113 protein-coding genes (1 of these 113 running past the window's edge) are annotated in these 112,010 nt (G+C 68.5%); 61 read left to right on the top strand and 52 right to left on the bottom strand.

Going from position 1 to position 112,010, the window contains the following annotated elements; all coding sequences use genetic code 11:
• Positions 1-268, bottom strand: the start of a protein-coding gene (locus AB0E69_RS38920; protein ID WP_360158665.1) for a hypothetical protein. 302 nt of this gene lie to the left of the window's left edge; only the first 268 of its 570 coding nucleotides appear in the window; the start codon lies at positions 266-268; its stop codon lies off the left edge, out of view.
• A 114-nt stretch (positions 269-382) separates the two neighbouring features.
• Here AB0E69_RS38920 and AB0E69_RS38915 point away from each other — a divergent pair, with 114 nt between their 5' ends.
• On the top strand, positions 383-2,962 hold the full coding sequence (locus AB0E69_RS38915) for a DUF3376 domain-containing protein (protein ID WP_360158662.1): 2,580 nt from the start codon (positions 383-385) through the stop codon (positions 2,960-2,962).
• Here the strand turns inward: AB0E69_RS38915 and AB0E69_RS38910 are convergent.
• The 4 genes from AB0E69_RS38910 to AB0E69_RS38895 form a co-directional block, all read right to left on the bottom strand.
• Positions 2,937-3,761 carry a DUF3097 domain-containing protein gene (locus tag AB0E69_RS38910; protein WP_360158659.1) on the bottom strand — a complete coding sequence of 275 codons (825 nt, stop codon included), beginning with the start codon at positions 3,759-3,761 and terminating at the stop codon, positions 2,937-2,939. The genes AB0E69_RS38915 and AB0E69_RS38910 overlap by 26 nt on opposite strands.
• A gap of 9 nt (positions 3,762-3,770) precedes the next feature.
• Complete coding sequence (locus AB0E69_RS38905) at positions 3,771-5,306, bottom strand: NCS1 family nucleobase:cation symporter-1 (protein WP_360158656.1); 1,536 nt, start codon at positions 5,304-5,306, stop codon at positions 3,771-3,773.
• A 107-nt stretch (positions 5,307-5,413) separates the two neighbouring features.
• Entirely contained in the window at positions 5,414-6,184 is a 771-nt protein-coding gene (locus AB0E69_RS38900) for an MBL fold metallo-hydrolase (protein ID WP_360158653.1), read from the bottom strand.
• Between the two features lie 22 nt (positions 6,185-6,206).
• Positions 6,207-6,569, bottom strand: a complete 363-nt coding sequence (locus tag AB0E69_RS38895) for an EF-Tu/IF-2/RF-3 family GTPase (RefSeq protein ID WP_360158650.1) — start codon at positions 6,567-6,569, stop codon at positions 6,207-6,209.
• A 110-nt stretch (positions 6,570-6,679) separates the two neighbouring features.
• Between AB0E69_RS38895 and AB0E69_RS38890 the strand changes: the two genes are divergently transcribed.
• Genes AB0E69_RS38890 through AB0E69_RS38870 form a run of 5 tightly spaced genes read left to right on the top strand, consistent with a single transcriptional unit; the run spans position 6,680 to position 11,402 of the window.
• Positions 6,680-7,330, top strand: a complete 651-nt coding sequence (locus tag AB0E69_RS38890) for a ThuA domain-containing protein (protein ID WP_360158647.1) — start codon at positions 6,680-6,682, stop codon at positions 7,328-7,330.
• A complete protein-coding gene (locus AB0E69_RS38885) occupies positions 7,327-8,427 on the top strand; it encodes a Gfo/Idh/MocA family oxidoreductase (protein WP_360158644.1) in 1,101 nt (366 codons plus the stop codon). Before AB0E69_RS38890 ends, AB0E69_RS38885 begins: the two co-directional genes overlap by 4 nt.
• A gap of 49 nt (positions 8,428-8,476) precedes the next feature.
• Positions 8,477-9,499, top strand: a complete 1,023-nt coding sequence (gene hrcA, locus AB0E69_RS38880) for a heat-inducible transcriptional repressor HrcA (RefSeq protein WP_360158641.1) — start codon at positions 8,477-8,479, stop codon at positions 9,497-9,499.
• A gap of 40 nt (positions 9,500-9,539) precedes the next feature.
• Positions 9,540-10,685, top strand: coding sequence for a molecular chaperone DnaJ (gene dnaJ, locus AB0E69_RS38875; RefSeq protein WP_360158638.1), 1,146 nt, complete (start codon positions 9,540-9,542; stop codon positions 10,683-10,685).
• Positions 10,686-11,402 carry a 16S rRNA (uracil(1498)-N(3))-methyltransferase gene (locus AB0E69_RS38870; RefSeq protein ID WP_360158635.1) on the top strand — a complete coding sequence of 239 codons (717 nt, stop codon included), beginning with the start codon at positions 10,686-10,688 and terminating at the stop codon, positions 11,400-11,402.
• Here AB0E69_RS38870 and AB0E69_RS38865 read toward each other — a convergent pair.
• The gene (locus AB0E69_RS38865) at positions 11,399-11,884 is read right to left on the bottom strand and encodes a nuclear transport factor 2 family protein (protein ID WP_360158632.1); all 486 of its coding nucleotides are present in this window, start codon (positions 11,882-11,884) and stop codon (positions 11,399-11,401) included. The genes AB0E69_RS38870 and AB0E69_RS38865 overlap by 4 nt on opposite strands.
• Positions 11,885-11,951: 67 nt before the next feature.
• Between AB0E69_RS38865 and AB0E69_RS38860 the strand changes: the two genes are divergently transcribed.
• The 5 genes from AB0E69_RS38860 (at position 11,952) to AB0E69_RS38840 (ending at position 15,127) form a co-directional block, all read left to right on the top strand.
• The gene (locus AB0E69_RS38860) at positions 11,952-12,275 is read left to right on the top strand and encodes a helix-turn-helix domain-containing protein (protein ID WP_360158629.1); all 324 of its coding nucleotides are present in this window, start codon (positions 11,952-11,954) and stop codon (positions 12,273-12,275) included.
• A gap of 99 nt (positions 12,276-12,374) precedes the next feature.
• On the top strand, positions 12,375-12,779 hold the full coding sequence (locus tag AB0E69_RS38855; RefSeq protein WP_360158626.1) for a hypothetical protein: 405 nt from the start codon (positions 12,375-12,377) through the stop codon (positions 12,777-12,779).
• On the top strand, positions 12,776-12,976 hold the full coding sequence (locus tag AB0E69_RS38850) for a hypothetical protein (RefSeq protein ID WP_360158623.1): 201 nt from the start codon (positions 12,776-12,778) through the stop codon (positions 12,974-12,976). Before AB0E69_RS38855 ends, AB0E69_RS38850 begins: the two co-directional genes overlap by 4 nt.
• A 22-nt stretch (positions 12,977-12,998) precedes the next feature.
• Positions 12,999-13,685 carry a response regulator transcription factor gene (locus AB0E69_RS38845; RefSeq protein ID WP_360158620.1) on the top strand — a complete coding sequence of 229 codons (687 nt, stop codon included), beginning with the start codon at positions 12,999-13,001 and terminating at the stop codon, positions 13,683-13,685.
• Entirely contained in the window at positions 13,682-15,127 is a 1,446-nt protein-coding gene (locus AB0E69_RS38840) for a HAMP domain-containing sensor histidine kinase (protein WP_360158617.1), read from the top strand. The genes AB0E69_RS38845 and AB0E69_RS38840 overlap by 4 nt, the downstream gene beginning before the upstream one ends.
• Here AB0E69_RS38840 and AB0E69_RS38835 read toward each other — a convergent pair.
• Together AB0E69_RS38835 and AB0E69_RS38830 are read right to left on the bottom strand one after the other, a co-directional pair.
• Entirely contained in the window at positions 15,071-16,216 is a 1,146-nt protein-coding gene (locus AB0E69_RS38835) for a Gmad2 immunoglobulin-like domain-containing protein (protein WP_360158614.1), read from the bottom strand. The two genes, AB0E69_RS38840 and AB0E69_RS38835, sit on opposite strands and share 57 nt — an antisense overlap.
• Positions 16,213-16,722: a SigE family RNA polymerase sigma factor gene (locus AB0E69_RS38830; RefSeq protein ID WP_360158611.1), complete on the bottom strand. Its 510-nt coding sequence runs from the start codon at positions 16,720-16,722 to the stop codon at positions 16,213-16,215. Before AB0E69_RS38830 ends, AB0E69_RS38835 begins: the two co-directional genes overlap by 4 nt.
• Positions 16,723-17,020: 298 nt before the next feature.
• Between AB0E69_RS38830 and AB0E69_RS38825 the strand changes: the two genes are divergently transcribed.
• The 7 genes from AB0E69_RS38825 (at position 17,021) to AB0E69_RS38795 (ending at position 22,794) form a co-directional block, all read left to right on the top strand.
• Positions 17,021-17,935, top strand: a complete 915-nt coding sequence (locus tag AB0E69_RS38825) for a PhoH family protein (protein ID WP_360159054.1) — start codon at positions 17,021-17,023, stop codon at positions 17,933-17,935.
• Between the two features lie 9 nt (positions 17,936-17,944).
• Positions 17,945-18,424: an rRNA maturation RNase YbeY gene (gene ybeY / locus AB0E69_RS38820; protein ID WP_360158608.1), complete on the top strand. Its 480-nt coding sequence runs from the start codon at positions 17,945-17,947 to the stop codon at positions 18,422-18,424.
• Between the two features lie 18 nt (positions 18,425-18,442).
• Positions 18,443-19,747, top strand: a complete 1,305-nt coding sequence (locus AB0E69_RS38815) for a hemolysin family protein (RefSeq protein WP_360158605.1) — start codon at positions 18,443-18,445, stop codon at positions 19,745-19,747.
• 34 nt (positions 19,748-19,781) lie between these two features.
• Positions 19,782-20,117: a cytidine deaminase gene (locus tag AB0E69_RS38810; RefSeq protein ID WP_360158602.1), complete on the top strand. Its 336-nt coding sequence runs from the start codon at positions 19,782-19,784 to the stop codon at positions 20,115-20,117.
• Positions 20,101-21,030: a GTPase Era gene (gene era / locus AB0E69_RS38805; RefSeq protein ID WP_360158599.1), complete on the top strand. Its 930-nt coding sequence runs from the start codon at positions 20,101-20,103 to the stop codon at positions 21,028-21,030. The genes AB0E69_RS38810 and era overlap by 17 nt, the downstream gene beginning before the upstream one ends.
• A gap of 28 nt (positions 21,031-21,058) precedes the next feature.
• Complete coding sequence (locus AB0E69_RS38800) at positions 21,059-21,727, top strand: GNAT family N-acetyltransferase (protein WP_360158596.1); 669 nt, start codon at positions 21,059-21,061, stop codon at positions 21,725-21,727.
• Positions 21,728-21,846: 119 nt separating this feature from the next.
• Positions 21,847-22,794: a hypothetical protein gene (locus AB0E69_RS38795; RefSeq protein WP_360158593.1), complete on the top strand. Its 948-nt coding sequence runs from the start codon at positions 21,847-21,849 to the stop codon at positions 22,792-22,794.
• Between the two features lie 76 nt (positions 22,795-22,870).
• On the opposite strand, the gene AB0E69_RS38790 is transcribed toward AB0E69_RS38795, so the two are convergent.
• Positions 22,871-23,860 (bottom strand): GNAT family N-acetyltransferase, encoded by a 990-nt coding sequence (locus tag AB0E69_RS38790; protein ID WP_360158590.1) that lies wholly within the window; start codon positions 23,858-23,860, stop codon positions 22,871-22,873.
• A 41-nt stretch (positions 23,861-23,901) separates the two neighbouring features.
• On the bottom strand, positions 23,902-24,834 hold the full coding sequence (locus AB0E69_RS38785) for an SDR family NAD(P)-dependent oxidoreductase (RefSeq protein WP_360158587.1): 933 nt from the start codon (positions 24,832-24,834) through the stop codon (positions 23,902-23,904).
• A gap of 35 nt (positions 24,835-24,869) precedes the next feature.
• On the opposite strand from AB0E69_RS38785, the gene AB0E69_RS38780 reads away from it, so the two are divergent.
• Positions 24,870-25,868, top strand: a complete 999-nt coding sequence (locus tag AB0E69_RS38780; protein WP_360158584.1) for an AraC family transcriptional regulator — start codon at positions 24,870-24,872, stop codon at positions 25,866-25,868.
• Here the strand turns inward: AB0E69_RS38780 and AB0E69_RS38775 are convergent.
• The 3 genes from AB0E69_RS38775 to AB0E69_RS38765 are packed head-to-tail and all read right to left on the bottom strand — an operon-like array spanning position 25,855 to position 27,702.
• A complete protein-coding gene (locus AB0E69_RS38775; RefSeq protein ID WP_360158581.1) occupies positions 25,855-26,274 on the bottom strand; it encodes a PPOX class F420-dependent oxidoreductase in 420 nt (139 codons plus the stop codon). The genes AB0E69_RS38780 and AB0E69_RS38775 overlap by 14 nt on opposite strands.
• On the bottom strand, positions 26,271-26,858 hold the full coding sequence (locus AB0E69_RS38770) for an alpha/beta hydrolase (protein ID WP_360159051.1): 588 nt from the start codon (positions 26,856-26,858) through the stop codon (positions 26,271-26,273). Before AB0E69_RS38770 ends, AB0E69_RS38775 begins: the two co-directional genes overlap by 4 nt.
• Positions 26,764-27,702 carry an EamA family transporter gene (locus AB0E69_RS38765; protein ID WP_360159066.1) on the bottom strand — a complete coding sequence of 313 codons (939 nt, stop codon included), beginning with the start codon at positions 27,700-27,702 and terminating at the stop codon, positions 26,764-26,766. Before AB0E69_RS38765 ends, AB0E69_RS38770 begins: the two co-directional genes overlap by 95 nt.
• A 289-nt stretch (positions 27,703-27,991) precedes the next feature.
• Here AB0E69_RS38765 and leuA point away from each other — a divergent pair, with 289 nt between their 5' ends.
• The 8 genes from leuA (at position 27,992) to AB0E69_RS38725 (ending at position 37,687) form a co-directional block, all read left to right on the top strand.
• Complete coding sequence (gene leuA / locus AB0E69_RS38760) at positions 27,992-29,665, top strand: 2-isopropylmalate synthase (RefSeq protein WP_360159048.1); 1,674 nt, start codon at positions 27,992-27,994, stop codon at positions 29,663-29,665.
• A 283-nt stretch (positions 29,666-29,948) separates the two neighbouring features.
• Positions 29,949-31,046, top strand: coding sequence for an ABC transporter permease (locus tag AB0E69_RS38755; protein ID WP_360158578.1), 1,098 nt, complete (start codon positions 29,949-29,951; stop codon positions 31,044-31,046).
• A gap of 4 nt (positions 31,047-31,050) precedes the next feature.
• Positions 31,051-31,947 (top strand): ABC transporter permease, encoded by an 897-nt coding sequence (locus AB0E69_RS38750; protein ID WP_360158575.1) that lies wholly within the window; start codon positions 31,051-31,053, stop codon positions 31,945-31,947.
• Between the two features lie 6 nt (positions 31,948-31,953).
• Complete coding sequence (locus AB0E69_RS38745; RefSeq protein WP_360158572.1) at positions 31,954-33,015, top strand: ABC transporter ATP-binding protein; 1,062 nt, start codon at positions 31,954-31,956, stop codon at positions 33,013-33,015.
• Positions 33,012-34,067, top strand: a complete 1,056-nt coding sequence (locus AB0E69_RS38740) for an ABC transporter ATP-binding protein (RefSeq protein ID WP_360158569.1) — start codon at positions 33,012-33,014, stop codon at positions 34,065-34,067. The genes AB0E69_RS38745 and AB0E69_RS38740 overlap by 4 nt, the downstream gene beginning before the upstream one ends.
• Positions 34,064-34,267 (top strand): hypothetical protein, encoded by a 204-nt coding sequence (locus tag AB0E69_RS38735; RefSeq protein ID WP_360158566.1) that lies wholly within the window; start codon positions 34,064-34,066, stop codon positions 34,265-34,267. Before AB0E69_RS38740 ends, AB0E69_RS38735 begins: the two co-directional genes overlap by 4 nt.
• A gap of 58 nt (positions 34,268-34,325) precedes the next feature.
• Positions 34,326-36,188 (top strand): ABC transporter substrate-binding protein, encoded by a 1,863-nt coding sequence (locus AB0E69_RS38730; protein ID WP_360158563.1) that lies wholly within the window; start codon positions 34,326-34,328, stop codon positions 36,186-36,188.
• 41 nt (positions 36,189-36,229) lie between these two features.
• On the top strand, positions 36,230-37,687 hold the full coding sequence (locus AB0E69_RS38725; protein ID WP_360158560.1) for a bifunctional GNAT family N-acetyltransferase/NUDIX hydrolase: 1,458 nt from the start codon (positions 36,230-36,232) through the stop codon (positions 37,685-37,687).
• Between the two features lie 3 nt (positions 37,688-37,690).
• Here the strand turns inward: AB0E69_RS38725 and AB0E69_RS38720 are convergent, their stop codons facing one another.
• Genes AB0E69_RS38720 through AB0E69_RS38710 form a run of 3 tightly spaced genes read right to left on the bottom strand, consistent with a single transcriptional unit; the run spans position 37,691 to position 42,272 of the window.
• A complete protein-coding gene (locus AB0E69_RS38720; RefSeq protein ID WP_360158557.1) occupies positions 37,691-38,338 on the bottom strand; it encodes an ATP-binding cassette domain-containing protein in 648 nt (215 codons plus the stop codon).
• Complete coding sequence (locus AB0E69_RS38715; protein WP_360158554.1) at positions 38,335-39,171, bottom strand: ATP-binding cassette domain-containing protein; 837 nt, start codon at positions 39,169-39,171, stop codon at positions 38,335-38,337. Before AB0E69_RS38715 ends, AB0E69_RS38720 begins: the two co-directional genes overlap by 4 nt.
• A complete protein-coding gene (locus AB0E69_RS38710) occupies positions 39,168-42,272 on the bottom strand; it encodes an FtsX-like permease family protein (protein WP_360158551.1) in 3,105 nt (1,034 codons plus the stop codon). Before AB0E69_RS38710 ends, AB0E69_RS38715 begins: the two co-directional genes overlap by 4 nt.
• Before the next feature lie 214 nt (positions 42,273-42,486).
• On the opposite strand from AB0E69_RS38710, the gene AB0E69_RS38705 reads away from it, so the two are divergent.
• The 3 genes from AB0E69_RS38705 to recO are packed head-to-tail and all read left to right on the top strand — an operon-like array spanning position 42,487 to position 45,059.
• A complete protein-coding gene (locus tag AB0E69_RS38705; protein WP_360158548.1) occupies positions 42,487-43,479 on the top strand; it encodes an aldo/keto reductase in 993 nt (330 codons plus the stop codon).
• A complete protein-coding gene (locus AB0E69_RS38700; RefSeq protein ID WP_360158545.1) occupies positions 43,476-44,303 on the top strand; it encodes an SDR family oxidoreductase in 828 nt (275 codons plus the stop codon). Before AB0E69_RS38705 ends, AB0E69_RS38700 begins: the two co-directional genes overlap by 4 nt.
• Positions 44,304-44,315: 12 nt before the next feature.
• Positions 44,316-45,059, top strand: coding sequence for a DNA repair protein RecO (gene recO / locus AB0E69_RS38695; protein WP_360158542.1), 744 nt, complete (start codon positions 44,316-44,318; stop codon positions 45,057-45,059).
• Here recO and AB0E69_RS38690 read toward each other — a convergent pair.
• The 4 genes from AB0E69_RS38690 to AB0E69_RS38675 are packed head-to-tail and all read right to left on the bottom strand — an operon-like array spanning position 44,992 to position 47,568.
• Positions 44,992-45,708: a hypothetical protein gene (locus tag AB0E69_RS38690; protein ID WP_360158539.1), complete on the bottom strand. Its 717-nt coding sequence runs from the start codon at positions 45,706-45,708 to the stop codon at positions 44,992-44,994. The genes recO and AB0E69_RS38690 overlap by 68 nt on opposite strands.
• Positions 45,705-46,187 (bottom strand): hypothetical protein, encoded by a 483-nt coding sequence (locus AB0E69_RS38685; RefSeq protein ID WP_360158536.1) that lies wholly within the window; start codon positions 46,185-46,187, stop codon positions 45,705-45,707. The genes AB0E69_RS38690 and AB0E69_RS38685 overlap by 4 nt, the downstream gene beginning before the upstream one ends.
• Positions 46,184-47,149 carry a hypothetical protein gene (locus tag AB0E69_RS38680; RefSeq protein WP_360158533.1) on the bottom strand — a complete coding sequence of 322 codons (966 nt, stop codon included), beginning with the start codon at positions 47,147-47,149 and terminating at the stop codon, positions 46,184-46,186. The genes AB0E69_RS38685 and AB0E69_RS38680 overlap by 4 nt, the downstream gene beginning before the upstream one ends.
• Before the next feature lie 14 nt (positions 47,150-47,163).
• Entirely contained in the window at positions 47,164-47,568 is a 405-nt protein-coding gene (locus tag AB0E69_RS38675) for a hypothetical protein (protein WP_360158530.1), read from the bottom strand.
• 311 nt (positions 47,569-47,879) lie between these two features.
• On the opposite strand from AB0E69_RS38675, the gene AB0E69_RS38670 reads away from it, so the two are divergent.
• Positions 47,880-48,746 (top strand): isoprenyl transferase, encoded by an 867-nt coding sequence (locus tag AB0E69_RS38670; RefSeq protein ID WP_360158527.1) that lies wholly within the window; start codon positions 47,880-47,882, stop codon positions 48,744-48,746.
• 35 nt (positions 48,747-48,781) lie between these two features.
• Complete coding sequence (locus AB0E69_RS38665) at positions 48,782-49,729, top strand: hypothetical protein (RefSeq protein ID WP_360158524.1); 948 nt, start codon at positions 48,782-48,784, stop codon at positions 49,727-49,729.
• On the opposite strand, the gene AB0E69_RS38660 is transcribed toward AB0E69_RS38665, so the two are convergent.
• From AB0E69_RS38660 to AB0E69_RS38645, 4 genes are read right to left on the bottom strand one after another with little or no spacing between them, the layout of a single operon-like run.
• Positions 49,726-50,373 (bottom strand): response regulator transcription factor, encoded by a 648-nt coding sequence (locus tag AB0E69_RS38660; protein ID WP_360158521.1) that lies wholly within the window; start codon positions 50,371-50,373, stop codon positions 49,726-49,728. The two genes, AB0E69_RS38665 and AB0E69_RS38660, sit on opposite strands and share 4 nt — an antisense overlap.
• On the bottom strand, positions 50,370-51,698 hold the full coding sequence (locus AB0E69_RS38655; protein WP_360158518.1) for a sensor histidine kinase: 1,329 nt from the start codon (positions 51,696-51,698) through the stop codon (positions 50,370-50,372). The genes AB0E69_RS38660 and AB0E69_RS38655 overlap by 4 nt, the downstream gene beginning before the upstream one ends.
• Positions 51,698-52,513, bottom strand: a complete 816-nt coding sequence (locus AB0E69_RS38650; protein WP_360158515.1) for an ABC transporter permease — start codon at positions 52,511-52,513, stop codon at positions 51,698-51,700. The genes AB0E69_RS38655 and AB0E69_RS38650 overlap by 1 nt, the downstream gene beginning before the upstream one ends.
• Positions 52,510-53,388: an ABC transporter ATP-binding protein gene (locus AB0E69_RS38645; RefSeq protein ID WP_360158512.1), complete on the bottom strand. Its 879-nt coding sequence runs from the start codon at positions 53,386-53,388 to the stop codon at positions 52,510-52,512. Before AB0E69_RS38645 ends, AB0E69_RS38650 begins: the two co-directional genes overlap by 4 nt.
• A gap of 156 nt (positions 53,389-53,544) precedes the next feature.
• On the opposite strand from AB0E69_RS38645, the gene AB0E69_RS38640 reads away from it, so the two are divergent.
• The gene (locus tag AB0E69_RS38640; protein ID WP_360158509.1) at positions 53,545-54,639 is read left to right on the top strand and encodes an S-(hydroxymethyl)mycothiol dehydrogenase; all 1,095 of its coding nucleotides are present in this window, start codon (positions 53,545-53,547) and stop codon (positions 54,637-54,639) included.
• Position 54,640: 1 nt separating this feature from the next.
• On the opposite strand, the gene AB0E69_RS38635 is transcribed toward AB0E69_RS38640, so the two are convergent.
• A complete protein-coding gene (locus tag AB0E69_RS38635; RefSeq protein ID WP_360158506.1) occupies positions 54,641-56,035 on the bottom strand; it encodes an MFS transporter in 1,395 nt (464 codons plus the stop codon).
• 137 nt (positions 56,036-56,172) lie between these two features.
• Between AB0E69_RS38635 and AB0E69_RS38630 the strand changes: the two genes are divergently transcribed.
• Positions 56,173-57,120, top strand: a complete 948-nt coding sequence (locus AB0E69_RS38630) for a sigma-70 family RNA polymerase sigma factor (protein WP_360158503.1) — start codon at positions 56,173-56,175, stop codon at positions 57,118-57,120.
• On the opposite strand, the gene AB0E69_RS38625 is transcribed toward AB0E69_RS38630, so the two are convergent.
• The 6 genes from AB0E69_RS38625 to AB0E69_RS38600 form a co-directional block, all read right to left on the bottom strand.
• Positions 57,106-57,591: a GNAT family N-acetyltransferase gene (locus tag AB0E69_RS38625; protein WP_360158500.1), complete on the bottom strand. Its 486-nt coding sequence runs from the start codon at positions 57,589-57,591 to the stop codon at positions 57,106-57,108. The genes AB0E69_RS38630 and AB0E69_RS38625 overlap by 15 nt on opposite strands.
• Positions 57,592-57,700: 109 nt before the next feature.
• Positions 57,701-58,177 (bottom strand): MerR family transcriptional regulator, encoded by a 477-nt coding sequence (locus tag AB0E69_RS38620; RefSeq protein WP_360158497.1) that lies wholly within the window; start codon positions 58,175-58,177, stop codon positions 57,701-57,703.
• 68 nt (positions 58,178-58,245) lie between these two features.
• Positions 58,246-58,653, bottom strand: coding sequence for a Fur family transcriptional regulator (locus AB0E69_RS38615; RefSeq protein ID WP_360158494.1), 408 nt, complete (start codon positions 58,651-58,653; stop codon positions 58,246-58,248).
• Positions 58,654-58,692: 39 nt separating this feature from the next.
• Positions 58,693-59,697, bottom strand: a complete 1,005-nt coding sequence (locus AB0E69_RS38610) for a metal ABC transporter permease (RefSeq protein ID WP_360158491.1) — start codon at positions 59,695-59,697, stop codon at positions 58,693-58,695.
• Entirely contained in the window at positions 59,694-60,443 is a 750-nt protein-coding gene (locus tag AB0E69_RS38605) for a metal ABC transporter ATP-binding protein (RefSeq protein WP_360158488.1), read from the bottom strand. The genes AB0E69_RS38610 and AB0E69_RS38605 overlap by 4 nt, the downstream gene beginning before the upstream one ends.
• Complete coding sequence (locus tag AB0E69_RS38600) at positions 60,440-61,384, bottom strand: metal ABC transporter substrate-binding protein (RefSeq protein ID WP_360158485.1); 945 nt, start codon at positions 61,382-61,384, stop codon at positions 60,440-60,442. Before AB0E69_RS38600 ends, AB0E69_RS38605 begins: the two co-directional genes overlap by 4 nt.
• A gap of 52 nt (positions 61,385-61,436) precedes the next feature.
• On the opposite strand from AB0E69_RS38600, the gene AB0E69_RS38595 reads away from it, so the two are divergent.
• Complete coding sequence (locus AB0E69_RS38595; RefSeq protein ID WP_360158482.1) at positions 61,437-62,732, top strand: YibE/F family protein; 1,296 nt, start codon at positions 61,437-61,439, stop codon at positions 62,730-62,732.
• Positions 62,733-62,834: 102 nt separating this feature from the next.
• Positions 62,835-63,986 carry a metabolite traffic protein EboE gene (gene eboE / locus AB0E69_RS38590; RefSeq protein ID WP_360158479.1) on the top strand — a complete coding sequence of 384 codons (1,152 nt, stop codon included), beginning with the start codon at positions 62,835-62,837 and terminating at the stop codon, positions 63,984-63,986.
• Here eboE and AB0E69_RS38585 read toward each other — a convergent pair.
• Positions 63,963-65,186: an FAD-dependent monooxygenase gene (locus AB0E69_RS38585; RefSeq protein ID WP_360158476.1), complete on the bottom strand. Its 1,224-nt coding sequence runs from the start codon at positions 65,184-65,186 to the stop codon at positions 63,963-63,965. The two genes, eboE and AB0E69_RS38585, sit on opposite strands and share 24 nt — an antisense overlap.
• Before the next feature lie 99 nt (positions 65,187-65,285).
• Here AB0E69_RS38585 and AB0E69_RS38580 point away from each other — a divergent pair, with 99 nt between their 5' ends.
• Positions 65,286-65,828, top strand: a complete 543-nt coding sequence (locus tag AB0E69_RS38580; RefSeq protein WP_360158473.1) for a helix-turn-helix domain-containing protein — start codon at positions 65,286-65,288, stop codon at positions 65,826-65,828.
• Here AB0E69_RS38580 and AB0E69_RS38575 read toward each other — a convergent pair whose 3' ends face one another.
• On the bottom strand, positions 65,829-66,137 hold the full coding sequence (locus tag AB0E69_RS38575; protein WP_360158470.1) for a DUF6703 family protein: 309 nt from the start codon (positions 66,135-66,137) through the stop codon (positions 65,829-65,831). It lies immediately after the preceding gene.
• Positions 66,138-66,170: 33 nt separating this feature from the next.
• Between AB0E69_RS38575 and AB0E69_RS38570 the strand changes: the two genes are divergently transcribed.
• The 4 genes from AB0E69_RS38570 (at position 66,171) to dusB (ending at position 69,721) form a co-directional block, all read left to right on the top strand.
• Positions 66,171-66,452, top strand: a complete 282-nt coding sequence (locus AB0E69_RS38570; protein ID WP_360158467.1) for an antibiotic biosynthesis monooxygenase family protein — start codon at positions 66,171-66,173, stop codon at positions 66,450-66,452.
• Between the two features lie 82 nt (positions 66,453-66,534).
• The gene (locus tag AB0E69_RS38565) at positions 66,535-67,920 is read left to right on the top strand and encodes a glycine--tRNA ligase (protein WP_360158464.1); all 1,386 of its coding nucleotides are present in this window, start codon (positions 66,535-66,537) and stop codon (positions 67,918-67,920) included.
• 2 nt (positions 67,921-67,922) lie between these two features.
• Entirely contained in the window at positions 67,923-68,600 is a 678-nt protein-coding gene (locus AB0E69_RS38560) for a hypothetical protein (RefSeq protein WP_360158461.1), read from the top strand.
• Entirely contained in the window at positions 68,600-69,721 is a 1,122-nt protein-coding gene (dusB, locus tag AB0E69_RS38555; RefSeq protein WP_360158458.1) for a tRNA dihydrouridine synthase DusB, read from the top strand. Before AB0E69_RS38560 ends, dusB begins: the two co-directional genes overlap by 1 nt.
• Before the next feature lie 129 nt (positions 69,722-69,850).
• Here dusB and AB0E69_RS38550 read toward each other — a convergent pair whose 3' ends face one another.
• Genes AB0E69_RS38550 through AB0E69_RS38540 form a run of 3 tightly spaced genes read right to left on the bottom strand, consistent with a single transcriptional unit; the run spans position 69,851 to position 71,639 of the window.
• Positions 69,851-70,342 carry an ATP-binding protein gene (locus AB0E69_RS38550; RefSeq protein ID WP_360158455.1) on the bottom strand — a complete coding sequence of 164 codons (492 nt, stop codon included), beginning with the start codon at positions 70,340-70,342 and terminating at the stop codon, positions 69,851-69,853.
• A gap of 10 nt (positions 70,343-70,352) precedes the next feature.
• Positions 70,353-70,733, bottom strand: coding sequence for a PPOX class F420-dependent oxidoreductase (locus AB0E69_RS38545; RefSeq protein ID WP_360158452.1), 381 nt, complete (start codon positions 70,731-70,733; stop codon positions 70,353-70,355).
• A gap of 12 nt (positions 70,734-70,745) precedes the next feature.
• Positions 70,746-71,639, bottom strand: coding sequence for an NAD(P)-dependent oxidoreductase (locus tag AB0E69_RS38540; protein WP_360158449.1), 894 nt, complete (start codon positions 71,637-71,639; stop codon positions 70,746-70,748).
• Positions 71,640-71,812: 173 nt separating this feature from the next.
• Here AB0E69_RS38540 and AB0E69_RS38535 point away from each other — a divergent pair, with 173 nt between their 5' ends.
• From AB0E69_RS38535 to ligD, 3 genes are read left to right on the top strand one after another with little or no spacing between them, the layout of a single operon-like run.
• Positions 71,813-72,265: a hypothetical protein gene (locus AB0E69_RS38535; protein ID WP_360158446.1), complete on the top strand. Its 453-nt coding sequence runs from the start codon at positions 71,813-71,815 to the stop codon at positions 72,263-72,265.
• Positions 72,262-73,341 (top strand): hypothetical protein, encoded by a 1,080-nt coding sequence (locus AB0E69_RS38530; protein WP_360158443.1) that lies wholly within the window; start codon positions 72,262-72,264, stop codon positions 73,339-73,341. The genes AB0E69_RS38535 and AB0E69_RS38530 overlap by 4 nt, the downstream gene beginning before the upstream one ends.
• The gene (ligD, locus tag AB0E69_RS38525; RefSeq protein WP_360158440.1) at positions 73,322-74,299 is read left to right on the top strand and encodes a non-homologous end-joining DNA ligase; all 978 of its coding nucleotides are present in this window, start codon (positions 73,322-73,324) and stop codon (positions 74,297-74,299) included. The genes AB0E69_RS38530 and ligD overlap by 20 nt, the downstream gene beginning before the upstream one ends.
• Positions 74,300-74,337: 38 nt before the next feature.
• On the opposite strand, the gene AB0E69_RS38520 is transcribed toward ligD, so the two are convergent.
• The 6 genes from AB0E69_RS38520 to AB0E69_RS38495 are packed head-to-tail and all read right to left on the bottom strand — an operon-like array spanning position 74,338 to position 79,621.
• Positions 74,338-76,929, bottom strand: a complete 2,592-nt coding sequence (locus tag AB0E69_RS38520) for a hypothetical protein (protein WP_360158437.1) — start codon at positions 76,927-76,929, stop codon at positions 74,338-74,340.
• A complete protein-coding gene (locus tag AB0E69_RS38515) occupies positions 76,878-77,801 on the bottom strand; it encodes a hypothetical protein (protein ID WP_360158434.1) in 924 nt (307 codons plus the stop codon). The genes AB0E69_RS38520 and AB0E69_RS38515 overlap by 52 nt, the downstream gene beginning before the upstream one ends.
• Before the next feature lie 36 nt (positions 77,802-77,837).
• Positions 77,838-78,338, bottom strand: a complete 501-nt coding sequence (gene mug / locus AB0E69_RS38510) for a G/U mismatch-specific DNA glycosylase (protein WP_360158431.1) — start codon at positions 78,336-78,338, stop codon at positions 77,838-77,840.
• Positions 78,339-78,348: 10 nt separating this feature from the next.
• On the bottom strand, positions 78,349-79,029 hold the full coding sequence (locus tag AB0E69_RS38505; RefSeq protein ID WP_360158428.1) for a hypothetical protein: 681 nt from the start codon (positions 79,027-79,029) through the stop codon (positions 78,349-78,351).
• Positions 79,029-79,301: a hypothetical protein gene (locus tag AB0E69_RS38500; protein WP_360158425.1), complete on the bottom strand. Its 273-nt coding sequence runs from the start codon at positions 79,299-79,301 to the stop codon at positions 79,029-79,031. Before AB0E69_RS38500 ends, AB0E69_RS38505 begins: the two co-directional genes overlap by 1 nt.
• On the bottom strand, positions 79,301-79,621 hold the full coding sequence (locus AB0E69_RS38495; protein WP_360158422.1) for a hypothetical protein: 321 nt from the start codon (positions 79,619-79,621) through the stop codon (positions 79,301-79,303). Before AB0E69_RS38495 ends, AB0E69_RS38500 begins: the two co-directional genes overlap by 1 nt.
• An 89-nt stretch (positions 79,622-79,710) precedes the next feature.
• Here AB0E69_RS38495 and AB0E69_RS38490 point away from each other — a divergent pair, with 89 nt between their 5' ends.
• From AB0E69_RS38490 to AB0E69_RS38455, 8 genes are all read left to right on the top strand, one after another.
• Entirely contained in the window at positions 79,711-80,238 is a 528-nt protein-coding gene (locus AB0E69_RS38490; RefSeq protein ID WP_360158419.1) for a hypothetical protein, read from the top strand.
• A 10-nt stretch (positions 80,239-80,248) separates the two neighbouring features.
• Positions 80,249-81,385, top strand: a complete 1,137-nt coding sequence (locus AB0E69_RS38485; RefSeq protein WP_360158416.1) for a serine/threonine protein kinase — start codon at positions 80,249-80,251, stop codon at positions 81,383-81,385.
• A 55-nt stretch (positions 81,386-81,440) separates the two neighbouring features.
• Positions 81,441-82,148: a Clp protease N-terminal domain-containing protein gene (locus AB0E69_RS38480; protein WP_360158413.1), complete on the top strand. Its 708-nt coding sequence runs from the start codon at positions 81,441-81,443 to the stop codon at positions 82,146-82,148.
• A gap of 9 nt (positions 82,149-82,157) precedes the next feature.
• Positions 82,158-83,435 carry a serine hydrolase domain-containing protein gene (locus AB0E69_RS38475; protein ID WP_360158410.1) on the top strand — a complete coding sequence of 426 codons (1,278 nt, stop codon included), beginning with the start codon at positions 82,158-82,160 and terminating at the stop codon, positions 83,433-83,435.
• Positions 83,436-83,480: 45 nt separating this feature from the next.
• Positions 83,481-84,878 (top strand): ATP-binding protein, encoded by a 1,398-nt coding sequence (locus tag AB0E69_RS38470; RefSeq protein ID WP_360158407.1) that lies wholly within the window; start codon positions 83,481-83,483, stop codon positions 84,876-84,878.
• A gap of 121 nt (positions 84,879-84,999) precedes the next feature.
• The gene (locus AB0E69_RS38465) at positions 85,000-86,958 is read left to right on the top strand and encodes a VWA domain-containing protein (RefSeq protein ID WP_360158404.1); all 1,959 of its coding nucleotides are present in this window, start codon (positions 85,000-85,002) and stop codon (positions 86,956-86,958) included.
• A 382-nt stretch (positions 86,959-87,340) separates the two neighbouring features.
• Positions 87,341-90,016: a pyruvate, phosphate dikinase gene (gene ppdK / locus AB0E69_RS38460; RefSeq protein ID WP_360159045.1), complete on the top strand. Its 2,676-nt coding sequence runs from the start codon at positions 87,341-87,343 to the stop codon at positions 90,014-90,016.
• Positions 90,017-90,311: 295 nt separating this feature from the next.
• Positions 90,312-90,590, top strand: coding sequence for a muconolactone Delta-isomerase family protein (locus tag AB0E69_RS38455; RefSeq protein ID WP_360158401.1), 279 nt, complete (start codon positions 90,312-90,314; stop codon positions 90,588-90,590).
• 33 nt (positions 90,591-90,623) lie between these two features.
• Here AB0E69_RS38455 and AB0E69_RS38450 read toward each other — a convergent pair whose 3' ends face one another.
• Positions 90,624-91,847, bottom strand: coding sequence for a hypothetical protein (locus AB0E69_RS38450; protein WP_360158398.1), 1,224 nt, complete (start codon positions 91,845-91,847; stop codon positions 90,624-90,626).
• Between the two features lie 170 nt (positions 91,848-92,017).
• Between AB0E69_RS38450 and AB0E69_RS38445 the strand changes: the two genes are divergently transcribed.
• Positions 92,018-93,544, top strand: coding sequence for a UDP-N-acetylglucosamine 1-carboxyvinyltransferase (locus AB0E69_RS38445; RefSeq protein ID WP_360158395.1), 1,527 nt, complete (start codon positions 92,018-92,020; stop codon positions 93,542-93,544).
• On the opposite strand, the gene AB0E69_RS38440 is transcribed toward AB0E69_RS38445, so the two are convergent.
• The gene (locus AB0E69_RS38440; protein ID WP_360158392.1) at positions 93,509-94,375 is read right to left on the bottom strand and encodes an alpha/beta hydrolase; all 867 of its coding nucleotides are present in this window, start codon (positions 94,373-94,375) and stop codon (positions 93,509-93,511) included. The genes AB0E69_RS38445 and AB0E69_RS38440 overlap by 36 nt on opposite strands.
• Before the next feature lie 84 nt (positions 94,376-94,459).
• Here AB0E69_RS38440 and AB0E69_RS38435 point away from each other — a divergent pair, with 84 nt between their 5' ends.
• Positions 94,460-95,086, top strand: coding sequence for a TetR/AcrR family transcriptional regulator (locus tag AB0E69_RS38435; RefSeq protein ID WP_360158389.1), 627 nt, complete (start codon positions 94,460-94,462; stop codon positions 95,084-95,086).
• Here AB0E69_RS38435 and AB0E69_RS38430 read toward each other — a convergent pair.
• Positions 95,026-96,279, bottom strand: a complete 1,254-nt coding sequence (locus tag AB0E69_RS38430) for an MFS transporter (protein WP_360158386.1) — start codon at positions 96,277-96,279, stop codon at positions 95,026-95,028. The genes AB0E69_RS38435 and AB0E69_RS38430 overlap by 61 nt on opposite strands.
• Positions 96,276-96,998: a helix-turn-helix domain-containing protein gene (locus AB0E69_RS38425; protein WP_360158383.1), complete on the bottom strand. Its 723-nt coding sequence runs from the start codon at positions 96,996-96,998 to the stop codon at positions 96,276-96,278. The genes AB0E69_RS38430 and AB0E69_RS38425 overlap by 4 nt, the downstream gene beginning before the upstream one ends.
• Positions 96,999-97,071: 73 nt before the next feature.
• On the opposite strand from AB0E69_RS38425, the gene AB0E69_RS38420 reads away from it, so the two are divergent.
• From AB0E69_RS38420 to AB0E69_RS38410, 3 genes are read left to right on the top strand one after another with little or no spacing between them, the layout of a single operon-like run.
• The gene (locus tag AB0E69_RS38420; protein ID WP_360158380.1) at positions 97,072-97,668 is read left to right on the top strand and encodes a dihydrofolate reductase family protein; all 597 of its coding nucleotides are present in this window, start codon (positions 97,072-97,074) and stop codon (positions 97,666-97,668) included.
• A 42-nt stretch (positions 97,669-97,710) separates the two neighbouring features.
• Positions 97,711-98,940 carry a deoxyguanosinetriphosphate triphosphohydrolase gene (locus AB0E69_RS38415; RefSeq protein WP_360158377.1) on the top strand — a complete coding sequence of 410 codons (1,230 nt, stop codon included), beginning with the start codon at positions 97,711-97,713 and terminating at the stop codon, positions 98,938-98,940.
• A gap of 51 nt (positions 98,941-98,991) precedes the next feature.
• Positions 98,992-100,233, top strand: a complete 1,242-nt coding sequence (locus AB0E69_RS38410; protein ID WP_360158374.1) for an FAD-dependent oxidoreductase — start codon at positions 98,992-98,994, stop codon at positions 100,231-100,233.
• A 12-nt stretch (positions 100,234-100,245) separates the two neighbouring features.
• Here AB0E69_RS38410 and AB0E69_RS38405 read toward each other — a convergent pair whose 3' ends face one another.
• Positions 100,246-101,091, bottom strand: coding sequence for a biopolymer transporter Tol (locus tag AB0E69_RS38405; protein WP_360158371.1), 846 nt, complete (start codon positions 101,089-101,091; stop codon positions 100,246-100,248).
• A gap of 9 nt (positions 101,092-101,100) precedes the next feature.
• Positions 101,101-102,738 (bottom strand): glycoside hydrolase family 99-like domain-containing protein, encoded by a 1,638-nt coding sequence (locus tag AB0E69_RS38400; RefSeq protein ID WP_360158368.1) that lies wholly within the window; start codon positions 102,736-102,738, stop codon positions 101,101-101,103.
• 64 nt (positions 102,739-102,802) lie between these two features.
• Here AB0E69_RS38400 and dnaG point away from each other — a divergent pair, with 64 nt between their 5' ends.
• On the top strand, positions 102,803-104,719 hold the full coding sequence (gene dnaG, locus AB0E69_RS38395) for a DNA primase (RefSeq protein WP_360158365.1): 1,917 nt from the start codon (positions 102,803-102,805) through the stop codon (positions 104,717-104,719).
• Here the strand turns inward: dnaG and AB0E69_RS38390 are convergent.
• Positions 104,716-105,333: a TetR family transcriptional regulator gene (locus tag AB0E69_RS38390; protein ID WP_360158362.1), complete on the bottom strand. Its 618-nt coding sequence runs from the start codon at positions 105,331-105,333 to the stop codon at positions 104,716-104,718. The genes dnaG and AB0E69_RS38390 overlap by 4 nt on opposite strands.
• Before the next feature lie 91 nt (positions 105,334-105,424).
• On the opposite strand from AB0E69_RS38390, the gene AB0E69_RS38385 reads away from it, so the two are divergent.
• Entirely contained in the window at positions 105,425-106,558 is a 1,134-nt protein-coding gene (locus AB0E69_RS38385) for an FAD-dependent monooxygenase (RefSeq protein WP_360158359.1), read from the top strand.
• Here AB0E69_RS38385 and AB0E69_RS38380 read toward each other — a convergent pair.
• Together AB0E69_RS38380 and AB0E69_RS38375 are read right to left on the bottom strand one after the other, a co-directional pair.
• Positions 106,539-107,516: a phosphotransferase gene (locus tag AB0E69_RS38380; protein WP_360158356.1), complete on the bottom strand. Its 978-nt coding sequence runs from the start codon at positions 107,514-107,516 to the stop codon at positions 106,539-106,541. The genes AB0E69_RS38385 and AB0E69_RS38380 overlap by 20 nt on opposite strands.
• 37 nt (positions 107,517-107,553) lie before the next feature.
• On the bottom strand, positions 107,554-108,282 hold the full coding sequence (locus AB0E69_RS38375) for a carboxymuconolactone decarboxylase family protein (protein ID WP_360158353.1): 729 nt from the start codon (positions 108,280-108,282) through the stop codon (positions 107,554-107,556).
• 95 nt (positions 108,283-108,377) lie between these two features.
• Here AB0E69_RS38375 and AB0E69_RS38370 point away from each other — a divergent pair, with 95 nt between their 5' ends.
• A complete protein-coding gene (locus AB0E69_RS38370) occupies positions 108,378-108,998 on the top strand; it encodes a TetR/AcrR family transcriptional regulator (RefSeq protein WP_360158350.1) in 621 nt (206 codons plus the stop codon).
• A 57-nt stretch (positions 108,999-109,055) separates the two neighbouring features.
• Here AB0E69_RS38370 and AB0E69_RS38365 read toward each other — a convergent pair whose 3' ends face one another.
• Entirely contained in the window at positions 109,056-109,649 is a 594-nt protein-coding gene (locus AB0E69_RS38365; protein WP_360158347.1) for a hypothetical protein, read from the bottom strand.
• 658 nt (positions 109,650-110,307) lie between these two features.
• Between AB0E69_RS38365 and AB0E69_RS38360 the strand changes: the two genes are divergently transcribed.
• Positions 110,308-111,606, top strand: coding sequence for a pentapeptide repeat-containing protein (locus AB0E69_RS38360; protein WP_360158344.1), 1,299 nt, complete (start codon positions 110,308-110,310; stop codon positions 111,604-111,606).
• Positions 111,607-112,010: the final 404 nt, after the last annotated feature.

Here is a 112,010-nt window from a genome sequence, read left to right as displayed (position 1 = left end):
CTCCACCCAGCCAGCTGATCGGGTTGCACCGCTGGCCGTCGTCCGGGACACCACCGACCGGGAGCGAGACGATGTCGATCGACGGCTTGGTCTGCTGCGACTGCGTCGACTCGGGATCGGTCGGTTCCGGCGCCGGCTCGCTCGTGCCGGTGGTGTCGGTGGACGTGACGGTGACGTCCGGCGGCGACGTACCTCCGTCACCCGACGTGTCCGAGCACCCCGCCGCCAGCAGGGCAATTACCGAAACCGTGACCGGCCACACGCGCATGACCACCACCCCCACTGATCAGAATGACCCTGCGTGCAGACAACGACAACCTTTTGTTCACTCTCCGCTGCGACAAAGGTCGTTCCGTGATATCTCTGGTCGAAAGGGGGGCGGATGGCAACTGATCATGAGGTTCGGATCGCGCTGGTTCTGAACGGCGGCGTCAGCTTGGCGGTCTGGATGGGTGGGGTCACCCACGAGCTGGACCTCATCCGGCGGGCCTCCGGTTCGTCCGCGGCGCCGGGCTCCCAGCCGTACGACGAGATTCTTGCGGACCGGTGGCGGGAACTGTGCCACCGGGGCGAGGAGCGGCGGCGCGTGGTCGTCGACGTGATTGCGGGGACGAGCGCCGGCGGGCTCAACGGGTCGTTGCTCGCGACAGCGATCGCGAACGGCTCGACCCTCGACCCGGACGGCAGCAGCGGGCCCTGGCTGCGGCAGAAGTGGATCGGGCTCGGGTCGCTCGACGTCGGCAAGCTCGTCCCGGCCGCCACCGTGAAGTCGACGTCGGTGCTCGACGGCAACTACTTCCTCCGCCAGCTCGAGGAGCTCCTCAAGGACGTCGCCGAGGCGGGTGAGAGCAAGGCCGAGGAGCCGGTGACGCTGTTCGTGACGGCGTCCGGGCTCGGCCTGCAGCAGTTCCAAGCGAAGGACGCCGCCGGGCAGGCCTTCGTCGTGCCCGACCACCGCTACCTGTACGGCTTCACCAGCGAGCACGCGGCGCTGTACGACGGCCCGCAGCGGAAGTTCTCCTTCGAGGACAACAACGGGCTGAAGGACACCGAGCTGCTGGCCCGGGCGGCCCGCGCGTCCGCGTCGTTCCCGATCGCCTTCGGGCCGGTGCTGGAGACGCCCGAGCTCGCCGCGAGCCCGCCACGGATGCAGCCCCCGCGCAAGGACGGCTCCTGGCTGGTCGACGGCGGCGTGCTCGACAACGCACCGTTCGGCCCGGTCCTCGACGTGGTCGCCCGTCGGCCGGTGACCGGCAAGGCCACTCGCTACGTGCTGTACGTCGTACCGTCGGCCGGCATCGGCAAGGCGGCGACCGCGTTGAACGACGCGCAGGAGCCGAGCTGGCGGGTGCCCGCGCTGTCGGCGGTGCAGTTCCCGCGCGAGGTCGACTTCCGGTCCGACGTCGAGCAGCTGGAGCGGTTGCTGCTCGAGGCGGATGCGTCCTGGTCGGACTCCCAGCGGCTCTTCGATCGTTGCCTGACGCAACCAGATGAGCGAGCCCGGCTGAAGGCGGCGGCCGCCGCGCTGCAACCGGCGTACTCGCGGGGTCGCGCCGCCGGGGGAGTCTGGGAAGCGGTGACGATCGCCGACCACGACCAGTCGACCGTGCTGGACGCCGCGACCGCGCTGTCGGAGGCCGAAATCGACGAGGTGCTCGCCACCGACCACCCCTGGGTGCCGAACCCCGACGGCTCGACCGCGGTATTCCGCGACGACGCCGAGGGCAACCCGAGCTGGCTGTGGGGGACCGGCGCGGCCGAGCGCGTCGTACGGCTCGTTCTCCGTTCGCTGCGCACGCGGATCCGGGAGGCGACGACCGATCGGGCGAAGCTGGAGAAGCAGCTCACCGCGGCCAGCGACTGCCTGCTCAAGGTCCAAGCGGTGCGCGACGCGCTGAACGACGTACTGAAGGCCGCCGGTCTCGACCTGCGACCGGCCGGCGGCGCGGAGGCCGTCGCGATCGCGTTGAACGACATCTTCGAGCAGTTGCAGATCCAGCGCGCGCTCGGCGACGTGTTCACCGACCTGATCGCGGTCATCGGCTCGGAGCTCGTCGACATCGCGCTCGAGGTCGAGGTGGTCTCCCGGTGTACGTCGGCCCGGACGCCGGAGCAGCGCAGCGCGCCGTTCCAGTTCCTCCGGCTCGGCCCGGACATCCCGATGACGCTGCTCGACGAGCTGCCCGAAGGCTCGATCGCCAACCAGCTCGGGGACCGGATCCTGTACGGCAGCCAGGTCGGGCACTTCGGCGCCTTCGGTGCCGCCGACTGGCGGCGCTGGGACTGGCTGATGGGCCGGCTGCACTGTGTCGCGCACCTCGGCGCGATGCTCGGCGCGGACGCGGACTGGATCCGCGAGACCCAGCGCCAGGTGCTGCAGGCCGAGGACTGGAAGATCGGCGCGGTCGCCGAGCGGATCAAGCGACTCGCGAACGACTTCCCGGCGAACCCGGGCATCGGCGCGCTGGTGACGATGCGGAACGAGCTGAACGAGTCGCCGGAGGGCCGGGCGATCACCAAGGGCCTGGCCGACCGGATGGTCGCGGTCTCCGGCGGGGTCGGGCCGCAGATCGGCAACTGGGTCAAGGCGACCGTGGGCCGCAAGGACCAGCCGGGCTCGTGGCTGCTCCGGACCGGGCGCTGGTACACCGAACCGAGCCGGCAGACCTTGTGGGAGCGGATGGTCGTCGGCGCCAAGCTGAGCCCCGCGCACAAGCCGCTGATCTTCGAGCCGTGGTTGCCGGTGGCAACGGCTGCGCTCGGCGTGGTCCTGGTGGTCGTCGCCGGCGTGGTCGGCGTCGGTGCGATCCGGGTGATCGCCGCCTTCCTCGCCGGTGCGGTGCTTGCGGTCTCCGCGGCGCTCGGCGTGGTCACGTGGTACGTCCGGCGGTCCCGGCGCCGGATCCAGGCCTGGCTGAAGCAGCGGCTGCCGGAGATCAGTCCAGCGTCACGAAATCGATGAGTTCCTCGACCCGGCCGAGCAGCGCCGGGTCGAGGTCCGCGAAGCTGTTCACCTTGGACAGGATGTGCTTCCAGGCCGCGGCCACGTCGGCCTGGTCGGTGGCCGGCCAGCCGAACGCCTGCAGCACGCCCTTCTTCCAGTCCTGCCCGTGCGGGATCTTCGGCCACGCCTTGATGCCGACCGACGACGGCTTGACCGCTTCCCAGATGTCGATGAACGGGTGCCCGACCACGAGCACGTACCGGTTGCTCACCTGCGCGGCGATCTTCGACTCCTTCGAGCCGTCCACCAAGTGGTCGACGAGTACGCCGAGCCGCCGGCCGGGACCGGGCTGGAACCGGTTGACGATCTCGACCAGGTCATCGACGCCTTCGAGGTACTCGACCACGACGCCCTCGATCCGCAGGTCGTCACCCCACACCCGCTCGACCAGCTCGGCGTCGTGCCGGCCCTCGACATAGATCCGGCTGGCCCGGGCGACCTTGGCGCGGACGTTGTCGACGGCCACCGAGCCGGACGCGGTCCGAGTCTTCTTCGCCGGACCGGCCTTCTTCGGTGGCTTCAGGCTGACCGGTTTGCCGTCGATCCAGAAGCCCGGCCCGAGCGGGTAGGTACGGATCCTGCCGTGCCGGTCCTCGAGGTCGACCACACCGTGCTCCCAGCGGACGACGGCGCCGACGAACCCGGAGCTGGGCTCCTCGACGACCATCCCCTTCTCGAGCTCGACCTCGACGGTCCGCCCGTTCTTGGGCCTGCGCCAGTCGCCGGCGAGGACATCATTCCCATACCTGTCAGCCACCCGCTCACTCTAATAACTGGGAGCGGCGTGCGACGCGGTCGACTGGCGGCTCGGCGCGGTCAGCGTCAGAACGTAGTACGCCACGAAGCCCGCGACCAGGCCGACCGCCCACGAGTAGTCGTAGAGCGGCTTGAGGAACGGGATCAGGCCGTCCCGCGGGAACGGTCCGGCGCCCGGGTTCGAGTACGCGCCGCCGACGGCGAGGACCGAGCCGATCAGGGTCGCGACGACCGCGCGCCAGTTCCAGCCGGCGGCGTACCAGTAGCGGCCGTTCGGCTGGTAGAGGTCGGCGAGGAAGAGGTTGGTGCGGTCGATCAGCCAGTATCCCGCGATCAGCACGCCGGCCACCGAGGCGAGCAGGCCGCCGTAGAAGGACAGCCAGACGAAGATGTAGATCGACGGGTCCGAGATCAGCCGCCAGGGCTGGATCACGATGCCGATCACACCGGTGACCAGACCGGCGGTGCGGAAGTTCAGCCAGCGCGGCAGCGCGTTCGCGAAGTCGTACGACGGACTCACCACGTTGGCCGCGACGTTGCAGGACATCGTCGCCAGGATCGCCATGATCAGGCCGATCGTCACGATCACCGGGTTCTCGAACCGGCGGGTCAGCTCGACCGGGTCCCAGATCGCCGAGCCGTAGAGCAGCACGGTGCCCGAGGTGGTGATGATCGAGACCAGCGCGATGAACGACATCGTCGTCGGCAGGCCGATGATCTGCCCCCAGACCTGCTCCCGCTGGCCCTTCCCGAACCGGGTGAAGTCCGGCATGTTCAGCGACAGCGTCGCCCAGAACGCGATCATGCCCATCAGCGACGGCGGGAAGATCTTCCAGAAGTCGCTGCCCCAGCCGAGCTTCGACGGCTGGTCCAGGATCGGGCCGAGGCCGCCGGCCTTGACCAGGACCGCGATCATCAGCGCCAGGAACGCGATCGTGACCAGCGGCGCGGCCCAGTTCTCGAACCGGCGCAGCGCCTCGATCCCGCGCAGGATCAGCGCCATCTGGACCACCCAGAAGAACCCGAAGCTCAGCCACATCGTCCACGGGTGACCGCCGAGCGCCGACGCGTTCGTCCAGCCCTTGCCGAACAGCTCACCGACGATCACGTAGATCGCCTGGCCGCCGATCCAGGTCTGGATCCCGAACCAGCCGCAGGCGATGAATGCCCGCAGCAACGCCGGCAGGTTGGCGCCGCGGACGCCGTAGAACGCCCGCGCGAACACCGGGAACGGGATGCCGTACTTCGTGCCGGCGTGGCTGTTCAGCAGCAGCGGCACGAGGACGATCAGGTTCCCGAGCGTGATGGTAAGGAAGGCCTGCAGCCAGTTCATGCCCAGCGCGACCAGACCGGACGCGAGCAGGTAGCTGGGGATGTTGTGCGCCATCCCCATCCACAGCGCGGTGTAGTTGTAGGTCGTCCAGGTGCGGTCCTTCAGCCTGGTCGGCGCCAGCTCCGCGTTCCCGTACCGGCTGTTGGCGACGGCCGCCTGATCAGCCAGCTCGACCCGTCCGTCTGGGTGAACGGTTTGTTCGGTCGTGGTCATCGCACACCACCCCATCCGGTTGTCGGCCTCGCAACAAAGTGCGGCACGACGTGACGTGATGTCAACGGACAACTACGACTTCGGCAACCCTCGTGCGTTTTCAGGCATCAGCCGGGGCCGAGCAGGGGAAGCGTCGGTTTCCGCGGCGCGCCGAGCGCCTGGTAGCCGCGTTTGATCGCGTCCTGCAGCTTGTCGACCGGCCACGGCCAGTCCTCGGTGTGCGCGAGGGCGTCCTCGAGCGAGGTGCCGGCGTGGTGCAGCGTCGAGATCGTGTTCGCCACGTCGCCCAGCTCGCCGGCCTGCTCGCGGGCGAAGTCGGCGTCGACCACGGCACCGTGGCCGGGCACGAGCTTCGCCGTACCGGACATCATGCCGATCGCCTGGTTGAGCGTGTCCGGCCACTCGAGCGGGAACGAGTCCTCGCCGTACGACGGCGGTGCCGTCTCCTCGATCAGGTCGCCGAGGAAGAACACGTCGACATCGGGTACGACGACGATCGCGTCGCCGGACGTGTGGCCGTTGCCGACGTACAGCAGCTCGACCCGGCGGTCGCCGAGGTCGATCACCTTCGCGACCGAGAACGTCGTACCGGCCAGGTTCTCCTCGGCGGCCGCGTTCTCGTGCAGGTAGACGGTGGCGTCGGTGAAGACGCTGTTGCCGACCACGTGGTCGAAGTGGGCGTGCGTGTTGACCACCCAGTTGACGGGCTTGTCCGTCAGCTCGCGGACGTGCTCGCGGAGCTCCTCGGCCTGCTCCGTGGTGGCTCGGGTGTCGATGAGCAGCGCGCCGTCCGCGCCGACGACGAGGCCGATGTTGAGGTCCCACTCGTCGTACCGGCGGACCCAGGTGCGGTCGCCGAGCTCGGCCCATGCGCTCATGCGGTCGAGGTTACTTGCTGAACTACTTGCTGATGACGTCGCCCTTGAGCACCTGGTCCCGGGAGACGCCGCGGAGCAGCAGACCGACGTTGTCGCCGGCCTTGGCGGTCTTCACGACCTTGCGGAACATCTCCACCCCGGTCACATCGACCTGCAGCAGCGGCTGCCCGGCGCGACTGATCAGCACCTGCTCGCCGACCGTCACGGCGCCGGACAGCACCCGGCCGGTGACGACCGTGCCGCGGCCCGTGATCGAGAACACATCCTCGACCGTCAGCCCGAACGACCCCACCGCCAACGTGTCCTGCGGCCGCAGCGTGTCGTGTGGGCGGAGGTCGGAGGCCTGGGGGGTCACAGCCGCGCGCTTCCAGAACTTCCAGCTCATCCCTCGACACTACGACCAGACCTGCCGTAATGGTTGGCAACCGATCTCCGCGGCGCTTAAGGTCGCAACAGTTCCGATGTTCGTTCCGAAACTTTCGAAGGGTGGTCTGTGTGACGACACGACGTGCTTTGGTGGTCCGGGGCGGCTGGGAAGGGCACGTGCCGGTCGAGGCGACCGAGCTGTTCATCCCGTTCCTCGAGCAGAACGGCTTCGAGGTGACGGTCTCGGAGAGCACCGAGAGCTACCTCGACCTGGACGGCACCGACCTGGTGCTGCAGTGCGTCACGATGAGCGAGATCGAGGACGCGCACGTGAAGGGCCTGGACGCGGCGATCCGGCGCGGTACCGGATTCGCCGGCTGGCACGGCGGCATCGTCGACTCGTTCCGGAAGAGCGCCGACTACAACTTCATCACCGGCGGGCAGTTCATCTCGCACCCGCACGGCTACACCGACTACCACGTCGACGTCCTGCCTGAGCAAGCCGAGCACCCGATCGTCGCGGGCATCACCGGCTTCGACGTGCACACCGAGCAGTACTACGTGCACTACGACCCGACGAACACCGTGCTGGCCACGACCACCTTCCAGTCGCACCCGGACTTCCCGTGGATCGAGGGCACCGTGATGCCGGCCGTCTGGACCCGCACCTGGGGTGAGGGGCGTGTCTTCGTCTGCACGGTCGGCCACAAGCTGGACGACCTGCAGAACCCCGACGTACGCACGATCGTAGAGCGGGGGCTGCTGTGGGCGAGCAAGTGAGCAGCACGACCAGGGTCGGCATCGTCGGCACCGGTGTCATCTCCGGCACCTACCTGGACCACCTGGCCAAGCTCCCTGGCGTCGACGTGGTCGCCGTAGCCGACCTGGACGTCAGCCGGGCCCAGGCGGTCGCGGACCAGAACCCCGGCATCCGTGCACTCTCTCCGGACGAGCTGTACGCCGCTGACGACGTCGACCTCGTCGTCAACCTCACCATCCCCGCGGCCCACGCCGCTGTGCACCAGGCCGCGATGGCGGCCGGCAAGCACGTGTACGGCGAGAAGCCGCTGGCCATGGACCGCGCCGAGGCGGAGCCGCTGCTCAAGTACGCCGCCGCGAACAACCTGCGGATCGGCTGTGCACCGGACACTGTCCTCGGTACCGGCACGCAGACGGCTCGTGCAGCGATCGACCGCGGTGACATCGGCACGCCGCACGCCGCGACCGCGTTCATGGTGACGCCCGGTCACGAGCTGTGGCACCCGGCGCCCGAGTTCTACTACCAGCCCGGTGGCGGGCCGGTCCTCGACATGGGCCCGTACTACGTGACCAGCCTGGTCACGTTGCTCGGACCGGTCGTCCGGGTCACCGCCCGCGCCGGCCGCGCGAAGCAGCAGCGGCAGATCCACACCGGTCCGCGGGCCGGGACCGTGTTCGACGTGGAGGTGCCGACGCACGTTACCGGCGTACTGGAGCACGAGTCCGGTGCGCTGACCACTGTGCTGATGTCCTTCGACGTGTGGGCCGGGCGCCTGCCGCGGATCGAGGTGCACGGCACAGACGGCAGCCTGTCCGTACCGGACCCGAACGGCTTCGACGGGACCGTCGAGCTCGTCACCGCGGCGCAGCGCGAGTGGACCGAGGTGCCGGTGGCCGGTGGGTACGCCGGAGCCGGTCGTGGCGTCGGTGTCGCGGACATGGCCCGGGCGCTGCGCACCGGCGAACCGCACCGCGCGAACGGCGAGCTGGCGTACCACGTGCTCGACGTACTGGAGTCGTTCGTGGACTCCGCCGTACAGGATCAGCCGCTGGATGTGGCCAGCACCGTGGCGCGTCCCGCGGCCGTTCCGTTGGGAGCGTCGCCCGAGACCGCCTAGACTGGCACTCTGAACGAGTGAGTGCCAGAGGTCTGAGAGGGTGGTGCGCGTGCTGGACGAACGCAAGCTGGATGTTCTCCGCGCCATCGTCGAGGACTACGTGGCGACCCATGAGCCGGTCGGCTCGAAGACCCTGGTCGACCGGCACAGCCTCGGGGTCTCCCCGGCGACCGTGCGTAACGACATGGCCGCGCTGGAGGAGGAGGGGTACATCACCCAGCCGCACACCAGCGCGGGCCGGATTCCGACCGACGCCGGGTACCGGCTGTTCGTGGACAAGCTGAGCACGGTCAAGACGCTGTCCACGGCGGAGAAGAAGGCGATCACCTCGTTCCTGGCCGGCGCGGTCGACCTGGACGACGTGGTCCGCCGGACCGTCCGGCTGCTGGCCCAGATCACCCGCCAGGTCGCGATCGTGCAGTACCCGTCGCTCAGCCGCTCGAGCGTGCGGCACATCGAGATCGTGACGATGAGTCCACGCCGGCTGCTGCTGGTGCTGATCACCAGCACCGGCCGGGTCGAGCAGCGGATCGTCGAACACCCCAACGATGTCGACGAGCAGCTCATCTCCGACCTGCGGTCGCGGCTGAACACCGTGCTCGCCGGGCAGCGGCTGACCGAGGCGACCACGTCCCTGGGCGCGGTCACCGAGCTCTTCCCACCGACCGACCGGGCCCTGGTCGCCGCCATCGTCACGACGCTGCTGGAGGCGTTCACCGACGAGGTGGGTGAGCAGCGGATCGCGGTCGGCGGCGCGGCCAACCTCACGCGGTACGGCGACGACTTCGAGCGGAACGTGAAGCCGGTGCTCGAGGCGCTGGAGGAGCACGTGATCCTGCTGAAGCTGCTCGGTGAGGCGACCAACCCGCAGACCCTCACGGTCCGCATCGGGCACGAGAACCCGTTCGAGGAGCTGGCCACCACCTCGGTGGTCGCGACCGCGTACGGGTCGAAGTCGGAGGCGCTGGCCACGCTCGGCATCGTCGGCCCGACCCATATGGACTATCCCAGCACGATGGGCGCTGTCCGCGCCGTCGCGCGCTACGTCAGCCAGATCCTGGCCGACTCATGACGAACGCACCTACCGTCCTCCCAACCCCCTGGTCTGGAGTATGAGCACCGATTACTACGCCGTCCTGGGCGTCAGCCGTGACGCCTCAGCGGACGAGATCAAGAAGGCGTACCGCAAACTGGCGCGCCAGTACCACCCGGACGTGAACGACTCCGAGGACGCGCACCAGAAGTTCCAGGAGATCGGGCGCGCCTTCCAGGTGCTCAGCGACCCGCAGAAGCGGCAGATGCACGACCTGGGCGGCGACCCGTTCGCGACCGCCGGCGCCGGTGGGCCGGGTGCCGCGGGCTTCGGCCAGGCGTTCACGTTCACCGACATCATGGACGCGTTCTTCGGCCAGACCGGCGGGGCGACGCGTGGACCGCGGCCGCGGACGCGGCGTGGTCAGGACGCGCTGATCCCGTTGCGGATCGACCTGGCCGAGGCTGCCTTCGGGACGACGCGGGAGCTCAAGGTAGACACCGCCGTACTCTGCCCGACCTGTAGCGGGTCCGGCGCAGCGGCCGGGTCCGAGCCGGTCACCTGCGAGATCTGCCACGGGCGTGGCGAGGTGACGCACACGCAGCGGTCGTTCCTCGGCGAGGTGCGGACGATGCGCCCGTGCCCGAACTGCCGCGGCTACGGCACCACCATCCCGAACCCGTGCGTCGAGTGCGCCGGCGACGGGCGCGTGCGTTCGCGCCGTACGGTCACCGTGAAGATCCCGGGCGGGGTCGACAGCGGGACCCGGGTGCAGCTGTCCGGACAGGGCGAGGTCGGCCCCGGTGGTGGGCCCGCCGGCGACCTGTACGTCGAGATCGACGTCGAGCCGCACGACATCTTCACCCGGAACGGCGACGACCTGCACTGCACGGTGACGCTGCCGATGACGGCGGCCGCGCTCGGTACGACGATCGACCTGCCGACCCTCGAGGGCGAGACGACACCGCTGGAGATCCGCCCCGGCACGCAGTCCGGGACGGCGATGACGCTCACTGCACGCGGCGTACCCCGGCTGCGCCACGCAGGCCGCGGTGACCTCATCGTCCAGGTCATCGTCGAGACCCCGACGAAGCTGGACGACTCCCAGGCCGACCTCCTCCGCCAGCTCGCCGTGGCCCGCGACGAGGAACGCCCCACCGGCCACGTCCAAGCAACCCACAAAGGCGTCTTCGGCCGCCTCCGAGACGCCTTCGGCGCCCACTAGATGGGGCTGGCGGTCTTCCATCTGGAGGACCTGTCCGGCGACGAGCTGACCCTCGACGGGCCTGAGGGTCGGCACGCCGCCGTCGTACGCCGCATCGGGCCGGGCGAACGCGTCCGGTTGACCGATGGGCGTGGGGCGTGGGCTGAGGGAGTTGTGACTGCGGCTTCCAAGGGTGGGGTGTTGGTTGGGGTTGATGGGCGGGGGAGTGTGCCGGCGGCTGCTCCTCGGGTGGTGGTTGTGCAGGCGGTGCCGAAGGGGGAGCGGGCTGAGCTTGCGGTGGAGATGTTGACCGAGGTCGGCGCGGACGTGATCGTGCCGTGGAACGCGGAGCGGAGCCAGTTCAAGGCGAACGCCGAGCGGGTGGAGAAGCTGCTCGGGAAGTGGCGGTCGTGGGCTTTCGAGTCCAGCAAACAGTCCCGCCGCACGTGGTTCGCCGAAGTAGCACCCCTGGCCTCCACGGCAGATGTCGCCGAGTTGCTGGCCAAGGCTGCGCTGCCGGTGGTCCTGCACGAGGAGGCGACGGTCCCGCTGGCTTCTCTCGACGTACCGGCCGACGGCGACATCGTCATCGTGATCGGCCCCGAAGGCGGCATCTCTCCCGCGGAGCTCTCCTCCTTCGGGGTGGAGCCGGTGCGGCTGGGAGACACCGTCCTGCGCACGTCAACGGCTGGGGTGGCGGCCACCGCCGCCCTCCTCGCCCAGTCGCGATGGAGTTAGAAGCGGACTGCGGCCTGGTAGGTGGCTAGCGCGTCCGCGTCGTCGATGCTGCCGTGGTGATGGACCTGCTGCCACCCATCCACATAACTGAAGACCCGCGTGGTGCGGATGTGCAGCGGTTGCTCGCCGAGGGTTGGGTGCTGGTAGGTGCCGGTCTCGCGCCCGGCGAAGACGACCGTGTCCGTCCGCCAGTACGTGGCCGCGTCCCCGAAGGTGACCTGCACGTTGAGCGAACCCGCGAACACCCGCTCGTACAGACCCCGCACAGCCTCCCGCCCGCGCAGGATGCCGCCGATCGGGTTGTTGAGCTGCACCAAGCCGTCATCCGCCCACCCGGCCACCAACGTGTCCAGGTCCTTATGGTTCAGCGCGTAGTAGAACGTCTCCAGCGCGGCCAGCGCCCCAGCACGCCCCGGATCCGCCGCCTCCGCGAGCCGCGCCCGCGCACCGGGCCCGAATCCGTAGTCGACCAGCTCGATCATCGTTTGCTCCCTCGCCTAAGCTGTTAGACAGCAGCCGAACACCACTGTACGACAAGGATCGAACATTATGGAGTCAGCCCGGGCGCGGACGCTCACGCATGTAGAGCCCGCCGAGGTGGCCTTGCAGGTGGCGCTAGATGCGTTGGCGGACCCGGTGCGCCGCTCGATCCTGCGTGACCTCGCCACGCACGAGGACTGGAGCCGCGCCTGCGGCACGTTCGACCTGCCGGTGACGAAGGCGACCCGCAGCCACCACTTCGCCGTACTGCGATCCGCCGGCCTGATCGAGCAGCGCGACGAGGGCGCCCGCCGGCTGAACCGGCTGCGCCGCCCGGAGTTCGACCGCGCCTTCCCCGGCCTGCTCGCGGCCACCATCGACCGCGCGGACTGACGACTCTTACAAACCCCGAACACAGCCGCCAACCTCCCCGAACCCCGGTCCGGGAGAGTCGTTCTCGTCAACGATGAGCGAGAACGAGGAGCAGACACCATGCGCAGGTCCGTACGCGGCGCACTCACAGCAGGCCTGTCGGCGACCGTCCTGCTGACAGGTACGACGATGGCCTCGGCCGACCCCACTCCGACACCGGCTCCGTCGTACAAGCAGGTCACGCTCAGCCCGGAGGAGTCGCAGAAGCTCTGCGCCGACAGGCTGCCCAAGATGATCGCGCGCCGCGACAAGCTGGCCCAGCGGATCAGCGGCGGCGCCGATGTGAAGGGTTCGGTCGCCTGGCTGAGGGCGCGGGCGGCCAAGCAGAAGGAGAAGGGCCACGACAAGGCGGCGGCCGCGCTGGAGAAGCGCGCCGAGCGCCGGTCCGACCGCCTCAAGCAGCTCGGCACGATGAAGACCAAGCTGGAGACGTTCAAGGCGGCCCACTGCCAGGTGGCGAAGTGACCCGCAAGCTGCTTGTGGTGGTGGTCGGTACGGCGGGGTTGGTGCTGGGGCTGTCGTCGTGTGCAGGGCACGACGACAAGCCCGCCCAGCCTGCTCCGGCGGGTCAACAGGTGGGCTCGCCGGAGCAGGAGCTGGATCAGATCGGGTCTACGCTGGACCAGATCGACGGCGAGCTGGCATCGGACGGTTCGCCCTGAGCCGGAGCACCAGGAGCAGAAGATGACGCCAGCCGGTCGTGGGCTGGTGCTGGTGGTCGAGGACGAGGCGGCGATCGCCGAGGTGATCGCGCTGTACCTCCGCCGGGACGGGTTCGGCGTCCAGATCGAGTCCGACGGCGATGCCGGGCTGGCCGCGTGGCGGCGGCTGCACCCGGTCGCGGTGATCCTGGACATCGGGTTGCCCGGCCGCGACGGCGCGGACATCTGCCGGACGATGCGGTCCGCAGGGGACTGGACGCCGGTCCTGTTCGTCACGGCGCGGGACGACGAGGTCGACCGGCTGCTCGGGCTGGAGCTCGGCGCGGACGACTACGTCACCAAGCCGTTCAGCCCGCGGGAGCTGGCCGCGCGGGTCCGGACCGTCCTCCGGCGCGCGGCCGGCCAGTTGCCCGCCGGCGACGTACTCTCCGTCGGCACCGTACGGGTCGACGTGAGCCGCCGGCGGGCCTGGTCGGGTGACACCGAGGTGAGCCTGACATCCACCGAGTTCGACCTGCTGGCCCAGCTCTTCCGCCGCCCCGGCCGCGTCTTCGAACGCGACGAGCTGCTCAGCTCGGTCTGGGGCTACCAGTCCTCGGCCGGCACCCGCACGGTCGACGTCCACATCGCCCAACTACGCGCCAAGCTCGGCCCCTCCACCCCCATCCGCACAGTCCGGGGCGTCGGTTACGCCGCCGACCTCCCATGACCGAGACCGGTGCGCCGGGCGAGCCTCAAGCTGTCGGCTACCCTCCGCCCGACGTCTCGCGTGGTTCGCTGGCGACTCGGATCGTGCTGGCGTGCGTGGCGGTGGCAGGGATCGCGGTGCTGGTGGCTGGGATCGTCATGGCTGGGCTCGCTCGGCGGTCGGCTCAGAACGTCTTACGGGACTCGTTGTCCGCGCAGGCCGATGTGATCGCCAGTCAGGTCGACCGCTCGCGGGCCGCGGGGCTTGGGCGCGTGGCGCAGGTGGTCCGGGGGCAGGGGATCGTCGTGGTGATTCTGTCGCCGCGCCAACGAATCCAGCCGGCCGACCAACGGTCCGTCGAAGCAGCGACCACCGCAGGTCTCAACGACATCGGCCGTACGCAGCGGATCTCGACAACGGCCACCGTCGACGGCACGGAGTACCTGGTCGAGGCACGCGGCATCGGCGACAACTCCGGCTTCGCACTGGTCGAGCCAATCCGCCTGCCGTCAGACACGCAGCGCGTGCTGATCCGCAACATCCTCTTCGCCCTCGGCGCGGGTCTGCTGGTCGCAGCACTCGCCGGCGCACTCCTCGGCCGCTTGCTCGGTCGCCCACTACGTCGTACGGCGGACGTTGCAGCCGCGATGCGCCAGGGCCGCCGAGACCTCCGCGCCCCGGTCGAAGGACCCGCCGAGGTCGCCGAGGTCGCCCAGGCCGTCAACGAACTCTCGATCGCCTTGCAGTACAGCGAAGAGCGGCAACGAGAGTTCCTCCTCTCGGTCTCGCACGAGCTGCGTACGCCGCTGACCGCAGTGAACGGCTTCGCCGAGTCGCTGGCCGACGGCGTCGCCACCGATCCACGGCACGCGGGTCAGGTGATCCAGCAGGAGTCGCAGCGCCTGGAGCGTCTGGTCAGCGACCTGCTCGACCTCGCCCGCATCGGCGCGGACCAGTTCCAGCTGGACCTCACCCGGGTGGACCTTCGCGAGACCCTGACCGCCTGTGCCGAGGTCTGGCGCGTCCGCTGCGAGCAACGCGGAGTCCACTTCCGCCTGGAGCTCCCACCGGTGCCCGCGGTCACCACCACCGACCCCAGACGCATCCGCCAGGTCCTCGACGGCCTGGCCGAGAACGCGCTCCGCGTCACCCCGCCCGGCGCGCACCTGACGATGTCGTTGACCGCCCCAACGATCACGATCCAGGTCCGCGACGGCGGCCCCGGCCTGGCTCCCGAGGACTACGCCGTTGCCTTCCAGCCCGGCGTCCTCAACCAGAAGTACCGAGGCCGCCGCCCGGTAGGCTCCGGCATCGGCCTGGCCCTGGCCCACGGCCTGGTCACCCGCCTGGGCGGCACCCTCACCGCCGGCCCCGCCCCCGAGGGCGGCGCCGCCTTCACGATCGTGCTACCGGACCAGCACGGTCTTGGTGTCGGCATCGGTGATCGATCCGTCGGCCGGTGAGAGCAGGTAGACCGAGACCTCCCACGAGCCCGGCGTGATCGGGACCCGGAAGCTGTACGGCGAGAACTTCTGGCCTTCCGCGGCGTTCGTGAAGCTCTTCTTGGTTTCGCCGGTCTTCAGGTTCGTGACCGCGTAGTTGACCGTCGCCTCGAACGCGTTCGCCGTGCCCTGGACGGTCAGCACCTTGCCGCTGACGACCTCACCCTCGATCGGTGAGGTGATCCAGACCAGCGCCTGCACGTTGTCCGCTTGCGCGCGCCCGAGCGGCGAGCTGGTGTCGATCTGGCCGAACAGCTTCTGACCGGTCCGCCCGGCCTCGGTGATCTGTACCGCCGAGGTGCTGTCCTTCAGCACGCCCTGCACGGTGTAGATCAGCTGCTGCGCGGCAACGTCCGCGAGGTTGGGGTCCAGCGTGTTCTTCGGCAGCTGCTTGAAGTCGACCGTCACCAGTCCGTCGTTCAGCGTCACGCTGTTCACCGCGGCGCCCTGCCAGAGCGAGTAGTAGTCCGAGTCCTCCGGCCGCTTGGTGCTCATGATCCGGACCGCTTCCTCGACCGGGTGCCCGCTGACCTTGGTGAACGTCCGGTAGAGCCGGGGAGTGGTCTTCTTCTTCACACCGGCTTGCGCACCCACCCAGTACACCGGGACGGTCGCGCTGCGGACGGCCTGCTCCGGGCGGCCCTTCACAGTGGGACCTCCGACGGTGGGGCCGCTCGAGGACTTGGCGGTGGAGGGCATCGTCGACGGAGCCGGTGTGGAGGGGACCGGCGAGGGCTTGGGGGTCACGGCCGCGGTGGTGGGGAGGTCGCTGGCGGTCGCGGTGGTGGTGGCCTGGCCGGCGACCTGGTCGCCGTCGGTGGCGGTGTCGTCGTTGCCGGTGAAGACGGTGAAGGCGCCGATGGCCGCGGCGGTGCCGACCGCGGCGACGCCGGCGGTCAAGAGCCAGGGACGCCGGCTCGACGAGCGGCGCTGGGCGTGCGCGCGGGCGCGGATCTCCGGCAGCGCGTCGGACGGCTCGATCCGGTCCGCCTCCTGGTGCAACGCCTGCCGCATCAGGTCGTCGAATGGGTCTTTGGGGGTGTCGTTCATGCGTTCTGCTCCAGGAGCTGGCGTAGCGACTTGGTCGCGCGCGCGGCGTGGCTCTTGACGGAGCCCCGGCTGATGCCCATCGTGTCGGCGATCTCGGCCTCGGAGAGGTCACCGTAGTACCGCAGCACCATCACGGTGCGCTGCTTCTCCGGCAGGGTGCGCATCGCCTCGATCACCCGGTCCGTCTCCTCGGTCCGCAGTACGGCGTGCTCCGCGCTCGGCTCGTCCGGCAGCGTGCGCGGGGTGTGCTTGTCCACCACCACCAGGTGCCGCTGGCGGGAGCGGCAGCGGTTCACCACCGCGGTCCGCAGGTACGCGAGCGCCTTGTGCGGGTCGCGCAGCCGGTGCCAGCGGGCGTGCATCGCGACGAACGCGTCCTGCACGATCTCCTCGGACGCACCGACGTCGCGCAGCAGCAAGGCGCCGAGGCGGACGAGCGAGGTGTAGTGCGCCGTGTAGACAGCCGTCAGCGCCTCGTCGGCATCCCACGAGGACTCATGTGTCACGCACTCTTCGTACACCACGGCCGGTTGTGCCACGACACGATGACGCGAAGGTCTGCTTCCAGGTTGACATCACCTCGGGCCGAACACGCCCGCTCACCGAGCGTGTCCGGGCGTATTACGAGTGAAGCAGTCGGAACGGACGGCTAGCATGGAGGAACTCAGCAGTACCCGACTTTGGAGGAAGAGCCTGTCCAGGCCACGCAGTATCGAACCGGAAGCGCGCGCGAACGGCACCCTTGCCAACGCAGCTACCAGCACGCAGGCATCGCACAAGATCGTCGTGCCGAACAGCATCGACATGGTGGCCCTGCTCGGAGCCCGGGACGAGTTCCTCCGCATCGTCGAGAAGGAGTTCGCCGCCGACATCATGGTCCGCGGCAACGAGGTCACCCTGGTCGGTGAGCCCGCCGAGCTGGCCCTGGCCGAGCGGCTGATCGACGAGCTGATCGCCGTCGTCCGCACCGGGCACGGGCTGACCGCCGACTCGGTCGAGCGCAGCATCGCGATGATCAAGCAGGCGACGGCCGAGAGCCCCGCCGACGTGCTGACCCAGAACATCCTGTCCAGCCGCGGCCGCACCATCCGGCCGAAGACGCTGAACCAGAAGCGGTACGTCGACGCCATCGACAAGAACACGATCGTCTTCGGCATCGGCCCGGCCGGCACCGGCAAGACCTACCTGGCGGTGGCCAAGGCGGTCCAGGCGCTGCAGGCCAAGGAGGTCAACCGGATCATCCTGACCCGGCCGGCCGTCGAGGCCGGCGAGCGGCTCGGCTTCCTGCCCGGCACGCTCTCGGAGAAGATCGACCCGTACCTGCGGCCGCTGTACGACGCGCTGCACGACATGCTCGACCCGGAGTCCATCCCGCGGCTGATGACCGCCGGCACGATCGAGATCGCGCCGCTGGCGTACATGCGCGGCCGGACGCTGAACGACGCCTACATCATCCTGGACGAGGCGCAGAACACCTCGCCGGAGCAGATGAAGATGTTCCTCACCCGGCTCGGCTTCGGCTCGAAGATGGTCGTCACCGGCGACGTCACCCAGGTCGACCTGCCGAACGGGACGAATTCCGGGCTCAAGGTCGTGCAGGAAATTCTCGACGGCGTCCAGGATCTGGCATTCTGCCGGTTGACGTCGCACGATGTCGTCCGGCACAAGCTGGTCGGCCGGATCGTTTCGGCGTACGAGACCTTCGAAGGGCAGCGCTGAGCCGTACAGATGAACGTCGAGGTCAACAACGAGTCCGGCGTGGAGATCGACGCGCACGGACTGATGCGGCTGAGCCGCTTCGTGATGTCGTCCCTGCGGCTGCATCCCGAGTGTGAGCTGTCGATCAAGCTGGTCGACGAGGACACCATGGCGCGGTACCACGTCGAGTTCCTGGACCTGCCGGGTCCGACCGACGTGATGTCGTGGCCGATGGACGAGCTGCGGCCCGGGTCGGCCGACTCCGAGGACGGCGACCTGCCGCTCGGTCACCTCGGTGACATCGCGCTCTGCCCGACGGTCGCGGCCGCGCAGGGCGCGAAGGCTGGGCACGGGACGTGGGCCGAGCTGGAGCTGCTGACCGTGCACGGCATCCTGCACCTGCTCGGCTACGACCACGCCGAACCCGCCGAGAAAGCGGAGATGTGGGACATCCAGGGTCGCCTGCTGGAAGCATGGCGAGCCCCTGGGAACCGCCTAGAGGGTGTCTGAGGCAGGAGTGACGTTCCGGTGACGTACCACGACCTCGTTCTGCTGGTTGTGGCCGCGGTGCTCGTCCTGCTCTCCGGGCTGCTGGCGGGCGTCGAGGCGGCGCTCTCGTCGTACTCGAAGGTCCGGGCCAACGAGCAGGTCGAGCTGGGCAACCTGCGCGCGGTCCGGCTCAGCGACCTGCTCTCCGATGCCCCGCGGTACCTGAACTCGCTGCTGCTGCTCAGGCTGAGCTGCGAGATCACCGCGATCGTGCTCGTCACCCAGGCGCTGTCCGGGGTGTTCGCGGTGACCTGGGAGCACATCCTGATCACCGCGGTGGTGATGGTGCTGGTGTCGTACGTGATCATCGGCGTCGCGCCACGGACGCTCGGCCGGCAGCACTCGGACCGGTTCGCGATCTTGTCGGCCGGCCCGGTGATGGCGCTGACCCGGGTGCTCGGCCCGCTGCCCAAGCTGCTGATCCTGATCGGCAACGCGCTGACCCCGGGCAAGGGGTTCGCCGAGGGCCCGTTCGCGACCGAGGCCGAGCTACGCGCGCTGGTCGACTACGCGGAGAAGTCCGCGGTGATCGAGTCCGGCGAGCGGCAGATGATCCACTCGGTCTTCGAGCTCGGCGACACCATCGTCCGCGAGGTGATGGTGCCGCGCACCGACATGGTCTACATCGAACGGCACAAGAAGCTCCGCCAGCTCACCTCGCTGGCGCTGCGCTCCGGGTACTCGCGGATCCCGGTGATCGGTGAGTCGCTGGACGACATCCTCGGCGTCGTCTACCTCAAGGACGTGATGCGCCGGGTCTACGACAACGCCCAGGCCGAGTCCACCGAGCGGGTCGAGTCGGTGATGCGGCCGTGCATGTACGTGCCGGACTCGAAGCCGGTGGACGAGCTGCTGCGCGAGATGCAGGCGGCCCGGATGCACCTGGCGATCGTCGTCGACGAGTACGGCGGGACCGCGGGGCTGGTGACCATCGAGGACATCCTCGAGGAGATCGTCGGCGAGATCACCGACGAGTACGACGAGGACCCGGACTCGGTCCAGCAGCTGTCCGACGGCGCGTACCGGGTGTCCAGCCGGCTGCCGATCGACGAGCTCGGCGAGCTGTTCGGCGTACCGCTGGACGACGACGACGTCGACACCGTGGGCGGCCTGATGGCCAAGTTGCTGGGCAAGGTGCCGATCCCCGGCGCCGAGGTCGCGATCGAGGGCCTGTCGCTGACCGCGGAGCGGCCGTCCGGCCGCCGCAACCAGGTCGGTACCGTTCTGGTACGACGCGAGCAACCCGCTCCGTCCCCCCAGGACCAGAACCACCAGCACGCCTAACCCACTACCTTCCTACCTTCCTTCCTTTGGAGTTTTGTTGTCAGACCTCTCGGCGGAGGACGCCAAACTCGTGACGCTCGCCCGCGCTGCCCGGGCCCGGACCCGGGCCGCTGAAGGAGCCGCGGTCCGCGACTCCGACGGGCGGACGTACGCCGCCTGCACGGTCGCGCTCGACACCCTCGAGCTGACCGCGCTGCAGCTGGCGGTCGCGATGGCGCTCTCGTCGGGTGTGAAGGGTCTGGAAGCCGCCGCGGTCGTCACCGACGCCGCATCCGTCGACATCGAGGTCGTTCGCCACTTCGCCGGCGCCAACATTCCTGTCGTCCATGCCCATGGCACCGGAGAGGTTCGCAATGTCGTCCACACCTGAGAACTTCAAGGCGGGTTTCGCCTGTTTCGTCGGGCGGCCGAACGCCGGCAAGTCCACCCTCACCAACGCGCTGGTGGGGAAGAAGATCGTGATCACCTCGTCGAAGCCGCAGACCACCCGGCACGCGGTCCGCGGGATCGTGCACCGGCCGGACGCGCAGCTGATCCTGGTGGACACGCCCGGGCTGCACAAGCCGCGGACGCTGCTCGGCGAGCGGCTGAACGACGTGGTCAGGACCACTTGGGCCGAGGTGGACGTGATCGCGGTCTGCCTGCCCGCCAGCGACAAGATCGGCCCCGGTGACCGGTTCCTGGTCGGCGAGGCGGCGAAGGTCGCGAAGACCCCGAAGGTCGCGCTCGCCACCAAGGCCGACCTGGTCGGGCCGGATCGGATGGTCCAGCACCTCGCGGAGATTCAGGAACTGGGCGAGGCGGCCGGCATCGAGTGGGCCGCGATCGTCCCGGTCTCGGCGACCTCCGGCTACCAGGTCGATCTGGTCGCGGACGAGCTGGTGAAGCTGCTGCCCGAGGGCTTCCCGCTCTACCCGGACGGCGACATCACCGACGAGCCCGAGGAGACGCTGGTCGCGGAGCTGATCCGCGAGGCCGCGCTGGAGGGTGTCCGGGACGAGCTGCCGCACTCAATCGCGGTCACCATCGACGAGATGAACCTGCGCGAGGACCGGCCCGAGGACAAGCCGCTGCTGGACATCTACGCGAACATCTTCCTCGAGCGGGAGAGCCAGAAGGGCATCGTGATCGGCCACAAGGGCAGCCGCCTGCGCGAGGTCGGCGCGGCCGCCCGGCGCCAGATCGAGGCCCTGCTGGGGACGCCGGTCTACCTCGACCTGCACGTGAAGATCGCCAAAAACTGGCAGACAGATGCCAAGCATCTGCGCAAACTGGGGTTCTGACCACAGAACCTTTCCGGGGGGACTCGCAGTGCTGACGAACAATCCTGTCTACGCGGCGCTGACCGGCGGGCACGCGCGGTTCGCCGAGGTGCGCGGTGCTGCGCGCCGGTATCCCAACGCGATGGCGCCGTTCCTCGGTCTGCCGGACGAACCGACCGCGCAGGACTGGGACGACGCGGCCGAGCTGGTCGGCTCCGGCAGCACCACGGCGCTGATGCGGCCGGAGGTCGCGCTCCCGGAGCGGTTCAAGCTGGAGCTGCTGATCGACCTGGTCCAGTTCGTCGCGCCCGCCGGCCTTGGCGTGGCAGACGAGGAGGCGGTCGTGCTCGGGGTGGGCGACGTACCGGAGATGCTCGCGCTGGTGGCGCTCACCGATCCGGGGCCGTTCCGGTCGCGGACGATCGAGCTCGGCACGTTCCTCGGCATCCGCCGAGGCGGGGACCTGATCGCGATGGCCGGGACCCGGTACGACCTGCCGGACCACACCGAGATCAGCGGGGTCTGCACGCATCCGTCGTACCAGGGTCAGCGCCTTGGCTCGCGCCTGATCCGGGCCCTCGCGGCGCGCATCGAAGCGGTCGGGAAGACCCCGTTCCTGCACACCGCCGCAGCCAACACCAACGCAATCCGCCTGTACGAACACCTGGGCTTCACGCTGACGAACGAGATGAAGGTCACAGTCGCCGAGGTGGTCTAGCGTGGAACGTTTGCAGCAAGACGCAAAAACCGGACAGGTTGTCCCCCTCGCACGTTATGCTCGCGCCTGGTCTCGAGCCTGTTCGAGATCGCCTCAAGTCCTAGAGGGGGACTCTCAGTATGAAGATGCAGCGCCTCGCGCTTGCTGCGGCCGGTATCGGCATGGTTGCCGCCACCGTCGCCTCCATCCCGGCTTCTGCCGCCGGTCAGGGCGACCCGTCGTCCTACACGAAGACCGCCAAGGCCCGGACCTCCGCCGCGCCGCACACCAAGGCCGCCGCGGCCGCGTGCGACACCTGGGTCGGGTTCAACACCCCGACGCCGGGGATCAACTCGACTGTCGTCACCGCTCCCCGGACGGTGGACGAGCTGGGTGAGTTCGGCTTTGTCGGTATCCGGTCCAGCGCCAGCTGGTACGCCGCGGAGAACGCGTCGGGCTCGCAGCTGTACCTGTACGGCCTGTTCCTGCAGGGCGGCAGCCTGTACCGGCACGTGACCTACCTGACCGACAGCGGCGAGCGGCCGACGTACAAGAAGGTCGGTTCCGGCTGGACCAGCTTCAAGACGATCGCCACGTCGAACTACAGCGTCGCGAAGCCGGCTCACTCGTACCTGTACGGCCTGAACACCAACGGCAACCTGTACCGCTACTCGCAGACCGCCGGTGTGTTCCGGTCGCTCGGCTACTTCCCGGGCTTCAAGAGCTTCAAGGCGATGACCGTCGTCGCGGAGAACGCGTCGTACGACACGCTCCTGATGACCACGAACGCCGGCGCGCTCTGGACCGTCCGGATCCCGACCGCCGCGTCCACCAAGCCGGCCCTCAAGCTGGTGCGGAGCTCGGGCTTCGGTGCGTACGAGTCGCTGATCGCCTACGGCTGCGGCACCCGCGGCGGTTCGCTGGTGACCGGCGTCGACAACGACACCGACTCCGGCACGCAGTACGCGATGAGCAAGTTCACCGGTTCGACGACCGCGATCACGAACTACGGCAAGATCGCGACCGTGTTCCCGGGCACGACCGCGTTCTCGATCACGGACCACTACGCGCAGCTCGTCGGCGAGTGATCTGACGCAGTTCTGAAGCAGTAAGGAACCGGGGCGCCGCGGACTCGCGGCGCCCCGGTTTGTTCTACAGCTAGTTCTACAGCGTCTTCTGGTAGTCGATCGCCCGGGCGACGACCCGGTAGTTGAGCTGCTCGTTGATGCCGATCATGTGGCTGTTGGACTCGGCGTTCCAGGTGTCGATCCGGGCCAGCGCCGGCTCCGCCTCCCGCAGCCACAGCAGCATCGCCGTCTTGACCAGGGCGCCGAGCCGATGACCTCGGTGCGCCCGGGAGACGGCTGTGTCGTTCTGCTCGCCGATGTGCGGCCGCTCGTGCTCCACGGTGACGGTCGTGTGCCCGGCCAGCGCACCGGTCGCCTTCTCCCGCGCGATCACCCGGTAGATGGACCGGTCGCTGCGGAGCTGCGCCTGCTCGTACGCCCGCAGTCGCTCCGGGCTGTAGACGTCGTCCTCCATGTCGAGGTCGTCCTTGGGCGCGTCGTTGATCGATTCGGTCAGCGTGACCATGTCGTCGAGCAGCTCGTCCGGCAGAGTGCCGGTGATCCGCACCAGTTCGTACCCGGTCGCCGCGGCGAGCGAGGCGTCGTACAGGTCCTGGACGACCGAGTAGTCGAGGCCGGTCAGGTCCTGCATCCGGTTCACCTCGACGGACTTGGCCTCGAATCCGTGCCGGCGCGCGAACGCGTCCGCCTTCGGCAGGTCGAGCTCGCCGTACCCGACGATCGCCCGGCCGAGCTCGCGGGTCCGCTGCTCGCTGAACTCGATCAGCGCCGACCCGACGCCCCGGCCGCGATGGTCGGGATGCACCATGAGGTCGATCCAGGTGTGGTTCGTGTTGTCGTACGTCGGGACCTCCAGCCGCAGCAGCCCGGTCGCCGTACCGTCGGCGTCGCGGACCAGGTAGCCCTCGGGCGGATGCATGTCCCAGCCGTACCGGAGCCCGTTCGCGATCCCTCGTGGGGTCTGCGGCACCATCTCCGGGCAGTCCAGCTTCAACGCAGCGGCCTCAACAGCAGCAGCGTCCGCGCACCCGGCTTCGTCGTCGGGTGACAGTCTCGTGATGTCCACCCGTTCAGCTTTGCCCCCGGTCCCCGTTTACCGCGAGCCATTTATCCCCGGGCGAGAAGTTCCTCGCTGAGCGTCCACAGCCGCCGCGCGTTGTCGCGGTCGATCGCAGAGGGGAGGACGCCGAACGCGCCCGCGGTGATCGCCAGTACGCCGGCGTCCGGCTTCTCGTCGATATGGATCACGGCGATGTCGACGTCCTCGCAGTACACACCGCCGAGACCGTCGAGCTGCGGACTGGTGGCGCACCACACCTGCGTGGCGGCGCCCTGCTCCGGCGTCTTCAGCCCGCGGGCCGGGTCGATGACCGGCGCGCCGTTCTCGTCCAGGAAGCCGCCCTGCTGGAGGGTCGCGGGATCGGCGTAGCGGGTCAGGTTGGTGATGATGCTGCCCGGGTGTACGGCGAACGCCCGGATGCCGTTGGCCTGCTCGCGGGCGTCGAGCTCGACGGCGAAGAGGGCGTCCGCGGTCTTGGACTGGCCGTAGCCCAGATAGGGCTCGTACTCGCGGTGCTCGAAGTTCCAGTCCTCGAAGTGCACAGGGCTGTACCGGTGACCACGGGACGACAGCGAGACGACCCGGGCACCTTCGGCTCGGCGCAGCGCCGGTAGCAGTCGGGTGGTGAGCTGGAAGTGACCGAGGTGGTTGGTGACGAACTGCGACTCGAAGCCGCGCGCGTCGCGCGTCAGCGGGTTGGCCATGATCCCGGCGCTGTTGACGAGGACGTGCAGCGGCTGACCGGTGCCGAGGAAGGGCTCCACGAACGCGTCGATGCCGCCCGGGTCCATCAGGTCGACAACGTCCCGGCCGATCGCGTGCACATCGGCACCGGCCGACCGCAGCGCGTCGACGGTCACCTTGCCGAGACCGGAGTACCCACCGGTGACGAGCGCGACCTTCCCGCGCAGGTCGACGCCCTCGAGTACGTCGCCGACGGTCGAAGCGGCGCTGAATCCAGAACCCAGTGGTGTTTGCATGCTTTCGAGCCTAGAAGGCAGGATCCGGACGAAGAATGCTTGAGCGTGCCGAATACTTGCGCGATAGTACGGGAATGGCCGATCCGCTGACCGATACGCTCGCCCTGACCGAGGCGCACTGCCAGGTGTCGCGCGGGTTCGAGGCGGTCGGGGAGTGGCGGCTGCGGTACCCCGCCTCGCAGCGGCTCAAGTTCACCGCGGTGGTCGAGGGGACGTGCTGGATCGAGTTCGATCACCTGGGGTTGCGGCTCGAGCTGGAGCCGGGGGACGTGGTGCTGTTCGACGGGCGGCACGAGTTCGTGAAGGGGAACTCGGACCAGGTGCCGATGCAGGACGCGGTCGAAGCGTTCGGCGCGACCGACGGGCCGATTGCGTACTTCGGTACCGGCGTCGGGCCGAAGGTGGTCGGAGTCGGCGGTCACGTGGCGCTGAACCGGACCGGCGAGGAGTTGCTGATGCGGGCGCTGCCGCCGGCGATTCACCTGCGCGCGACCGACGACCGCGCCGAGTCGCTCCGCTGGCTCCTGAATCGATTGTTGCGCGAGGCATCGACCTCGGAGGTCGGCGCGACCCTGGCCGCGAACGACGTCGCCCACCTGCTGTTCGTCGAGGCGCTCCGGGCCTGCGTGGTCGAGGCCGAGGCGCTCCCGGTCGGCTGGCTGCGCGCCATCGCCGACGACCGCATCGCCCCGGCCCTGCGCCTCATGCACGCGGACCCCGGTCGTTCCTGGCGGCTCGAGGACCTGGCTCGCGCCACGTCCATGTCCCGCACCACCTTCGCCGAGCGCTTCCGCGCCGTGGCCGGTGTACCGCCCCTCACCTACCTCCTCAACTGGCGCATGCGCCTCGCCGAACAGGCCTTACGCGACAGCGGCCAACCGCTCTCCGCCATCGCCCACTCCCTCGGCTACACGTCGGACAGCGCCTTCAGCAACGCCTTCAAACGCGTCAACGGCCAAGCCCCCCGCCACTATCGCGAAACCGCCCGCACAACTGCCTCTCCAACCGCCGATCCGACGCTCAACTCGGCCTAGGCATGCCGTAGGCGTGGTCGACGGTCATGGAGAACATCAGCCGGCGGTCCTGCACCATCACCGCGCGGTACTCGTCCCAGTCCGGGTGCTCGCCGGCGGCGGTTCGGTAGTAGTCGACGAGGTCCTCGACCACGTCGTCGTGGGGATCGGCGGCGACGGGGCTGAGCTCGGCCCTGCCCTCGAGGACGACGTACGAGCGGCCGCGCGGGCCGTCGACGTACAGGCTGGCGCGCGGGTCGCGGCGGAGGTTCTTGGTTTTGGCGCGGCCGTCGGTGAGCGAGACGCGGAGCTTGGTGCCGTCGAACACATAGGTGACGTTGGACAGCTGGGGCCGCCCGTCACGCTTGATCGTGACCAGAACGCCCAGCCCGTGGCTGCCGATCCGGTCCAAGATTGAATCAGTCATAGAAGGAAGGTTAGGACTGCGCGCAACCACGGCTCGGGTGCGTAGGTGTGGACGCGGTGGCCGGCGTCGATGGTTTGCAGTGTTGCGTTCGGCAGTACGTCGGCCACCAGCTCGAACCGTGACTGGTCCAGGTGGCTCTTTGAACCGCCCGCGAGTAAGAGAGTCGGCGCCTTCACCGCGGCCAATCCCTCCCACCAGTCCGGTCGCGGTTGCCGCAGCTCACCAACCACATCCCTCAGCAACCGCGGGTCGCACTTCTTTCGACCCAGCCACCCAGCAACAGCCAGTGCGGCGCCAGGCATTGCTCTGACCGTAGGCGGACTGTCGGTGGTGTCCCGAGGTGGCACCGGCAGCTCTTCCAGTACTAGGCGTTCGACGCGGTCCGGCTGGGCGACGGCGATCGTACTGGCCACGAAAGCACCCAGTGAGTTGCCCAGGACTGTGATGCCCTGCAGGTCGTCGAGTTGGCCGAGCAGGTGGTCGCGGAAGTCATTCAGTTGGTACCGGTGGCGGCGCGGGGCTGCACCGTGGCCCAGCAGGGTGGGTGTGTGGACTCGGTAGCCCGCGGACTCGAACGACGGTATGAAGCGGTCCCACGTCGCCGGGCCGCTCGTCCCCGCGTGCAGACACACCAGGTCTTTCATTCAGCTCTCCAATCCCACCAGCAAGACGCCGGCCACGATCGCGACCAGCCCGACCACCCGCGGGCGCTCCCGCAGGACCACCGCACCCACCAACGCGCCGACGACGACGTTTGAGCGTCCGCCCAACCGCCACCACCTCCACCGACGTCACCGTCAACGCCAGCAGCACCAGCCCGTAGGCAGCAGGCATCAGCGCCGCGATCGGCAATGCCCGCCGCCACTCCCGCACCACCTCACGCCGCCGCCAAGCGAGCGGCCCCAGCACGACCACCTGCGCTACGTTCGCGACCGCCAGATACCCGAGCAGATCAACCCGCAACGAGGTCACCGCAAACCCGTCCCACACCGTGTAGGCCGCGCTACAAGCCCCCACCACCAGTCCTGGGCCGACACCCCGTCGCACCGAGCGTGCAGACATCCGGTCCATCGCCAGCACACCCACGAAGGTCAGCACGGCACCAGCAACCACCAGGGGCTCCAGCGGCGCCACCACAGCCGTCACGAGCACCGGCGCCGTACCCCGGCTGACCGGATACACCGCCGAGAACTCCGCAACGCCGTACGCCCTCTGCAGCACCACGGCGTACGTCGTGTGCAGCGCCATGCTCACCACCGCGGCCCACCAGGAGGCCCCGGCCCGGCAGAGCAGCACCAGCGCGACCGGCAGGGTCAGCACCCCGCACAACCACACGAACGCTGGACCACCCAGCCCGGACCGCTTCAGCAACAGGTTCCAGGCGGCATGGCAGCCGGCGGAGGCGGTCAACAGTCCGAGAGCGATCACGTAGACAGTGTCTACAGGAGCAGAGTAGACACTGTCTAGCTAACTCTCCGTGTCTCGGTGCTCAAGACCCCGGTTCGACGCCGCCCCCGGCCTGTGCATAGACTCCGTGGCATCATGCGGCACCTGGTTCTCCTCCTTCGCTGCCGCGGCGAGGCCTGACAAGGCCGGTTTCCTCGCCGCGGAGTTTCGTCGTACTTGCCGGTCGTCACCGACCTTGAGCAGTGCACCTCCCGAGGAGACACCCGTGGCACCCAAGAACCAGCCTCAGCCCGTCCAGCAGCCGTCCGGTATGCCGATCCACCGGTACCGCGCGTTCCCGCCGATCGACCTGCCCGACCGGACCTGGCCGGCCAAGTCCGTCGACCGCACCCCGCGCTGGCTGTCCACCGACCTCCGCGACGGCAACCAGGCGCTGGTCGAGCCGATGTCCCCGGCCCGCAAGCGGCGGATGTTCGAGCTGCTGGTCGGGATGGGCTACAAGGAGATCGAGGTCGGCTTCCCGAGCGCGAGCCAGTACGACTTCGACTTCGTCCGCAGCCTGATCGAGGAGGACGCCATCCCCGACGACGTCACGATCTCGGTCCTGACCCAGGCCCGCGAGGAGCTGATCGAGCGGACCGTGCAGTCGCTGCAGGGCTCGCCCAAGGCCACCATCCACCTCTACAACGCGACCGCGCCGCTGTTCCGCCGGGTCGTCTTCAACGTCGACAAGGCCGAGTGCCGCACCATCGCGGTACGGGGTACTGAGACTGTCATGAAGTACGCCGACGAGATGCTCGGCGACTGCGAGTTCGGGTACCAGTACAGCCCGGAGATCTTCACCGGCACCGAGCTGGAGTTCGCGCTCGAGGTCTGTGAGGCGGTCAGCGACGTCTGGCAGCCGGAGGCCGGCCGCGAGATCATCCTGAACCTGCCGGCCACGGTCGAGATGTCCACCCCGAACGTGTACGCCGACCAGATCGAGTGGTTCGGCCGCCACCTGACCCGCCGCGCGCACAGCGCGATCAGCCTGCACCCGCACAACGACCGGGGTACGGCGGTGGCCGCGACCGAGTTGGCGCTGATGGCCGGCGCCGACCGGGTCGAGGGCTGCCTGTTCGGCCACGGCGAACGGACCGGCAACGTCGACCTGGTGACGCTGGGGATGAACCTGTTCAGCCAGGGCATCGACCCCCAGATCGACTTCTCCGACATCGACGAGATCCGCCGCACGGTCGAGTACTGCACGCAGATGCGCGTCCCGGAGCGCCAGCCGTACGCCGGTGACCTGGTCTACACCGCTTTCTCCGGGTCGCACCAGGACGCGATCAAGAAGGGCCTGGAGGCGCTGGACAAGCAGGCCGCCGCCGAAGGCCGTCCGGTCGCGGAGATGCCGTGGGAGGCGCCGTACCTGCCGATCGACCCGAAGGACGTCGGGCGCAGCTACGAAGCGGTGATCCGGGTCAACTCGCAGTCCGGCAAGGGCGGCGTCGCGTACATCATGAAGTCCGAGCACCGGCTCGACCTGCCGCGCCGGCTGCAGATCGAGTTCAGCCGGGTGATCCAGCAGCACACCGACTCCGAGGGCGGCGAGGTCGGCCCGCAGCAGATGTGGGACATCTTCGCGGCCGAGTACCTGGCGCCGGGTCGGCTGTCGCTGCTGAGCGTCAACTCGACGTCCGAGGAGGGCCGCGGCGACCAGCTCCGGGTGCAGGTGTACGCCGACGGCGTCCCGCACGAACTGGTTGGCGAGGGCAACGGCCCGGTCTCGGCGTTCGTGGACGCGCTCCAGCCGCTGAAGTACGACGTGCGGGTACTGGACTACCACGAGCACGCGCTCAGCGCCGGTGGTGACGCGCTGGCGGCCGCGTACGTCGAGTGCGAGGTCGGCGACGAGGTCTACTGGGGAGTCGGCCGGGACGCCAACATCCTCACCGCCTCGCTGAAGGCAGTGGTGTCCGCAGTGAACCGCGCGAGCCGCTGAAAAACTTTTCGCAATCACTTTACGGAATCGCTGGACAAACACTGGTTCCAGGCCCGAAGATCGCCCGTCTCCGTGTCGGAGGCGGGCGATTCCTCTACACCCCGATACCGTGGCGTCACGGATCGCAACGTTGTCTCAACGTTGCTTTCAGACGTTGACTCGATGACTGGGGTTGCGCACACTGTCGTCACTATGCGCAGATCCTTGCAAGACAGCGTTACTAATTCGTTCTCTTGAGAGTCTGCGCCACCGACTTTCCCTGGTAGTCGCGTGGAGGTGAGCAGTGAGCGGTGCCGTCGACACAGCCCCCCAGCTGATCGAAGGACCGGCCGAAGAACCGAGACCCTCGGCTGCGCGACGCTTTGTCAACGCGTGGCTGGTGCGACGGCTGGCCAAGGCGGTGCTGACAGTCTTCATCGTCACCACCGGGACGTTCTTCCTGGTCCGGCTGCTGCCCGGTAACCCGGTCGACACGTACATCCAGACTCAGATCGCGCAGACCGGTATCTCGTACGCCGACGCCGCGGCGCAGGCCAAGAGCTTGTTCTCGCTGGACCCGAACGAGCCGGTGATCCAGCAGTACGTCACCTACATGGGCAACCTGGTGCAGGGCGACTTCGGCAACTCGCTGCTCTCGCCCGGTACGACGGTCGCGCAGGTGATCAAGACGTACCTGCCGTGGACGCTGTTCTCGGTCGGCGTCGCGACCGTGATCAGCTTCGTGATCGGGATCGCGGCCGGCATGATCATGGCCTATCGCCGCGAGTCCTGGATCGACCATCTGCTGACGTCGATCGGCTCGCTGCTGCACGCGATCCCGAACTACATCCTGGCGATCCTGATCGTGGTCTTCCTCGGCGTGAAACTGCAGGTCTTCAACCTGACCGAGGCCCGCGGCTCGTACACGCCCGGGGTGACCCCCTCGTTCAGCTTCAGCTTCCTGAACGACATCCTGTACCACGCGACGCTGCCGATCCTCGCCTACACGCTGACCACGGTCGGCTCCTGGGCCCTGGTGATGAAGTCGTCCACGGTGGAGACGCTCGGCGAGGACTACGTGACGGTGGCCCGGGCCCGTGGCCTGTCCGACTCGCGGATCCGCACCGGGTACGTCGGGCGGAACGCCGTGCTGCCGCTGTTCAGCCAGCTCGCGGTCTCGCTCGGGTTCGTGGTCGGCGGGTCGATCTTCGTGGAGAAGATCTTCGGCTACCAGGGCATCGGGTTCAGCCTCTTCAACGCGGTCAACGGCCGCGACTACGCCGTCCTGCAAGGGATCTTCCTGGTGGTCACGATCTCGGTGGTGGTGGCGAACCTGCTCGCCGACATCCTCTACAGCCGGCTGGATCCGCGGATCCGGGTCCAGGGCGCGGGCAAGGGGTGACACGATGACCGAAGCAACTATTCCCGTCACCTCGATCGGCACCACCGGCGTCTCCCGGTTCGCCGGCATCCTGCGCTCGCTGCGCCGCAGCCCGGTCGGCTTCGTCGGCTTCGTGATCGTCGGCCTGATGGTGCTGATCACCGCGATCGTGCCGTTCTTCCTCCCCGACGTGGCGCCGAACGTCAAGGAGATCCTGCTCCCGGCCGGGACGTCCGGGCACCTGCTCGGCACCGACAACGAGGGCAAGGACGTCCTGATCCAGATGATCGGCGGCGGCCGGACGGTGATCTTCGTCGGCTTCGTGGCCGCGGCGATCTCGACCGCGCTGGCGATCGTGCTCGGCTCGCTCGCGGCGTACCTCGGTGGCTGGGTCGACTCGGTCGTGGTCACGCTGGCCGACGTCTTCCTGACCGTCCCGCAGATCGTGCTGCTCGCCGTCATGGGCGCGTTCTTCAAGCTGGACTCGCCGATCCTGCTCGCGCTGCTGGTCGGCGGCCTGTCCTGGCCGGTGCTCACCCGGGCCGTCCGCGCCCAGGTGTTCTCGCTGAAGGAACGCGAGTTCGTCGAGGCCGCGCGGCTGCTCGACCTCGGCACGCCGCGGGTGGTGTTCGTCGAGATCCTGCCGAACATGGCCAGCTTCATCCTGATGAACTTCATGATCGGCGTGACGAACGCGATCTACCAGCTGGTCGGCCTCTACCTGCTCGGTCTCGCGCCGCTCACCGGGTCGAACTGGGGCATCATGCTCAACCGCGCCTGGATCGCCGGCGCCATCTTCAACGACGCGAGCCTGGCCTGGATCCTCAGCCCGGTGGTCGCGATCATCCTGCTGCTGCTCGGACTGGTGATGATGACGAGATCGCTCGAAGAGATCCTCAACCCGCGCCTCCGGGACCGGTGAGGCGTGGTGACTGCGACGACCTCGGGAGCCCCGCGCGCGATGCGCGGCGGCCACGGCAAGCCACTGCTGTCGATCCGCGACTTCAAGGTCGAGTACCGGACCGGTGCCGGCACGACGGTGCAGGCGGTCCGCGGTGTCGACCTCGACCTGTTCCCGGGCGAGAGCCTCGCCCTGGTCGGGGAAAGCGGGTGCGGCAAGACCACCTTCGGGCTCGGCCTGCTCCGGCTGCTGCCCCGCCTCGGGCACGCCAGCGGGCAGGTGACCTTCAACCGCGGCGACGGGACCGAGATCGACATCCTGAGCCTGGACGGGCGGGACCTGCGCGAGTTCCGCTGGCGGGACGCGGCGATGGTCTTCCAGGGCGCGATGAACGCGTTCAACCCGGTGCTCAAGATCCGCGCGCACATGTACGACACGATGCGCGCGCACACCAAGGCCACCAAGCAGGAGATCGAGGACCGCGCCGGTGAGCTGCTCCGGCTGGTCCGGCTCGAGCCCGAGCGGGTGATGGACTGCTACCCGCACGAGCTCTCCGGCGGTATGCGGCAGCGCGTGCTGATCGCGATGAGCCTGCTGCTCGAGCCCGAGGTACTGATCCTGGACGAGCCGACCACCGCGCTCGACATCCTCACCCAGCGCTCGGTCGTCGACGTGCTGCACGAGGTGCGTGAGCGGCTCGGCTTCTCGATGATCTTCATCTCCCACGACCTGTCGCTGGCCGCCGAGCTCGCCGACCGGGTCGCGACCATGTACGCCGGGCGCATCGTCGAGACGGGTGGGGTCCGCGACCTCTTCTACCGGCCGCGGCACCCGTACACGCTCGGCCTGATCAAGGCCGTGCCGCCGATCGTCGGCGACCTGCCGGACCTGGAGTCGATCCCGGGCGGGCCGCCGAGCCTCGCGAACCTGCCGCCGGGCTGCAAGTTCAACCCGCGGTGCAAGTTCGCCACCGAGGAGTGCAAGGAGGCCGACCCGCCGCTGATCCCGATCACCGACGAGCCGGGTGACGCGCACGAGGCGGCCTGCATCCACCTGGACGAAGTCCACCTCGACCGGGAGGCGTCATGACCGCGACCGAAGCGGCTCCGGCGGCCCGGGCCGACGACCGGGCGCCGCTGATGACGCTGGCCGGCGTCAGCCAGGTGTTCGACACCAAGGCCGGGCCGATCAAGGCCGTCGACAACATCAACCTGTCGGTCAACCCCGGCGAAGTGCTCTGCCTGGTCGGGGAGAGCGGCTCCGGCAAGACGACCGCGGCGCGGATGGCGGCCGGGCTGGCCAGGCCGACGGACGGCAAGGTGCTGTTCGGCGGCAACGACATCAACGCGATGAAGCGCAACGACTTCGGCGCCTTCCGGCGCAGCGTGCAGTACGTCCACCAGGACCCGTACGCGTCGCTGAACCCGACGCGGACGATCCAGCAGACGATCACCGCGCCGCTGCTCAAGCACGGCGTGGTCAAGGGCGGCAAGGCCGCCGCCGAGCGGGCCCGGGAGCTGTTGACGAAGGTCGACCTGACCCCGCCGGAGAACTACCTGTCCAAGTTCCCGCACCAGCTGTCCGGTGGCCAGCGGCAACGAGTCGCGGTGGCCCGGGCGCTGACCCTGGACCCGAAGCTGATCATCGCGGACGAGTCGACGTCGATGCTGGACGTCTCGATCCGGATCAGCGTGCTGGCGATGCTCGGCCGGCTGCGCGACGACCTCGGCGTCGGGTTCCTGTTCATCACCCACGACCTGGCGATCGCGAAGTACTTCGGCTGGCACGGCAAGACCGCGGTGATGTATCTCGGCCGGATCGTCGAGTTCGGGCCGACCCCGCAGATCATCAACGCGCCGACGCACCCGTACACCCGGGCGCTGATCGACGCGATCCCGGAGCCGGACCCCGACCTGACCAAGACCAAGGGCCGCGAGACCCTGCGCAGCCTGGAGATCCCGAGCCTGGCGCACCTGCCGTCCGGGTGCTCCTTCCACCCGCGCTGCCCGTTGTTCGAGGACGGGCTGTGCGACGGCAAGGTGCCGGAGCTCGTCCAGATCCGCCCCGGTCAGTCCGCCGCGTGCCACGTGGTGGCGCGCGACGGCGCACCCGCTCTTGACAGTGGGGTGCGTGCGGATTGACACCTCAGATCGGCCGGGCAGCGCTCGGTTGGGCGACGTTCCTGGTGCTGGCGAGCGGAGTGCTGCTGCTCACGCTGACGCCCGGTACGCCGGAGTTCGTCGTCACCCTGTTCACCTTGTGTTTGGGCCTGCTACTGGGCCTGGTGGTCGTCGTCGGAGTCCTCCTGACCCGGCGCCGGGAAAAACGCGAGGGCAGTTAATCGAACCAGTAGTGCTGACCCGCACACGGGCGTGCGGTCAGATCAGAAAGGACGAAGGATGAGTCCCACCGGCACCAACGATCCCGGCACCAACGGACCGAGCGCGAGCGCCCGGTCGAACGCGGTTTCCCGTCGGCACGTGCTCCAGCTGTTCGGTATCGCCGGTGTCGGCGTCGCCGGCATCGGGTCCCTGGAAGCGTGCGCACCGAGCAAGCCGAACAGCAACGACAGCGGCGGCAACGGCAAGAAGGGCGGCGAGTTCCACGGCGCCTACCCGTACCAGCTGCCTCCGAAGGGCCATTTCAACCTGGTGAAGGGTGTCACCGACGGCATCCAGGTGGACAGCCCGTACCTGGATCTCATCTACCCGACCGGTGCGCTGTACTACTGGGCGGACAAGAAGTGGGAATGGATGATGGCCGAGTCCGGCACGCTGGACGAGGCGACCAAGACGTACACGATGAAGCTCCGGTCCGGTCTGACCTGGAGCGACGGCAAGCCGGTCACCGCGAAGGACGTCGTGTCGACGTTCAACCTGCACTGGCTGATGCGCCAGCAGTCCTGGACGTTCCTGTCCGACGTCAGCGCCAAGGACGACACCACGGTGACCTTCACCATCGGTACGCCGTCCACCGTGCTGGAGCGCTACATCCTGCGCGCCCCGATCATGCCGGACTCGGTCTACGGCGAGTGGGCGACCAAGGCCGAGACCATGCGCAAGGCCAAGACCAGCCTGGACAGTGCCGAGGGCAAGCAGCTGAACGGCGACTTCCAGAAGTTCCGTCCGGAGAACCCGGTCGTGTCCGGCCCGTTCAACTTCGACGTGAAGAGCATGACCAACTCGCAGATGTCGTTGGTCAAGAACGACAAGGGTCTGTTCGCCGACAAGATCGGCTTCACCAAGGTCGTCTTGTACAACGGTGAGACCTCCGACATCACGCCGGTCGTGATGAACAAGGACGTCGACTACGCGACCCACGGCTTCGCGGTGGCCAGCGAGAAGACCTTCCAGTCCAACGGCTTCCGGATCCTCCGGCCGCCGGTGTACTCCGGTCCCGCGCTGGTGTTCAACTACACCACCCACCCGGAGTTCGCCGACGCCCGGGTCCGGCAGGCGATCGCGTACGTGCTGGACCGCAACGAGAACGGTACGGTCGCGCTCGGCGAGTCCGGCAAGCCGTGCAAGTTCATGGCCGGCTTCTCCGACATCACCGTCCCGGACTGGATCTCGGACGCGGACCAGAAGAAGCTGCAGGCGTACGAGAAGGACCTGGACAAGGCGACGCAGCTGCTCCAGGCGGCCGGCTGGAAGAAGGCCGGCGACAAGTGGCAGACGCCGCAGGGCAAGCCGGCGGCGTACGACATCAAGTTCCCGACCGAGTTCGCGGACTGGAACCCGGCCGCCACCAACGCGGCCGACCAGCTGAACAAGTTCGGCTTCAACATCACCAAGCGGGGGATCACCTTCACCCAGCTGAGCCCCGACGTACTGGCCGGGAAGTTCGACATCTCGATCCAGTCCTGGGGCGCGTCGTCGCACCCGCACCCGTACTTCTCGTTCGTCCAGGACCTGTACACGTTCAACTACGTGACGGCGGCGAACTCGGGCGGCAAGGGGATGAACTTCCCGCTGAAGCAGACCACCTCGGCCGGTCCGATCGACCTGCAGTCCGTGGTGGACAAGTCCGCGCAGGGCCTGAACCTCGACGAGCAGAAGAAGAACGTCACCGCCGCGGCGCTGGCCTTCAACGAGCTGCTGCCGATCATCCCGCTCTGGGAGCGCTACGGGAACAACCCCGCGCTCGAGGGCACCCGGGTGGCGAAGTTCCCGGCGGACGACGACCCGATCCTGAAGAACGCGCCGTACGCGGACAACTTCGTGATCATGTACATGTACCAGGGCAAGGTCGCGCCGGTTTAACAACTGGCTTTTTGACCTGATTGTCTGATTGGGTCGGCCGGGTGATCCTCGTACGCGAGGTCGACCCGGCCGACCTGTCGTTGTTCGACGAGTGGTACGACGCGTTCCGGGCCGGCTCGGTCGCCGGGCGCGAGGCCGCGCTGGTGGTCGGGCGCGAGACGCTCGGGTACTCGCTGCGGCATCCGTCGCCGTTGAAGCAGCGGATCGCGGTCGGCGCCTTCGAGGACGACCGCGTGCTCGGCGCGATGCTGTTCGAGTACCGGCTGACCGACAACCTGGACACGGTCGAGGTCGACATCGACGTACCGCCGGCGCACCGGCGGCGGGGGATCGGGACCGCGTTGTGGCAGTGGGCGATGACCCGGGCCGCGCAGCTCGGGCGGACCATCTTCCAGACTGAGCTCGGCGTACCGTCGGAGCCGTGGCCGGGTGCGCTTTTCGCTGCCCGGCTGGGTTTCGCGGTCGAGCACGTCGAGGAGCACCTCGTCGTACCGCTGCCGTACGACGACCTGCTGCTGGAGGAGCTGCGGGACTCGGCCGGACGGCTTGACGGGTACCGACTGACGTCGTGGGCGGGAATCTGCCCGCCGGAGCACCAGCAGGCGTACGCCGATCTGCACACCGCGATGGACCAGGACGTACCGACCGGCGGTATGACCCGAGAGCTCGTCCCGTGGACCGTGGACAAGCTGCAGGCCAGCGAACAACGCATCGACCGCAACTACCTGGCGCTGGTCACGATGGCGCACACGCTGTCCGGCGAACCGGCCGGCTACACGCTGATGTACCTGCCGCGCGCCGACGCCGAGCACGCGCAGCAGGACGACACCCTCGTCCTGCGGGATCACCGTGGGCACGCGTTGGGCACGCACCTGAAACTGGCCAACCTCACGCAGCTGGCCACTCACCGCACCACCCAACGCTTCCTGCACACGTGGACGGCCTTGTCGAACGCGCCGATGCGCAAGATCAACAACCACTTCGGCTTCCGCGCGATCGAGGAGCACCAGGAGCTCGAGCTGCGCGTCGCCCGGCTCCGCCCGGCGGCTCGTGGTGTCATCCTCGATCCGGATGACAGGGTTTTGCTGGCGCGCTTCGAGTTCAGCTCCGGTGCGATCTGGGCGACGCCGGGTGGCGGTATCGAGGCCGGTGAGTCGGTGGTCGACGGGCTCCGGCGCGAGCTGCTCGAGGAGATCGGCCTGGAGGGCTTCGCGGATCCGGTGCAGGTCTGGCATCAGGAAGTAGTTGCCGACGGCCACGCCACCGGCTACGACGGCGTCATCAACGACTATTTCCTCATCCACACTGCGCCCTTCGACCCCGCTGGTCTGCTGACTCCCGCTGAGCTCCAGGCCGAGAACGTCCACGGCTTCCGCTGGTGGACCTTGGCCGAGCTGCACGCGCACGATGGCCGCTTCTCACCCCGCGACCTACCTGCTCTGGTCGAGCGTCTGATCAGCACCGGCCCGCCCAGCATCCCGACGCCATTGGGTCTCTGAGGTTCAGAGCCGACGCGCCCAGGTGAGACGGCCCTCGTCCATCAGCGCGTGGCCGTCGGCGCTTTCGGCGACGGCGATGTCGTGGGTGGCGATGATGACCGCGGCGCCGCGGCGGGCCTCGTTGCGGAGCAGGTCGAGGACGCGCTCGCGGTTCGTGCTGTCGAGCTCGCTGGTCGACTCGTCCGCCAGGATCACCTGGCCCTGCTGGGCGATGCCGCGGGCAACGGCCACCCGCTGCTGCTCACCACCGGACAACTCCTCGACCAGATGGTCGCCGCTCTCCTCCAGCCCGACGCCGGCGAGCGCTTCCGCGATGATCCGGTCCACCTCGTCGCTCGGCTTCTTTGCCGACAGCAACGGGATCGACAGGTTCTCCCGGGCGGTCAGCACCCGCGCGAGCCCGTTGCCCTGCGGAATCAGTACGACGCCGTGCGCCGCCGCGGCCGGCCGGTCCTCGATCACCAGACCGTCCACCTCGACCTGGCCCTTCGCCGGCCGCACTGCTCCGGCGATTGCCCACAGCAACGAACTCTTGCCGGCTCCGGACGGCCCGCTGACCGCGAGCACGAACCCGGGCGGGACCGCGAACGTCACGTCGTCGACGGCGGTCACGTCGCCGTACCGCACGGTCACCTGGCTCAGGCTGATCATCGGTTCCCCTCCTGCTCCACCGGGACGAGCCGGATCTCACCGTTGTCCGAGGTGACCTGGACGAGCGTCCCGGCCGGCAGCAGCTCGGCGACATGGGGTGGGAGCGGCAACGATCCGTCCGTCGCGACGACGGCGTACTCCTCGCCCGAACGACCCTCGGACGCGATCCGCCCGTCCCGGATGGTGATCGTGCGGGGGAGCGTCGCCGCGACCTCCGGGTCGTGGGTGACCAGCAGAACGGTCATCCCGGTCTCGGAGTTGATGGTCCGGATCGCTGTCAGCACCTCGTCCCGCGCGTGGTGGTCGAGCTGGCTGGTCGGCTCGTCGGCGAGCAGCAGCCCTGGGAACGTCGCGATCCCGACCGCGACCGCGCACAGCTGGATCTGGCCGGGCGTCAACGTGGTCAACGGCGTGTTCGCGTGCTGCTCGAGACCGACGAGCTCCAGCACGGCCTCGGGCTTCGGCAGGTCCCGGCCGCGGGGTGCGGCGCGCTGGGCGTACCGGATGTTGTCGGCGGGGGACAGGTACGGTAGGAGGTTCCGGCCGGCGCCCTGCAGCACGATGCCGACATCATTGGACCGCAGGTGGTCCAGCTCGGGTCCGGTCATCGTGGCGACGTTGTGCTCGCCGATCTGCAGCCGCCCGGCGCTCGGGGTGAGCAGACCGCCGCACAGCTGCAGCAGCGTCGACTTGCCCGCACCGGACGGTCCCAGCAGACCTACCAGCTCACCGGGCCGGATGGTGATCCCGATCCCCGACAGAGCCGCGACGTCGTGCCCGTGCGCTCGGTAGATGTGCACGAGACCCGTCGTGCTGATCGCCAGCCCGGTCATGTCAGGTCCTCCCGGATCCGGCTGTAGCTGGAGCGGCGGTTAACGCCGGTGCCGAGCAGCAGGGTCGTCGCCGCGAGTACCGCTGTACCGATCAGCCACAGCAGGATCGCGACCGGCCAGTTGATCGACAGGTCGAGTGGAACCGGCCCACCGGGGTCGGCGAACAGCGGTATCAGCGGCAGCGCGACCTTGGCCCCGATCACTCCGCACACCGACCCCAGCAGCACGGCCAGCACGACCGGACCGGTCTGCTCCCACCGCGCGGCTCGGCCTGTGGTCCCAGCAGGTACGCCGGTGATCCGCAGGCTCGCGTAGTCCTGCGTGCGCGACCGCCAGGTCGTCACGACGGTCAGCAGCAGTACGACGATCGCCAGCGCCCAGCCCGCGATGCCGACCAGCGGGGTCAGCTGCAGCGCCAGCGCGCTCGCCGACCGCGAGTACTCGTCGATCCGCTCCGCATGGTTGCCCGTCAGCTCCGCCTCGAACCCGGACTTGCCGAGCTGGTCGATGATCGCATCGGCGTGCGCCATCCCGTCCGCGTTCAGCCACAGCTCGAAGTCGGTGGCACCTTCGTCGACGCTGCCACCGAGGCGACGGGCCGTCTCCAGATCGGCCACCGCGGTCCGGTCGCTGTACCGGTTGACCGGTCCGCGCAGGCGGTCGATGCGGGTCAGCGTCATCGGCGTACCGTCGAGCGCCGGGCTGGTCGTCGTACCGTCGGCCCAGTGGTACTCCGGGCTGACCAGGGCCGGGATCACCGGCGGCACGGTCGCGTACTGGATGTACTGGTCGTTGCCGAGGCTCTTGGTCGCCAGCGTGAGCAGCCCGCCGGCCTTCGGGGTGACCGAGCCCGGGTCCGACTGGGTCGCCCGGATCGTCTTCCAGTCGTTCGGGGTGCCGAGCTGGATGCTCGGGTGGTCGTCGCTGGAGAGCTTGCTGATGGTCACGTCGCCTTGCAGACCCGCCTGGTCAAGGGCCTCCCGGCCGATGCCCAGGCGGAGCAGCTGACAGCCACCGAGGCAGTCCACCGAGGCCTGGAGCGTCTGCGGCTTGCCTGGCGCAAGCTTCATCGGCGGGAAGGTGACGAGGTAGCGGGCGCCGTTGCGCAGGCTGACCACGTTGGCCCGCAGCAGCACGGACTTGGGCTTGCCGGTCGCGATCGGCTCACCACTCTGGTCGCGGGCGACGATCTGCTTCATCTGACCGGTTGACGCGGTGACGGTGAGCTGCGCGCTGCGGAACTGGATCGGCTTGAGCTCGCTCGGTGCCTCCAGCAGCTTCCAGCCCTCGGCGTCGGTGAGTTGGTCGCCCCGGAACGCGATCCGGCGGAAGCTGTCCGGCTCGATCAGCATCGACTTCAGCGCGTCGGGGGAGGGCGGCCAGGACTCCACCACCGGGGTCAGCCAGTGCCGGTCCGGATCGATCCTGTCGACAGCTCGGGTGAAGTCGCCGAGATCCAGGGCGTTCATCTTCAACACGCCCTCGGCGCCGGTCTCGTACCCGGATCGGATCTCCCGGTTGTGCGCGCCGACCGAGGCGGCCTGCCCGGCGAACGCGAGCAACGCACCGGCGACGGCGACCGCGGCAACGATCCGGGTCACCACCGGGCGCCGCGACACCTGCAGCGCGCCAAGCGCGAGACCAAGCCTCCCGCGGCGGGCGGCGCGGCGGCTGATCAGACCTGCGGTGGGGAGGAGGAGGTAGGCGAAGGTCAGCCCGACCGCCAGCGCCAGCAGGGCCGGCGTGAGGACCGGCAGCGGGCCGTGGCCGTCGCCGGTCAGCGCGGCGAAGAGTCCGGCGACCGCGAACACGATGATGCACAGGTCGGCCACGGCGATCGCCGTACCCCGACGTCGTGGTGCTACTCGACGGAGGAGCGCCGAGATCGGCTGGCGGACGGCGCCGCGTACCTGGATCAGCACGACGACCAGTGCAACGACGAGGGCCAGCGCGGCGGCGACCGGTACGGTCCACGGCAGCTCCAGCGGAGCGCCGTACCGGAGCCAGGTGGCCCGCACGATCAGCAGGATGCCGAAGCCGGCGGCGATCCCGGACACCGTGCCGATCAGCACAGGCAGCCCGAGCTCGGCGAACATCGACCGCCCGGTACGGCGGGCCGACGCGCCCCGGAGCCGCGACAGCGCGATCTCCGGTCGGCGCTGGTCCACCACAGCGGCAAGTGCGAACGCCAGTACGACGACCGCGAACAGCGCGACCTGCACCATCACCAGCGGGATGATCGTGGTCGCCTGGTGGCGCTGGGTCTGCAGTTGTTCGATCACAGTGACGAGCGCGGACGTGTTGGTCGCGTTCTGCCCGCTCGCGGCCGCGTTGCCGTTCACCATCCGGGTCGCGTCGGCCATGCGGGTCAGATCGTCGAGCTGTGCGATGTGCGGCATCGGACGGGTGTCCATGGTCGAGGCACTGACCCACTGGGCCGCGCTCAGGGTGTCCCGGGTGGCGAAGAGGAAGTCCGACGACCCGGGGTCCTTGTCGACCGGCCGCCGGGAGTGGCTGACCGGCGTTCGCCCGTACCAGTACTCGCCCCGGGCCTGCTTGGGCTCGTAGAACCCGACCACGGTCAGCTTCGCGTCCGGCTTCAGACCGCCGTCGCTGGCGTGCGCGGCGAGCACCGTACCGACCTTGAACTCCCAGGTCGTCTTGTCCTTGACGCCGGCGATCACCTCGTTGGGCGCCTGCGGGCAGCGGCCTTCGACGACGGTGAGCTGCTCGCAGTACCCGTCCCGCCAGATCAGCTTGCCGGGGACGGACGGGTCCTGGCCGAAGGACGGCGTACGCCAGGCGACGTCGGAGTCCATACCGTGCAGCGGTGGGGTGAAGAGCGGCCTGACGTCGGCGGGGACGAGCTGGTCGAGGTCCTCGGGCTTGCTTGCCGGTGCGTCGGTGAACCGCGGGGCGGTCGCCTCCAGCTGCCAGGCCGACTCCAGCCACTGCTTGGAGAGCGTCTCGGTCATCACGGTCTGCTCGACCGCACGAGCGAACCACGGTGCGAACACCGCGCATGCGCCGATCAGCAGGCTGATTCCGGCCAGCACCAGCGACTGGGACCAGCGGTACCGCAGCGCCTGTCGCAGAAACATCAGACCCCCAGCGTTCCCCTTGGCCGGCCGGCTCCGCCTCGGCCCGTCTCGCTTTGCCCACCTCGCCCGCTGAATGTACGGAACGTTGCGGATGCTGTCCGGATCGGCGGCAAAATGTCACATTTTTGTTGCCTGACCCGGAATATGAGTCACAGATCGTGATCGGTCCGGGCTCCCTCCCACCATCGAGGCGGTCGGCGGTAGGTTCGGGGGCATGCGTGAATCCCAGCTCGGCGAACTGACCGTTTCCTGTCTCGGCCTCGGGTGCATGGGGATGTCCCAGGCGTACGGCGTGATCGCCGACGACGACGAGTCGATCGCGACCATCCACGCGGCCCTCGACGCCGGCTGTACCTTCCTCGACACCGCCGACATCTACGGCGACGACGGATCGAACGAGTCGCTGGTCGGCCGCGCGATCGCGGGCCGGCGGGACGAGGTGACGCTGGCAACGAAGTTCGGCTTCAAGCCGGCGCCGGGGGAGGCCGGGGTGCCGACCGTGGTGGACGGGTCGCCGGAGTACGCCGTACAGGCGCTGGACGCGTCGTTGCGGCGGCTCGGCGTCGATCACGTCGACCTCTGGTACCTGCACCGGAAGGACCCGAAGATCCCGATCGAGGAGACGGTCGGGGCGATGGCGTCGATGGTGACGGCCGGCAAGGTGCGGTACCTCGGGCTGTCCGAGGTGAACGGTTCGACCGTGCGGGCCGCGCACGCGGTGCACCCGATCACGGCCGTCCAAAGCGAGTGGTCGCTGTGGACGCGGGATCCGGAGACCGTCGTACTGCCGACGCTGCGCGAGCTGGGAATCGGGTTCGTGCCGTTCAGCCCGCTGGGGCGGGGGTTCCTGACCGGGCAGATCAAGTCGCCTGCCGATTTCCCTGCGGACGACATGCGGCGGGGGTTGCCGCGGTTCCAGGGGGAGAACTTCCAGCGGAACCTGGATCTGGTGGCGAAGGTGGAGGAGCTGGCGGCGGCGCGGTCGGTGACTCCGGGGCAGCTGGCGCTCGCGTGGTTGCTTGCGCAGGGCAATGATGTGGCGCCGATCCCCGGGACGAAGCGGCGGTCCTACCTGGCGGAGAACCTGGCTGCCGTCTCGGTGGAACTGACATCCGACGAGTTGGCTGCGCTGGATGCCGCGTTCCCACCGGACGCCGGCTCCGGCGATCGGTACGCACCCGGTGGGATGGACCTGGTGGGCCAGTGATCGGCCTTACCGGGGCGACCGGTCAGCTGGGGTCCCGGATCGCGCGGTTGCTGGCCTCGTCCGGCGTACCGCTGCGGATGGTCGTGCGCGACGTGGGCCGGGCGCCGTCGTTGCCGGGGGCCTCGGCGGTGCAGGCGGCGTACGGCGAGCATGCCGCGTTGCTGAACGCGCTGGACGGGGTCGACGTACTGATGCTGATCAGCGCCAGCGAGTCGGCGGACCGGGTTTCATTGCATAAGGCAACGGTTGACGCGGCGGTGGCGGCCGGGGTGCGGCGGATCGTCTACACGTCGTTCGTCGGGGCGGCGCCGGGGGCGACGTTTACCTTCGCCCGGGACCATTGGCACACCGAGGAGCACATCCGGGCGTCGGGTGTGGACTTCACGTTCCTGCGGGACAACCTCTACCTGGACTTCGTCACGGGGTACGTGGGAGAGGACGGGGTGATTCGCGGGCCGGCCGGGGACGGGCGGGTGGCGGCGGTGGCCCGGGACGACGTGGCGGCGGTGGCGGCGCGGGTGCTGGTGGATCCGGGACATGTGGGTGCTACCTACGATTTGACCGGGCCGACCGCGTTTTCGCTGGCTGAGGCTGCCGCGGTGCTCGGGGACGCTTGGGGGCGGCGGATCCGGTACGAGCCGGAGACGCTGGACGAGGCCTATCGGTCGCGGGAGTCGTACGGTGCTCCGGCGTGGGAGGTGGCCGGGTGGGTCACGTCGTACGCCGCGATCGCCAGCGGGGAGCTGGGGAAAGTTTCGTCGGCTGTCCTGGACATCACGGGGCAAGAGCCGATCAGCCTCGAGTCGTTTGTCGGTCGCGGGTGAGACACTGATCGGGTGCCGCTCTACCGGGATCAGGCGATCGTGCTGCGTACCCAGAAGCTGGGTGAGGCCGACCGGATCGCCACGCTGCTGACCCGCGCGCACGGCAAGGTCCGTGCGGTCGCGAAGGGGGTCCGGCGTACCTCGTCGCGGTTCGGCGCGCGGTTGGAGCCTTTCAGCCACGTCGACCTGCAGCTGGCTGTGGGCCGGACGCTCGACGTCGTCACGCAGGCCGAGTCGATCGCGGCGTACGGCGAGGGCATCGTCGGCGACTACGCCCGCTACACCACCGGCACCGTGCTGCTGGAGACCGCCGACCGCCTGGTCGTCGAGGAGAAGGAACCCGCAACCCAGCAGCATCTCCTGCTCGCCGGGGCTCTGCGCGTCCTCTCCACCGGCGAACGCGAACCAGGCCTGGTCCTGGACTCCTTCCTCCTCCGCTCCCTCTCCATCTCCGGCTACGCCCCCAGCTTCGCCGACTGCGCCCGCTGCGGCGACCCAGGCCCCCACCGAGCCTTCAACCCCGCCGCCGGCGGCATGGTCTGCACCACCTGCCGCCCCCCAGCCTCAGCCATGCCCGCCCCCGCCACCATCACCCACCTAGCCGCCCTCCTCACCGGCGACTGGCCCACAGCCCTCCAAGCCGACCCCCGAACCCGCCGAGAATCCACCGGCCTAATAGCCGCCTTCTTCACCTACCACCAAGAAAACCAACTCCGCTCCCTCCCCCACCTCGACCTGACCGCAGGCGGGGCCTGAGGGATTGGCCTACCACCCTCGACCGGGCCAGCCGAGTGGGCCGGGGGCGGGCTCCCGCCGGACGTTCGGTCCGCTGCTGCGAGGCGGGCGTCTTGTGGCTGGCGGCAGGTGCGCTGCCGATCCGGAGCGGGCGAGAGAACCGCAAGGGCTGCTGGCCGGCCCAGGCTTGAGCGATCGCGCGTCCGGCATCGAGGTCCGCCTGGCGTGAGGGCGTGCGGGGGATGCTGGGCTGGGCGTCGAAGCGGCGCAGACCGGGCTGCTCGTCGTGCCGGTGCCGCCTCAGACGCGCGAGAACGTGCACGTAGACGTTGTTGACGCCACGCCTGGGCTTGATCGCGAGCAGCTCGCGCCGAGGCGCCTCGATCGGTCCGTGCTCGCGGAACACCAAGCGGTAGTCGGCAGGTTTCGCCGGATCCGAACGGAGGTACACCGCGACACAGTCGCGGAGATCGCCCTCGCCTGGCTTCCAGGTCAGCCCGTGATGCCCATTGGTCTTTCCCTCGGCGAGGTCGAGCAAGGTGCGCAGTACCTCACGCCTGAGTGCAGCCTCGGGACCGCCAGGGTTCCAGCCCGCCGCGAGGTCGAGCCGGCGGTAGTCGAGGTTGAACGCGGGGCCCGCCACCAGTTCGTACCGGGCCGGGCCGCTCACGATCCGTCGCGGCCCTCACGACGCAACTCCTCGAGCAGAGCCTGCGTCTCCGGCCCCATCTGAGCGGCCCACTCGTCCAGGTCCAACGGCCGGCTGTCAGGCAACGGCTCCGAGGCATAGATCGTCCGCGTCGGATCGTCCATGACCCCCGGTGGGGGCTGGTGATCCCCGCGCAGCCGCCGGTACTGCGCGGCCGACATCACGATTGCCTCCGCCTGCCCGTTCTCACCCCAGACAACCGGCGCCACGCCTCCCGCCACGATCTCGTCCAACCTCGCAGCGAGAACCTCAGGCGAGACCACCTCGTCCGGCAGGGCGAGCCTGTCCCACCCCTCGATGTCCTCGAACTCCTCGTACGTCAGCACGACCGCATCCGGCCCGCCGTTCCCAAAACTGAACGCCCGAGTCTGCCCCGCCCGAAACCTGACCAGAACCGCCGGCAACTCGTCCCGCAACTCCTCAACCGACCGCCAGCTCACCGACACCCCTCCTTCCCCACCCCCACAACCGCACCCCCACCAGGATCCACCAAAACCGGCACCCCCTCCCCAATCCGCAACCGAGTGCCGGCTTCCTGCGTCATCGAGATCTCCCCAGAATCCCCCAACGTGCTCCGCCACGTGACGTCCCACTGCGCAACAGCCGTCACCGGGTACCTGCAGTCCGATAGCTTGCTGGACGTTTTCTTATAGCGGTGGCCACAGGTGGGGGAATCCTTGATGCCCATTGACGCGGCGTACGGCGTGCCCGGACCTTCGCAGCGGATGGTGTTTCCGTCTCCCATTGACCAGTTGACTGCCTTGACCTGGGCCGTTGCCGTGACCGTCAGTCCTGGCACGCTGGCACTTCGTTGGATGGGTCCCCATGTGCTCTCTGTCTTGGTCACCCACAGCCAGACAGGCATGTTCACGAGGCCGACTTGGCCGACCGCAGGCGCCGTCTTGATCAAAGGTGGAGCCAGGTGCATCTGCGCGATCGCCTGATAGGCCAGAGTTACCGGATCGACGACCGCGATGTCCGGTCGGCCAGGGATCCAGACCCAGCGCGTCACGAGGTGTTTGCCTTTGTCGTAGCCCTCCTCGCGGACGCACGCCCAGACCGCCCCGTCGGTATGGCCTTCCCAGGCGGGATCGCTGTAAGGGGGCTGCGGACTCAGGCTTTGGAGGTAGCACTGGTTGCTGTTCGACCAACTGCCCAGCGCGGAGGTGCAAGCTTGTGGAGCGCCGCCGAACTGGCAGACCGGCTTGGTATGCCCAGCAGGCTTGGCAGGATCGTCCGTGTCGCCCTCACCCTCCGCCACAGACCGCAAGATCCACATGCAGTCGTGAGTGGTGTTGCAGACCAGAACGTAATCGCCCGCGGGCTTCGGCGGCACGGCGCCTTCTGCCGGCGCATTCTGTACAAGCGTGATGCCGGCCAGCGCGACAGCACCGACAAGCATGCGAATTGTTGCTCTCAACATGAGCCGGAATCTTTCTCGTCCACGAGGAACCATGCCTTCTTGGTCTGTCCAACGGGAGGCGCATAAACGACCGAGGCCAGCACCTTGTGCCGCTTTCCGTTGCCAGGTCCGACAGGAACCGGCTTGTGGCTCTTCTGGAAACGCAGCATCGTCTTGGACGTGTCCAGGCAGACAGCCAGAAGCACCTGAGGCTGCTCCGCCTCGAGCTTGACTGACGTCGCACCTACCGAACTCAGAACCACCTTGCCGTGCTGGTACCAACCACGATCCCTGTCGAACTGCACATCGCCGAGTACCTGAATCACCCAGTTACCGCCGTTACCCGCCTCCCGAAGCTTCTCCGGAGTAGCGGCCTTCGGATTGTTGAGCGCCAGATCAATCGCAGCCCGCGCCGTCACGTACCGCGCCTTTGCCGCGGTGATGGCTGTTTGCTCTTCAGGGGTCCAGGCGAGGGTCGAGGGTGCGGAGGGGTTTGGGGTGGGTGTGGGGGACTGGGAGGTGGGGGTGGTGTCTGGGCGGCCGGCCTCTGGGGAGCCTTGGCAGGCTGTGAGGGTGGTGAGGGCGCAGAGGGTTGCCAAGGTGGGGAGGAGGGCCGGGTGGCGCATTGAGGGGGCTCCTTTGGGTGGGGTTGTGTAAAGGGTTGCATACGGAGGGTGGTGGGTGGGGTGGTTATCCACAGGGTGCGGGGGGTGGTGGGAGGATCTGGGGCATGTCGCCTATTGGTCGTCGTCGGGGTCGGGGAGTGGTGGAGGGGGATGGGCGGGGGAAGGTGGTGGTGCCGCCGGAGCCGCATCCGTCGGGGGAGCGGGTGCCGGGGATTCCGTTGGAGTTCGTGCCTCGGCATGTGGCGATCGTGATGGACGGGAACGGGCGCTGGGCGAAGGAGCGGGGGCTGCCGCGGACGGAGGGGCATCGGGCGGGAGAGGCGTCGTTGCTCGATGTGATCAAGGGCGGGATCGAGATCGGGGTGAAGTACCTCTCGGCATACGCGTTCTCGACCGAGAACTGGTCGCGCTCACCCGAGGAAGTGCGCTTCCTGATGGGGTTCAACCGGGAGGTGATCCACCGCCGCCGCGACGAGCTCGACGCGATGGGTGTCCGGGTGGTCTGGTCCGGCCGAAGGCCGCGGCTGTGGAAGAGCGTGATCGACGAGCTGGAGTACGCGCAGGAGCGGACCAAGCACAACGACACCATCACCTTGCAGTTCTGCGTGAACTACGGCGGCCGCGCCGAGCTCGCCGACGCGATGCGCTCGATCGCCCGCGAGGTTGCCGAGGGCAAGCTCAAGCCGGACCGGATCACCGAGGCCACCGTCGCCCGGCACCTCTACGCCCCGGACATCCCCGAGGTCGACCTCTACATCCGCCCGTCCGGCGAGCAGCGCACCAGCAACTTCCTGATCTGGCAGCTCGCGTACGCCGAGATGGTGTTCATGGACACGCTCTGGCCGGACTTCGACCGCCGACACCTCTGGCAGGCGATCGAGCAGTACGCCCAGCGAGACCGCCGGTACGGCGGAGCAGTGCCGAACCCGGTGCCCGACGGTGGGAACGGATCCGGCCCCACGAGCGTCTAGGTTCGATGCAGTGATCAACCAACCGGAGGGCAGGCATGACGTACGACGCGGCGCACCTGGACGGGCGGAGCCCAACCCACCACGCGGTGGCCGATGCGCACGCGGCGGTGCAGTCCCTGCCGTTCGACCTGAGTGAGCTCGAGGCGTCCGTCGACGACCAGTTCGACGTGCTGTCCGACCTGCGCGCCAAGGTCGGTGAGATCCGGGCGACCGAGACCAGCGCGCTCGACGCCCCGCCGACGCAGAGGGAGGCGGCCGACGCACTGGTCCGGGCGCGGTTCACCGAAGCAACCAAGCTCGCCGGGGAGCTGATCGAGGGACTCAAGGGCGATCTCGAGACCCTCACCGAGCTCGAGGAGAAGCTGGCCAAGCACGAGACGCGGCTCGGGGAGAGCGTCGAGAACCTGGACCGGCTGGAGCAGCCGCCCGGTCAGCGGACCGAGGGGACCGCCGTTCTGCGGGACAGGCTCGAGTTCCTCCGGACGACGGTCGGCGACTCACGGGCCTCGTTGCAACGCGCGATCGAGACGGTAGGCAAGGAAGAGAGCGGTGCGGTGGGTACGGCGGCCGCGCTGGAGCGGGCGGAGTATGCCGTCAGCAAGAAGCGTGAGCACTCCGGCGCCGTAGAGAAGACCGGCAACACCCTGAACGAGCAGCTCCAGTCGCTCCGTGGAGAGCTCTACACCTGCCAGGACATCGTGTACGACCGGTGGCAAGCGACGAACGCGGTAGCTGAGGTCGACGTCGACGCCGCGCTGGCGACTGCGGCCGACCCCACCCGCACCAACGCCGTCGCTGCCGGGCCAGTGCCCGCCGTCGACCCAGCCCTCGCCGAAACGGCACGCGTCGCCGCCAACCCGACCGCGAGAGAAGGTCAGCAGCCACGGGGTCTGGCGGATGAACGGCAGCCGGGCGAGGCCGTCGAGATTCACCAGAAGTACGCCTACAGCCCAGGCAATGGCGGTATCACCAAGGATCACTAAGGCGTAGCTCGCGGGTGCGGCAGCAGACCGCGCTCGATGGCAACCGTGACGGCCCGGGTGCGGTCGTCCACGTCCAGCTTGGCGAACAGCCGCTGCAGATGCGTCTTGACCGTCGCCTCGCCGATGAACAGCTCCCGCCCGATCTCCGCGTTGCTCAGCCCACGCGCCACCGCCGCCAGCACCTCCAGCTCACGCGGTGACGGTACGCCGGCCGGCGGCGCGGCCGGCGTACGCAGACGCGACATCAACCGAGCAGCGACCGGCGGAGCAAGGACCGTCTCGCCACGAGCAGCCGCACGGATCCCGTCCAGCAGCTCCGTGTGCGGTGTGTCCTTCAGCAGGTACCCCGCGGCACCCGCCTCGACCGCATGCAGGATGTCCGTGTCCGTGTCGTACGTCGTCAGCACCAGCACCCGCGTCGCCGGGTACCCGGACACGATCGCCCCCGTCGCAGTGACCCCGTCCATCCGCGGCATCCGCAGATCCATCAGTACGACGTCAGGCCGCGTCGACTCCACCACCGCGAGCGCCTCCGCCCCGTCGCCCGCCTCGCCGACCACGCTGATGTCGTCGGTCACCGCGAGCATCCCGGTCAGGCCGGACCGCACTACCGGGTGGTCGTCGACCACCACCACTGAGATCACAGGTCCTCCTGCACAGCCGGGATCAGCACCTGCACACGTGTACCACGTCCAGGTGCACTCTCGACCTGCACCGACCCACCGGACTCCTCGACCCGCCCGCGCATCGCGTTCAACCCGAACCCACCTGACACCGCGTCCGGCGTGAATCCGGTCCCGTCGTCGCGGATCTCGATCCCCACCCCGCTGTCCGACCACGCCAGCGTAATGAGCACCTGCGTCGCCGCAGCATGCTTCCGGACGTTCGCCAGCGCCTCTTGTGCCGACCGCAGCAGCACCACCTGCTGCGCCTGCGGTAGCGCCGCCACCTCGTCGTCGGGCATGTCCAGCACCACCTGCACGTCCACACCGGTCTCCGCAGCGAACCGCTCCGCCTGCCGACGCAGTACCTCGGTCAGCGTTGCCTCGGACAACGCGACCGGAGTGAACGCGGCAACGAGCGCACGCGCCTCGGCCAGGTTCTCCCGGGCGGTGTCCTCGATCGCTGCCAGCCGAGCGGCCGCGTCGTCGGCTCCGCCGCGCTGCAGCTCCACCTGAGCGGCCTGGGACAGCATGACGATGCTCGTCATCCCCTGTGCGAGCGTGTCGTGGATCTCCCGCGCCATACGCTCCCGCTCAGCCATCACACCGGCGCTGTGGTGCGCCTCAGCGAGCTGGTCCCGCGCCGACTCGAGCTGCTCGATCAGCTCGGCCCGCTGCTGGCTCTGGGTGATCACCTTCTCGATCCAGATCCCGAACAGCAGGCTGACCACAAGGCTGACCAGCATCCACGGCAGGATGTTCCAGAACGCGTCCCAGCCCCACCCGGCGTTCCACAGTTGCGCCGCACCGACCCCGGTCACCAGCAGCAGGCTCAGGCCGGCGCCCTCGCGCACGTCCTGGCACAGCAACCAGATCTGCGCCGACGCGATGAACATCAGGAACACCGACTGCGGGTACAGCCCGATCAGCACCATCAGTGCGGCGATCAGAACCAACCTATAGGCGTACGACGGCAACCGCCGCCGCGACCGGATCGCCGGCAGCCCCACGAACTGGTACGCCGCACCCAGCACCACCGCGGCGCCGACGAAAACCGCCTGCCGCGCCGCACTCAAACCGTCCAGGAACGACAAACCCACTGTCGTCGCCAGCAACACCCAGAACACGATGTGCCATCCGACGAGGGCCCGCGTCCACACCGGCTGTCCGGCGGCAGAGGTCTCCACGGCCACCATCTTCCTCCACACCAGGAGCCACAGACGAGGCCCGGCCAGCGCGGGGGAAGCGGACAGCTCGGTACGACGCCGGTCCGGAAGGTCCGACGCCGTACCGGTGAGGGCGTTCATCAGCCCGCGTCCCGGCGCGTCCAGCGGAACACCCGCTGGGCGAGGAACAGGCCGACCACCAGCCAGACCGTGAGCACGATCGCGCCGGTGCCCAGCTGCCACGAGTGACCCGGCTCGCTCGCCTCCATCGCGTCCGGCAGGAACACCGAGCGCATGCCCTGGGCGAGCCACTTGAGCGGGAAGAACTCGGAGACCGTCTGCATCCAGGTCGGCAGGCTGCTGTAGACGAAGTACACACCGGAGATGAACTGCAGCAGCAGGACGATCGGCGTGATCACGGCCGGCGCACCCTTGCCCGACTTCGGCACCACCGAGAACGCGATCCCCAGGACCGAGCCGGACGCAGTACCGAGCACGAAGATCCAGACGAAGCGCAGCCACTTCTCCGGCTCGGTCGGGATGTCGACGCCGAGCAGCAGGCCGGCGATCAGCAGCAGCAGGCCGAACTGCAGGATCGAGGTGGCCAGCACCATGCCGATCTTGCCGATGAAGTACGACTGCGGGGACATCGGCGTACCGCGGAGCCGCTTCAGCACGTCCTGGTCGCGCTCGACCGCGATCTGGATGGCGAGCGACTGGAAGCTGGTCAGGAAGATGCCGGAGGCAATCATTCCCGGGGTGAAGTAGGTGGCCGCGTTGACGCCACCGGAGAAGTCGGTGCCGCTGAACACGGCCGAGAAGATGCCGAGGAAGATGATCGGGAAGAAGAACGTAAAGATCAGCTGCTCGCGCTCGCGGAAGAACTCCTTCACCTCGATCTTCGCCCGGGAGACGCCGACCTTCAGCGGCGAGGGGAGGGTGGCGGTGGTGCTCATCGGGTCGCTCCTTCGAGGGCCGGCTCGGCGGTGACCGATCCGATCAGTTCCAGGTAGATGTCTTCCAGGCTGGGTCGCCGTACCTCGAGCTCCGGGACCTCGCCGCCGTACTCCGCCAGCAGCCGGGCGACCTCCGCGGTCGGCTGGTCGGTGCGGACCTCGCGCATGCCGTCCGCGCTCAGCCAGGAGACGCGTGCGGTCCGGGCGCCGCGGCCGCCGAGAGTTTCCGGCGTCGCGACCTCGATCATCCGGCCGTCGGCGATCACGCCGACCCGGTCGGCGAGGTGCTCGGCCTCGTCGAGGTAGTGGGTGGTGAGCAGGATCGTCGTGCCCTCGGTGCGGAGCTCCTCGATCAGCGTCCAGAACTGCCGGCGCGCCTCCGGGTCGAACCCGGTGGTCGGCTCGTCCAGGAACAGCAGCTCCGGGTTGCCGATCACGCCGAGCGCGACGTCGAGGCGGCGGCGCTGGCCGCCGGACAGCTTGCGGGTCCGGGTCCGCCGCTTCTCCTCCAGCCCGACCGCGGCGATCACCTGCTCAGGGTCGCGTGGGTGTGGGTAGTAGCCGGCGAAGTGGTTGATGACCTCGCTCACGGTCAGCTCGGGCTCGTCGCGGCTGGTCTGTGCGACGATCCCGATCCGGGACCGCCAGACCCGGTCGCCGTGCGCCGGGTCGGTGCCCAGCACGCTGATCTCGCCCTCGTCGGCCCGGCGATACCCCTCCAGGATCTCCGTGGCCGTCGTCTTGCCGGCCCCGTTCGGGCCGAGCAGGGCGAAGACCTCGCCCCGGTGGATGTCCAGGTCGACACCGTTGACCGCGACCTTGTCCGGGTACCGCTTGACCAGGCCGCGCACCCGCACTGCGTTGTCTGTCTCCATGCCTCAACTCTCGCGGTCCGGCGTGGTCCGCAGGGAGCATCGGCAGGATGACGCCATGTCCCCCGACCGGTGGACACCGCGGTGTACTCCGTCCGGCGCGACCCGCCACGCCCGGGGAGGCTGACGGGACCGGGGTACGGCGGTTAGCGTCGGGGAATGGCTCAGACGGTGCGTGGTGTGGTGGCGGCGAGCAAGGGTGCGCCGGTGTCGATCGAGCAGATCACGATCCCGGACCCCGGCCCTGGTGAGGCCGTGGTGCGAGTGCAGGCGTGCGGTGTCTGCCACACGGACCTGCACTACCGGGAGGGCGGGATCAACGACGAGTTCCCGTTCCTGCTCGGGCACGAGGCCGCGGGGATCGTGGAGGCGGTCGGCGACGGGGTGACGGACCTGCAGCCGGGCGACTTCGTCGTACTGAACTGGCGGGCCGTGTGCGGGAACTGTCGCGCGTGCCTGCGCGGGCGGCCGTGGTACTGCTTCAACACGCACAACGCGAACCAGAAGATGACGCTCGCGGACGGGACCGAGCTGAGCCCGGCGCTCGGGATCGGGGCGTTCGCGGAGAAGACGCTGGTCGCGGCCGGTCAGTGCACGAAGGTCGATCCGGCCGCGAAGCCTGAGGTCGCCGGGCTGCTCGGCTGTGGGGTGATGGCCGGTCTGGGCGCCGCGATCAACACGGGCAACGTCGGTCGTGGTGACACCGTGGCGGTGATCGGCTGCGGTGGTGTCGGTACTGCGGCGGTCGTCGGCGCTCGGCTGGCCGGCGCGGCCAAGATCATCGCGATCGACATCGACGAGCGGAAGCTGGTCACGGCGCAGGAGCTCGGGGCGACCCACACGATCAACTCGAGGTCGCTCGACCACAACGGGGTGGTCGCGGCGGTGCAGGAGCTGACCGGTGGGTTCGGCGCGGACGTGGTGATCGACGCGGTCGGTCGGCCGGAGACGTGGAAGCAGGCGTTCTACGCGCGCGACCTCGCCGGCACGGTGGTCCTGGTCGGCGTACCCACGCCCGACATGCGCCTGCAGATGCCGCTCCTCGACTTCTTCGGTCGCGGCGGCTCGCTGAAGTCCAGCTGGTACGGCGACTGCCTCCCGACCCGCGACTTCCCCCTCCTCATCGACCTCCATCTCCAAGGCCGCCTCCCCCTCGACCGCTTCGTCTCCGAAACGATCACCCTTGACGAGGTAGAAGCAGCCTTCACCAAGATGCACCACGGCGACGTACTCCGCTCGGTGGTCGTCTTCTGAGTCAGCGGAGGCTACGGGCCAGGAATCCGCCCGCGACGATGCCGATCGCGCACACGAGGGCGAGGGACCAACACGTCGTCATGAGTGCGTCGGACTGCAAGGACAGGAACAGGGTTCCGAAGACTGTCACGCCGCCGACCTGGCTCAGTTGGATCGTGGTGGTGAGGATGCCGCTCGCGTCGGCTGCTCTGGTCAAGGGGACGTGGGTCAGCGCCTGGGTGACGAGTGGGCTTGCGGACAGGCCCATGCCTGCGCCGGCGACTACCAGCGCCGGCCACAGGAGCGAACCCGCGCCCAGCTCAGTGAGCCCGATGCCGGCGTAGCCGAGGGTGCAAAGAGCAAGGCCGGTGGGAACGACCAGGTGATGCATCCGGCTCGGGAGAGCCCGCCAGAAGTACCCGACCAGGCCGAACGTCGTGGCGAAGGGGAGCCAGGTCAGGCCGGCGTGCAGAGCGGATTCGCCGAGACCGGCCTGCAGATGCAGGGTGAAGGCGAACATGAACCCGCCGACGGCCAGCAGCGTGCACGCGAGCGTCGTGATGCCCGCCGCCAGGCCGCGAGCGCGCAGTACGTCGAGGTTGAGCAGCGGGTCGCCGCCGCGGTCGGCGAGCCGGCGCTCGACCCGGACGAAGACCACCGCGACAACCAGACCTGCGGCGAAGCAGCCGAAGGTCCAGCGCGGCCAACCGAGCTCGTGCCCGATCACCATCGGCAGCACGATGAGGAGTACGGCGCAGGTCGACAGCACCAGCCCGGTGAGGTCGAGACGACGCGTACCCGTCGGCCGGTCTGCCGGCACCAGTCGCGGGACCAGTACCGCGAGACAGATACCAACGGGGACGTTGATCAGGAAGACCGGGCGCCAGTGGGTTCCGAACAGGTTTGCGCCGACGAGGAGACCGCCCAGGACGAGGCCGGCCACCTGGCCGGCGGACAGCGTCGCGCCGTACGCGGACAGGGCCTTGGCGCGGGCCGGGCCGGCGAAGTGGGTCTGGATCACGCTGATGATCTGAGGCACCATCACCGCCGCCGCGATGCCTTGGCCGAAGCGGCAGATCACCAGCGGCAGGATCGCCGGCGCCAGGCCGCAGGCGAGCGACGCAAGCGTGAACAGCACCACACCGATCAGATACATCCGGCGGCGGCCGTAGAGGTCGCCGAGCCGGGCCCCGGTGATCAGTGTCATGGCGTACGCCACCATGTAGCCGCCGACGACCAGTTGTAGCCAGGCGCCGGAGGCGTGCAGGTCGGTGCCGATGGTCGGCATCGCGACATTCACGACGGAGGTGTCCAGCAGCGCCATGAACTGGCCGATCAGCAACACGGCCAGCATCAGCCCGCGTCGAGCTACCTGCGCCGGCCGGTCGGTCATCGCAGGGGTCATCGCAGTGGTCATCGGGGTCTCCTTCGTCAGCTCGGGACGTGGGTATGTACCTGGCGCCGCCGACAGATTCATCGCCGGCGGAGCGATGACTTTCCGGCCGCCGCGCGGTACGTACCTGCACAGACCCCGAACAGTGGGAGGCTCGCGCCGTGGACCGTGACGACTTCGACCAGCAGGTGGCGCCGTACCGGCGTGAGTTGCTGGCACACTGCTACCGGATGCTCGGATCGGTGCACGATGCGGAAGATCTGGTCCAGGAGACCTTCCTGAGGGCATGGCGTGCGATCGACAGGTACGACGCGGAGCGCGCCTCCCTCCGGACCTGGCTGTACCGGATTGCGACCAATGCCTGCCTCACCGCACTGAAAGGCCGCGGACGACGCGCGTTGCCGTCAGGCCTGGTAGCGCCTACGACCGACACCCAGGTTCCGATCGAGCTGGCGCTGGACGTGCCGTGGCTGCAGCCGTTCCCGACGACCGGCGATCCGGCGGCGGCGCTGGCGGCACGGGGGAGTCTGCGGCTCGCGCTGGTTGCCGCGATGCAGTACCTGCCCGCTCGGCAACGGGCGGTGCTGGTACTGCGGGATGTCCTGGACTGGTCGGCCGCCGACGTCGCGGAGGCGCTGGAGACCACGCCGGCGTCGGTGAACAGTGCGCTGCAGCGTGCCCGCGCACGCCTGGCCGAGATTGATGTCAAGGAGGACGACGTCGACGAGCCCACCGACAAAGAGATCAAGGCGATCGTCGACGACTACGTGCGGGCGTTCGAGGCGGCCGACGTACAGGGGCTCAGCAGGTTGCTGGCCGAGCGGGTCGTGCTGGAGATGCCCCCGGCGCCGCTGTGGTTCGTCGGGCGGGACGCGTACGGCGAATTCATCGAGCGGGTCTACGCGATCCGCGGCCCGGCCTGGCGGATGCTCCCCACCGCCGCCAACGACCAGCCCGCCGTCGGCGCCTACGCGCGCGCCGACGACGGGCGGTATCACGCCCACACGCTGCAGGTGTTCACCGTCGGGAAGGCCGGGATCACCCACAACATCACGTTCTTCGACCAGAGCCTCTTCGAGTACTTCGGGCTGCCGTTAGACCTCGAATGAGATCCAGCTGTCCGACGGCGCGTCCGGCTTCCCGGGGATCGGCCGCAGCTCCTCCTTCCACGCGTCGCCCGACATCGCCGCGCCGACCCGCCGCCAGAAGCTGACAGCGATCGCGTTGTTGGCCTGAAAGGCGACCTCGCACGGCCCGGGGTGGTGGCTCAGCACCTCCTGGACCGCTGCCAGACCGATGCCCTGCCGACGCACCGGACGGACCAGGAAGAACGCGTTCAGCACATGCACCGGCTGCTGCAGTGCACGCATGAAGCAGAAGCCGACCGGGTTCTCACCGGTCCAGATCAGGTACCCCGCCCACTCCGGATCCCCGGTGAGCACCTTCTCCAGCCACTCCGACCGGTAGGTCCCGTCCGCGGCCGGCAGCTGGCCTTGGAACTCGGACAGGTCATGACGGAAGAGCAGCCACAACCGCTCCATCAAAGCCCGGTCGGACGGCTCCACACGACGTACGAACACGCGGATCTCCTCACTTGTTCTGCCCCTGAAACGCAGAAAAGCCTCCCGCGGACAGCGGAAGGCTTACTGCGGAACAGTTTACCGTGCGACGGTCTCCCCGGCGAAGTGGTTACGGGGTGGCGCTGCCGCCGTACACGGCGATCTTGTAGTCCGTGACGGCGAGCGCGAGCTGCAGCTCGCGGAGCTGCTTCTGGATCCGGTCGCGGTGCTCCTGCATGAGCGCGAGCCGCTCCGGTTCGGTGTCCTTGCCCTGGTCGACCAGGTCGACGTAGTGGCTGATCATCGCGACCGGCATACCGGATGCCCGCAGCCGGCTGATGAACTGGATCCGGGCCATCGCCTGCGGGTCGTAGCTGCGGTAGCCGGAGTCGTCGCGCTTGACGCCGACCAGGCCGATCCGTTCGTAGTACCGCAGCGTGTGCGCGGTGAGACCGGTGAGCTCGGCAGCCTCGGCGATGGACAGCTGCTCCGGCAGGTCCTCCGGGAGCTCCAGCAGGAAGGACAGCTCCGGATCGATCGGCTCGGGCTCCCGGTAGTGCTCCAGGACGGCCTGCGTCCGGGTCGGTGCGGTCAGGACCTGGTTCATGTCGTCGACCGTACGCCTTGGAGCGCACTCGAAGGCAACTGTGACCTGGGCCACGCAGTCGCTCCAGGCTACGAGCGCCGGCAGTCCTGGCAGGTGCCGAAGATCTCCAGCGTGTGGCTGATGTCGGTGTAGCCGTGCTCGGCGGCGACCTTGTCGGCCCAGCGCTCGACGGCCGGGCCTTCGACCTCGACGGTGCGGCCGCAGCTACGGCAGACCAGGTGGTGGTGGTGACCTTTCGAGCAGCGCCGGTACGCCGTCTCGCCGTCGGCCGTCCGCAGTACGTCGACCTCCCGCGAGTCTGCGAGCGCCTGGAGGGTCCGGTAGACGGTGGTCAGGCCGACGTTCTCGCCGGCGGTCCGGAGCTCCTGGTGCAGCTCCTGCGCGGTCCGGAAGTCGTCGACCTTGTCCAGCGCGGACGCCACCGCCGCACGCTGCCGCGTCGAACGGGTCCCGATCGCCACCTTGTCTCCTGTCATCTCCTCCACCACCCCTCAAGTCTCTCAGAAGTCAGCAAGCTAGTGCTCGTCCCAATGGTCGCCGTGCGCGGCATGCAGATGACCGTCGTGGACGTAGTCGACATGGTCGCCGTGGTCGACCTTCTTGTGGCCGCAAGCCTGGCTGTGGGCGTGCGGGTGGCCCGCGCTGACCACATGTGGCTCCGGTGCGGGTACGCCGATCTCCGGCTCCTCGTCCGCGAGCGGCCGCATCCGTCCGGACCGCCGCCTCAGTACCGTGCCGACCGTCGCCGCCACCACGAACCCGGCCAGCGCCAACACGACGATCGTCGCGCCGGGAGCGACGTTGGCGTTGTACGACGTCACGATCCCGGCCAGGCAGGCCACGACACCGATCACGCACGCCGTGACGAACGTACTGCGGAACGACCGCGTCACCTGCTGCGCCGTCGCGACCGGGACCACCATGAGCGCACTGACCAGCAGCAGGCCGACAGTCCGCATCGCCACGGTCACGGTGACCGCAGCCATCACCGCGATGAGCAGGTTGAGCAGCTGCACCCGGAGTCCCGTCGTACGAGCGAACTCCTCGTCCTGGCACACCGCGAACAGCTGCGGGCCTAGCCCGATCGCAATCACCAGAACCGTGACAGCAAGACCAACCACGACGTACAGGTCGCTCTGCGACACAGTGGTGAGCGAGCCGAACAGGTAGGTGTTCAGCGTCGCCGCACCCTGACCAGCTAGGCCGATGAGCAGGACACCACCAGCGATACCGCCGTAGAAGAGCAGGGCCAGCGCTACGTCCCCAGTGGCCTTGCCGCGCGCGCGGACCAGCTCGATGGCGGTCGCTCCGGCAATGGACACGAGCACTGCGGTGAGCACCGGCGCGGTGCCAGTGAGCAGACCGAGTGCCACGCCAGTGATGGCGATGTGACCGATGCCGTCACCCATCAGTGATAGCCGCCGCTGCACCAGATAGGTCCCGATCGCCGGTGCGGAGAGGCCAGTGAGCAGTCCGGCGATCAGTGCCCGCTGCATGAAGGCCAGCTCGAACATGGTCATGACAGCCACCCCGGCTCGTCGTCCTGGTGCGAGTGGTGGACATGTGCGTGCGTCTGCGAGGCATGCGGCGGTCCGTCGTACACGATGCGGCCGCGGCGCATCACCACCGAGCGGTCGATCAGGGCATCCATCGGTCCGAGGTCGTGGCTCACCATCATCACCGTCGTACCGCGCTCGACCCGCTCCCGGATCGCGTCGGCGAAGATCTGCTGGCTGGCCAGGTCCACACCAGCGGTCGGCTCGTCCAGGATGAGCAGGTCGGGGTCGGACACCAGGGCGCGGGCGATCAGCACTCGCTGCTGCTGCCCACCGGACAGCTCAGCGACCGCGTCCTTGCGCCGGTCGGCCATGTCGACGACCGACAGCGCCTGCTCGATCGCCTCCTTGCCGGCGGCCCCTAGTGGCCCGAAGAGCCGCCGCTTGGACAGCAGCCCGGACGACACCACCTCATACACAGTTGCCGGTACGCCGCCGGCCGCGGTAATGCGCTGCGGCACGTACCCGACGCGGCGCCACTGGCGGAAGCGGGGGACCGGCGTACCGAACAGGCGGACCTCGCCGCGGGCCGCCGGGAGCAGTCCGACGATGGTGCGGATCAGTGTGGACTTGCCGGAGCCGTTGGTGCCGAGAACGGCCACCACCTCGCCCTGGCGGACCCTGAGGTCGATACCCCGCAGCACGAGCCGACCGCCCAGGTCGACCGAGAGATCGGCGACCTGGACGGCGTTGGCGTCTGGAGAAGTCACGAGCAGCCGTTCGCCTTCCGCAGCTCCTGCAGGTTGGTCTGCATGAGCGTCAGGTACGTTTCCTTCGAGTTGGCGTCGGACAGGCCCTCGATCGGGCTGAGTACGGCGGTCCGTACGCCGACGTCGTGGGCGATCGTGTCGGCCACCTTCGGACTGACCAGCTCCTCGGAGAAGATGGTCGTCACGTGCTGGGCCCGCACGATGTCCTGCACCTCCTTGATCCGCGCCGGGGACGGCTCCGCGTCCGGCGCGAACCCGGCGATGCCGATCATCGTCAGACCGTATCGCTTCGCCAGGTAGGCGAACGCCTCGTGACTCGTCACGAAGGTCTTGAGTTTGCAGTCGGCCAGACCGGTCTTGTACTCCGTGTCGAGCTTGCCGATCTGGTCCAGCAGCATCTTGGCCCGCTCGTGGTACGCCGTGGCGTTGGCGCTGTCCACCGCCGCCAGCTTCTCCTCGACCGCCTTGACGACATCGCCGTACCGGACCGGGTCCAGCCAGAAGTGCGGGTCGAGCGCGTCGTCCTTGTGTGCGGCCGGGGCCGCGGCGCCGGGCTCGTGCTCCTCGAAGTCGGCGCCGGTGGCCTCGAGCTTCGCGGCCGGGGCGACGTCGAAGGCGGCGTCCTTCGCGTTCTGCTCGACGGCCTCGTCGACGGCCGGCTGCAGGTTCTTCTCGTAGACGACCAGCTTCGCGCTCGCGATCGACCCGACCTGCTTCGGTGTCAGCTCCAGGTCGTGCGGCTCGACACCGGGCGCGGTCAGCGTGGTCACGTTCACCGCGTCGCCCCCCACTGAGCGGGCGATGAACTCGAGCGGGTAGAACGAAGTGACGACGTCGAGCTTGCCGTCACCCTCAGCGCCCGCCGGACCAGCACAGCCGGCCACGGTGAGGGCGGCCAGGGCAGCGACGCCGGCGACGACAGCTCGAAGACCAGATCTCATGACAATCATTTTCATTTAACTGGAGATGATTGTCAAAACAGGGAGTTCACCGATGGCCAGCCGCAACGTCGGGCGCCGGCGCGCAGACCACCGTGCCACCACCCGGGGCAACCGCCGCCGCACGCTGGAAATTCCGCAGGGTCACGGGCATGGTCACGGGCACGGTCACGGGGACCATGTGGTCGACACCTCGGTGGTGAACTCGGACGCGATCGTCGCCCGGCGCGTCCGGATCGTGGTCGCCGCGGTCCTGATCCCACTGATCACGGCCGCCGTCGTGATGATGATCGTGCTCTGGCCGGGCGGCGGCGTGAAGGTCACGTCGTACCAGACGAACACCGCGCGGGGTGAGGTCACCGCGATGAAGGTCTGCCCGGACCCGAAGGACAAGTGCGACCTGGCGACGGTGAAGCTGGACAACGGGCCGGACAAGGGGAAGGCGGTCCCGGTCCAGGTGCCGACGGCCGCAGGCACCACATTCCCGATCAAGGTCGGCCAGACGGTGATGCTCGGGGTGCAGGACGGCGCACCGCTGGACCAGAAGTACCAGTACGTCGACCACGACCGGACCAAGCCGCTGCTGATTCTCGCGGTGATCTTCGCGATCGCGGTCGTCGCACTGTCCCGGTGGCGCGGATTCGCGGCGCTGATCGCGCTCGCGGTGACGGCGGTGATGCTGACCCAGTTCATCCTGCCGGCGATCCTCAAGGGGTCGAACCCGCTGGTGGTGGCGGTGGTCGGGGGAGCGGTGATCATGACGATCGCGGTGTTCCTGACGCACGGGATCAACGCCGAGTCGTCGATCGCGCTGGCCGGGACGATCGCCGCGCTCGGGCTGACTGTGCTGCTCGGGTGGTTCTTCACCAAGTTCTCGATGCTGAGCGGGCTCGCGGCCGAGGGCGCGTCCCAGGCCAAGTCGTTCGCGCCGAACCTGAGTCTGACCGGTCTGCTGGTGGCCGGGATGGTGATCGGTGCGCTCGGGGTGCTGGACGACGTGACGGTGACGCAGGCGGCCGCGGTGTGGGAGCTGTCCGCCGCCAACCCGGGAGCGAGCCGGCGCGAACTGCTGGCCGCGGGACTGCGGATCGGGCGCACACACGTCGCCTCGGTCGTGAACACTCTGGTCCTCGCGTACGCCGGGGCCGCGATGCCGGTGCTGATCGTGTTCGCGATCCAGGACCTGCCCGGGCTGTCCGTCATCTCCACCGAGGCGGTCGCGATCGAGGTCGTCCGCGGACTCGTCGGCAGTCTCGGCATCATCGCCGCCGTACCGCTCACGACCGCGCTGGCCGCGATGGCTGTCGCGGACCGGTCGCGCGACCTCGTGGCCGAGGCCGAACACCTGTAGGGCAGCCCTTCCACCCGAGCCGTTGGCCTCCTAGAGTGCAAGTAGGTCACGGAGAGTCCGCCCACGATTACCTTCGGTGGCCGTACGGGGTGAGGAGAGAGGATGAGGTTCCGTCATCGGGACGGTTCGACCGTCCATTTGGGGTACTGCGCGACCGTGCACCCGGCCGCGGAGCTCGACGGGGTGATCGCCGGGCTCGACGGCTGCGCGGGCCTGGTCCGCGCGGAGCTCGGCGTACCGAAACTCGGGGTCGGGCTGTGGTTCGCGAGCCCGCTCGCCGACCGGTTGGCCAACTCGCCGGTGGCGCTGAACAAGCTGCGCCGGTCGCTGCACAAGAACCGGCTCGAGGTCGTCAGCCTGAACGGCATCGCGCACTCGGCGTTCACGGACAAGGTCGTCGGCACCAAGCTGTTCTGCCCGGACTGGACCGAGCCCGAGCGGCTGCGGTACACGCTGGACCTGGTCGACGTGCTGGCCGAGTTGCTGCCGACGGATTCGGCGTACGGCTCGGTGTCGACCGTGCCGCTCGCCTGGCGGGCCCCGTGGTCGCGGGTGCGCAACCGGGCCGCGCGGGAGGCGTTCGACCGAGTCGAGCAACACCTGGAGCGAACCGAGAACCGGACCGGTCGGACGATCCGGCTTGCTGTCGAGCCAGAGCCGGGCTGTGTGCTGGAGATGATCGGGCAGGCCGCTGCGTGGCTGGAGCGGTACTCCAGCCCGGACGGTGGTGCGTCGCGGATCGGGCTCGGGCTGGACGCTTGCCACCTGGGTGTGCAGTTCGAAGAACCGGCTGACTCGTTCGAGGCGCTGTGGCGAGCAGGGGTTGATGTGGTGAAGGCGCAGCTGTCCGTTGCGCCGACGCTGGTGGACCCCGGGGACCTGGCTGGGCGGTACGTGCTCGGCCAGCTCGGCACACCGAAGTACCTGCGGCAGGTGCGTGAGTGGGGTGGGCCGGGCGTGGACGACGTGGAGCAGGCCTATGAGCTGTCCGGCCACGCGGCCTGGCGGATGCACGCGCACCTGCCGGCTCACGAGGCGCCACCTGGTCCGCTGAGCTCGACTACCGCCGTACTGACGGACTGTCTGAGCAGGCTGGTCGGTGGTGGGCATCCGCTGACCCACCATCTGGAGTCAGAGGTCTATGCGTGGCCGGATGCGCCCAGAACCCAGCAACAGTTGGCGAAACGGATCGCCGGAGAGCTGGGGTGGCTGCGTGACCAGCTGACCGACCTAGGGCTGCGTGAGGTGCACTAGGTCGGAGTAGTCGGGGAGCTGGACGGACGTGAATGCCTTGCCGACCGAGTTCTGCGTCCAGATGAAGCGCTGGACCGACGTGGGCAGCTTGGGCAGCGTCGCTGCGGCCCAGGGCATGAGGCGCAGAGCCAGCGGTGTCCCGGGGATGATCGTCGCCATCAGCTTCGGACCGATGCCGAGGCTGCGGTGCACCAGTGGCCTGATCATCCGCTCGTAGTTCTTGAGTCCGGACGGTAGGTCGCTGCGGGCTGCCGCTAGCTCTCCGGCCAAGATGTACGCCGTCACCACAGCCAGACTCGTACCGCCTCCCACCGCCGGCCCGGGGCAGAACCCGGCATCGCCGACCAGTCCGATCCGCCCGCTCTGCCAATGGTCCAGGGTGATCTGGGCGATTCCGTCGAAGTAGAAATCCTCCGCCGCATCCAGGTGCTCCAGGAGCTGCGGCACCTTCCATCCGTAGTTCCTGAATCGCTTGTGGAGCAGAGCCTTCTGCTCGGCGCGGTCGTGGTAGTCGTACCGCAGTTCGGGCGAGCGGAAGAAGAACCCGGCACGGGTCTGCCCGGTCTGACGGACGCCGTAGACCCCGACCAGCGCGCCGACCGAGAGGTGCGCGAGCGTGCGGTTCCCGGTGTCGAACACGTCCGGCATCGAGAACACCGCAAGGTACCCGCCGAGGAACCGGCGCAGCGGCTCCTCCGGGCCGAAGGTGAGTCGACGGACGTTGGAGTGCAGGCCGTCCGCGCCGATGACGAGGTCGAAGCGGCGTTCGGTCCCGGAGTCGAACGTCACGTCGACACCGTTGCCGTCGTCGTCCAGCGCGGCGATCGAGTCGCCGAACAGGTACTCCGTGCGGTCGCGCGTGGCGTCGTACAGGACCTTGGTGAGCTCGCCGCGGAGGATCTCCACGTGGCTGTCGGAGATACCGGCGTACATCCGGCTCAGGTCGACCTCGACCGGCGGCTTGCCGAAGCGCTCGATCGTCATCGCGTCGAGCCGGGTGCGGGCCGCCTCGATCGCGTCCCAGCGACCCATCCGACGGGTCACCTCGGCCGCCGAGCCGAACAGGTCGACGGCGTGCCCGCCGAGCCCGTGCCGCATCGCCGGGGTGCGCTCGACGACTGTCGGCTCGAAGCCGTAGCGGTGCAGCCAGTAGGCGAGCACGGGACCGGCCACGCTCGCACCGGAGATCAGGACCTTCATCCGACGCTCCCTGGGATTCGTTTACTTAACGGAAGGTAAGCAAATCGCCGCGGTGTTGTCAACGGTTTACTTACCGGAAGGTCAGTTAAACTCCGGGGTATGCCGAGACAACGGACCGGTGACACCCGGGCGCGGATCCAGCAGGCCGCGCTCGAGCTGTTCGGCGTGCGCGGGGTGAAGGAGACCAGCCTGCGCGACATCGCCGAGCGGCTCGGCGTCACCAAGCCCGCGCTCTACTACCACTTCGCGTCCCGCGAGGACCTGCTGAACAGCCTGGTCCAGCCGATGATCGAGGACTTCGAGGCGTACGCCGCGGCGCAGGAGGCGGCTGCCCCGCTCGATCCGCGCGAGCTGTTGGGCTCGTACTTCGATCTCGCCTACAAGCACCGCCGGCTGATCCAGCTGATGATTCGCGACCTCGCCGTACTGACCGAGCTCAAGCTGGCCGGCCGGTTCATGGAGTGGCGCGGGCGCGTGACGGTCCTGCTGATCGGCCACCAGCCGTCGATCGACGAACGGATCCGCGGGATGGTCTCCCTGGGCGGGCTGTCCGACTGCGCGGTCATGTTCGACGACGTCCCCGAAGCTGAGCTCCGGGAGCTGGCCGTCGCGGCCGCCTACGACAGCCTGGGCCGCGGCTGATCAGCCGTTGGCGATTCGAGACACGGCGAACAGCAGGATCACCAGGATCGAGAAGATCCGCAGGAACTTGGGCCCGGTCGTCACCGCCGGCCAGCTCAGGAACGCCAACCACCCCAGCAGCAACGCCAGCAACAGCAACGCCGGCACCCCCACCACCACCGGGGCGAAGACCCCGGCCAGTGCCAGCACCAAAGTGATCCCCGGCAACGTCAACTTCGGCGCCGCATGCAGCTTGGCCACATACGGGTAACTGGCCTTGGTCAACCGCTGCCGCAACGAACTCACCGGCTGACTACTGGGGGAACTCATGAGCCCATTGTTCCAGGTCCTAAGGTATGGCTCGTGTTCGTGGTGATCAGGTTCCGGGTGCCGGAGGCCGAGCAGGCGGAGTTCGGGGAGCGGGCCCGGGGTGCGGTCGAGGTGCTGGCGCGGCAGAAGGGGTTCGTGGGGGCTCGGTTGGGGTGGAACGTCGATGACCCTGAGTTGGTGGCCTTGTACCTGGAGTTCGAGAACATCGGGTCGTACCGGCGGGCGCTGTCGCCGTACGACGTGAAGTTGACCGCCGTACCGCTGCTGTCGCAGGCAATCGACGAGCCGACGGCGTACGAAGTGCTGCCGCTCTAGGATCGATTCGATGGGTGCCGCCCTGGACCGATAGCCTGGTCTCTTCCGTACCCGAACTGTGCCCGCTTTCTGGAGTCCAAAAGTGCCCGTGGAAACCGTCGATGCCGTCGTCAGCCTCAGCAAGCGGAGAGGCTTCGTGTACCCGTGCGGCGAGATCTACGGCGGTACCAAGTCGGCCTGGGACTACGGACCGCTCGGCGTCGAGCTGAAGAACAACATCCGCACCCAGTGGTGGCGCGCGATGGTGACCAGCCGGGACGACATCGTCGGCCTGGACTCCTCGGTGATCCTGCCGACCAAGGTCTGGGAGGCCTCCGGCCACCTGTCCGAGTTCGTCGACCCGCTGACCGAGTGCCAGTCCTGCCACAAACGGTTCCGTGACGATCACCTGCGCGAGGACTACGCCCGGCGGAAGAACAAGGACGCCGACGACGTCAAGCTGGCTGAGATCGCCTGCCCGAACTGCGGGAACAAGGGCACCTTCACCGAGCCGCGGATGTTCAACGGCCTGCTCAAGACCTACCTCGGCCCGGTCGAGTCCGAGGAGGGCCTGCACTACCTCCGCCCGGAGACCGCGCAGGGCATCTTCATCAACTTCGCGAACGTGATGGGCACCGCCCGGAAGAAGCCGCCGTTCGGCATCGCCCAGGTCGGCAAGAGCTTCCGCAACGAGATCACCCCGGGCAACTTCATCTTCCGGACCCGCGAGTTCGAGCAGATGGAGATGGAGTTCTTCGTCGAGCCCGGGTCGGACGAGGAGTGGCACGAGTACTGGCTGAAGGCCCGCTGGGACTGGTACGTCGGCCTCGGCCTGAACCCGGACAACATGCGCCGCTACGAGCACCCGAAGGAGAAGCTGAGCCACTACTCGAAGCGCACCGTCGACATCGAGTACAAGTTCAACTTCGGCGGCAAGGAGTTCGACGAGCTCGAGGGCATCGCGAACCGCACCGACTTTGATCTGACCACGCATTCCAAGCACTCCGGCGCCGACCTGTCGTACTTCGACCAGGAGAAGGGTGAGCGCTGGACGCCGTACGTGATCGAGCCGGCGGCCGGCCTGACCCGCAACGTGCTCGCGTTCCTGCTCGATGCGTACACCGAGGACGAGGCGCCGAACGCCAAGGGCGGCGTGGACAAGCGGACGGTGCTGCGCTTCGACCCGCGGCTGGCCCCGGTCAAGGCCGCCGTGCTCCCGCTGTCCCGCAATGCCGACCTCTCGCCGAAGGCGCGCGACCTGGCCGGCGAGCTGCGCCAGAACTGGAACGTCGACTTCGACGACGCGGGCGCGATCGGCCGCCGGTACCGCCGGCAGGACGAGATCGGGACGCCGTACTGCATCACCGTCGACTTCGACACCCTCGAGGACAACGCGGTGACGATCCGCGAGCGCGACTCGATGAAGCAGGAGCGGGTCGCGCTGTCCGAGGTGACCGGCTACCTCGCACAGCACCTGGTGGGTTGCTGACGATGTTCCTGACGCGGGAGCGGATTCGCTTCGGGCTGGCTGTTTTCGGGGTGTCGGCGCTGGCGGTGTTTCTGCTGTCGGCGTGCTCGGACAGCAAGCCTTCGGCGGGCACGTCCCCGTCTTCCGGCAGCACGCCGCCTACGACCAGCGCTCCGATCCCGACCGCGTCGACGCCGTCGCTGACTCCGCTGCCCACACCGTCGAAGCCGTGGCCGACGCCCAAGGTCACCGGAGCACCTGCCGACGATGCTCCGCTGGCGTCGCGGATCCGTTTTGCGATCTCCAAGCAGGCGCAGATCGCGGCCGGCAAGGCGGCGACCACCACGGTCAACTGCCCGGGGATCGACAAGGTCGAGACGGCCGGCCACCACGAGCTCAAGTGCACGGTGACGTACGCCGGGAAGTCGTACAGCGGCACGTTGACGGTCGACGCGAAGCAGTACTCCGCGTCGTACAAGTTCACGTCGGACTCGGTGGCGATCGTCCGGGCGAAGGTGGTCGACGCCGTCCAGCGCTCCGTCACGGATGCGGCGAAGGTGACCTGCACGATGGATGATGTTGCCGTGGTCAAACATTCCGGCGAGCCGATCGGCTGCGACGTGACGACGACGGCGAACGCGGTCCAGCCGTACAAGGCGCAGGTCTCCGGCAACGGCCAGGTGCTGGTGGCGAAGGCCTGATGCTGCGGCTGGGTGGGCTCACGATCGAGACGCCGGTGGTGCTGGCGCCGATGGCCGGCATCACGAACGCGGCGTACCGGCAGCTGTGCGCCGAGCAGGGCGCCGGGCTGTACGTCTGCGAGATGATCACCTCCCGCGGCATCGTCGAGGGCGACCAGAAGTCGTTGGACATGCTGACGTTCGCTGACAGCGAGACCGTGCGCTCGGTGCAGCTGTACGGCGTGGACCCGACGTACATCGGGCGGGCGGTGCAGATCCTCTGTGACTCCTACGGTGTCGCCCATATCGATCTGAACTTCGGCTGCCCGGTGCCGAAGGTGACGCGCAAGGGCGGTGGCGCTGCGCTGCCGTGGAAGCGGAACCTGCTCGGCGCGATCCTGCGGTCCGCGGTACATGCGGCGACGCCGTACGGCGTACCTGTGACGATGAAGACGCGGATCGGGATCGACGCCGACCACCAGACCTACCTCGACGCCGGGCGGATCGCTGCCGACTCCGGCGCGGCCGCGATCGGGCTGCACGGGCGGACGGCGGCGCAGGCGTACTCCGGCCAGGCGGACTGGACGAAGATCGCCGAGCTGGTCGAGCACGTGGACATCCCGGTCCTCGGCAACGGTGACATCTGGGAAGCCGGCGACGCGCTCCGGATGGTCGCCGAAACCGGCTGCGCCGGCGTGATCGTCGGCCGCGGCTGCCTGGGCCGCCCCTGGCTCTTCCGCGACCTGGCCGCAGCCTTCGCCGGCGCCGAAGCCCTCAACCTCCCCACCTTGGGTGAGGTAGCGGTCGTCATGCGCCGCCACGGTGAACTCCTCGCCGACCTGATGGGGGAGCAGCGCGGCCTCCGCGACTTCCGCAAACACGTCCCCTGGTACCTCAAAGGCTTCCCCGCCGGCGGCGAACTCCGCGCCGCCCTCGGCATGGTCGACTCCCTGGCCCACCTGGACGACCTGCTAGCCCAACTGGACCCCACCGTCCCCTTCCCGGTCGCCGAACTAGGCGCCCCCCGAGGCCGCCAAGGCAGCCCCCGGAACCACGTAGTCCTCCCCGAAGGCTGGCTGAACGACACCGACGGCCTAACCACAGACCTAACCGCCGCCGAACTAGGCATCTCCGGCGGCTAACAGCCCCACCGCGGCGGACACCCCTCAGACCCGGAGCTCCCGCACGAGGGGATAACCCCTTGAGTTGAGGGTTCTCCGATGGTGTGCAAGGGGAGAAGGCTCAACTCCAGGGGTTAACCCCTCATGCAGTCAGACGGGTAGGTGCTGGAGGTCGGCGAGGGACGTGATTCGTACGGCGTTTTCGTCGGGTGTTGGTGGTTCGAAGTCGGTGAGGTGTTGGTCTAGTACTGCGTCGGACACGTCTTGGCGGTGTGGGGCGTGGCGGTTGTTCGCGTGTCGTTGGCGGATCGTTGTGTGGTCTACCTCGACGTACAGCAGCACGAATCGGGCTCCTGTTTGCGTGGCCAATGCGCGCCAGGCGTCGCGCAGGAAGCGGGGTGAGCTGGTGTCGTCGACGATCACCGCGGTGCCTGTCGCCAACAGGTCGCGCACTTCGGCGACGGCCAGGGTGTGGGTCCGCTGCCATTCCTCGACCGGGATCCCGTCCCCGCCCCACAATCCGCGGCGCTCGTTGATCTCGTCCAGGCTCACGATCGTCGCCGACAGGCGCGCGGCGAGCTCGCGCGCTACCGTGCTCTTTCCCGAGAACGACGTGCCGCACATCAGCACCAGGAGCGTCATCGACCAAAGGTTACATACCGACCTTCTGGTGGGTGGGTTCGACGACCAGGACCTGGCGTTCGTGGTCTCGGGGGTACTTGAGGTCGATGTACTTCGCGACCAGGGCGTCGATGATTTCCCAGGCCTCGTCGCCTTCGAGCCAGTCGACGACGCGGCCGCGGATGGCGATCGGCTGGAACGGGTTGTCGGCGGGGACGATGGAGAGGGCGAGGCGGGGATCGCGGCGGAGGTTGCGGGCCTTGCGCATCGTCGGGCCGGTGAAGAAGACGATGTGGTCGCCGCGGGTGCCGGCGTACACGGGTGTGCTGTGCGGGGAGCCGTCGGGCAGGACCGTGGCGAGGTGGGCGTAGGCGGGGCCGTCCAGGACTTGGCGGATGGCTGGGTCGAGCATGAGCGAGTCCTCTCAGCGGGGGTTGGTCTTGCGCCAGGCGAGGTAGTCGGCCACCGCCTCGGTGAGGGTGAAGGCCGGGGTGAAGCCGGTGTCCGCGGTGAGGCGGGTGATGTCCAAGAACGGCTCCAGTTGGCCGCCGGGGACTACGGGCTGGTTCAGGGCGTCGGCCAGCTCGCGGTTGGTGAACGGCCGGCCGCTGGAGACGTTGTACGTGCGGTGGTTCAACGTCTGCGCGGTGACGAGGAGGGCGATCGCGCGACCCATGTCAGGGGCGTAGCACCAGTCGCCGCCACCGTCCGCGGTCAGCGTCAAGGCAGGCGACTCGCCGCGGAGTACGGCGGAGACGAACGGCGGGATCGGGCTGAAGATCGATTCGGGGTCCATTAGCGGACCCCACGTCGAGCCGATGCGGAGCACGACCGGTTGGACGCCGGTACCGGCGAGGCTGTGCGTGGTCAGCGGCTCGACGGCCTTCTTGAACGCGACGATGTGGTGCGGGAGGTCGGCGGTCGGGAGCGCGAGCCCTTCGTGCCAAGGGGATTCGTCCTGCCCGATGTACACGCCGATGCTGCTGGCGACGGCAAACCGCCGTACTCCCCAGGCCCGCGCGGCGTCCAGCGCGTTCAGCAGTCCGGTCGTGTCGTGGCGGAAGTACGAGACCGGATCGTCGCCGGGAATGCTCCCCGCCAGATGCACGATCGCCGCAATCTCCCGACCCTTGCCCATGGCAAGGAACGCCTCCCGGTCGGTGACGTCCAGCTGCTCCACCGCGACGGAGGTCCCATCGAAGAACGAAGGTACGTCGGTCTGCCGGTACGACGTGACGACCACCTGCTCGCCCAGCTCCGCCAGCGCCCGCGCGGTATGCGCCCCGATCATCCCCAGCCCACCGGTCACAAGAATCATGCAGCGAACCTAGGCCCCACCCCCACACCCCCGCTTGAACGAATCACGCACAATCTGTTGACCAGACCCCTACCAAACACGCGACTTTCTCCGCACACCACGCCGGACTGCCGAACGTGATGCAGTTGCTGGAGACTCCCTGTCCGAACACCTCACCCCGGACGGTGACACGAATGATCTTCGAGAGCCACTGGACCACGGCGCACGCAGAGCCGACCGCGCTTCCGGCCCGGCCGATGCTGCATGTGCTACCGGCGCGGACAACCGCGGAGGCGACCTTCTACTCGGTGCGGTGGACGAGCACCGGGCCGTACCAGGTGCACGGGAACCTCAGCATCCCGGCGGGGGACGCCCCGTTCCCGGGGTTGACTCCGCGTTACAGGAGCGTCAACAACGTGCCGCATCCGAACGACCGGGCGCGGTACGTCGTGCTCAGCTTGATGCACCGCGGGCAGCGGCTGGCGGACGAGGGCTTCGCGACGGCGTACCCGGGGCTGCTGACGATTGGGATCGACGATCCGGCGGCGTACAGCGGTCGAATGCTGCTCGCCGCCGACAACGACCACCTGAAAGCCTGGCTGGCCGGCCTCGCCGGCGTTCGTCGACTCTCGAGGTTTGTCGTATGAACGATCCTCTTGGCGTTCGGTCGGTGGTCAATGCGAATGCGACCGTGACGGTTCTCGGTGGGTCGGTGATGCCGCCGGCGGTTGTTGCTGCCATGGTGGACGCGGCCTCTCGGTTCGTCGACCTTCCTGAGCTCAACGCCCGCGTTTCCGAGCGCCTGGCGGTGCTCACTCACAACGAGTCGGCCTATGTGACGTCGGGAGCCGCAGCCGCGATTACGCTGGCGGTGGCGGCGTGCGTCACGGACCAGTCGAGGGCGTTCCCCGCGGCTGCCGACGTCGTCATGTTCGCCTCCCAGCGCAACGGGTACGACTACTCAGCCCGCCTCCTCGGCGCCCGCATCGTCGAGGTGGGGCCGTCGGTGGAGGAGCTGGAAGCAGCCCTGAGCCGCCGACCGGCCGCGGTGCTGTGGATGGCCGGCGCCCACTACGCGCCTGGCGCACTGCCGATCGAAGAGGTAGTGCAAGTCGCCGGCGACACGCCGGTGATCGTCGATGCCGCCGCTCAGATCCCACCGATCTCGACGCTCTGGCGGTTCACCCGCGACCTCGGAGCCGACGCGGTGATCGTGAGCGGCGGGAAGGGCCTGCGTGGTCCGCAAGCCAGCGGGCTGGTGCTTGGGAAGCGCTGGTTGATCGACCGGATCCGCGCCCACAGCTCGCCCAACCACGAGATCGGTCGGGGGATGAAGGTGGGGAAGGAGGAGTTGATGGGCCTGCTCGCCGCCGTCGAGTGGTCGCTGGCGCAGGACGAGGAGGCGAAGATCGCGGAGTACGAGCGGATCGTCGCCTACTGGATCGACGGTCTGCAGGGACTGCCCGGGGTGTACGCCGACCGCGGCTACCCGAGCGAGGCCGGCCAACCGCACGGCCGCGCCGTCGTCAGACTTGCCCGGGACCGCAACCAGGTGATCGCCGCCCTGTGGGACCGCGACCCGCGCATCTCGGTCGGAATCTTCGGCGTACCGGCCGACGCGATCGCGCTGAACCCGCAGACGATTCAGCCCGGCGAAGAAAAGGTAGTTCTCGATGCCCTCATCGAGATCCTAAGCTCGGGGGATGGCGACGAAGCCGGATGAGACGCGTGATGGGGTTGAGCTGACCAACCTGGATCAGCCGTTGTTCGATGGGGCCGAGGCGACGAAGCGGGATCTGGTCGACTACCTGGACGCGGTGCACGAGCGGATCCTGCCGGAGTTGCGGGAGCGGCCGCTGTCGGTGATCCGGATCCGTCCGGGGCAGCCCAAGTTCATGCAGAAGAACGTTCCGAAGTACACCCCGGACTGGGTGAAGACCGTGCCGGTCTGGGCGGAGGCGTCGAAGCGCGAGGTGTCGTACGCGCTCTGCGACGACCGGCGGACGCTCCTGTGGTTCGCCAACCAGCGCGCGGTCGAGTACCACCCCACTCTCATGCGCGCCGAGCGCTGGGACCGCGTCACCCACCTCGTGCTCGACCTCGACCCACCGGAGGGCGACGACGCCTTCGCGAAGGCGGTCCAGGCCGCGCTCCTCGTCCGCCAGGCGCTCACCGACTCGGGCCTGTCCGGAGCGGTCAAGACCAGCGGCGCCAAGGGCGTCCACGTGATCGTGCCGATCGACGAGACGGTCTCGATCGAGGACGCCGCGGCCGCCACCCGAGCGCTCGCCGCCCGCGCGGAGAAGCTCGACCCGTCCGTCGCGACCACGGCGTACATCAAGGAAGACCGGCACGGGAAGGTCTTCGTCGACTCGACCCGCTCCGGCGGCGCGACCATCGTCGCGGCGTACAGCCCACGGGTCCGACCGGGTACGACGGTCTCCTTCCCGGTCGGCTGGGACGACCTGGAGCAGGTGACGCCGCGCGACTTCACCGTCCGGAACGCCGTTTCGCTCCTCGGCGACACCAATCCGTGGGCCGCCCAACTCCCCGCGCCACAGTCCATCCCTGACGATGTCCTCGAGGAAGGCCGAGCCATCCCGGTCGCCCGCGTCATCGCCATGCACGAAGGCAAACGCCGCAAACGCGCCCGCGAAGCCGCCGACAAGGACACGCCCTAGCCGATTTCCGGTGATGGGGCGCCATCGGCGGCGGGAGACTAGCGCTCAGGTGCGGTGGTCAAGTCTAGGGCTTGGCGGCGGACCGCGGGGGACGGGTGGTTGCGGAGGGCAATGAGTACCCGCCGCCACTCCGGTGACCAGCCGGAGCGCGGCCCGGCGCTCGCAACCAGCGGCAGGGCCAGCAGACCCGCCGCCACCCCGTCACCCAACGTGCGAACGCGCCGGTCGCCGTCCGCAGAGTCAGCCTCCGACCCCGCCGTGCGAACCCGACCTCGGTCGCCGCCGTCCACAGGATCCCCTCCCGACCCCGCCGTGCGAACCCGATGTCGGTCGCCGCCGTCCGCAGGATCCCCTCCAGACCCCGCCAGCGTCTCCGCGATCGCGACGAGCTCGGAAGGAGTCCAGTGCGCCTCGGTTGCGGCGAGTCGGCTCCGCAGGAGGTCCGCCGCACTGACCGCAGCCAGCGGGTCCTGACCCACCACCTCGTGCAGAACCAGTAGGTCGTTCGTCTGCAGCGCAGTGACGAGCAGCTGCAGGCGCAGGTTCAGGAAGTCCGGTGCGGTCAGCTCTGCGGCCACCGGCTTCAGCAGCTCCCGCACCTCCGCGGACCGCCCGCCGAGCTGCGCCACCAGTTGCCCGACCAGCTGCGACAACCGCTGCCGTGCAGGGTGATCCCGGTCCGGCTCCGCGTCGGGCAACGACGGGTCAGACTCCAGGCGGACCAGCAGCTGCACGGTGTCGATCAGCTCGGCCAGGCCGTCGTCCGGATTGGTAGCAACGATGCCGACCAGTGCGGTGGTGCCGTCCAGCCACACGCGGCTGCGCAGCGACAGGTCGGTGATGAAGTCCGCGCACACCCGCGCCGCTGCCCGGTTGTACCGCGCCCACTGCCGCAGCGCGAGCAGTGCAGGTCCAACCACCTCCGGCTCGCTCCGAGCCGACACGGCGATCAGGAGGTCGGCGTACCGCGCTCTGTACTCCAGCGGCATGTCATAGGCCCGTCGCTGGGTCAGCACGATCGCAGTGGCGGCCGAGTCGTGCACCGCCTGCTCCAGCACCGCCCACGCGGCCGCGTCGTACAGGAGGTACTGCGACACCGTGCTAGCGATCGCTGCCCGCACATCCCGGTGCGCACCGGCCCACGCCTCGGTCAGTACTGCGCTCGCACCGGGCGACCGCAGCTCGCCGAGCATCCGTACGGCGGCCTTCCTCGACGTCACCTTCACGCCCTCGCGCAGCAGCACCGGCTGCAGCAGACCGGGCAGGAGACTCGGCCGCACGTACCGAGCAGCGCGTGCGGCGGCGTACATCGCCACGCGCGCCCGGTCGTCACCTGCGTGCGCCAGCAAGACCGGCAACGCCCGGTCCGGTCGTTCGGTCCACGCCAGCGAGCCCAGCGCGGCTTCCTGCAGCAGTACGTCGTCACTCGCGAGGAACTCGTCCAGCGTGGCGCCTGGTACATGCCCGAGCGTCTTCACTGCCGCAGCCCGGTACCACTCCGGCATACGCGAGTCGCGCGCCACCCCAGCGACCAGCTCGGCGTACCGCGCTTGCTGTCGCGGGAGCCATCGCCGTAGAGCGTAGTCGGGGACGTGCCACGACAGACTGTTCCGGTCGAAGCGCCGGATCCGGTCGGCCGCCTTGAACACCGGGTCCAGCAGGTCGGTCCGGAACTCGGTCACTGCCCACCACACCGGAGACCAGCGAGCCATCCGGACGTCGCGCTTGATGATCTGTCCGGCGCGGTCGGCCCGGGTCCTGGGCGCGTCCAGCCAGTAGCGGCAGGCCTCTTGGACGGTGTGCTCCTGGTTCGACCAGACCGCCTCCTCGAGCACGTCCTGTAGATGCTGGAGCTTCCAGGCGCGCCGGCCGAACGTGGTCGCCACCGCCATCGCGAGGCCGAACTCGTTCCGCTTCGCGGCCACCTCGATCGACGGCCGGAGTACGTCGTACACCTCGGCGTCCCGCTCGTGCGGCAAGTTCTCGACCAGTCCGTGCAGATCGAGCCAGCCCCGGTTCTCCGACAGCCGCCCGTGCGCCTGCAGGCCCCAGTCGAGCAACGCCGGACGGTTGCTCAGGGCCCCTTGTACGACGGCACGCTCCGCCACCGCCGTCAGTGCGCTCCGCGTCGCCCACGAGGTGTCCCGCGCCTCCAGCGCATCCGTCAGCAGAGTCTCCAACGCCGGTGTGAGCGCATCGCCGAGCATCGTCCGCGGCAGCTCACCCACCGCACTCGCCAGGCTGAGCCGAACCGGGTCCTGATCGTTCCGGACCCGCCCAACCGCCCAGTCCAGCGCCGTCACTACCTGCTCCGCCTGTCGCGAACGCCCGGCCGCGCCAACCACCGCCTGATACACCGACGCCCGCACCGAAGCATCGGGATCCCGCACCTCGGCCTCCAACAAGGCAAGGGCCTCCGAGTAGGGCAAGTATCCCGTCGTCCCACGCCGCAGCGAGCCGTTCTCGTGAATCGCGGGCAGCGACAGCATCCGCCGCGCCTGCTCGACCCGGACCTCGTGAGGCAACAGGTCGAGCAGGTCCGAGCTCAACCGCGCCTGCCCCAGATCGATCTCGCTCGTCACTCCCGCGAAGATCCGCGCCCGCCGCGACGGCGCCAGCTCCTGCAACACCCCAGCCAGCTCCGGCCACACCACCCGCCCCCCAGACCGACCAGCTCGTCATCCGAGTACCGCGACAGCCGCCGCCGTAGGGCCGGCCGCAACGCGCGCCCCACGACACCCCGCCGATCCGGCGCCATCAGCATCGCCAGCACCCCGGCCGGATCCCGATCAGTCAACGGCCCAATGATGTCGAGCACGGCGACCGGCAGGTCATCCGCCGGAACCGCCCGCTCGATCAACCGAAGCGCAACTCCAGCCACCAAGGTGCCGTGCGCCACGACCGCGGCCACGCCGTGGCCCACGCCCTGCCACCACTCGTCCCGATCCTCGCCCGCCGGCAACGTCCGATCGGCGTACGCAAGCACCTCCTCCGGATGCTGCCGCGCCAGCCGCCGCCACATCCCCGGCGAGACGCAGTACGCCAACTCCGGCAACAGCCGCTCGACCGTGGCTCCATCGGCGGCCTCGAGCAATCCGGCCGCCGCGACATCACCCCATCGAGCGCGATGCTCGTCGATCAGCCGTACGGCGAGGTGCTCGCGACGGGTTCGCCGTACCAGCGCAACAAGCTTCGTCCGCAGAGCCGCGGGCGCGTCGTCGTACAGAATCCGCAGCTCGTCGTCCGAAACCGGTACGCCGCGCACCACCGCGGCAAGCGCCCGGGACTGCACCGACGGCTCCGGATCACGCAGGAGCCGGCCGACGTACGACGTCGTGCGCGTGACCTCGGCGATCTGCACCCCGAGCGTCCGCTCGAACGCCGACCCCTGCCCAAGCTCGTCCAGCAGCCCGCTCAACTCCGCAGCCCGCTCCGCAAGCAGCCGCATCCGCTGCCCGTACGAGAGCCCGTCGATCAACCGCAGCAAGTCCCTAACCCGCATGCGCCCATCCTGCCGGACGCCGCGTGTCAGCCACCTTCAGCTGACCCGCGCCAGCTCCCCAAACGCCTCCGCCAGCTTCGGCAACGTGTAGTGCGCGTTCAGACCGCTCGGGTTGGGGAGGACCCAGACTCGGGTGTTGCCGATCAGCCGGTCCTGTTTGCCGATGGCCGCCGTACGGTCGGCGAACGCGTCGCGGTACGCCGTGACGCCGAGCACGGCGAGCCACTCCGGCTGGTAGGCGAGGACCTTCTGGACCAGGTTCTCGCCGCCGGCGACGAGCTCCGGGCGGGTCAGCTCGTCCGCTCGCGCGCTCGGCGTGTCCACGACGTTGGTGATGCCCAGGCCGTAGGTCAACAGCTCACTCTGCTCGGCCGGTTTCAGCAGCCGCGGCGTGAACCCGCTGAGGTGCAACGCGGGCCAGAACCGGTTCCCCGGCCGAGCGAAGTGGTGTCCGGTCGCCGCCGACATCAGTCCCGGATTGATGCCACAGAACAGGACCTTCAATCCGGGACGGATGACATCGGGCAGCGCTTGCATGGGCCAAACGTTAGTCGTTCTCGTTGTTGAGCCCGGCCGGGAGCTGCGACGCGATGCAGGACCGGGCGACGAAGAGCCAGATCGTCTCGCCCTGCGCGTCGACCCGGATCATCGAAGCGCCCATGTCGTTGGTCGAGTACCGGTAGCCGCCGGTGGCCGGCAGCGCGAAGCCGACCGGGTCGTGCAGCCGGCCGCTCGTGTAGTTGCTGTCGATGAAGTAGTTGTAGTAGCCGGTACACGCGGACGGGTTGATCGGGACGATGATCGCTCCGTTGCCGGTGTGCGGTGCGGCGTCGAAGTCCCGGCCGAAGCTCCGGCGGTGCGACAGGCGGTCGCTGGTCGCGTCGCTGCAGCTCGCCGCGACGGACGTCGAGTGCGACGTGTCCAACGCTCCGGGCACGAGGAAGGTGCAGAAGCTCGAACCGTCCCCGGCCCGCCAGCGGCCGAAGTGGAAGTTGCTGGACGTGGTCGTGTGGACGTCGAACTTCGTCCCGGCGATCGCCGTACCCATCACGTAGCCGCAGGACTTGTTCGCCAGCCAGCCGCCCGCCGGGATCACCCCGTGGTTGTTGCAGGCCGCCGGCTTCTGGACGTTGCCGATGGTCGTGTACTGGTTCACCGCGTGGGCCGGCTGGGTCACGGCGACCGCGCCCAGCACCAGCCCACAGACGGCGGCGAAGACCCGGCGCATCAGCAGAACCAGCCGTCCTGGACCCAGCCCTCGTGGTTGATGTCGCCGTACGCGAACCCGTGCACCCACTCGCCCGAGATCTGGTCGACCAGGAAGGTCTGCGGCTTGTGCAGAGTGCCCATCCGGGCGCCACCGGGCGTGGTGCGGACCTGAAGGTCCACGGCGCAGACGGTCTCGCGGACGCCGACGTGCCCGTTGGCCGCGCTCGCCGGGAGTGTCGTGAGGACGGCGCCGGCGACGGCCAGCGCGCCGATCAGAGCGAGTCGTTTCATCACCAGGACCCCCATCCACCGAGGCACTCGTAGCGGACGTAGCCCCAGTCGTTCGGACCGAAGTCCTGGATCGACGCCCAGCCGTTGTAGACCGGGTGCACGCCGCGGGTGTGGCCGACCTTGTTGCCGTAGGTCAGCGTCCGGAGCGGGTGCACCGGACCGGGGATGGAGAAGTCGTAGTTCTCGTACATGGTCGCGTCCTGGCACACGATGATCGCGTGCTCGGGCGGCTCGACCGCGACGGCGGCTTCGGTGCCGGCGGCGAGCGTGCCTGCGGTGACGGTGACCGCGGCGAGGAGGAGGGCGGGTTTCCGTGTCATCAGAACCTCCAGGTTGGTGTCATCTCAGATGACGGTAGAACGTGTCGTCAGAGATGGCAAGAGGTGTCATCAGTGGATACAGTGGGCGGGTGGCCGAACGTCGGACGTACTACGGGATCGCGGAGATCGCCGCTGCGCTCGGCCTGAACCGGCAGCTCGTCACGGCCTGGCGGAGGCGGCGCAGCCACGGGATCCCGGACCCGGACGGCGAGCTCTCGTCCGGGCCGATCTGGCGTGGAGAGACGATCGAGCCGTGGATCGACGCGGTCCGATCGCAGCGTGACGTACCGGCGCAGCCGATCGCTCCCGAGGTGGCCTTGCGGGCCGGCCGGCGGATGCTACGGGTGGCGGCCTTGCTGCTCGAGGAACCCATCCGGCTGAAGCTGCTCAGCCAGGCGCTGGCCGAGGCCCGGGAGTTGATGCCGATCGCTGATGACGCGGCTGACGACCAGCTCGGGCGGGCGGTGCGGCAACTGCTGTCGCCGCTGCGCACGAGTGGTGACGACCCGGGCAGTTTGGTGCGGTTTCGGCGCAAGGTGCTGAGTGAGCTGACACAGCTGGAACCCCTGGTGGAGCTGGCAGCAGAATCCCTTCCGGAAGCGGACAGTGCCAGTTAGTGTGCGAGCCGTGACCGTCGAAGTACCTGGCTACCGCCTGGCGGAGCCGCTGGGTGCGGGGGCGACCGGGGTGGTGTACGCGGCGAGCCGGCTGGCCGATGGGGGCTCTGTCGCGATCAAGGTGGTGCATCCCGAGATGGTCGACCCGCAGTACCTTGACCGCCTCCGGCGCGAGGCGCGACTGGCTGCGGCTGTGGTGCATCCCGGGGTCGTCCGCGTGCACGAGGTCGGCGGCGAACGCGACCAGGCGTGGCTGGTGATGGACAGGCTGACCGGTCCGGATCTCCAGCACCTGCTGGCGTCCGAGGGTCCGCTCCCGGCCGAGCGAGCGGCGTCACTGATGATCGAAGTCGCCGACGCGGTCGACGCGATGCACGCGGCCGGCATCATCCACCGCGACCTCAAGCCGGCCAACGTCATCCTGCACGGCGGGCGCCCGCTGGTCGCCGACTTCGGCGTAGCCCGCCAACAAGCCGCCACCGGCACAGACCTGACCAACGACTGGCTCCACAGCGCCTCCGGGCCGCCGCTGGGCACCATGGCCGGCACGGTCGCCTACATGTCCCCGGAGCAGTGGCGAGGCGACCCAGTCACCCCAGCCACGGACGTATACGCGTTAGCCGGCACCCTCTACACCTTGCTCACCAACAAACCGCCGTACGACCGCAAGACCCTTCCAGAGCTTGCATACGCAGTCGCGATGCTCCCTGCACCTACCACCGGCCTCCCGACGTACGACGCGGTGATCGCGAAGGCGATGGCAAAGGACCCAGCTGATCGCTTCCTGTCGGCAGCTGCTTTCGCGGAGGCGCTGCGGTCGGTCGTTGCTGGTCGTACTCCGGTTCGCCGCCGGCCCACCCGCGTTGTCCGGTGGGCGGCAGCCGCGATAGCAGTCTCGGCAGTAGTAGCGGCCGGTACCGCGTATGCCGTGCACAACCACCAGGCTGGGGATGAGCAGCTGACGGTTTGTGCGCAGGACGCGACGGTGCGGGACGCGCCTCGCGGGAAGACGGTGGTCGCGACCGTTTACCGAGGGGATCGGCTGACGGCTGTGCATCCGCGCGACGGCGAGGTCTGGGTGCACGTGCGGTTGCCGGACGGGCGGACGGGCTGGTCGTTGACCGACTGGGTTCGGCGACACTGCTGAAGTCCCCGTCAACTCAGGGTTGACGAACATAGATCGTCAACCTAGCGTTGACGGCATGACTCCCGGACCAGACCTGCAGCAACTTATCGACACGATCAAGACCGACGCCGGCAGCGACGACGAGCTCGCGCAGCTGGCCACCGCCGCGACCACCATCAGCGAGCTGACCAGCACCGGCGACGCCGTCCTCGGCTTCTTCGTCGACCGCGCCCGCGGCGCCGGCAAGTCCTGGGTGGAGATCAGCTCCGTCCTCGGCGTCACCAAACAAGCCGCCCACAAGCGCTTCGCCGACGCGTGGCCGGCCCGCCCGACCTTCGAACGCTTCACCCAGCGCGCCCGCAACGTGCTCGAAGCCGCCGGCACCGCCGCCTCCGAGCGCAACCAGGGCTTCGTCGGCACCGAGCACCTGCTGCTCGGCATGTACGCCGAGCCGGACAGCGTCGCCACCAAGGTGCTGATCCAGCACGGCCTCACCGAGGACACGGTCCGCCCGGCCGTCGAAGCCCAGAGCCCAGCCGGCGACCGGCCGAACGTCATCGAGCCCGGCCACCTGCCCTTCACCCGCCGAGCCGCGCACCTCCTCCAGGCCGCGGTCACCGAGGCCGTCACCCTCGGCCACAACTATGTCGGCACCGAGCATCTCCTGCTCGCCATCTACCGCGACCCCGGCAGCGTCGCGGGCAAGATCCTGCTCGACCACGGCCTCGAGGAGCAGACCGTCTGGGCCGATATCCGGAAGCTGCTGGAGGACTTCACGAAGTAGGTTGAGCGTATGCCTGACTGGTCTGCGCGGTTGAGCGAATTGGCGGTGGCGGCCGAGGTCCCCGGGGCGGTGCTGGGGATCTGGTCGGACGGCGAGCTGACCATCACGCCGTACGGCGTCCTGAACAGCGCGACCGGTGTCGGGACCACCGCCGACTCGGTCTTCCAGATCGGCTCGATCAGCAAAGCCTGGACCGCCACGATGATCGTCCAGCTCGGCGCCGAGGGCCGGCTCCAGCTGGACGACCCGGTGGTCAACCTGTTGCCTGAGGCACCTATCGACGCGCGGGTCACCGTCCGTCACCTGCTCACTCACACCAGCGGGATCGACGGCGACCTGTTCACCGATACCGGTCGCGGTGACGACTGCCTCCAGCGGTACGTCGCCCTGCTGGTCGGCGTGGACAACCTGTTCGATCCGGGGACGGCGTACTCGTACTGCAACGCCGGCTTCGTCGTCCTTGGCCGGATCATCGAGGTCCTCGACGGCCGCACGTGGGACGAGTCGCTCCACGCCCGGCTGACCGAACCGATCGGACTCACCCACACCGTCACACTGCCCGAGGAAGCGATCCTCTTCCGCGCCGCCCGCGGCCACACGGCCGACCACAGCTCGCCGGTCAAGACCTCGCAGCTCCCGCGCAGCATCGGTCCCGCCGGCACGATCACCACCGCCGCCGAAGATCTCATCGCCTTCGCCCAGTTGCACCTGACCGACGACAGCTACAAGTCCATGCAGGAGCCACAGGTCCCGTTCGCGTCCGGCGTCGGGGGCTTCAGCAACCTGGGCCTCACCTGGCGGATCTACGACTGGGACGGCCGGACGATCTTCGGCCACGACGGCTCCACGATCTCGCAGCAGGCGTACCTCCGGGTCGACCCCGAGGCCCGGCTGATCGTGTGCCTGCTGACCAACTCCGGCAACGGCAACCGCCTGTTCGAACCGCTCGCCACCGAGGTCTTCACGGAGTACGTCGGCGTCGCGCACCCCGAGCCGCCGCAGCCGATCGACGTACCGGTCGACGATCGCCATGTCGGACGGTACGAGCGGACCAGCGTCCGCCTCGACGTCGTACACAAGGACGGGCGACTTGTACTGGTCGAGTCCGCAACCGGTGACCGGCTGGCGTTCGCCGAGGAGCCCGAGCACGAGTACGAAGTGTTGCCGACCGGTCCGGACGACGGCAACCATTTCGTCGTCCGCTACTCGGCGGATTTCCCCTGGTCGCCGTTGACCTTCCACGACTCCTACCTGTTCGCGTCCGGCCGGGTGACGCCCAAGCGGTGAGAAATCGCTCTGCCGCTTTGGGGTGACCGAGCTAACGTCTTCAGGGTGACTAGTGCACCTGCTGAACTTCCTCGTAAGGCTGGTGACCTCCGGGCCGCCGGATACCTTCCTCGGTCGATCAAGGCCGAACTCCGTGACAACCTGCTGAATGAGCTCCGGGCCGGGCGCGACCCCTGGCCGGGCATCGTCGGTTTCACCCGCACGGTGATCCCGCAGCTCGAGCGCGCGCTGCTCGCCGGGCACGACGTCGTACTGCTCGGTGAACGTGGCCAGGGCAAGACCCGGCTGCTGCGTACGCTGGTCGGTCTGCTCGACGAGTGGACCCCGGTGATCGAGGGCGCCGAGTTGCCCGAGCACCCGCTCGACCCCATTACCCCCGCCTCGCAGCGGCGCGCCGCCGAGCTCGGCGACGACCTGCCGGTTGCCTGGCTGCACCGCTCGCTGCGGTACGCCGAGAAGCTCGCCACGCCGGACACCTCCGTCGGCGACCTGATCGGCGACGTCGACCCGGTGAAGGTTGCCGAGGGCCGCAGCCTCGGCGACCCGGAGACCATCCACTTCGGGCTGGTCCCGCGGGCGCACCGCGGAATCGTCGCGATCAACGAGCTGCCCGACCTGGCCGAGCGGATCCAGGTCGCGCTGCTGAATGTGATGGAGGAGCGCGACATCCAGGTCCGTGGGTACACGCTCCGGCTGCCGCTCGACGTGTTGCTGGTGGCAACGGCCAACCCCGAGGACTACACCAACCGCGGCCGGATCATCACCCCGCTGAAGGACCGCTTCGGCGCCGAGGTCCGGACCCACTACCCGCTCGACATCGACGCCGAGGTGGACGTGATCCGGCAGGAGGCCGAGTTCACCGCAGAGGTCGGCGAGCCGCTGCTGGAGGTGCTGGCCCGGTTCGTCCGGCACCTGCGGGAGTCGACCGCGATCGACCAGCGCTCGGGCGTATCGGCCCGGTTCGCTGTCGCCGCGGCCGAGACGATCGCCGCCGCGGCCCTGCGCCGGAGCGCGATCACCGGAGAGCAGCCGGCCGTGGCCCGGCCGGTCGACCTCGAGGCGGTTCCCGCCGTACTGCGGGGCAAGCTCGAGTTCGAGCCGGGTGAGGAGGGGCGCGAGATCGAGCTGCTCGAGTACCTGCTGCGGCGCTCGATCGCGGACACCGCGCGCGAGCGGTTCGCCGGCCTCGACCTCACGCCGCTGGCGCATGCTGTTGCCGATGGCAACCTTGTGACCACCGGTGAGCGGGTACCCGGTAAGGAGGTCCTGGCCGCCCTGCCCGAGCTGCCGGTGCTGCACGACGTCGCCGCCCGCGCCGGCGTCGAGCCGGACGACGCGCCCGGCAAGATCGCGGCCGCGGTCGAGCTCGCCCTGGAGATGCTCTACCTCTCGAAGCGAGTGGCCAAGGACGCGGACGACGACACCACGGTCTACGGGGCCTGATCATGTCAGTGCTGATGCCACGACTCCGTCGCGGCGGGTCATGGGGCTGGAACTCCCGGTCTTCCCTCGTCGCTCCGGTCGCTTCGCTCCCTCCGCTCCTCGGTCCAGACCGGGAGGCCCCATGACCAGCATTCCTGAAGGCTGGTCCTACGGGCCCTGGCACGACGGGCCGGATCCGCTGGCGGCGCCGGCGGATCTGCGGGACGCGCTGGACGAGATCGGCCGCGACGTGATGAACGGGTCGTCGCCGCGGTCCGCGCTGGAGGAGCTGCTCCGGCGCGGCACTCGCAGTACCCAAGGCCTCGACGACCTGACCCGCCGGATGTGGGAGCGCCGCCGCGAGATCCAGCGGCGGCACAACCTCGACGGCACGCTGCGCGACGTTCAGCGGCTGCTGGACGAGGCGCTCGAGGCCGAGCGGCGGGAGCTGTTCCCGAACCCGTCCGACGACGCCCGGTTCCGGGAGGCACAGCTCGACGCGCTCCCGTCCGGTACGGCGGCGCAGGTCCGGGAGCTGGCCAACTACGACTGGCAGTCGTCGGAGGCGCGGCAGAAGTACGAGGAGATCCGTGAGCTGCTCGGGCGCGAGCTGCTCGGGTCGCGGTTCGAGGGCATGAAGGAGGCGCTGCAGCAGACCACGCCGGAGGACGTCGAGCGGATCAACGAGATGCTCACGGACCTCAACGCGTTGCTCGCGGCGCACGCTCAGGGACAGCCCGAAGTACCGGAGCTGTTCGAGGAGTTCATGGCCAAGCACGGCGAGTTCTTCCCGGAGAACCCGCAGTCGGTCGAGGAGCTCATCGACGTACTCGCGCAGCGGGCCGCCGCGGCGCAGCGGATGATGAACTCGATGACCGCCGAGCAGCGGGCCGAGCTGATGGAGCTGTCGCAGCAGGCGTTCGGCAACGCACAGCTGTCGCAGCAGTTGTCCCAGCTGGATGCTCAGCTGCAGGCGCTGCGGCCGGGCGAGGACTGGTACGGGTCGGAGCGGATGAGCGGTGACGATCCGCTCGGTCTCGCCGAGGGTGCGCAGGCGATGTCGGACCTGGCCGAGCTGGATGCACTCGCCGAACAGCTCTCGCAGTCGTACCCCGGAGCGCGGTTGGAGGACATCGATCTGGACGCCCTGACCCGGCAGTTGGGCGACGAGGCGACGGTTGACGCGCGTCGGCTCACGGAGTTGGAGCGGCAGTTGCGCGACCAGGGGCTGCTCGAGCGGGCGCCGGACGGTTCGCTGCAGCTGTCGCCGAAGGCGTTGCGGCAGTTGGGTCAGACGGCATTGGCCGACGTACTGCGGACCGCGCGCGGATCGGGTGAGCGAGACGCGGCGAACGCGGGCGCTGCTGGTGAGTTGAGCGGATCGACTCGGCAGTGGCAGTTCGGGGACACCCAGCCGTGGGACGTGCCGCGGACGGTCCGGAACGCCGTACTGCGGACCGCTCACACCGGTCGTGGTGGGGTGAAGCTCGACGTCGCGGACGTGGAGATCGCGGAGACCGAGCACCGCGCCCGGGCCGCGGTCGCGCTGCTGGTCGACACGTCGTGGTCGATGGTGCAGGAGAACCGCTGGCTGCCGATGAAGCGGACGGCGCTCGCGCTGCACCAACTGATCTCGACGCGGTACCGCAACGACGCCTTGCAGCTGATCACCTTCGGCCGGTACGCCGGGGTTGTGGAGCTACCGCAGCTGATCGGCATGGAAGGCACCTGGGAGCAGGGCACCAACGCCCACCACGCCCTCCTGCTGGCCGGCCGCCACCTGCGCCGTCACCCCGACGCCCAACCCGTCGTCCTGATGGTCACCGACGGCGAGCCCACCGCTCACCTGGAGCCTGACGGCACCGCAGAGTTCTCCTACCCACCCGAACCCGCCACGCTCCGCAAAACCATCTTCGAAGTAGACCGCCTGGCCAAACTAGGCGCGTCCCTGACGGTCTTCCGCCTGGGCGAGGACCCCCGCCTGAACGCCTTCGTGGACCTCCTGGCCCGCCGCTCCGGCGGCCGAGTCCTGGCCCCCACCACCGACGGCCTCGGCGCCGCCGTAGTAGGCGACTACCTAAGAACCCGCCGCAAACTCTGACCCACCTGCCTGCGACCCCGCGGTGCATTTGAAGGCTGAAGCCCTCGAATGCACCGCGGGGTCGGTCTGTTCTGGAGGATGGCTGCGAGTAGGTCGAGCCGGCAGGCTCGGGCTCCAGAACCTGGTCCGGTACCCGTGCAGAAACGTGGTTAGCTGTCCGGTCTGTGAATCGCAGAGGAAGACGCGGATTGTCTCGCGTTGTCAACAGGGGAAGGGGTTTCCGGCCTTCGACCTGTGGGAGAGGTCACGTCGGCATCGTGAGACCAGTGTTCAACTGGACTGGTTTTTTGGCTTACTCTGAAAGCACGCCCCCGCCGCCGGAGTCGACGGGCCAGCGGGTCATCGTCCCGCGCCTGTAACCACACCTGAAACCCAGGGAGTGATCGTGCCGAAACTCGTCTACGACTTCGCCGAAGGCAACAAATCCATGAAGGAGCTGCTCGGCGGGAAGGGGGCGAACCTGGCCGAGATGACCAACCTCGGCCTGCCGGTACCACCCGGCTTCACCATCACCACCGACGCCTGCAAGGTCTTCCTGCAGACCGGTGCGATGCCGCCCGAGCTCGCCGACGAGATCGACCACCACGTGGACCTGCTGCAGCAGACGATGGGCAAGAAGCTCGGTCAGGCCGACGACCCGCTGCTGGTATCGGTCCGTTCCGGCGCAGCTGTCTCGATGCCCGGCATGATGGAGACCGTCCTCAACGTCGGCCTGAACGACGACTCGGTCAACGGCCTGGCCCACCAGTCGGGCAACCCGCGCTTCGCCTGGGACGCGTACCGCCGGCTGATCCAGATGTTCGGCAAGACCGTGCTCGGCATGGAGGGCGACGTCTTCGAGGACGCGATCGACAAAGCCAAGCAGGACAAGGGCACCACGAACGACCTCGACCTGGACGCCGACGACCTCAAGGGGCTGGTCGAGACGTTCAAGCAGGCCGTGCACGACCACACCGGCCGCGAGTTCCCGCAGGACCCGCGGACCCAGATGGACCTCGCGGTCGAGGCCGTCTTCAAGTCCTGGAACGCTGACCGCGCCATCCTCTACCGCCGCCAGGAGCGCATCTCGGCCGACCTCGGTACGGCGGTCAACATCTGCTCGATGGTCTTCGGCAACCTCGGCATGGACTCCGGCACCGGCGTCGCCTTCACCCGCGACCCCGCGAGCGGCCAGCCCGGCGTGTACGGCGATTACCTGCAGAACGCCCAGGGCGAGGACGTCGTGGCCGGGATCCGCAACACCGTCCCGCTCGCGGACCTCGAGCAGCTCGACAAGACGTCGTACGACGACCTGATGGACATCATGGCCACGCTCGAAGGCCACTACCGCGACCTGTGCGACATCGAGTTCACCGTCGAGCGCGGCAAGTTGTGGATGCTGCAGACCCGGGTCGGCAAGCGGACCGCGGCGGCCGCGTTCCGGATCGCGACCAGCCTGGTCGACGAGGGCGTGATCGACACCGACGAGGCGCTGAAGCGGGTCAAGGGTGCGCAGCTCGCGCAGCTGATGTTCCCGCGCTTCGACGCGGACGCGGACAAGGACCTGATCACCAAGGCGATCGGTGCTTCACCGGGTGCGGCATCGGGCAAGATCGTGTTCACCTCGGCCGCTGCGGTCGAGGCGGCGGACCGCGGCGAGAAGGTGATCCTGGTCCGCAAGGAGACGAACCCGGACGACCTGCACGGGATGATCGCCGCGCAGGGCATCCTGACCAGCCGCGGCGGCAAGACCTCGCACGCGGCCGTGGTCGCCCGCGGCATGGGCAAGACCTGCGTCTGCGGCGCCGACGAGCTCGACGTGAATGTTGCCCAAGGCACCATCAAGGTCCACGGCGCGGTGCTCGAGGCCGGCGAGACGATCTCGATCGACGGGACGACCGGTGAGGTCTTCCGCGGTGAGGTCCCGGTGGTCGCGTCGCCGGTCGTGCAGTACTTCGAGGGTTCGCTGGCGCCGGACGCAGGCGACGAGCTCGTGGCCGCCGTACACCGGTTGATGACGCACGCGGACGAGGTACGGCGTCTCGGCGTACGGACGAATGCCGATACGGCCGAAGATGCGGCGCGGGCGCGCCGGTTCGGGGCCGAGGGGGTCGGGCTCTGCCGGACCGAGCACATGTTCCTCGGGGAGCGGCGGGCGTTGGTCGAGGCGCTGATCCTCGCGGACGAGGACGCCGATCGGGACGCGGCGCTGGGCGAGCTGGAGCCGTTGCAGCGGGGCGATTTCCTCGAGCTGCTCGACGCGATGGACGGCTTGCCGGTGACGATCCGGTTGCTCGACCCGCCGTTGCACGAGTTCCTGCCGTCGCGGGAGGACCTGGCTGTCAAGGTCGCGCTCGCGAAGGAGCGCGGTGAGGACGCCGAGCGCGACGCCAAGCTGCTCGCCGCGGTCGAGCGGCTGCACGAGCAGAACCCGATGCTGGGGCTGCGCGGGGTGCGGCTCGGGCTGGTCGTCCCGGGGTTGTTCGCGATGCAGGTCCGGGCGATCGCGACGGCGACGGTGGAGCTGCGGGAGAAGGGCAAGGACCCGCGGCCGGAGATCATGATCCCGCTGGTCGGCGCCGTCCAGGAGCTGCACCTGGCGCGCGACGAGGTCGAACGCGTGCTCGCCGAGGTCGGGGTCGAGGAGATCCCGATCGGCACGATGATCGAGCTGCCGCGGGCCGCGGTGATCGCGGACCAGATCGCCGAGGCGGCCGACTTCTTCTCGTTCGGCACCAACGACCTGACCCAGACCACCTGGGGCTTCAGCCGCGACGACGTCGAGGGCGCGTTCTTCTCGCGGTACCTGGAGAAGGGCATCTTCGCGGTCTCGCCGTTCGAGTCGATCGACCGCGAGGGCGTCGGCGCGCTCGTCCGCACCGGCGTCGATCGCGGCCGCGCCGCCAAACCCGATCTCAAACTCGGCGTCTGCGGCGAACACGGCGGCGATCCCGACAGCATTCACTTCTTCCACGACGTGGGCCTCGACTACGTCTCCTGCTCGCCGTTCCGCATTCCAGTAGCTCGTTTGGAGTCGGGCCGAGCCGCACTGACGAGTGACCAGACAGACACTGACTGACCTGACCCAGAACCTTGACTTTGAGAGCGCGTGACGGACTGTACGAGTGTGTCCGCGCTCTCATCGTCACCGGCGGGGGATTGGTGACGAAGCGTGACTTCAAACAACTGTGTGTAGGAATTTGCCTTTACCAACCCCTTGCGTAAGAGCATCCGGGCTGGTGAGAATATCCGGGCGGGAAGGGAGTTCACTCGTCGACTTTCGGGTCTGACTCGAACCAGCCGCTGTGGCGGCTCGTGACTCCCTCTCCCGCACCAAATCCTTTACTGCAAGGGCCTCCGGTAATCTTTCCGGTATGGCCCTTTTTGTCGTTCAGCTGCGCTTCGACCTCGCCGACACCGACCGCCGGCTGGCGGTCCGCCCGGCCCACCGCGAGTACCTGACGGAGCTCAAGGAGGCCGGCAAACTCGTCACCGCCGGTCCCTACCCGGACCAGACCGGCGCCCTCCTGATCTACGACGTCACCGACGAGGCCGAGCTCCGCGACATCCTCGCCAAGGACCCCTACACCCCGGCGAACGTCTACGAGATCACCACCCTGACCGAGTGGGAGCCGCTCTTCCCGATCGGCTAGTTCCCGATCGGCTGGCGGGACCTCATTGCCAGCTCAGACGTCGGCGCCTTCGAGGTCGAGGTGGTCGACGTACGCCCAGAGCCAGACGAGGGGAGCGAGGACCAGCTCGGGCTCGTTCTCCTCGTCGGCGATGAACAGCATCGAGGCCTCGCCGTTCGTGATGTCCTCGATCACTGCCTCGCACAGCTCGAGCCCGAGCTCGAACGAGACCAGCCGCGGGCCGTTCTCCCAGCGGGGCTCCGGCAGCGGCAGCACCGGCGCCTCGTCGGTCCCGTCGAGCTCGACCGAGACCTTCTGCAGCTCCTCGTAGAGGTCGAAGGTGATCAGCCCGGCCATCGGCCGCCCGTCGAGCCCGACCAGGTACGGATCGTCGGCGCCGTCGCGGAAGTTGTCGCGGATCTCCGGCAGCGCGGCCTTCAGGTCGGTCGCCTCGAGGTACGGCGCCTCGTCCAGCTCCTCGGCCGGCTCCTGGTCCGCGAGCAGTCCGCTGCGCATCTGGTCGAACTGGTGGAGCAGGTCGTTCAGCTCGTCGTACGCACCGCCACCCGGCGCCCGCTGCGCGCGTGCCTCCAGGTCCCGGAGGTGCTCGATCAGGTCGTCCTCGAAGTGCAGCTCGTACCGCGGCAGGCCCGGCTCGCGGCCGGCGTTGATCTGCGCGACCAGCTGGGTCGAGACCGGCCCGAGCCGCTCGGCCAGGACCTCGAGCGGCGTGGTCGGCTTCTCCTCGTCGTCGTGCGCGCAGGAGTCGTCCTCGCCGGATCCGTCGCCTTCCATCGCGAGCAGCACCTGGAAGGCCTGGAACGAGAGCAGCGCGGCGGTCGCCATCATCCCGTCGCCGATCAGCATCAGCGGGTTCCCGCCCGCTTCGGTACGGCGCAGGTGGTCGGGCATCAGCGTCGCGGCCTGCTCGACGTTCACCTGGCTGGCCAGCGAGGAGAGCCCGTGGTCGGCATCGACGCCGAGCAGCTCGATCAGCCGCTCCGAGCTCATGTCGAAGTTCGAGCGCAGGTAGTACCGCAGCCAGCCGGCGTCGACCGGGTTGCTGAGCAGCTCGGTGATCCGGGCCCGGAAGTCGGCCAGGTCGGCGATCGCCAGCACGACCAGCACCGGCTGATCACCGTCGCCGATCACCAACGGCCGGGTGTCACCGTTGTGGAACCCTTCGATCACCTGGTGCAGGCTGTCGGCGGCGGCGTCGAGCGGCCACGACTCCGCCTCGAACTCGTTGACCACCGCGGCGGAGGTGTCGTCGGGCATCTGTGGTTCCTCTCCTGGCGGCGGGAGTTGGGGGTAACTGTAGGCGGACAACGTCTCACCAGGTCATCAGGGTCCTCAGGGGACCCGGCTTCGGCGCGGAGGTGACATTCGCCACGCTCGTACGGCGGGTCGGTGCAGAGGTATCTCACATGTGAGATAAGGTCCGGCGCATGACCGATGACTACCTGAGCCGGATCGGCAATCTCATCCGGGACGCCCGTAAGCACCGCGGCTGGACGCAGACGCAGCTCGCGGAAGTACTGAACACCAGCCAGAGCGCGGTGAACAGGATCGAGAAGGGTCATCAGAACCTCACCCTCGAGATGCTCGCCCGGATCGGCGAGGCACTCGACTCCGAAATTGTCTCTCTCGGTGGCGGTCCGGTCCACCTCCGTGTCGCCGGTGGCCGCCAACTTTCTGGCGCGATCGACGTCAAGTCGAGCAAGAACGCCGGTGTCGCGCTGCTCTGCGCCTCGCTGCTGAACAAGGGCCGGACGACGCTGCGCAAGGTCGCGCGGATCGAGGAGGTCAACCGGCTGCTCGAAGTACTCGACTCGATCGGCGTCAGGACCACCTGGCTGAACGACGCCGGCGACCTGGAGATCGTGCCGCCGGAGCGCCTCGACCTGTCGTCGATGGACGCCGACGCGGCCCGCCGGACCCGATCCATCATCATGTTCCTCGGCCCGCTGCTGCACCGCGAGGACAACTTCGAGCTGCCGTACGCCGGCGGCTGCGACCTCGGCACCCGAACCGTCGAGCCGCACATGACCGCGCTCCGCCCGTTCGGCCTCGAGGTGAAGGCGACCGGCGGGCAGTACCACGCGCTGGTCAACCGGACGATCACGCCGGGCAAGCCGATCGTGCTCACCGAGCGCGGCGACACCGTCACCGAGAACGCGATCATGGCCGCGGCCCGGTACGACGGCGTCACCGTGATCCGCAACGCCAGCCCGAACTACATGGTCCAGGACCTGTGCTTCTACCTCGACCTGCTCGGGGTGAAGATCGACGGCATCGGCACCACCACGCTGACCGTGCACGGCAAGGCCGAGATCGACGTCGACGTCGACTACGCGCCGTCCGAGGACCCGATCGAGGCGATGAGCCTGCTCACCGCGGCGATCGTGACCAAGTCCGAGATCACCATCCGGCGGGCGCCGGTCGAGTTCCTCGAGATCGAGCTCGCGCTGCTCGAGGAGATGGGCCTGGAGTACGACCGCAGCACGGAGTACCTGGCCGAGAACGGCCGGACCCGGCTGGTCGACCTGACCACCCGGCCGTCCAAGCTGCACGCGCCGATCGACAAGATCCACCCGATGCCGTTCCCGGGCCTGAACATCGACAACCTGCCGTTCTTCGCGGTGATCGCGGCGACCGCCACCGGGCAGACGCTGATCCACGACTGGGTCTATGAGAACCGGGCGATCTACCTGACCGACCTGAACAAGCTCGGCGGCCGGGTCAAGCTGCTCGACCCGCACCGGGTGATGGTGGAGGGACCGACGCACTTCTCCGGCACCGAGATGATGTGCCCGCCGGCGCTCCGGCCGGCCGTGGTCACGCTGATCGCGATGATGGCGGCGAAGGGTACGTCGGTACTGCGCAGCGTCTACGTGATCAACCGGGGGTACGAGGACCTGGCCACCCGGCTGAACTCGCTAGGCGCTCAGATCGAGACCTTCCGGGACATCTGAGCCCTCCTGGACGCTCTGCTGGTCTTGCAAGAAGGCCACCGCCTCGGTGATCACAGCCGGGTCCTGCAGGATCCGGCTGTGGCCGAGGCCGGTGGTCGGGTGGAAGTGCGCCTGCGCGCCGTAGTTTCGCAGCAGCACGCGCGCCTGCTCGGGATGGACCACGTTGTCCTCGTCGTTGTGAACCACGAGGAGCGGCAACTTGCCGGTCATGACCGAGAACCGGGTCCAGATGTCGCGGTCGCCGTCGAAGTATCCGCGCTCGATCTCGCGCCGCAGCTGCTGGTTGACCTTCGGCCCTAGTCCGAGCGTGGCGCAGAACATGTCGGCCAGGTAGCCGAAGTCGGCGACGCCGCTGATCACCACCACGCGCTGTGCGGCGACGCCTTCGCGTAGTGCGTAGAGGACGAACGGCACGCCCAGCGAGTGGGCGATCACGCCTTCGAACGGCCCGTACCGTTTCTCGAGGGCGTGAATGATTCGTTGATGCCCGAGGATCGAGACGATCGGGCCGGGGGAGTCGCCGTGTCCGGGAGCGTCGTACGACACGGGGCTGTAGCCGAGCTCCAGCAGCCTGGTGATGAACCCGGCGTACCGCGAGGCGCGCGACCGCCAGCCGTGGACGAGTAGCACCGGCCGCCTCCCGTCACCCCAGGCGTAGGTCAGCGCGCCGTCGATCTCCTCGACGCGCGCGGCGTCGTGGACCGCGCGCTCGCTGTCCCGGACCGCGCCGCGGGCGAGCGGGCGGCGCCAGAGCGCGAACGCCAGCCGGCCGCCGAGCCGTGGTGACACCGCTCCGATGGTCCGCAACCCCGTGCCGATCAACTTCTCCATGACTCTCCTCCGGAAACTATACGAACGGTCGTATTATTAGTTTAGAACGAGGCAGTAGTCAATCGACATCTAGGATCTGACGTTGTGGAGAAGGTCGACGGACGGTTGGCGCGTGGGGACCAGACGCGGCGGACCGTGCTGCGCAAGTCGGTCGACATCGCGTCGGTGGACGGGCTCGAGGGTCTGTCGATCGGGCGGCTCGCGACCGACCTGGGGATCAGCAAGAGCGGGCTGTTCGCGCACTTCGGCTCGAAGGAGGAGCTGCAGCTCGCGACGATCCGCGCCGCGCGCCGGATCTACGCGGACAACGTGGTGATCCCGGCCTATGGGGTCGCGCCCGGGTTGGCGCGGGTGTGGGCGTTGAGCGTGCACTGGCTGGACTACTCCGAGCGCCGGGTGTTTCCGGGTGGGTGCTTCTTCCAGAAGGTGTCGCACGAGTACGCGGCGCGCACCGGGGCGGTGCAGGAGTCGCTGGCCGCCGTACACACCGAGTGGATGCAGCTGCTGGAGACGACGATCGGCGAGGCCGTGGCGGCGGGGGAGCTCGCGGTGGATCCGGCGCAGCTAGCTTTTGAGCTGAATGCGTACTACGAGGGCGCGAACCTGGCGTCGATCCTGCATTCGGACGTGTCGGCGTACTCGCAGGCTCGTCAGGCGGTGCGGAGCCGGCTGGAGTCGGTCGTCGTCGCGGGTGTCGCGGTGCCGTGGTGAATCGGCAGGTCGCGGCGGCGCCGGATCGGTGAGAAGAGCAGGACGAGGCCGGCGAGGGGCACGCCCGCGGTGGTGATCCAGAGTGCCGTGGTGAGGCCGAGGGTTTGGCCGAGCGTGCCACCGAGGAGCGCGCCGAGCGGGATGGTGCCGTAGTTGACGAACGCGCTCGTCGCGGTCAGCCGGCCGAAGAGCTCTGGTGGGCAGTAGGACTGGAGGAAGGTCGCCTTGACCACGTTGCCGCCGACGACGCCGAGGCTGACGCCGAAGGCGCCGATCACGTAGTACGCCGGACTGCGCGTCGCCAGCGGGATCAGCAGCGCCAGCGTCGGCAGGCCCAGCTCGCAGAGGAGCAGCGCCCGCGCCGTGCCAAACCTTATGGTGTGGCGGCCGAGTAGCGCACCGACGACGCCACCGCACGAGCCGGCGGCGATCAGTGTGCCGACCGTGCCGGCGGTCAGGCCGGCTTCGCGGACGAGGAAGGCGACGACGATCGCCTGGTAGCCCATCAGCCCGAGGTTCGAGACCGCGCCGAAGATCGTGAGCGTCCGCAGCCAGACGTCCTTCGCCACGAGTTCGATCCCTTGGCGGATCGCGCGTGGGCTGCGCGTGCCCGGCGTACGGCGCTCCCGGAACCGGATCGCGGCGATGCAGGCGAGCGCCACCACAAAGCTCCCGGCGTCCACGAACAATGCGTTGGTAGCCCCAATGAACTGCACCAACAGCCCACCACAGCCGAAGCCGGCGATCTGCGCCGCCGACGCCGACCCGTGCAGCTTCGCATTCCCCTCGGCGTGATCCTCCGGCTTCAAAAGCGTCGGCAGATAAGCCGTATAAGCCGTCTGAAAACACACCGCCGACGCCCCCACCAGCAACGCCACCACCAGCAACAACTGAATCGTCAGTTGCCGCCCCACCAACGGCACCACCGCCAGCAACAACGCCGAAACCCCCGAAGCCCCCACCATCACCGGCCGCCGCCGCACCCGATCAACCCAGGCCCCCACCGGCAACCCCACCACCAACCAAGGCACCCAAGCCACCGCAGCCAACAACCCCACCTCAAACGACGACGCCCCCAACCCAGAAACAGCCACCAACGGCAACGCCACCCCCGAAACCGCACTCCCAAACCGACTAACGCTCTCCCCAACCCAAAACAACCTGAAGTCCCGATCGCGCCCCAACAAACTCATGCCGACCCCACCGCCCCCGGCCCCTCACCGGACCCGGTGTCCGGGCCCGGCGCAACCACGTTGTCGAAGCCGTGGGCTTCGCCAGACCCAGGTGCTGTGCCCGCCCCTGCTGCTCCACCCGACCCCGGAGTCGGGCCTGGAGTAACCACGTTGTCGAAGCCGTGGGCTTCGCCAAGGTTTGGTGAGTGGGGGAAGGACTGGAGTTGGACTATGACTCGTTCGGCGGTTTCTTCTGTGGACTTGAGGTTTGTGTAGCGGTCGATGACCGCGGCGAGTTCTTCGTTCAGGTTGTGGAGCTGCTCCGGCGTCAACCGCAGGTCGCGCCAGTCCGACAGGCCGGCCGCGGACTTCCACTCAGCTGTCCAGTCCTCGGCGACGAAGGTCCGGACCCTGTCGTAGTACCGCTCCACCAAATCGGTGAGGTACACATCCAGCGCCCGCCTCGTCTCCGGATCGTCGGCGAACTCACCCGGATCGAGCACCGTCCGGCCCGGCACCCGCCACCAGCGCTCCCGCTTCGTCCCGCGGTCGGTGTCCTCCTCCAGGTAACCGTGCTCGGCCAGCAGCCGCAGATGCCAGCTGATCGTCCCCGTGTTCTCCCCGAGCCGAGCAGCCAGCGTGCTCGACGTAGCCGGCCCGTCCAGCTCGATCGCCTCCAAAATGCGCATCCGCAGCGGGTGAGCGAGCCCCCGAAGACTCTTCGCATCGATCCGTCGCATATATGCAGAGTAATCTCTGCAGAGACTCCTCTGCAACCAAGAACTGTCGGTACCGATCTCTACGTTGAGAGACATGCGCCCGCACGTAGTGGCTCAGCTAGCGGTCTCCCTGGACGGAGCGACGTCAGGTTTCGACGTCGACCTCGCCCGTTACTACGCGTTGGCCACCCTCTGGCAAGAGGACGTGACGCTCATCGACGCAGCAACGGTCCTGGCCGAGGAGATCGCCGTACGGGCGTCTGAGCGTCGCGGACTCCACGCGTCCGGCCCGGTCCTCGCGGTCGTCGACAGCCGCGCACAGGTCCGTTCATGGGAGTCGCTGCGCGACCTCGGCTACTGGTCCGACGTACTGGCGCTGTACGCCGACCAAACCCCGGCCCGCCCACCGGACGCGACCACCCACGAGCTCATCACCGGCTACGACGACGTAGACCTGGCCGAGGTGTTCCAGCTCCTCGGCCGCCAGGGCGTGCGGATCGTGCGAGTCGACACGCCGGCTCTCACCCGCGAGTGCCTGGAGCTCGACCTGATCGACGAGCTCACCCTCCTCGTCCACCCGGTCCGCGTCGGCGGCGAGCCGTGGTACGACGTCGACCGGCTCACCCTCCGCCACGCCGGCACCGAAGTCTTCAACGACGGCGTCCTCTGGATGCGGTACTGCGTCTCCTGAACTTCACCGGGATGTCGGCGGCCGCCGTTACTGTGTGGGGTGATGAGGAAGCAGCATGAGTGGTACGACGAGCACGACGCCGAGCGCTGGGTCGCGGAGCCGGTCAAACGACCAGGGCGGACTGCCTTCGCCCGCGACCGCGCCCGCGTGCTCCACAGCGCGGCCCTGCGACGCCTCGCCGCGAAGACCCAGGTCGCAACCGCCGGCAGCGACGACTTCGTGCGCAACCGGCTGACTCATAGCCTCGAGGTCGCCCAGATCGGCCGCGAACTCGCCGCAACGCTCGGCTGCGACCCCGATATCGTCGACGCCGCCTGCCTGTCACACGACCTCGGCCACCCGCCGTTCGGGCACAACGGCGAGCGCGCACTGGACCAGGTCGCCGCGGACATCGGCGGCTTCGAGGGCAACGCGCAGACGCTCCGCCTGCTGACCCGCCTGGAGTCGAAGACGTTCGCCGCGGACGATCGCAGCGTGGGGCTCAACCTGAGCCGCGCCACGCTCGACGCCGCGACGAAGTACCCGTGGTCGCGCCGGGAGGGTGAGCGGAAGTTCGGGGTGTACGACGACGACCTCGCGGTCTTCACCTGGCTGCGGGCCGGCGTGGGGGAGCGGCGGTGCATCGAGGCGCAGGTGATGGACTTCGCCGACGACGTGGCGTACTCCGTGCACGACGTCGAGGACGGGATTGTTGCCCACCACATCGACCTCGCCGCGGTGCACGCGGACCGAGCGCCGTACTGGGCCACAGTCCGCCAGATGTACTTGCCGGAAGCAACCGACGCCGAGCTGGACGACGGCTGGGCGCGGCTGCGCTCCCTGAACTACTGGCCGGCCGCGCGATTCGACGACAGCCGCCGCTCGCTGGCCGGCCTGAAGGACCTGACCAGCCAGCTGATCGGCCGGTTCGCCGCGGCTGCCGAGCAGGCCACCCACGCCGTCTTCGGCCGCTCCGCCCTGATCCGCTACGAGGCCGACCTGATCGTCCCCGACCGCACCCGCACCGAGATCGGCCTCCTCAAAGGCATCGGCATGCATCACGTCCTCAACTCCCCGGAACGCCAGGCCCGCCGAGCCACCCAGCGCGAGCTCCTCACCGAGCTGGTCGAGTCCCTGTGGAAGCTTGCGCCCAACTATCTCGACGCGCCCTTCCAGGCCGACTTCGCCGAAGCCGCGGACGACGCCGCCCGGCTGCGGGTCATCGTCGACCAGGTCGCGTCCCTGACCGACCCGTCAGCCCTCGCCTGGCACACCCAACTCGTCAAGGCGTGAGATCAAGAGGTTGTCGTGCGGCAACCGTTCGGCGAGGGCTAAGGTCGGAACATGAGTGCAGAGCAGCCCATCGTCATCGTCGGTGCGAGCCTCGCGGGGGAGACCGCGGCCCGGAAGTTGCGGCAGGAAGGCTACGAAGGCGGCATTGTCCTGATCGGCAGCGAGACCGAGCTGCCGTACGAGCGACCCCCGCTGTCCAAGGAGGTTCTGCTCGGCAAGAAGGACACGAGCACGGCCACCCTGCACGACCAGGACTGGTACGACGAGCACAACGTCACGCTCCGCCTCGGGACGACGGTCACCGCACTCGACCCAGCCAACCACACCGTGACGCTGGACGACGGCTCGCAGCAGCCGTACTCGAAGCTGGTCATCGCGACCGGCAGCCGTCCGCGGCATCTCGACGTACCAGGTGGTGACCTGGACGGCATCCACTACCTGCGGACGGTGCAGGACTCGCAGGCGGTCAGCGCAGCGTTCGCCAAGCAGCAGCGCGTGGTCGTGGTCGGCGCCGGCTGGATCGGCCTCGAGTCAGCGGCCGCCGCGCGCTCACGGGGCTCCGAGGTGACGGTCGTCGAGCCGCAGTCGACGGCGCTCGCGAGCGTGATGGGTGAGCAGATCGGTAACATGTTCGCGGATTTCCACCGGCAGCACGGTGTCGAGTTCCGCTTCGGCCAGGGCGTCGAGGGCTTCGAGGGCACCGGGTCCGTGACCGGCGTCCGGCTGGCCGGCGGGGAGGTGATCCCGGCGGACGTGGTGATCGTCGGCGTCGGCGTCGTACCGAACTCCGAGCTCGCCGCCGAGGCCGGCATCGAGGTGGCCACCCCGGAGAACGGCGGCGGTATCGTCACCGGCGCGGACCTGCGGACCTCGGCCGAGGACGTGTACGCCGCAGGCGACGTGGTTCGCTGGGACCACCCGTTCTTCGGCCGCTCGATCCGCGTCGAGCACTGGCAGAACGCGAAGGACTCCGGCTCCGCGGTGGCCAAGGCGCTGGTCGGCCAGGACGTCGCGCAGGACGCGATCCCGTACTTCTTCACCGACCAGTTCGACCTCGGCATGGAATACGTCGGCGACGTCCCGCGCGGGGCGTCGTACCAGGTGGTGCTGCGTGGGGACCCGAAGTCGGGTGCGTACTTCGCCTTCTGGCTGGACGACGACCGGCATGTGATGGCGGGCATGCACGTCAACAACTGGGACACCATCGACGCCATCCGCGACCTGATCCGCTCGGGCAAGCAGGTCGACCCGGAGCGCCTGGCCGACCCTGCCGTCGACCTGTCCGAGGTCTAGAGCGGGCGACGTCTAGAGCGGGTAGGTGACGTAGGCGAAGGACCTGCTGTCCGGCGACCAGCTCGGCACGTTCATGGTGCCCTGGCCGCCGAACAGCGTGGTCAGCTCGCGCACCTCTCCGTCGGAGGTGAGCAGCCGCAGCCTTACGTCGTCGATGTTGGCCGGGTGTCCTTCGGTCCCGGGCGGGAAGCTCACGTACGCCACTGCTGACCCGTCCGGCGCCTGGTGCGGGAACCAGTTCACTCGCTCGTCGTTGGTGAGCTGCTCGAGCTGGTGGGTGTCTGTGCTGATCCGGAACAGCTGCGCGTGCCCGGCGCGCTCGGAGTTGAAGTAGATCCACTTGCCGTCCGCGCTGTACTCCGACCCGTCGTCGGCGTACTCGTCGTCCGTCAGCTGCGTGTCGCGACCACCAGCGGACGGGATCGTCCACACGTTGGTGATCCGCTGGTCGCCACGCTGCTCCAGCCCGATGTAGGCGAGGGTCGTCCCGTCCGGCGAGACCCCGTGCAGGTAGTGGTGGACCCCGGGGCGCTCGTTGGTCACCCGTCGTCCACTGCCGCCGTTGAGAGGCACCGCATAGATATGACCGTCGTCAGCGGACACGTAGACGGTCGACCCGTCCGGGCTGACCACGTGGTCGTTGTTGATGTCCGGTACGCCCTGTAGCTCGATCTCCTCTAGGCGTGTGGTCACCTTGTAGAGCCGGCCGTCACCATTGACGATCAGCTCGCCCTGAGGCGTCCAGTTGGGCGCTTCGAAGAGAACAGTCTCCGAGCTGAACACCAGGCGATGCTCGTTGCTTGCAACGTCGACGACGTACAACTCGGACCGCTGACCAGGCCGCAGGGTTCTTGGCATGTCAGCAACCTAGCTCTGCGGATTGGCGACACAGCCAGGGCCCTGCAGGGACAGCTCGGCCTGCAAGATGTCGAGGTACCTGCAGCCGTCGCGCTGGTTGGGCTCGAGAATGCCGCCCTCGTGCCACTCGTTCCACGCGTAGAGGTAGACGTAGTTGTCGACGGTGGACGGACGAGTGGAAGTGTCCATGTCGGCGACGACGTTGCGCACCGCCTGCCGGTACCCGTCGAACGACTGGTCGGGCATCCAGCGGATCTTGCTGACGTCGGTCTGCTCCAGCGGGTACCGCGGGCGCTCGTCGAAGTCGGACAGCACGCAGCGCCCGTACGCACCCGACGACTGGTTGTAGAACGCGCGCTGATCACGCAGGTACGTCGCGTACGACCGGCTCTCGATGCTCGGCCCGTCGGTGGTGCAGTACGGCGCGTCCGCACCGGCGTTGCCGACCTGCTTCGGGTCGAACCCGGCCTGGTTGATCATCACGTAGATGTCCTCACCGAGCTGACTGCGCGCCTTGGCCCGCACCGCGTCGACGAACTGCTTCACCTGGGCGTTGCTGCCGTCGCCGAGCCCGCGGGCGTCGCAGATGTTCAGGATCTTGCGGCCGTCGTTGGTGCGCAGCGTGTTGTCCTGCTGCAGGTAGCGCATCAGGTTGGACGCCACCGCGTCGTACTGGGTGGTCGGGATGTTCAGGGGCGCGTACGGGTGCGCGCAGACGCCGACGGTGAAGTCGATGCTGTCCTTGTTGCGCGCCTGGAGGAACGCGTCCAGCGCGGCGGCTGTCACGGTCTGCTGCTGCTTCGTGCTGTCCCAGTACCAGTAGAAGTTGAAGAAGCTCAGGCCGGCGGACGTGGCCTGGGTGATGTGCTTCTCCAGCGTCTCCGGCTTCGAGTCGTCGTAGTACCCGATGGACGGCTCCAGGTACGACCAGTCCTCGTTGGGCCAGTTGTCGGTCGCGTAGTGCGTACCGCTGCGGAAGTCGCGGACGCCACCCCACCAGTCGTTCTCCCGGCCGTAGACCTCTTTGGTGCGGGCAATGATCGTTTGGTGGCCGTTGGCGTTGAACATGCCGAAGTACACAGCACCTGCCCGGATGAAGGTTTGGTAGACGTACCCCACCGGACCGTCGAGGGTGTAGCCGGCGTTGAGTAGCTCGCTGGTCCGCGGCGCCAGCGCAAGCCGCCACTCCCTGCCGTTGGTGAACCGCCGCAGCTGGGTGAGCCCCGGCCCCGGCTGACTGGCGACAAACCCAGCGGTCCCTTCCAACACCCAGTGCTGGGCCATCAGTGCATCTCGCTCTTGTGTACTGCTCGTAAACAGCCACTTGGTTGCGTTGGATGTCGGCTTGAGTCTGTAGAGCGCGGTCCAGCCCGCCTGCGCCTCCCGCCCGACGAACCCCGTCGTACCGGGCTGGCGCTGGTACCCGGCCGCTGTCGCCGCCGCGAGCTCGCCGGGGTCCGCGGTATACAGGCGCCCGACGCCACCCGGTGACACCAGCTCGACGAATGGGACGGGTTGGGCCGACCTGGTGATGGCCCTGGACTGCGTTGGATGCTGGTCGGCGCTGACCGGGCCGGTGGTCAAGGTGGCGGTGAGCGCGGCGGCTGCTGTGGCCGCGAGCGCGAGCAGCGCGAGTCTGCGTGGCACGTGGTTTTCCCCAGTTCGTCGTCCCGTGGCCGGGATTCCTTGCCGATGATCGTAGACTCGCGGGGTGGCAGGCCGGATCAAGGAAGAGGACATCGCGCTGGTGCGCGAGCGGGCCCGGATCGATGACGTCGTCGGCTCCTACGTGACCTTGAAGAACGCCGGTGGCGGCTCGCTCAAGGGGCTGTGCCCGTTCCACGACGAGAAGTCGCCGTCGTTCAACGTCACCCCGGCGCGCGGGTTCTTCTACTGCTTCGGCTGCCAGGAGGGCGGCGACGTCATCGACTTCATCCAGAAGATCGACCAGATCACCTTCGGTGAGGCGGTCGAGACGCTGGCGTCGAAGGTCGGCATCCAGCTCCGGTACGAGGACTCGGGCGCGCCCGTGCAGCGCGGCCCGGGGAACCAGCGGCCGCGCCTGGTCGAGGCGCACAAGGTCGCCGCGGAGTTTTACGTCGAGCAGCTGTTCGGCGCGCAGGAGGCGTCCCTCGGGCGGCAGTTCCTGGACCAGCGCGGGTTCGACAAGGACGCCGCGGTGTACTTCGGCGTCGGCTTCTCGCCGCGCGGTGGCGAGGCGCTGACCAGCCACCTCCGCGGGCGCGGCTTCACGAACGCCGAGCTGGTCGCGTCCGGTCTGGTCGCCGACGGGCAGCGCGGGCTGTACGACCGGTTCCGCGGGCGGCTGATGTGGCCGATCCGGGACGCGTCGTCGGACGTGATCGGGTTCGGCGCGCGCCGGTTGTTCGACGACGATCGGATCGAAGCGAAGTACCTGAACACCCCCGAGACCCCGATCTACAAGAAGTCCAAGGTGCTGTACGGCGTCGACCTCGCCCGGCGCGAGATCGCGAAGGGCCGGCAGGCCGTGGTCGTCGAGGGTTACACCGACGTGATGGCCTGCCACCTGGCCGGTGTCCAGACAGCGGTCGCCACCTGCGGGACGTCGTTCGGCGACGACCACGCGCGGGTGCTGCGGCAGCTGCTGCTCGACCACGACCAGTTCCGCGGCGAGGTCATCTTCACCTTCGACGGTGACGAGGCCGGGCAGCGGGCGGCGCTGAAAGCCTTCGCGGGGGACCAGGCGTTCGCCTCGCAGACGTACGTCGCGGTCGAGCCGGACGGGCTGGACCCGTGTGATCTGCGGCTGCAGAAGGGCGACGCGGCGGTCCGGGAGCTGATCGGGCGGCGGGTGCCGCTGTACCGGTTCGTGCTGACCAACGTGCTGTCGAAGTACGACTTGGATCGCGCGGACACCCGGATCGACGCGCTGCGCGACGCGGCGCGGCTGGTGATCAGCATTCGCGACCGGTCGAAGGTGGACGCATTCACCCGCGAGCTGGCCGGGCGGCTGGGGATGGACGAGGACCAGGTCCGGACCGAGGTGTACCGGGCGGCCTCGCGGCAGGGCTCTGGCCCGGCTTCCGGCCAACCTGTGCGTCCCGCTTCCGGTCAGCCTGGGGGCCCGGCTGAGGCGCCGCAGCCCCGACGGGCCGACGTGCCCTCGCCGCGCGACCCGCGGTACGTGATCGAGTGGGACGTACTGAAGGTCGCGATGCAGCACCCGGACCTGGTCGGCGTCGCCTTCGACGAGCTCGACGACCACGACTTCACCCATCCGTGGCTGGGGGCGATCCGGACCGCGATGGCGAAGGCCGGCGGTCCGGCTACGGCGGCGGCCGGCGAGGCGTGGGTGGTCGCCGTACGCGATGCCGTCGGCAACGATCCCGCCGCAGCGGTGGTCGGCGCCCTGGCGGTGGATCCGCTTCGGCTGGGCCGCGAGCCCGACGAGCCGTACGCCCAGGCCCTGCTGGCCCGGCTGCAGGAGCTGACCTGCGCCCGCCGGATCCAGGACCTGAAGTCGAAGCTGCAGCGCACCAATCCGATCGAACGCGCGGACGAGTACAACCGCATGTTCGGCGAACTGATCGCCCTCGAGGCCTACCGGGCGGACCTCCGCAAGAAGGCGATCTCAGGCGCGATCTAGTCCTCCTTCGGGTCGAGCGCGGCGAGGTGCCGGACGACTTTGTTGGCCTCCTCGATGAAGCGCTCCTTGAACTCCGCACTGTCCGGATCGAGCCCGAGCGCCCGCGCGATCTGCGGGAACACCACCGGCGCTGAGGCGAGGCCGAACAGCGCGAGACCGACGTACGCCGGATCGAGGTCGGCGGCGAGCTCACCCGCCTCCTTCCGCCGCTTGAAGTCTTCCAGCATGTCCTGGAAGCGGGCGCGCTGCCCTTCCTCGTCATGGCTGGTGGTGTCGCGGTCGATCGCCGTCCGGACGAGCATCCGGAGCATGTCGGGCTGCGCAATCGCGGCGCCCGCGTACGCCCCGACGACCTCGCCGAGCGTCTCGGCCTCCGCGGTCACGGCAGGCTCGCCGGCGCGCCAACTGTCGGCGACCGCGCGGTAGAGACCCTCCTTGCCGCCGAAGTAGTACGAGATCAGTTGCTTGTTCACGCCCGCGCGGGTGGCGATCTCGCTGACCCGCGCGCCGCCGAACCCGCGCGCGCCGAACTCGATCACCGCCGCGTCCAGGAGGAGCTTCTTGGTCCGCTCCGGGTCGCGTTGCCGCTCGTCCGGTCCAGGTGATCTCCGCACGCAAGTCATGGTAGCGGACTGCCATCCGGTGTGCTAACTTAATCAACCAGACGGATGACTGAAGCATCTCTACGGATGATTGAAGAGGTCGATGAGGGTCGCGATCATGGGAGCGGGGATCGGTGGACTGGCGCTGGCCCAGGGGCTGCGCAAGGCAGGCGTGGACGTCGCGGTGTTCGAGCGCGACCCGTCACCGCAGTACCGAAAACAGGGATACCGGATTCACATCAGTCCGGTGGGGGAGTCGTCGCTCGCCGCCGTGCTCCCGGGCGCGATCCTGCAACGGGTGGTCGACACAGCGACGCAGCCGGGGGACCTGGTGGCGGGCTTCGACTCACAGCTGAACGAGCAATTCTCGCAGGTGTTCCCGGTCGCCGGACCATCGTCGGTGACATCGGTGGATAGGTACGCGTTCCGCCGAGCGCTGATGACCGGTCTCGACGACGTACTTTCCTTCGGCAAGTCCTTCGAGTCGTACGTCGAGACTTCCGACGGCGTCGAGATCTCGTTCGCCGACGGGACGTCCGCGACGGCCGACGTACTAGTCGGAGCAGACGGCGTGGGCTCGCGCGTCCGTGCCCAGCTCCTGCCGGCGCTCGGCGTCATCGACATCGGGGTCCGCTGCATCTACGGCAAGGTCCCGCTGACGCCGGCCGTCCGAGACCTCACACCTCAACCCTTCCTCCGAGGCTTCTGCTTCGCCTCGGACAACGCCGGTCTCGGCCTGGCCTTCGCGCCTGTCGTCTTCCGAACACCGCCCGAGGAGTACGGCGACTACCTCATGGCAGTGATGACCGGCACCAACGCCGTACTGGGCTACTCCGACGACGAGCTCTACACCATGGGTGCACCCTCCCTGTGGGACCTCGTCGCCGAACGCACCGCGGACTGGCATCCCTCAATCCGCGCGCTGGTGGCCGCCGGCGATGTCAACGCGGCCTTCCCCATCAGCCTGCGCACGTCGTTGACGATCGAGCCCTGGCCGCCCAGCCGCGTCACCCTCCTGGGCGACGCTGTCCACCCCATGACCCCCGCGGCCGGCGCCGGTGCCAACACCGCGCTCTGGGACGCAGCCCAACTCACCGCCGCCCTGACCTCAGCCAAACCGTTGCCCGAGGCACTCACCACCTACCAGAACGCCATGACGACCAACGGCCAAGCCATCGTGACCGAGTCCCTCCACAACGCCGAGCGGATGTTCAACATCAAAGTCCCTGTGCCTTAAGCCACTGAAGCAGCACGAGCCCCGCCTCATGCCGAGCCCTCGCATACATCTCGAGCGCCGGCGTAGGCCTCTCCAGCAAGGGATACGACGACGCAAGCAGGTATGCACACCCAACAGCAACCACAGCCTCAAGATCCGCCGCCCGCGCCCCCGGACACTCCGCCCGATAAGCATCCAGAAACTTCGCCAACCCGCTGACCCATTCATCGCCAAGCAAAACCGTCCGCGGATCAAGCGCGATTCTCGAGATCTCCCAGGCCACAGACCGCACCCCGGGCGGCTGAAAATCAATCACGCCGACAACCCGATCCCCGTCCAACAACACATTCGGCGACGCCAGATCCCCATGCACAACCTGCACCGCCAACTCCGGCAACCCCGCCAGAATCCCCTCAACCCGAGGTAGCAACTCCCGCCGCTCCGTAGCTGCCGCAACCGCCCAACCCTCGTACGATCCAGCCGCGGCCTCACCGTGTCTGGCAATCACCCGATCAAACTGCTCCTGCGCCCGCCCAACGTCCCGCACCACCACTCCCGGCATCAGCGTTGGCCGCCCCAACGGATGCGCCGCCAACCGCCGGTGCAACCGTCCAACCACACCCCCAATGGCGGCCCACTGCCCACCTGCAATTCCACTCTCCGCGGTGTCTCCCTGCACGAACTCCCAGACCGACATCGGCAGGCTGTCGCAGATCAGCCCGCCGGCAGCACTTCGCAGTACTGCCGGCACCGGCACCCCGCCAGCCCGAGCAAACCCGGCCAGCTCAACGGCCGCCAGCTCGTGCCCCAGCGTCCCTCGATCCCGATAGACCTTCACGAACCACTGCCGGCCGGCGTCGTCCTCCACGCGAAAGTTGGTGGTAACCGTCCCCGCCACGATCCGAGTCACCTCGGCCGCCCGCACGCCGTACTCCCGGCGCAGAGCCTCAACCAGCGTCGCCCGTGCCCCATCCCACACGGCCCCAACTCTGGCACGCCGCCGAGCTAGTTCTTCGTCATCGCCCTTCCTGCTCGAGCGTGGCGAAGTACGTGTTGAGCGCCTGCCAGGCATGCCATGCCCTGGTGACGCCGAACTGCGCGTTGAACCGCAGAGCAGCCCGCACGTCCTCCCGCTCCGCGCCGCCACGCATGGCCCGACCAACGTGCGTGCGGAAGGTGTCTGCCAGCGTTTGGTAGTGGAGGTCGACGCTCAGGCTGACCAACCCACGCTCACGTTCGGAGAGCGTGCCCGGCTCATGTCCGGAGCGCATCCGCGACTGCAGATCGAAGTGCTCGAGGAAGTGCACATCAAGCTCGGCCAGCGTCTCCCGAACAGGCTCCGGCAATGGACTCGCGGCCGCACCGGCACCTGTAGCAACCAGTTCGTCAGCGAGCAGTTCAGCAACCGGGGGAGCGATCCCCAAGCTCACCTCAAGCTCAACCAACCGCTCGAGCGCCGCGGCCGCAACGTGGTAACCACTGTCGTAGGACACGAATCGCAACAGCGTCCGAACATCGGCCGTGGACACCCCAGCCGCCAGTCCCATCCGAACGTCATCGTCGAAACCGCGACCCAAGCTCGCGTGGCAGACGTGCGCCGTCACCCGAAGAAACGTCTTCTCTCGTGCCGTCAACTCCGGAATCGCATCCGCATGCTCCGCAGTCGCCCGATACATCTGCCCGAACACCGGGTCCAGCTCCACCAACCGAAGCGCGCCGGCCATGGACTCATACGTAGTACTCACTCGCTACCCCTCCTATACGCCCGTAGCGCTACACCTGTAGCCCTAAAGACTGTACGGCCGTAGCACTACAGCTGTCCAGCTAAACTGAGGAGGTCATGACCGATACCCCGGAGACGCGAAGGCGGCCGAATGCACGCGGCCGCGGCGAAGTCCTACGCGAGGAGATCCTCGCCGCGGCGACCGTCATGCTCGACGACTTAGCCGACGACGAGGCACTGTCCCTCCGAGCCGTCGCCCGAGCAGTCTCGATCGCGGCGACTTCGGTCTACCTGTACTTCCCCGACCGCGACGCACTGGTCCTCGCCGTACTCCAGCGCTGCCACGAAGACCTCGTCACCACCGGCGACGAAGCCGCGGCCGCAGCTCCAGACCCTGCCGCAGCCCTCCGCGCCCGCATCCTCGCGCAGGCAAACTGGGCCCTCGCCCACCCCGGCATCTACAAGGTCCTCCACGAAAGCACGGTCCACCGCCGCCAAGGCATGCCCTTCAAACAAACCCTGATCGACCGCACCACCGCAGCAGTCCAAGCCTGCATGACCACCGGCGCCGCCCCACCCGACGACCCCCTCACCGTCACCATCGACCTCCGCACCGCCATCAACGGCATGCTCGCCCAAAGAATCAACGAACCAGACCTCCCCTGGCCCCCACTGGCCCACCAAGCCGACCGCTTCCTCACAAAACTCGTCGGCCTTCCCCCGCCACCCACGCCCTGATCACACGGGAGCGTCTGTTGGAGCTCGACTTCTCACTCGACGCTGCAGCCAGGTCAGCTAGGCGATCTCGGTGGATCGCCGGGTCCGGAAGTCGAACCTCACCTTGAGCGGGAAGGCATAGCTGCCGTCCGGCTCGGGCGGGAAGTAGAAGTTGCCGTGAGCGTCGTGGGCCACCTGGTGCGTGAAGATGAACGGAATCGGCAGCCTCGCGTCGATCGAGTTGACGTCGACCGCGAAGATCACCGGTCCGGTGCCGTCCTCGCCGGTGTACTGCCGCAAGCTCTGGCCGGCCGGGAAGCTCAGCTGAAAGGTGCCGTCGGGCGCACAGGCTACGGACTGCGAGGCCACGGCGCTGCTGGTGCTGCCGCCGGGATAGATGCGCAGCTCCACCTCGCAGAACGAGATCGGACGCCCGCGGGTGTCGATGACGGTGCCTTGACGAGTGGCGTCGCCGCGGGGGCTTTGGTGGGAGCTGGCGTCGTCGGCGTACTCGGACCGACCGAGGTGGTTCGCGTCGGTGGGTCGTTCAGCATCACGAACGCGCCAACGCCTAGAGCCAGCAGCACTGCGCCGGCTGCAATCAATCCGCGTACTCCGCTCCTCACCACGCAGCTCCCGTCTCGAGTCCGTGCCGTCGAAGAACCGTCGCATCCGGACGCACCAAAGAACCGCAGCTTGCCGCTTCCTGCCACACCGCACCGCGCCCGCACGAACCGCCTGCAAGCCGCGATCCCGACTCTGCCAAGGACCATCCCCACGACGTCCTGCTGCTCGACTCGGGCGGCACCAGTCCTCAAGTCGACCCCTCCAGGCCGCTCTACCCACTTTGGGAGACGCGCCTTCATGTCACGAGCCATGTCACGCGGAGGCGTCCGTGGCGACAGACGTCAGATCACCGTTGCGGATCTACACCCACTGCCACTCAGTCCTGATGGGATCGCCATAGACCCGTGATGAGTGCCTTATATCCGGGACCGTCTCCCGCCGGGCGCCCACATTCCCAGTCCCGACCGTCCTCGTGGATGGGTGGCGTGCAGACTCGGTGGGGAGCACTCTGTCATTGGGGGAGGGTTCCATGACCGATGTGCGCCGCCAAGGCTCCCGCAAAATTCGCCGTGCAGTAGTTGGTGGACTGTGGTTGGCCGTACTTGTGCTGATCGCCGCCGTCCGGCGAACTGGTGAGCCGCGGAGCGCTGGTGGAACCCGGACAGAGGCTAGCGATGGCGGAACCCCTCGATCACGACTCAGTGGTCATCCTGAGCGCCACCGGCCCTTACGCCTGAGTGCCCTTTGGGTAACAGCGTTACTCGTGGCTGCTTTGAACCAGGTACTGGTCGGCCAGGTATTACTGCTACCCAGCGTCTTGAGCCTCTTGCCTTGGACACTGCCTCTGCTGGTAGCCGCTATCTGGACCTTTGCGCCACGCCTGCGGAGTTGGAGCCGCTACGCTCAGCGGTTCGCGCTCGGCGCGGTCTGGCTCGAAGCTTTGCTTGTTGCAAAGGTCTTAGCTGAGATGAGCCACATACCACTCAACAACGAACCGATGGCCCCCGACGACGCGTGGACGTTGCCTCTCGCAGCCGCCCTTGGTCTTACAGTGGTTGCCAGTCTGCGGATCCGGCGATGGTTACCCGAGTCTCGTCGTCGGGTCGCTGCCGGTCTACTGCTGTTGATTGCGGCGCTGTGGTTGGTCGCAAAGGTTGGACCGTTGGGAGCGCTGCTGGTGCTAGCGGGCGGTGGCGCAGTTGCCCTGGCAGTCGTTTGGGTGCTCGTCGTACCACGCCGACTTGCCCCGCCACTGGTTGCTGACACTTTGAACACCCTTGGAGTTCGCGACCGCATTGAATTGGGGGATGCACGTCTCAAGCTCCAAAATGACCTGCGCTCCACCGCGTTACAGACTCTCGCCGCGGTGGCGGTGCTCGCAGGAGCTGTCCTTGCCTTCGAGCAACTCGCCGAGGATCGGCGACAGGCGACCGTCACCCAGGACCTCACGCGGCAAGGGCAGACGAGCGAGCGATTCACTCGTGCGATCAATCAACTCGAGAGCGACCGAGCCGAGGTGCAACTCGGAGGTATCTATGGGTTGGCGCAAATTGCTCACCAGGCTCCAGATAATCGTCTCGCGGTCCGGGAGGTGCTGGTCGCCTATTTGCACCGTCGCAGTCCCAGACTGGCAACCGTGGCGCCACGGCACCCGTCGATGCTGCGGTTGCGCGCACCCGATGTGCAGGCCGCCCTCAGCGTTCTGGTGCGGCTTGAGCATGATGACCACTACGACTTGGTACCGCTCGATCTGAGCGGATTAGACCTGAGCGGCGCTGAGATCAGGGGTGAGACAACGCTTGGAGTCAATAACATATTTCACTACAGGGGCGCCGATCTCAGTGCAGCCGACCTCCAGGGCACGGACCTTCGCCGCGCGGTCTTCTATGGCGTGCATCTGGATCGAACCGATTTTAGTGGCGCCGATCTTAGTGCAGCTGATTTTAGTTTAGTGAATTCTGAGTTTGATTCTCATATCGGGACAGCGAAATTCTCCGACGCCGTCATGGACGAGGCTACGGATTGGGGGGAGATTGACCCTGGTAGTTTGAAAGGTCGTTGACGGTCGACATTGCGCGTTCGGGTGGAACGACGGTGCCGGGGCGCCACCTCTCGGACGGCGGCCATTCCGGGGGCAGCCGGTGCGGCCTTCTCTGCTATGTCGCTCGCAACATGAGTTCAGCGGCGCCTCGTAGTAGCTGTGGCGGCCAACGTCATCCGCGCGGGCGTGCATGACTGAGCGTTGTCGCACTCGCTTCGCGCCGAACCTTGCGACTTTTGCACATCGCATCCAACATCATCTGCCACCTAACGCTCTGCTTCCCTGGACCTGAAGCGATCCCGACGGATGTCTCCGGATCGATGCGCGCGAAGTTGAGTCCCCGATAGTGGTGTAGCGCGGTTGTCGGGCTCGTCGTAGACGAGTACGCGGCCACCGCGTGATCCTTCGAGTCAACCTTCCACAGA

Source organism: Kribbella sp. NPDC026611, assembly GCF_040638345.1.
Taxonomy (GTDB): domain Bacteria; phylum Actinomycetota; class Actinomycetes; order Propionibacteriales; family Kribbellaceae; genus Kribbella.
This window is presented reverse-complemented; position numbering and strand designations above follow the sequence as displayed.

Excerpts from the sequence above, each read along its gene's own strand:
- AB0E69_RS38840 (WP_360158617.1), top strand. The coding sequence starts at position 13,682 with ATGACCGAGACCGGTGCGCCGGGCGAGCCTCAAGCTGTCGGCTACCCT.
- AB0E69_RS38515 (WP_360158434.1), bottom strand. The coding sequence starts at position 77,801 with ATGCGGGTTAGGGACTTGCTGCGGTTGATCGACGGGCTCTCGTACGGG.
- AB0E69_RS38440 (WP_360158392.1), bottom strand. The coding sequence starts at position 94,375 with ATGGAGAAGTTGATCGGCACGGGGTTGCGGACCATCGGAGCGGTGTCA.
- mug (WP_360158431.1), bottom strand. The coding sequence starts at position 78,338 with ATGCAAGCGCTGCCCGATGTCATCCGTCCCGGATTGAAGGTCCTGTTC.
- AB0E69_RS38445 (WP_360158395.1), top strand. The coding sequence starts at position 92,018 with ATGACCGATGACTACCTGAGCCGGATCGGCAATCTCATCCGGGACGCC.
- AB0E69_RS38560 (WP_360158461.1), top strand. The coding sequence starts at position 67,923 with ATGTTCCTGACGCGGGAGCGGATTCGCTTCGGGCTGGCTGTTTTCGGG.
- AB0E69_RS38895 (WP_360158650.1), bottom strand. The coding sequence starts at position 6,569 with ATGAGCTGGAAGTTCTGGAAGCGCGCGGCTGTGACCCCCCAGGCCTCC.
- AB0E69_RS38505 (WP_360158428.1), bottom strand. The coding sequence starts at position 79,029 with ATGCGCCGGGTCTTCGCCGCCGTCTGTGGGCTGGTGCTGGGCGCGGTC.
- AB0E69_RS38430 (WP_360158386.1), bottom strand. The coding sequence starts at position 96,279 with ATGAGTTTGTTGGGGCGCGATCGGGACTTCAGGTTGTTTTGGGTTGGG.
- AB0E69_RS38580 (WP_360158473.1), top strand. The coding sequence starts at position 65,286 with ATGCCGAGACAACGGACCGGTGACACCCGGGCGCGGATCCAGCAGGCC.
- AB0E69_RS38370 (WP_360158350.1), top strand. The coding sequence starts at position 108,378 with ATGACCGATACCCCGGAGACGCGAAGGCGGCCGAATGCACGCGGCCGC.
- AB0E69_RS38780 (WP_360158584.1), top strand. The coding sequence starts at position 24,870 with ATGCTTGAGCGTGCCGAATACTTGCGCGATAGTACGGGAATGGCCGAT.
- AB0E69_RS38860 (WP_360158629.1), top strand. The coding sequence starts at position 11,952 with ATGGAGTCAGCCCGGGCGCGGACGCTCACGCATGTAGAGCCCGCCGAG.
- AB0E69_RS38425 (WP_360158383.1), bottom strand. The coding sequence starts at position 96,998 with ATGCGACGGATCGATGCGAAGAGTCTTCGGGGGCTCGCTCACCCGCTG.
- AB0E69_RS38645 (WP_360158512.1), bottom strand. The coding sequence starts at position 53,388 with ATGGAGACAGACAACGCAGTGCGGGTGCGCGGCCTGGTCAAGCGGTAC.
- AB0E69_RS38785 (WP_360158587.1), bottom strand. The coding sequence starts at position 24,834 with ATGCAAACACCACTGGGTTCTGGATTCAGCGCCGCTTCGACCGTCGGC.
- ligD (WP_360158440.1), top strand. The coding sequence starts at position 73,322 with ATGGCGACGAAGCCGGATGAGACGCGTGATGGGGTTGAGCTGACCAAC.
- AB0E69_RS38705 (WP_360158548.1), top strand. The coding sequence starts at position 42,487 with ATGCGTGAATCCCAGCTCGGCGAACTGACCGTTTCCTGTCTCGGCCTC.
- AB0E69_RS38835 (WP_360158614.1), bottom strand. The coding sequence starts at position 16,216 with ATGAACGACACCCCCAAAGACCCATTCGACGACCTGATGCGGCAGGCG.
- eboE (WP_360158479.1), top strand. The coding sequence starts at position 62,835 with ATGAGGTTCCGTCATCGGGACGGTTCGACCGTCCATTTGGGGTACTGC.
- AB0E69_RS38365 (WP_360158347.1), bottom strand. The coding sequence starts at position 109,649 with ATGCGACGGTTCTTCGACGGCACGGACTCGAGACGGGAGCTGCGTGGT.
- dnaJ (WP_360158638.1), top strand. The coding sequence starts at position 9,540 with ATGAGCACCGATTACTACGCCGTCCTGGGCGTCAGCCGTGACGCCTCA.
- AB0E69_RS38655 (WP_360158518.1), bottom strand. The coding sequence starts at position 51,698 with ATGAACGCCCTCACCGGTACGGCGTCGGACCTTCCGGACCGGCGTCGT.
- AB0E69_RS38825 (WP_360159054.1), top strand. The coding sequence starts at position 17,021 with ATGGTGGCCCTGCTCGGAGCCCGGGACGAGTTCCTCCGCATCGTCGAG.
- AB0E69_RS38530 (WP_360158443.1), top strand. The coding sequence starts at position 72,262 with ATGAACGATCCTCTTGGCGTTCGGTCGGTGGTCAATGCGAATGCGACC.
- AB0E69_RS38795 (WP_360158593.1), top strand. The coding sequence starts at position 21,847 with ATGAAGATGCAGCGCCTCGCGCTTGCTGCGGCCGGTATCGGCATGGTT.
- AB0E69_RS38420 (WP_360158380.1), top strand. The coding sequence starts at position 97,072 with ATGCGCCCGCACGTAGTGGCTCAGCTAGCGGTCTCCCTGGACGGAGCG.
- AB0E69_RS38475 (WP_360158410.1), top strand. The coding sequence starts at position 82,158 with ATGCCTGACTGGTCTGCGCGGTTGAGCGAATTGGCGGTGGCGGCCGAG.
- AB0E69_RS38915 (WP_360158662.1), top strand. The coding sequence starts at position 383 with ATGGCAACTGATCATGAGGTTCGGATCGCGCTGGTTCTGAACGGCGGC.
- AB0E69_RS38845 (WP_360158620.1), top strand. The coding sequence starts at position 12,999 with ATGACGCCAGCCGGTCGTGGGCTGGTGCTGGTGGTCGAGGACGAGGCG.
- AB0E69_RS38670 (WP_360158527.1), top strand. The coding sequence starts at position 47,880 with ATGTCGCCTATTGGTCGTCGTCGGGGTCGGGGAGTGGTGGAGGGGGAT.
- AB0E69_RS38465 (WP_360158404.1), top strand. The coding sequence starts at position 85,000 with ATGACCAGCATTCCTGAAGGCTGGTCCTACGGGCCCTGGCACGACGGG.
- AB0E69_RS38635 (WP_360158506.1), bottom strand. The coding sequence starts at position 56,035 with ATGACCACTGCGATGACCCCTGCGATGACCGACCGGCCGGCGCAGGTA.
- AB0E69_RS38640 (WP_360158509.1), top strand. The coding sequence starts at position 53,545 with ATGGCTCAGACGGTGCGTGGTGTGGTGGCGGCGAGCAAGGGTGCGCCG.
- AB0E69_RS38575 (WP_360158470.1), bottom strand. The coding sequence starts at position 66,137 with ATGAGTTCCCCCAGTAGTCAGCCGGTGAGTTCGTTGCGGCAGCGGTTG.
- AB0E69_RS38730 (WP_360158563.1), top strand. The coding sequence starts at position 34,326 with ATGAGTCCCACCGGCACCAACGATCCCGGCACCAACGGACCGAGCGCG.
- AB0E69_RS38900 (WP_360158653.1), bottom strand. The coding sequence starts at position 6,184 with ATGAGCGCATGGGCCGAGCTCGGCGACCGCACCTGGGTCCGCCGGTAC.
- AB0E69_RS38610 (WP_360158491.1), bottom strand. The coding sequence starts at position 59,697 with ATGACCATGTTCGAGCTGGCCTTCATGCAGCGGGCACTGATCGCCGGA.
- AB0E69_RS38600 (WP_360158485.1), bottom strand. The coding sequence starts at position 61,384 with ATGAGATCTGGTCTTCGAGCTGTCGTCGCCGGCGTCGCTGCCCTGGCC.
- AB0E69_RS38855 (WP_360158626.1), top strand. The coding sequence starts at position 12,375 with ATGCGCAGGTCCGTACGCGGCGCACTCACAGCAGGCCTGTCGGCGACC.
- AB0E69_RS38480 (WP_360158413.1), top strand. The coding sequence starts at position 81,441 with ATGACTCCCGGACCAGACCTGCAGCAACTTATCGACACGATCAAGACC.
- AB0E69_RS38405 (WP_360158371.1), bottom strand. The coding sequence starts at position 101,091 with ATGCCAAGAACCCTGCGGCCTGGTCAGCGGTCCGAGTTGTACGTCGTC.
- AB0E69_RS38535 (WP_360158446.1), top strand. The coding sequence starts at position 71,813 with ATGATCTTCGAGAGCCACTGGACCACGGCGCACGCAGAGCCGACCGCG.
- AB0E69_RS38620 (WP_360158497.1), bottom strand. The coding sequence starts at position 58,177 with ATGAACCAGGTCCTGACCGCACCGACCCGGACGCAGGCCGTCCTGGAG.
- AB0E69_RS38865 (WP_360158632.1), bottom strand. The coding sequence starts at position 11,884 with ATGATCGAGCTGGTCGACTACGGATTCGGGCCCGGTGCGCGGGCGCGG.
- AB0E69_RS38385 (WP_360158359.1), top strand. The coding sequence starts at position 105,425 with ATGAGGGTCGCGATCATGGGAGCGGGGATCGGTGGACTGGCGCTGGCC.
- AB0E69_RS38650 (WP_360158515.1), bottom strand. The coding sequence starts at position 52,513 with ATGAGCACCACCGCCACCCTCCCCTCGCCGCTGAAGGTCGGCGTCTCC.
- AB0E69_RS38740 (WP_360158569.1), top strand. The coding sequence starts at position 33,012 with ATGACCGCGACCGAAGCGGCTCCGGCGGCCCGGGCCGACGACCGGGCG.
- AB0E69_RS38665 (WP_360158524.1), top strand. The coding sequence starts at position 48,782 with ATGACGTACGACGCGGCGCACCTGGACGGGCGGAGCCCAACCCACCAC.
- AB0E69_RS38595 (WP_360158482.1), top strand. The coding sequence starts at position 61,437 with ATGGCCAGCCGCAACGTCGGGCGCCGGCGCGCAGACCACCGTGCCACC.
- AB0E69_RS38545 (WP_360158452.1), bottom strand. The coding sequence starts at position 70,733 with ATGCTCGACCCAGCCATCCGCCAAGTCCTGGACGGCCCCGCCTACGCC.
- AB0E69_RS38415 (WP_360158377.1), top strand. The coding sequence starts at position 97,711 with ATGAGGAAGCAGCATGAGTGGTACGACGAGCACGACGCCGAGCGCTGG.
- AB0E69_RS38500 (WP_360158425.1), bottom strand. The coding sequence starts at position 79,301 with ATGAAACGACTCGCTCTGATCGGCGCGCTGGCCGTCGCCGGCGCCGTC.
- ybeY (WP_360158608.1), top strand. The coding sequence starts at position 17,945 with ATGAACGTCGAGGTCAACAACGAGTCCGGCGTGGAGATCGACGCGCAC.
- AB0E69_RS38410 (WP_360158374.1), top strand. The coding sequence starts at position 98,992 with ATGAGTGCAGAGCAGCCCATCGTCATCGTCGGTGCGAGCCTCGCGGGG.
- AB0E69_RS38680 (WP_360158533.1), bottom strand. The coding sequence starts at position 47,149 with ATGCTTGTCGGTGCTGTCGCGCTGGCCGGCATCACGCTTGTACAGAAT.
- dusB (WP_360158458.1), top strand. The coding sequence starts at position 68,600 with ATGCTGCGGCTGGGTGGGCTCACGATCGAGACGCCGGTGGTGCTGGCG.
- AB0E69_RS38775 (WP_360158581.1), bottom strand. The coding sequence starts at position 26,274 with ATGACTGATTCAATCTTGGACCGGATCGGCAGCCACGGGCTGGGCGTT.
- AB0E69_RS38905 (WP_360158656.1), bottom strand. The coding sequence starts at position 5,306 with ATGACCACGACCGAACAAACCGTTCACCCAGACGGACGGGTCGAGCTG.
- AB0E69_RS38715 (WP_360158554.1), bottom strand. The coding sequence starts at position 39,171 with ATGACCGGGCTGGCGATCAGCACGACGGGTCTCGTGCACATCTACCGA.
- AB0E69_RS38495 (WP_360158422.1), bottom strand. The coding sequence starts at position 79,621 with ATGACACGGAAACCCGCCCTCCTCCTCGCCGCGGTCACCGTCACCGCA.
- AB0E69_RS38550 (WP_360158455.1), bottom strand. The coding sequence starts at position 70,342 with ATGACGCTCCTGGTGCTGATGTGCGGCACGTCGTTCTCGGGAAAGAGC.
- AB0E69_RS38720 (WP_360158557.1), bottom strand. The coding sequence starts at position 38,338 with ATGATCAGCCTGAGCCAGGTGACCGTGCGGTACGGCGACGTGACCGCC.
- AB0E69_RS38455 (WP_360158401.1), top strand. The coding sequence starts at position 90,312 with ATGGCCCTTTTTGTCGTTCAGCTGCGCTTCGACCTCGCCGACACCGAC.
- AB0E69_RS38585 (WP_360158476.1), bottom strand. The coding sequence starts at position 65,186 with ATGAAGGTCCTGATCTCCGGTGCGAGCGTGGCCGGTCCCGTGCTCGCC.
- era (WP_360158599.1), top strand. The coding sequence starts at position 20,101 with ATGTCGTCCACACCTGAGAACTTCAAGGCGGGTTTCGCCTGTTTCGTC.
- AB0E69_RS38540 (WP_360158449.1), bottom strand. The coding sequence starts at position 71,639 with ATGATTCTTGTGACCGGTGGGCTGGGGATGATCGGGGCGCATACCGCG.
- AB0E69_RS38450 (WP_360158398.1), bottom strand. The coding sequence starts at position 91,847 with ATGCCCGACGACACCTCCGCCGCGGTGGTCAACGAGTTCGAGGCGGAG.
- leuA (WP_360159048.1), top strand. The coding sequence starts at position 27,992 with ATGCCGATCCACCGGTACCGCGCGTTCCCGCCGATCGACCTGCCCGAC.
- AB0E69_RS38710 (WP_360158551.1), bottom strand. The coding sequence starts at position 42,272 with ATGTTTCTGCGACAGGCGCTGCGGTACCGCTGGTCCCAGTCGCTGGTG.
- AB0E69_RS38615 (WP_360158494.1), bottom strand. The coding sequence starts at position 58,653 with ATGACAGGAGACAAGGTGGCGATCGGGACCCGTTCGACGCGGCAGCGT.
- AB0E69_RS38750 (WP_360158575.1), top strand. The coding sequence starts at position 31,051 with ATGACCGAAGCAACTATTCCCGTCACCTCGATCGGCACCACCGGCGTC.
- AB0E69_RS38870 (WP_360158635.1), top strand. The coding sequence starts at position 10,686 with ATGGGGCTGGCGGTCTTCCATCTGGAGGACCTGTCCGGCGACGAGCTG.